We start from the raw sequence: 100,599 nt of genomic DNA on the forward strand, positions 1-100,599 counted from the left end.
TACTCCAGTGCGTCTTCGTGATCTATGCGGTGGAGGGAGCGGAAAGTCGGCGCTGGTAGTGGCTGCGACGGGCTGTGGCCTGGTGCTGCCGACGCCAGGCTGACCAGGCCAGCAACATGCTCGGGGTGGTTCTGGGCGGGTTGAGCAGGGCCCCGAGCAGGTGGCGGATCTCAGGGACGGTCAGGTCGATGGGGTCGCCGCTGCGTGCGGGACGGTTCGGCTGGGCGGGTCTTGATGGTGTCGCGTCGGCGGCCAGAACGGTGAGGAAGGCCAGCGCGAGCATGGCCAGGGTGATGTGCCTGTGCCAGGCGGTCCAGTGGCGGACCTGGTAGTGGTCCAGGCCGACCTGGCCCTTCGCCGCCTGGAAGCACTCTTCGATGCACCACCTCGTGCCTGCGACTCGAACCAGCTCCGATAGCGGCACCCGTTGCGGGGACCAGCAGAGGTAGAAGGCGAGTTCGCCGCTGGTGGGGTTCCGGCGGATCAGCAGGTGCCGGTGGCCGTCCGTGTCGGTCTCGATCCAGGCCCAGTCGTAGTAGCGGGGCCCCTTCGCCCCGGTTCCGGCGCTTTGCCGGTGCCAGGCGGCATCGGGCAGGTGGTCAGCGACGTTGTCCGCTCGGACGGGAGTGCGCCCGTGGTTGATCCGCACCCGGGTGCTGCAGGCGACGGCCAGGACGTAGCCGATCCCGCGGGACTCCAACAGGGCTCGTAGAACCGGGTCTTGGCCGTAGGCCTCGTCGCCGGTCGCCCACGAGGCGGTGACCCCCGCATCCAGTGCTGCCGCGATCATCTGCCCGGCCAGAGTGGGCTTGGTCGCGAACTCCGCCTGGTCGGGGACGCCCGCGCGGGTGCGACGCTCGGCGTCCTCGCACCAGGCCTGCTCGGGAAGGTAGAGCCGGCGATCGATCAGGGCCCGCCCGTGGTGGGAGGCGTAGGCGAGGAACACGCCGACCTGGCTGTTTTCGATCCGTCCGGCCGTGCCGGTGTACTGCCGCTGGACGCCCGCCGAACCGTGGCCCTTCTTCAAGAACCCGGTCTCATCGACGATCAGCACGCCGTCGTCGGCGCCCAGGTGCTCGACGACGTAGGCACGGACGTCGTCGCGGACGTCATCAGCGTTCCAGCGTGCGGTTCGCAGCAGCCGCTGCATCGGCCCGGGACGGGTGTGGCCGGCCTGTTCGGCCAGCTGCCAGCAGTTCTTCCGCTCGACGGCGGAGAGCAGCCCGAACAGGTAGGCACGGGCCGTCACCCGGGGCTCGACCCGGCGGAACCTGCCCGCGATTCTCGCCATCGCCTGGTCGAACATCGCCCGCCATCGGGCGGCGTCTATGCTGTGGCTCGCGGCCACCGCACGATCATCATGAGTCCACACAACCCTTGATGATCACGCGGTGGCCGTTCCGTTTCCGCCATCGGACCGCATCTCAGCCCCGCCATCTGTCACGGAGCAGCCAGAGCAATCGCCGACTGGCGTGATGGCGCCAAAGCCACCACGGCAGCAGCCGATGGTCCACGAAAGACCACAGGTCATCGTCGGCTTCGTTACCGCGAGGGAAGCCACGCAGCAGATTGAGACATCGCTGATCCACGCAACGGTGCAGCCGGGCTACGTGGGCCAGGGCGACAACGCCCTGGCGGCGGATCTCCGGATCATCAGCCGCCATCGCCCGAGCAACCTGCGGCAAGATCACATCTGCTTCGTCGTGGTTCAACGCCAGAGCGATCACAGCCACACCGACGGGGGGCTCACCCCGGTTGAAGGCCGCGTCGACGTCGTCAGGCCGCTCGACCCATCGCAACGTCGACGCATCCTGCCAGTTCAGAGCAGGTGCCACGTTGGCAGAGCCACTCTCGTCGGTGTCCATGACCTGACCCTACCGACCGCTGCACCGTGAGACTCCCAGCTCGCCGTCGCCCCCGTAGCCCCACCGCAGACCAACAAGATCGCAAAGTCACACTGGAGTACTAGGCGGTTTCGTTTGGATCAGCGAGAAGACATACCTGGCCATGGCTGGGGGCAAGGCCGCCCACATGGGCTGCTCGGTCATGTTCAACACCGCCAGCAACTGGATCTCCCGCCTCGCCGAGGCCCACCACTCCGGCCGGCTGGAGGCGGAGCTGAAAAGATCCGCCGCTATAAGTTGATCATCGTCGACGAGGTGGGCTACATCCCGTTCGACCAGAACGCTGCGAACCTGTTCTTCCAGCTCATAGCCTCGCGCTACGAGCAGGGCTCCGCGATGGTGGCCTCGAACCTGTCCTTCGGGCTCTGGGGAGAGACCTTCTCGGACGACGTCGTCGCGGCCGCGATGATCGACCGCCTGGTCCACCACGCAGAGGTCCTCACGCTCACCGGCGACTCCTATGCTTAGGCGGGCCTGGCTCGTCGCTCTCGCGCCCAATGCTCCTGTAGGCAGCAATAGAGTTGGCCGAGCATCCGGTTCAGGGGCAGGACGTTCGGCCCTCTCACCCGGTGTGGTTTCCGACCGTATTCGGCCCCCTCTCGCATCCCGCCCGGACACGCGGGCCCTGGTCAGTGCTGCGGGTCACGCAGACCGATCATCCGCAGCACCGCCTTGCGCGAGCGGTCGTTCTTCCACTGCGGAACGGCGTTGGCGCCGAGACGGGCCATGAGGCGGCTCTGGTAGAGCACCGACTGGGGGTTGCTAAAGGCCTCGAAGCCGATCTCGCCGCCCTTGTAACGGCCCATGCCGCTGGGGCCCACGCCACCGAAGCCCATGCTGTTGGACAGGGCGTGCAGGGCGAGTTCGTTCACAGAGACGCCCCCGCTGGACGTGCGCCGGACAATGGTGTCCACCGCGCGCCGGTCGTGTCCGAAGATGTAGAGGCCGAGCGGTTTGTCCTTGGTGTTGACGATGTTGATGGCCTCGTCGAGGGTCCGGTAGGTGTCGACGGACAGCACGTGGCCGAAGACTTCCGTCTGGTGCAGCCACAGGCTCTCGTCGGGGTTGACGACGATGGTCAGCGGCAGCTGGCGGGTGGTGCTGGTGGGGGCTCATCGGCGTAGATGTCGGGCTGGATGACACGGAAGCCCTGTGCACGCGCCCCGTCGATGAGGGCGCTGCCCCGGTCGTAGGCCCGCTGGTCGATCATGGCGCAGGCCTCGGGATTGCCGTGCAGGATGGGGAAATCCTCGTTGTTCTTGCGCAGTACGGCGTCGAGGCTCCAGCGCTTCCTCCGGCACCAGGGCGCAGTCGACGGCGAGACAGACCTGTCCGCCGTTGCCGAGCCGGCCTTGGGCGATCTTGGAGCCCATGGCGTCGATGTCGGAATCCAGCAGGATGAACGCGGGGCCTTCGCCGCCGAGTTCGAGGATGACCGGCGTGAGATGAGGCGCCGCGGCGGCGAGAACCTTGCGACCGATCTCGGTGCCACCAGTGAAGAGGAACTTGTCCCAGGGCAGCGCGGCGACGTGCGCAGAGACCTGGGCGTCGCCCTCGACAACCGCCGGGCCCCTCTCGTCGAAGCTCTCGGCGACGAGTTCCTTGAACAGGGCCGTGAGACGTGGCGTCGACTCGGACGGCTTGATGATCACACTGTTGCCGGCGGCGAGAGCCTCGATCGCTGGGTCGAAGGCGAGGCTGACCGGCGCGTTGAACGGTGACATGATGCCGACCACGCCGAGGGGCTCGTAGACGAGGCAGTTGCGCACCCCGATCAGGACGAGGGCGCCAGAGAAGCGGCGCCGGGGCCGCATCCAGCGCTTGAGAGGGCGTTTGACGTGCCGCGGATGGAGCAGCGGCGGCATGATGTCGGCGCTGAGGAGAGGATCTGATCGCGGCTGCGGTGGCCGAAGTCCTCCACCAGCATGTCGACAAGCGCGACCCAGTGGGTCTTGAGCAGTCGCTCTACGCGGTCAAGGCTGTCCACGCGGTCGGCGAAGGACGGTGCGTGTCCCGGCGGGTAGGCGTTCTTCTGCAGGTGGAAGATCCGGTCGATCTCGGCGAGAGGAGCGGTGGTCGTCGTGGGGCGGCGGAGGGAGACATTCCGTCAACTCCGATTGCAGGGTGGGTTCACCAATGTTCGAGACAGGCGAGGGAGTTTTCCAGGGCGCTTGTCCAGGACAGCCAGCGTATGTCGGGACCGGCCTGGTAGTCCCAGGCCATGCGTGTGCAGAGGTAGCCGACGGCGGTCTGGCGTTCGGAGTGGGCGAAAGCAAGGCGTCCACCAGCGCCCGAGTGGCCGAACGAGCCGGGGCCGAGCATGGCTCGGCGTTGCGGTGGAGTTCGTAGCCTAGTCCGAAGCGCAGCGGGTGGGGCGCGGGCAGTTGGTCGAGTGGTGCCGGGGCGGTGAGGTCGTCGGTCTGCGGGGCGCGAGCCTGCTCGACGGTCACCCCGCTGAGGAGGCGTACGCCGTCGACCTCTCCGATCAGGGCCGCGTACATGCGGGCCAGGGAGCGACGCGGCTCGGCGTCGACTCATCATTGAACCCACAGCCACCAACCCGGCGAACATCCCGGTCAGAGCCTAGCCAACCAAAGTCTCGAAGCCCGCGCTATCGCAGTAGGACACCGCTCTGCCCACAGCCTCGCCGTCACCACGGACCGCGTTGGCGGTGTCATCGAGGATGCGAGTGTCAGCATGTTCAAGGCCTGCCCGGTCAAGCCTTTCCGAAGCGTCAATGACCTCCTGCCCTGCTGATTCGGCGTTGTCGAACCCGGGCGACTGAACACCCTGTCCCTCATCGGCATCGGCGTCCACAACACTGGTTCTCGTGGCATTTTGCCAAACCCCCAGCTTGGCGCAGTAATCCCGTTGCAGCTCCTTGGCCTGCGCCGGATCGCCCGACGAACAACTGCTCAACAGGACAGCGACAACGACACCGGCCGCTGCCCGCCCAACCGCTCGGGCACTCCCAGCGCAGTACTGCATGACCATGCTCTCCCCGAAGCTGCAAACGCACAGTATGAATCACGTAGGTGCCGCCCTGCGCCGATCTATACGCACCATCAGCGCCTGCCGGGCAAGGAATAAGGTGTATCCCCCAACCCGGCAAACCCATAACATCCAGAGCACCAGTGATGCCTCTGGAACGTGCAGGCACCTTCCCCGACGCCCCCGAAGCGGCACAACAGCCGTCGCGTTTCAACCAGAGTGAGAATGCGACGGCCCGCCCCTCGGAGAAGACTGGCGCCCTGACGGCCGAAGCGACGACGGGCGGAGACCACCCAACCCTCCGGCACCACTCTGTCCCACGAGCCGGCGAGACCATCCCCACCGTCATGGAGACATGGAGATCCGTCGGCGCGCTTCGGGCCGGAAAGTACGCGCTGCCGCTCAGAGCTATGGCACGGAACTTGCCCGACATCAGGGCTACTCCGCAAGCGTCTCAGCATGGCTGACCTGCCGTGGCCGCCTGCCCAGCCACCGACGCACCGCCCGGGCCTGCCAGGCGCCGCCGTTCGGGCCGCGATCACCCTCATGACCCGCCGCCTCGCCCGCAGACGCTCGGCACAAGCAGCAACCCCGACGCTGGCGTCGGCGGCCCGACGGCTCAGGTCAGCCCGGAAAAGCGGTCCAGGAGGCGCAGTAGATGCCCCTTTCGATTCCCTTCCGGCAGTTCTCCGAGGTAGGTACGGAGTCGGTGGACTGTTCCCACGCTGATCTGCGCTGGACCGACAACGTCGACGACGTTCTCCAGCGCCCGGATCCCCCGGCTCACGTTGAAAGCGAGGTCATCCATGAGGACGGCGTCGAGCAGCGCGTCCAGATAGCGGGGATCCGGATTCAGGAAAAGGCGCGTGTAGGCCGCCAGCCGCAGCCCACCGTTCTCCGACTCCAGCCAGACGGTCAGCGGCGGGTCGGGGATGCGCGTCGTCTCCCGGACGAGTTCCCCGAATACCTGCTGCATCAGACGAGTGCGCTCCCGGCCTGAGGGCATAGACCGCCGCAGGTCCAAATAGTCGCCGGCGAGCCGGTTCACCGTCTTCCCCGGATCCTCACCTAGCTCACCCGAGGTGCGTTCCTGTGCGGCGGTCAAAGCAACCTGCGAGGTGTCGGCGACTGCCTCCACCGCCCGTTCCACGCGGGCCGTGGCCGTCTCGGCCTCCTCCACCCGCGCGGTGAGCTGCCGGAACTGTACGCCTGCGCCGCCAGGCAGGGTAATGCTGTCGAAGATCCCTCCCAACCACGGAACGACCGCGATCACCAGCAACGTCAACGTGACCGCGTCAAGACCGACGTCCGGCCACAGCAAATGTACAACCGCGGCCAAGACCGCGACCACGGTAATTGCCAAGGCTGTGTACCTACGACGGGCCTCGTGATTGCCCCCACGACCTGGCTCAGATCCCCCCTCAGGCATAGGCACAGCATTCCAGAACCGCGCGTCGCTGCCTACCTCGAGTACCCCGCAACCGGACAACGCCGCCCACGCGAACGCCCGCTCCGTTTGCCTCCTCTCCGCGCCAGGACGGCGAACCACCCGAAATAGAGAGTTCAGGCACAGCTTCTTGTCTTGTCCTTTAACCACCTTGGTGTCGGCCTTCCATCCGAAGCCCGCTCCCGTGCCAGGTAGAAAGGGCAGCGGGCTGAACCGTCCTCCCGTCCGGCCACCCGCAAGGGCCGGGCGGGAGCGGGGGTACCTGAAGCAGGGCACCCACAGGCATCGGGCGGGTTATGCCTGTCTCCCTTCCCCTCACGTCCCGCGCAGCATCGCCTCTTCCGGCCTGCTGTTCCCGATGCCCGAACGCGCGCGCTGTTGGGCCCCTGGCCCTCGGCGAGGGACAGGGTCTGCTCGAAGTGGATCAATGCTTCCGGATAGCGGTCGAGGATGGCGGTGAGTTCGCCGAGGCAACGGTGGATCTTCGCGGTGCTGTGCCGGTCGCCGCTGCGCACGGCTGTCTTGAGCACCCGGTTCTGGAGCCTCTCCCAGTCGTCGAAGTGACTGCCGACCCGGAAGAGGGTCTCGTGAAGGCGGTGACCAGCGCGCCGATCGCGGCACCGAGATCTATCAGCTCGCGCCCGTCCCGGCGAGATGCGTTGCGAGTCGCTGTACGGCGGCGAGGACTTCCGAGGGACCCTCGCCGCAAGCGGCCTTCCGCCCTCCGTAACCCTTTCACCCAACGGAGTTGGGGGCTCTCCGGCAGGAGCACAAGTAAATGTTGACGGTGTCGGCCGACGGCTCGTCTGCAACGTAGTTCGGATTCCGCTTGACCGTCTATTCCTCGCCATCCGTGTTCACGGAAGAGAACAGAAGTGAATGTCAAGCTTCGTATGCGCATGGCCGCCGCTGCCGGCGTCGCCACTCTCGGTCTGAGCCTGTGCACGGCCCCGGCGTCGGCCGAAACGCCTGAGTTCCGCCAGATCGTCGGCGTGGGCTCCGACACCGCCCAGGACGTGCTTATCGGCCTGGGCGAGGTCATCCCAGCCCCGAACAACACCCCGGACAATCAGCTCATCGCGTCGTGCGACGCGACGGGCGCCTCGGTCGTCAAGTCGCGCGCGGTCGGCTGCGTGATCCCGCGGCCCAACGGCTCCTCGGCCGGTGTCGACGCGCTTTGGAACGCCATCCCAACAGCACAGGCTGCATCGACTCCGCCCGCTCCTCCCGGGGCCCGGCCGACACCTCCGCGACCCGGCTGACCTGGAACCGTTCGCCAAGGACGCGGTGACCACCGTCGTCCGGTCGAGCAGCGCCCTCAACGACGGCGTGGGCCTCACCACCGCCCAGCTCACCCACATCTACCACTGCGTTCCCTCGGCGCTCACGCGCACCTACCAGACGTCGAGCGGTCCCGTGCTCATCACGCTGAAGCCGCTGCTGCCGCAGGCCACCTCCGGCACCCGGACCTTCTTCCTGGAGAAGATCGGTGTCACCGAGGCCCAAGTCGGTGCCTGCGTCAACGGGCACGGCGCAGCCGAACGACGGCACCGCCTTGACCGACCCCGGCCACATTGCCCCGTACCCCATCGCCCAGACAGCTGGCGTCACCACAGACCGGCATGGTGTCACGGCCCTCACCCGTGTGAACGGCGTCGCGCCGCGCATCGCCGGCAGGCTAAACGCTGCCTTCCCCTTCAACCGTGACGTCTACAACGTCGTCCCAACCGCCAGGCTGACCGGTGGCGCCACCCCCGACGCCGACCTGATCGACGCCTTCGTCGGCAACTCCACGGCATGCGCCCAGCCAGCCATCATCGAGCGCTACGGCTTCGCCACGATCGCCAATCGCGGCAGCACAGTCTCAAAGGCGAGCGTTGACGACCCGGGGCGGGCACGGACCGCTGGCTTTGCCCCGGCACTCCTCGCAGCGTTACCGGAACGCCCAAATACGCCCAGTACGAGGACGTCCCTCCACTTCACAATGCACAGTGTCTGACTGCGGACGCTAATCCGCCACTGATTACGGACAGCCCTCACACTGGCCGGATCTCCAATCCTGCCTTCCACCTTGAGCGGGAAAACTACTCGCCAGTCACGGAGATCATGCACGCAAACAGCCGCTGTCCGCCCCGCGCGCCACCGGGCATGGGCGGACTTTGCGGCTTGAACACCATTCAGCAGGTCGGACGCCCCGCCATTTCCGCATCGGCAGGGTAAGAGCCGGGGCCTTCGAGGTCAGCGGGCAACCGCTTTGACCAGCTTGGCCACCAGTTCGGGGTGGTTGCCTTGGAAGAAGTAGCGGGCGTCTGTCTCGACGGTCCATCCGGCCTCCCGGAGAGCGTGAGCAAGGGGCGCGTCCGGTTCCACCAGGGACGCGTGGGCGAAGAGGGAGCGGGCCGCGGTGGACCAGGAGTCGTCAGCCTGCGCGTGCAGCGCGAGACCGCTGTCGAGATCGTCGTCCGACAGGTAACAGATCACCGTGGTGAGACCGGGGATGTCCAACCACCTGAATCCGAGGGCCGGGTCGCCGTCCGAGCTCCAGCCGTCGGTGACCATCAGCAGTACGGGACGGGTTCCCTCGGACGCATGGGAGAGTTCGCGGTGGAAGCGTTCTGCGGCGGTGTAGAGTGCCTGCCGCATCGGCGTGCCGCCGTAGATGAGGTCCTCCAGCAACGTGGCGTTGCCGCGCCCGGCGCCCTCCGCCAGGCGCAGGGCGTGATCCAACGGAAGTGTCGTGTCTCCGACTTCGACCACCGCCTCGAAGAGCAGCGGCATCACGGTCGTCCGCAACGTGGTGAGGATCTCCTCGGGGGCCACCTTGCCCGGCGCTGCCAACTGGAGCAGTGCTTCGCGGACCAGTCGAAGGTGTGCGACGTGCCTCATCATCTGGCCGGCCTGCCCGAGAGCGGAGACCATGCCGATGTCCCCGGCGGCCCCGTGCAGTGCCTTCACTGACTCCATGGGGTTGTCGGCTTGTAAGTGCGTGAGGACCAGTTGGAGTTGGTCCGGTGTCAGGGCGGGTGTCAGCCTGGCCAGTGTGGCGGCGAGGTCGGGGTGCCGGCGCAGGCGGTGGACGATGGTGGCTACTTGGCCGGGTTGGGTGAGGTAGACGGAGGCAACCTGCTCCCAGCCCTCACGACCGTACTCGGCGGCCAGTTGGCGTAGTTCCGCCAGGTCCGGGTCGCTCCCGGAGGGAACCCGCGTAGCGGCCGGGGTAGCGGGGCGGTCCGGGCCCGCTGGCCGCTCTTCGGACGTTGCGTTCAGCAGGGTGAGTAGTGAGAGTACGTCGCAGGCCGCAGGCGCGACCGAGTTTCCGGACCGGCTGTGCCAGCCCCTGGTGGCGCCGTCCACGACGCCGTGCTGCAGCAATCGGGTGAGAGCGCCGGAGGCCGCCCCGTCGATCACGTTGTGGAAGAGGGAGCTCAGTGCTCCGCCTCCGCCGCCGTGGCGGAGTCCGAAGGCGTACACGAACACGTCGACTCTGGTGGCACTCTCGCGCTGATATCCGGCGGCCTGCGAGGACCAGTCCTCCAACAGCAGTTCCTGGAGGCTCTTGTGGAGTTGATGGAGACGTGACGTCCCGTCCGTCCCCGGCGCGTTCGCACTCAGCTGCATAGAGCCGGAGACGTCGAGTACCACCCCGAGCAGCACAGGGGAAGGGGATGCTGGCTCGGGCAACGCCGGAGGCGATACCGACGGCTCAGGCTGCGCAGCCAGCGTTGCTGGTACGGTTTCGCCTGGCTTTCGCCTGTGCCACAGTCTCATCCGATGAACGACCTTTCCGGCAGTGCGGCTGCACCCGGCCACGCCGGATGAACCGATCGCTTCAGGACGGAGCCGATGGCAGGGAACAGTTCCGATCTCGCCGAAGGCGAGGGCCTGGGGGCCTCGTTCTTGGGGTTGCTGGTTGATGTCTCCTTTTCCATGATGCACCCGGTGCTCGACACCGGCGGCGGAAAGCGGAGATCCCGGCTGGAAACGGTACGGACCGCATTGGACGAGGCCGTCGGCAGGGCCAGCGCGCTGCAGGCAAATCCCCACGCTCCTCGGCAGGACCAACTGAAGGTGCTGACACTCGGGTTCGGCTTCCGACCGTTTCGTGGGGCGGCCACCCCGGCGGCCGGCGACGGACGGATCCGCAGCATGCTCACCGCCTCCGAGGACCCATCGGACGCGGTCATAGGAATGGACGCGCTGGTGCGGGAATGGCCGCAGGTCAAGACCCGGCTGTCGGCGAGGCGGTGGCAGATGCTCGGCCCCACCACCCCGATGGCAGAGGCCCTGGACATCGCCGTGCCGACGCTGGCCTCGGCCGCCGGCCGAGGCGGGCAGTCCATGCTCTGCATCATCACCGATGGGGAGCCGTCCGAACCGGACGGCGCGGCCAGACTCAGGAAGAGGTGCCGGGAGCTGAGGCAGTCCGGTGTGGCCGTCATGACCTGCCTCCTGGGTGCCGAACCCCTCGGCGAGCCAGGCCGATTGGTGGCCACCGCCCCCGCCAACTGGCCCGCCGCGGCGCAGTTGATGTTCGACTGTGCCTCCGAACTCGGGGCGGACGATCCCATGCGGGGCTATCTGCGCGAGTGGCACTGGACCGCCGATCCGGACGCCCGGCTGTTCGCAGCCGTACAGGTACACGACGAATTGCCGCACCTGCTGAGCGCCATGCTCGACTACCTTGCCCCCGCTGACGATGCGGAAGACACCGATATCACGTCAGCTTCACCCTCGGCGCTGACGACGCCATCGAAGCCGCTGGTCCACGCCACACCGCACAGCACCTCGCCCACTACGGCCTACGGAAGTTCGGTCAACGCAGAAAACGCTGAGCCGTTGGGAGTGGTGTTCGTCCACGGGATCACTTCGTCGGCCGCCACATGGAAGGACGTGCGTGCCTCTCTGGCCCGGACCGAGGACTTGGCCGATCTGGAGCCGCAACCCCCTTTCGAGTACGCGACCGGTCTGTTCGGCAACAAGCCGTTGAGCCTGAAGAAGCCCCTGAGCCTGAGCGGCGCCCTGCGCGTGCTGCCGTCCCTGGACACCATCGCCGACAGCCTCATGTCCTACCTGGAGACCGAGGCTGCGGACTTCCAGCGCTTGGTCCTGGTGGGCCACAGCATGGGGGGCCTCGTCATCCAGCGCTTCCTCGCCCGCATGCTAGCCCGCAGGCGCGGGACCGACTTGGCCCGCATCCGCAGGGTCGTCCTGCTTGCCTGCCCCAACCAGGGTTCCGACCTTGCTCTCGTCCTGCGCAAAAAACTCTCCCTCGGCAATCGGCAGGAGATTGCGCTCCGCCCCTTCGACGAGCCGGTGAACGACACTCGCTCAGTCGTACTCCAGCACATCATCAATGCCCATGCCGTCACCGAGAGCAGCTGCCCCATCCCCTTCTCTGTCTATGCAGGCGAGGAGGACGGGGTGGTCTCGGCCGCTTCCGCCCGAAGCAGCTTCCCCGATGCAGCCGCCCTACCAGGCAACCACTTCACTATCCTGAGCAATGAGCGAACCTTCAGCACCCTCCAGCGGCTCCTGCGCGAGGCTTCCACCAGCGAGCCCCTCAGACCACCACCGCCGCCCTAGACACACGGAGGACGCTTTCCGGCGCTTCTGCCAGCAGTGTCCACATGGCCTCGCTGGCCGCTGCGCCAAGTGCCGCGTTCCAGCGGGCCGTGGCCAACCGGGCGGTTCGATGCCCAGCACGTCGGCGTGGACCCCCTTGGTGGCGTCTCGCTGAACAGCGGCAGTCCAAGGCGACGCGACAGGGCGCGGGCCGGGGTTGCTTTGCCCGCGCCCGGTAGCCCGTTGACCAGGACGTCGAATGGCTTGGTCATGCCCTGCGGCGCCTGGGCCTGCACCGCCCGCCCGCGCGATGGTGTTCAAGCCCGTCGAATCCGCCCAGGTTTCCTGGCGAGCCGTGAACGCAACCCACCTCGTTGCCCTCGTCCGCACCGGAGCCCGCTTCGAACGCGGTCACCTCCTCGATCGCCCCGGGGAGGCCGCGCCCCCAAGGCACGACCAACGCGACCCTCACGCTCAGAGCAGAGACTCCAATGGTCGAACTGGCGACGACACCATCAAGCCATCGCCCGCACCTGCCACTACCCACGCCGCACGTGCCCCGACCGGTTGAGTCACGAACCACCGCCGTCCTGACGAGCCATCAGGCCACTACACTCCGAACAGGCTCTCCGACCAGCACAAATGGACAAACGCTGCTGGAGTATTGGGTGGCTTCGTAGATGGCAACGGAGAACTTTCGAGGCCGGTGGAGAGGGCTGCGGTGGAAGACGAGCTGGGCGAGCTGATTTATCTGGCCGATCCGCCAGGGACGAGCGGTCACGTTGTCTCGCTGCGGGTGCTGGAGGTGCCGTCCCCCGGCAGGGACTTCTTGGACTGCGAGTTCGTTGCGGAGACCGAGACAGTCAAAGGCAGCTTCCCCGTCCATGTGACGTCCGATGACCTCGATGACTGGGAACAGGCTCTGGGGGGCGCTCGCGGGGAATCGGTTCGTGTCGTGGCTGAACTTGGGACGGACGGTGCAGTTCAAGATCAAACCGGTGAGCCCTGGTGTGATCGCGGAGTCAGCCCATGACGGTCCGTCGTCACAGGTGACGGTCAGCGTGCCTCTCTTTCCGGCGACTGGCTGGATCGATGATCAGCGTGCGCGTCTTGGGGAGGTGCGGCAGTTGTTCTCTGGCTGACCATCCTGTGCAGTGCTACTCGGCCTGTTCGTCAGCCGACTGCCTGCTGTTCGGCTCGGGCGACGGCTGGACACTGCACCAGCTACGTCACACCCTCGCGCTGGAGATGGCCTACCGCCCCGGCGGCGTCCTCGCGACCAAGATCCATTTCAAGCACATCGCTGTCGCGACCACCGAGGGCTACAACGACCTCGCCGCCTACGCCGCCGACGTCAGCAGTCGCGGCCGGGAGCACCGCCGATAAGGCGTCACTCGACTGCGCGGCTGGCCGACGCACCACTTCAGCCCCGGTCGATGGCCGTCGAATCTCACGCCAGGCAGGTTGTTGGCCGCGCCACGGTGAGAGGCGGAACGGGCTTCGTTCCGCTTGGCCGGTGTCTCCGTTGGCTGTGTGCCGGTAGGTCAGGTGCGGTGTACAGCCGCCGGATCTGGTCGGCCGTGGCGACCCTGAGCACTCCGAGCACCCACAGCACGTCGCCGCGCAGGCCGTTGGCCTCCCCCGCCCTGTTCCCCTCTTGCCTGCCATCAGGCTCGCCCTCCCGTCGTCCGCGACCCGCCAGGCGCCGGGGCTGCGCCGGAAGCGGTCGCACTGTGACGTGTTCGGCATGTGTGGTGCCCTGCACTGTGCCCAGGCCTCGACGTGGTTCCTGCACGGTGAGGTGCACGGACACGGCGGTGCAGAAACGAGGACCCAATGAAGGAGCAACGTGCCTGAGGCGGGTGAGGGCTCCACTCCGGCTGACCGCCCGGGTTGCCAGCGGCTCGGTGATGCAGCGGCGGAGATGTTCGTGGAGGTGCAGCGGTCGGATACGAAGGCAACGACGTTGTGCGGTGTGACGGGCGGTCTGCTGGCGGTGGACGCTGCGGCGTTGTCGACCGTGCCGAGGTCCTGTTGGCTGCCGGTGGCTGCTCTGGCGTCTGCTGCGGTCCTTCTTGGCGTGGCGCTCGTCGTTGCCCTGTCTGCGATCCGCCCTGTGCTACCGCGCCGCGGTGGGTTCAGAACATTCGCAGGGTCTGTCCCGGAGCAGGACGGGGCTGAGGAGGTCGTAGCGATCTTCTCGGCGATGGGTTCTGGCCAGTGTGTGCTGGTGGAGGCAGAGCGGCTGGTGTTGTTCGCCGGCTTGGCTCAGCGGAAATTCCGTGCGGTGAAGTGGGCAGTCGATCTCACGGCAACTGCCCTGGGGATGGCCGGAATTGGCTTATTGAGCGTATACATCACTTCTTGAGAATATCGTGGTGGATGGGCATCACATTCGGGGGGTGTATGTATCAGCCGCATGTCTCGGTCATCGGTGACGATCTTTGGTCGCAGTTGTGTCAGCTGGCTCCGGTTCGTGTGCGTCCGGCCAGGAGCGTGCTGTTACGGCAGGGGGATCCGGGTACCCACGTCATCTTGCTGGTCTCCGGATCCACCTTGATCACGCTCACCGGATCGCATGGCGAACGGACGCTGCTGGCGGTACGCGGGGCAGGTGAACTGCTGGGCGAGCTGGCGGTGTTGGACAATCAGCCACGGACCGCGTCGGTCATCGCCGCGGAGGACTGCCGGGTGCACATCGTTCCCACTCCTGACTTCCTGGCCTTTGTCGACCGCCACGATCTGCAGGCCGCGCTGCTGCGTCACGCCATCGCGCGCGTACGTGAAGCGGAGACCGTACGCCTGGAGATGGCCACTTCGGCCGTGCCCGTGCGCCTGGCCTCGGCGCTCGCACGGCTGCTCCAGGCCGCGTCGGCGGGCGGTGCGGAATACCTCGTGCGGCTGACGCAGCTGGACCTGTCACAGCTGATCGGCGCGTCCCGCAACGCCGTGGGAGCGGCCCTGAAACCGTGGCGCGAGCAGGGATGGCTCGCCACGGAGGCCGCCGGCGGACTCATCATCCGCGACATCACATCGATCCAGTCACACGCCCACGCCCAGACGTGACCGACCGCACCGGCCCGGTGCCCAGCACTGGGCACCGCCGACGCCCGGGCGCGTCCAGCATGAGGCAGGACACCCACTCGGGTAGTTCCCCAACTCGATGGAAAGGCTGCTGCCCCATGCCCTCTCTCATCCCGTCCGATGTCGCCGATGTGCCGCCGGAACATGCTCTGTTGACCGTCGACATGAAGGAGTACAGCCAGCTCCCCGAAGCGAAGATGGCGCCCGCGCGGGCCGATCTGGACAGCATGCTGACGACGGTGTTCGCTCAGTGCGGGATCGGCGACGCGACGCCGCTCGGCGCCGTCAAGGACCGCGGAGACGGCGCCATCTTCGTGCTGCCGGCCCGGCACGCGGCACGCCTGATCGACCCGCTCCTCGTCCTCCTCGGTCAGGCACTCGAGCGGCGCGAGCAGACCCGGCTGGCCAGCGCGCCAACGATCCGGCTGCGGGCCAGCGTGCACGTCGGTCCACTGGCGCCGCCGGACCACCGGGGGGATGCGGCCAACGACGCCTGTCGGCTGGTCGACAGCGACGCGGCCCGCCGGGCCATGACCGCAGCGGTGGACCACGGAGTGCTGCTGGCTGCCGTGATCTCGGACACCGCCTATGGCCGCGCGGTCGCCGCAGGCCGCACCTCGGCTCTCAAGGAGCAGCACTTCCACCGGGCCACCGCCCACGTCGAGGGCAAGCCGGGCTTCGAGCAGACCTGCTGGCTCTTCGTCCCCGGGCTGGTGCCTTCGGTGCTCACCCCCTACCTCACCCACGACAGCGACGCCGTGCCCGACGGCCGACCCAGCCACGCCGCTCAGCGCAGCACGAAGAACACCATCGCCGACAAGCGCGGCGATACCGTACGCCAGAAGGGCAAGGCCAGCGGCAGGGCCCGGCTGATCCAGGTCGGCCGCGACTACATTCCCGGTCAGGAGCAGTCATGACCGACGCCGAGGGCACCGGGACGGTGCAGCAGCAGATCGAAGCGTCCGGCCAGGCACAGGTAACTCAGGTCGCTGGCGACTACGAAGAGCACCACCACCAGTACGTCCGGGGCTGGCAGTACCTGCGCAGCGCCAGTGTGGACGACAGTGAACTGGACCTCGCGGGGCACGCGTTCGTCGATCCCCCCGGCCCGCAGGGATCCGGCCAGGTGGCACAGGCCGTCAGTATGCTCAGCCGCCCCTACCGCAAGAGCCACGTCCTGGTGCTGTGCGGGGAGGCAGGCACGGGACGGCGCACTGCCGCGCTGCACGCACTACGCAAGGCGGGGGTGCCCAGGAAGCAAATCAGCTGGCTGATCCTGGACTGGGACCAGCCTCGCACCGAGCAGATCCCCCACACCGGGGGACGCGCATTCATCCTGGACCTGACTGGCTATCAGGTGTTGCCGGAGGACTTCTACACCGGACTTGCCGACTACCAGAAGCAGGCACAGGCCGCCGATGCCGTTCTGGTCATCCTGGCTGATTCGAACGGCTGGAACCCAAGGACCCTGTCGACCGTGCCCACCGTGCACCTCGCACGCCCCTCGGCCGCAGAGGTCGCCGAGGCCCATCTGCGCCACCTCGCTGCCGGTCGGATGGACTGGCTGACGCACGATCCGCTCAACGACCTGCTCGCCCCGGCGGCGCCGGCATCCGACGGCGCCCGGCTGGCCCGGCTCATCGCCGAGGCCAAGGACGACGACCAGTCCGCAGTCGGCAAGCAGTTCACCGACTGGCAGAAGCATCTGGAAACCTGGTTCGAGCGACACTCCGCGCCGGGAGACCTGCAGGAGCGCGCACTGCTGATCGCGGCCGCCCTACTGGACGGAGCTCCGGCCGCCGTCGTACTGGGGGCCGCGGACCAGCTGTTCACGGAAGTCGGTGGTGAGCTGCCGCGTGGTGGTGCGCTGTCCGGCCGTGACCTGGACAAGCGGCTGGACGAGATCGACGCCTCGTACACGGATGACGAGGGAATCTCCCTGGAGCAGAAGCAACGTGGGCTGTCCGGGGCCGCGCTGAAGTACGTGTGGCGGCAGCGGCCACAGCTGCGGCCCGTGCTGCTGGAGTGGGCCTCCCAGATCAGCGCACCCAACAAGATCGCCGTTCGTCATCTGCAGCGCATCGCCGACTGCCTGGTGCCGCTGTCCCTGCTGCCCGGCGGATCCACCGTGCTGTCGGTGGCCAGGCGGTGGATCGAGACCGATCGGGTAGCGCACCGTCAGCTTGCCATCCACATTCTGGAGACCATGGCACTCCACCCGGTGGCCGGGGTCGCCGTCCGCAAGCAGCTGTACGACTGGGCCCAGCAGAAGACAACCGGCGAACAGCTGATCGCCGCAGTGGCCGCGATCTGTGCGGGCGAGTTGGGCCAGCGGTATCCCCGGGTCGCCCTGACCCGGCTGCGGCTGCTGGCCTCCCGCGATGACGACCAAGCCCGCGACGCCGTCGCCGACGCGGTACGCACCCTGGCAAGCACTCCCGAGCAACGCGTCCTGGTGCTGTCGGAGATCGTGGAGTGGGCCGAATCCACTGACAGCACCATTCGAAAGGCCGGAGCAAGCACCTTTTTGGCCCTGACCGACATCACCAGCGACGTTCTCCTGCCGCTGCCAGCAGACCAGGAGAGCACCGGCGAGGCCGTCGACGCTCCCGATGTGCTGGCCGGTCAGCTGTTCGTCCGCGGCTGGCGCGCGGCCTTGCAGGAGCCCACGGCAGCGCAGGCGGCGTACCGGCATCTGGCGGCCTGGCTGGACTCGCCCAAACTCGAGGACCCCCAGGTCCTACCTCTGGCGGCACAGGTGATGCGCGGATACGTGGGCCAGGAAGGCCCGTCCGGCCTGCTAGTGGGCTCGCCCGACAGCTCCGAGCTGGGACGGGCCCGGCGCGCACAGCTCCTCACCCAGCTCATCTCGGAGGCGGCCTCCCCTGCCGACCCCAGCGCCGTGGCACCGTCCGGCGGTAACGGCGCCGCCGTGACGGCGTGAGCATGCTGCGCCGGCGCGGCAGACCCGCCCAGCCCGCACCGGATGCGGCAGGCGCGGGTACGGCTTATCCGCTCGTGCTGAGCGACGAGCGGATGGCCAGCCGCATCAGCAGTGTGTGCTTCACCGTCCGCATCACCGGGAGCTGGCGGTGGACGCATCCCAGTGACACGGGCCGGGGCGACATGGCGGTACCAGCGCGCGAGCACCTGCGCCGGCAGGCCACAGGAATCCTGTGCCAGCACTCCGTCCTGGATCTCGGAGTGGCTCAGGACGCCGCCAACTCATCCCTGACACAGCGTGGTTGCCCTATGCCCGGCCTGGAGACCAGCGGCACGGCCGAGCTGAGCGTCGCGGCCGCGGACCGTGCCCTGGCCGAGGAACATGCCCGCCAGCAGCAGGCCGCAGACCTCGAACACGGTAAGGAGCTGCACCGCCTGGCCCAGCTGCAGCGGGTGCTTGCCGACCCGGACCTACGCCGCGTGTGGTGGATGGCCCAGTTCCCCGACCGCTTCAACGACCTCGCAGGCCTTGCCCAGGCGCTGGAGGGACTGCCCGCGCCGCAGGCGACCCAGGACGACGACCTGCGCGGTGACATCCGGCGCTTCACCGACGACCTCGTCAACACCCTGCACACCCCGCAGCAGCGCGAGGTCTTCATCCAGGCCCTCGTCCAGACTCTCACGGCCCTCGGTCACCAGCGCCTGGCCACCGCCGCCGCCCTCCGGCACCGCCCTCATGATCCCGGGAGCACACCGGCATGAACCTCCACACCGCACGCTGGCTCCTAGCCCCCGTGCGTCAGCTGCGCACCCGCCGACTCATGGCCCAGCACGGCCCGACGCTCGCCTACCACACCGCCTGGGCCCTGATCACCCTGCACAACGCACCGGACGAAACCGCCCTCGTGCGCGCCTGGACCCGCGAGAACCCCAACACCGCCCCCGGCATCCACTACGACCACTGGCCCACACTGAGCCAAGCCGAACAGCAACGCCGCCTCAGATGGCTACGCAGACACGGACGCTCCCCCATCCAGCTCCTCCAACTCGACGCCAGCCTCATCCACAGCACAGGCCTCCACGTCCCCGACTGGGGCTGCCCACAGATCCCTCACGAACAGAACGGCGCGACGCCGCCTCTCTGGTCGCAGACCCGCGAGCATCCCTAGCAATCCTCTGCACATGCATTGCGCCGACCAACACGGCAGGCGACAGGGCGCCCTTCAAAGCGACGGCCACCGACGAGCAGAGCCCGGCGCAGCTCGGCGGCGCCCTCCATGCATGGGGGTAGTACGCCCATGCCCGGGATGCGGCAGACGGTCGAGGACAGGGTTCCGCTGATCCGGCAGCATCACCCGGCCGAGCAGAGACTCCCCCGCTTCCGTCCCCGTGCCAGGGTCGGGGCCGGGGCAGCGTGTCGCAGTTCACACGCCCGCGGGCGCCAACAGGGGAACAGACACATGCAGTTCGCCGTTCTACTGTACGTGGCTGCGGAGGGGACAGTGTCCCCGGGCCTCACCTACAGCCCATGGGGACGATCGTCCGGCTGAAGCCCCATGGAGCCCTCCGCCGAGAGGCGACCGCCCTCCGCACGCCACCACCAAACGGCCCCGGCTGGCCTCCCCCGTCCAGCCGGGGCTCTCCTGTGCCTGCCGCGGGGGTTACCGAACGCGCACGACACCGGCCCCTTCTTGCGGCCATGGTGTGAGTGCTCCTCGTGACGGAATGCCTACGGAGGCCGTCGGCCACCGCTGGCGTGAGCGGACTGCGAACCGTGCGGGGCCAGCCGCGCCATTCTCCTGTGCCGGGGGGATCTCCCGTACAGGTGCCGCATATCAGAAGGCCGGAACCGTCTGCCGAGACCCACAAAGCCCTGGCCGTCGGCTCCGGCGGCGCGGCCGGCCCGGTCTGCCTGTGACGGCCCCGGCCGCGGCAGCCGAACACGCCGCTCATGGTCCACCGCCAGTAGTCCTCGGCTTCCTCCAGCAGCAAGGTCCGCTGCCCACTGTGCGCGCAGGCAGCCACGATCCCGCCGACCAGGTGGCAGAGGTTCCCCGAGCGCTCAGCCAGGAACCGCAGGACACGCGGAGCACCCTGCGTGTCGCGGCTCACAGCACGGCGTAGGGCCCCCGTGCACTTGGCCCGCTCCGGATCGCCAGACGGGCGGTCCGCTCGGCGGTGGACTGGCTCTTCGGCATATGGAGGCAGCCTTCGCCGGGCCGAGTCCGCGAGCCGTTCGGCGAATACTTCGACGAGGCTGCCGAGTTCATCCGGGCGTTCGATGGCGAAGGGGCAGTCCAGGGAGGCAAGTGCGGCAGGCAGCCAGTCGAGCCGGTCCACACGCAGTTCCACACGCCACCAGCGCTCCGTCACCGGGTCTGCGCCGCCCGCGGCAGGCAGTTCCGTCACAATCGCGACGCTCGCGGGCAGCCGGGCTCGGATCTGCTCGACCGTCCCCTGGATCCGCAGGATCACCTCATACCGGTAGGGAACCGTGGCAAGCCCTGTCAGGACTCGCTCCGCCGGATCAATTCCCAGAGGTGGTTCGAACGACCCGGACAGAGTCCTCACACCGGTGATGCGATCCAGTCTGAAGATCCGGTCCTCACCCGCCGGCAGATCCACAGCCGTCACGTACCACCTGCCCGAGTGCGCGACGACCCCGTACGGGTGCACAGTGCGCTCACTGCACCGGCCGTCGCGGCGGTGTACCGGATCGAGACGGGCCGGTGATGGCGCACCGCATCGGCAATCGGGAGGAGGACCACGGGTTCAGGGGCAACGCTTGCCCCGTCCGGCGGATCCGTGAAGGCGAGCGAGCCGAGCACAGCATCGAGCCTGCGGCGCAGCCGCTCGGGCAGCACTCGCCGGATCTTGGCCGACGCCGTCTCACTCGCCGTATCCGCGGCCGCCGTCAGGCCCGATTGCCGACCGGCGACCAGACCGAGGAGCACGGCCAGCGCTTCGTCGTCGCTCAGCATGAGTGGAGGCATGCGGTAACCGGGAGCGACCCGGTAGCCACCGTAGCGGCCGCGCACCGACTCGACGGGCACGTCGAGGTCGACGAGCTGTTGTGCGTAGCGCCGTACGGTGCGTTCGTCGACGTTCACTCGGCCGGCGAGTTCGGACACGGTCCGGACGCCACCCGACTGAAGAAGCTCCAGCAGGGTCAGGACACGCGCAAGAGGGCGGGGCATACCCGGAAGTCTCCTGTATGTACCGGGCGGGTTCCGCCCGGTAATGGTCGTAGCGTGCGGTCACAAGCGCCGATCCCCCAGGGAGAAGATCCATGCACTTCGTGTCCAGCCGCATCATCACGCGCGACGTCGCCCGCCTTGTCGGCTTCTACGAGCGCGCCACCAGGGTGTCCGCCACCTGGGCCGGCGAGGAGCAATTCGCCCGCTGAGAACAGCACAGCCGTCAGGTACGGCTCCTCCACCGGTCCAACTCCACCGGAAACGGTCCAGGTCCGCTGTCACCTGACAACGGCGCCGAGCTCGCAGACGATGGCAGTGCCCGGCCCTCTCCGGCCGGGCAGGCCCGCGCTCCCGGTCAGGGCCGGGCAAAGACTGCCTGGAGGAGGCCGGTGAGGAGAGCCGCGCAGGACCCGTCGGGGTCGAGATCGGGGTCATAGATGGTGAGGTTGAAGCCCACGCAGCGCTCCGATCGCACCAAGGTCCGTAGCAGCGGGGCGAGTTCGTCGGGCATGAGCCCTCCGGGGTCGGGGCTGTCGACGGCGGGCATGACGGACGGGTCCAGCACATCCGCGTCCAGATGCACCCAGAACCCTTGGGTCACGGGCACTTCAAGCGTCTGCACAACCGCGCCCGCCAGCTCCTCAGCACCCCACTTCCTGATCTCCCCGACCGTCGCGTTCGTGATCTTCAACTCAGTGAGCTCGGCCCGTTGCGCGTCGTAGTCCCGGATACCGAAGACCCGTACGTCCTCGTCCCTGACATACGGCCGCAGCCCTTCGAGGTCCGTCAGATCCGCCTGGCCGCGACCGGTCGCGATGGCGAGCTCTTCGCCGGCCGCGGCACCGATACGGCCGGAGTTCCCGGGGTGCCGGAAGTCCGCGGATCCGTCGACGACAGCGAGTCCGTACCGCCCGATACGGCGCAGGGCGAGCGAGGCGCCGAGCTGGATGGAGCAGTCCCCGCCCAGGACGACCGGGAAGTCCCCTGCCCGGACATGGTGCTCGATGCGGTCGGCGAGCCTGCGGGTGTACGCGGCGATCGCCTCGGCGTTGAACACGCCGTCGCCTTCCCGCCAGCCGCCGCGGTCGTAGCGGGGCGGCACGACGACCCCGCCCTCGTACGCCCCGATCCGCTGCACCAGCCGCTGTTCACGCAGCGCGCCCGCCAGCTTGTAGCACCCGGGCACAGTGCCTTCGGCAGGCGGCCGGAGACCGAGGTTGGACGGGGCGTCAATGACGACGATGCGGCGCATCCGGCCATTCTGACCTCGCGGGCGCGGCGCGCGCCACAGCGTTTCACCGCCCGCAGAAGCAGAGCAGTCCGCACCAGGCCACGTGCCCCGTGGCGATTCCCTGAAGGCGAGAGCCGTCAGGCAGTGGCAGTCGGGCCGATACGCCGACCACAGGACTGGTCTCAAAGTCCTGAGTGTCTGAACCATCCACGGGCGACGAGCGGCTGGATCGCGCCTCGGCACCTGCCGGGGGCGGGCTGGCAGAGCATGGGCGGAGGTGCCGCCCTCCGCGTCGTGTGTGAGCGCGGAGGGCCTCGGCCGGTGACGGGTCCAGCCGTCCGGATCCTCGATGTCCTCGGGAGAGGCGAGGCGGGTTGGCCAGCCGGGTGTTCTCCAACAGGGCCGGAAAACCGGGGCACGGCGGGATCCCCTGCCATGTGATGACCCTTCCGGTGCGCCGGGGCTGCCGGCGCATCAGTCGCGTTACGACACCCTTGGGGGGGTAGCAATGAGTCTGTTATCTGCGGGACACCCGGTACGTCTCAGATCCGGCGCCGCCGTGGCAGTGGCGGCCGGTCTGCTGACTGCCGGCCTCGCCGCGCCCGCGTTCGCTGACGACGACCCGCCGCAGACCGACCAGTTGTGGATCAACGCGCCGTACGACGAGACGCTGCCGCTCAGCGCCGACGGCGGCCAGCCGCAGTCCCGCACTCTCGGCGTCGGCATCTACCACGACAACGAGAACGTCACGGTGACCGACGGCAGGCTCACCGTCGACGTCTCCGGCCTCGCCGGGGTCGCCGAGGTGACCTGGCCCGGCAACTGCACGCCGAGTGGCACGCGCGCGGTGTGCAGCATCCCCGTGGTGCCCGTGATCGGGGGCGACTACGAGGACCAGGTGTTCCTGACGGTGCGCGCGGCCGACGGCGCCGAAGCCGGCGCACAGGGCAGGATCACCTACGAGGCGACGGCCACCGCCGCGCCGCGCGAGAGCTTCGACACCACCCTCACCGTCGGCGCTGGGCCCGACCTCGCCATCGACCGCGTCGCAGACATCGAGGACGGCCGGCCCGGCGACGGGCGGACGATCCCGTTCAAGGTCACCAACAACGGCAACGAGAACGCGAACGGGTTCACCGTGAAGCTGTGCGCCTCGTACGGCCTGACGGATCTGACCCGGTACGACGCCTGCACCTACACCACGACGGACGGCAACGACTACGTGCCGTCGAACACGGCATCTGTACGTTCGACCAGGTGCTGGCACCGGGTGACTCCTTCGAGCTGCCCGAACCCCTGACGGTGCGACTCGCCCCGCACGCGCTGAACGAGCGGCTCGACATCGACGTCGAGCCGGGCGACGACGCCCAGGACCTCGACTCCCGGAACGACTACGCGGTCCTCCAGATCGACGCGGAAAACACCGCGGACTTCTCCGTGACCGGTGACGCCATCTCCGGCGCGGCGGGCCAGACGGCCACGGCCGAGCTCACGTTCAAGAACAACGGCCCGGCCTGGTTGGGTAACCTCGGCTCCGGTGACCCGGCCGCCGAGGTCCGGCTGATCGTGCCCGAGGGCACCACGATCACCGGCGTACCGTCCGGCTGCTCCCCGCACACCCTCGACGGCGGCTACTACCCGAAGAAGACGGGCGCCCCGCGCTACGACTGCAACCTGCGGTACTGGGTACTGGAGGACACCCAGCGCACGTTCGCGTTCTCCGTGCGCGTCGACACCGTTGTGCCCGGCGCGACCGGTGCCGTGAGCATCCACCCCTCGTTCGGCGAGTTCGGCGAGTACCCCTTCGACTTCGACCCGGACCTCACGAACAACAAGGCAGTCCTGGCCGTCAACTGACCAGCCGGGGGTTCGGAACAAGCCGCCCGAACGGCTGCTCCGAACCCCCGTCCGGCAGGGAGGACGCTGCCGACGGTCCCAGACGCCACCAGGCACAGAGCTGACCAGGAGGGGCAGAAGCTGCAGCGGATCGTGCGTCGGGGCAGTACCGGCTCGGTGGGCTACCGGCGGGCGATGACGCATCTGACATCCGCCGGCGGGAACCGCGTTCCGGTGATCGTCCGGCTGGTCCAGGCCGACGAGGACACGGTCCGCGATGTGATCGACCGGTTCAATACGATCAGCCTGGCCTGCCTGGACCCTCAATGAGCGCGCCGTAGGGGGCGTTGATGCCTTCGCCCGCGGCGTTCATGTACGCGACGGCGATGCCCGCGGCGAAGAATGCGTTGCGGGCGGAGAGGGGCGGAGCCGGATGGTGGCGTGCATGAGTGATGAAAGTCTGATGGCGGCTGGCACGATCAGCTCATGGATCGGGATTCGGTGTCGTTGCGCAGGATCGAGCTCACCGACTGGCGGGATGTGCATGCCTGGGCCTGCTTACCGGAAGCCTGCCGCTTCCAGCTCTGGGGGCCGAACACCGAGGAGCAGACGCACGCGTTCGTGGTCTCCGCGGTTGAAGCGTGGACCCGTGGGCCTCAGAGCAGGTTCGCCTTCACAGCCCGTCTCGCGGAGGCTGTGGTGGGCATGGGAGAGCTGCGCATTCGGAACACTGAACAGTGCCAGGGCGAAATCGCCTACATCGTCCATCCGAAGATGTGGGGAGCAGGCGTGGGGACAGCGATCGGGACGGGGTTGCTTCGGCACGGGTTCGAGACGTTGGGACTTCACCGCATCTATGCGACCTGCGATCCACGGAACGTTGCGTCGGCCCGCGTACTGCGCAAGCTCGGTATGACACTGGAGGGCCGGCTCCGACACGTCGCCCTGATCCGGGACGGATGGCGAGACTCCGAGTTGTTCAGCATCCTCGAATACGAATGGCACTCGCCCTTGTCTGTGCCCCACCTTGATGCGACCGACGGGGACCGACCGGCCATCCCCTGACGCCTGAGGCGTCCTTGACGTCTGTGCGGAAGGCCCGGCGCGTCTCATGACTGCCGACGTCGACCTTGCGAAAACGACCTCGCGCACGCCCTGGAATCAGGAGCCCCCGGAGGACGGATCACGAATTCAGAGGCAGACGGCGCGGACGACGGTGCCCTGACCGTCGAGGTGGCGCAGGAGGTAGGCGTAGTCCTCCGGATGTGAGGAGAGGCGTACCGTGGCCCTGGCGGTACGGGCGTCCATGCCGGGCCCGTACGCGGCCGCGCGGCGGCGTGCCTGCCACGTCGTACGCGCAGTGAGCACCCAGCGCGTCAGGGAGAAACGCACCCGCCCCCGCGCGGCCTCCTCGCTGCGGTCGGGCAGTTGCCGCAGCATCGGACGCGGCCTCGCCAGGCCCCTGTGCCTGGTCGCCGGGTGCTGGCCGGTTTGTGAAATGCCCCGGAGACCGCGCATCCACACCCACACCCGGACGAACCAGGGCGATCTCCAGCCGCTCCTGGATAGCCGGCCGCACAACCCCGCCTACGCCCAGGGGCCCGGCGGACGCGTCTTCCCGGCGAACCGTCTGGCCGTGCTGCTGCGCCCCTTCTTCGCGGTGGGCCACAACCCGCTACGGGCCGCCTTCCTCGAACCCGAGATGCGCAGCCTCTACCTGCAGTGGGACGGCATGACCGCCAAGGCCGTCTCCGGCCTGCGCACCATGCTCTACACCGCCGACGCCGAACCTGAACCGCTCGAAACCATCGGTGAACTCACCGTCGCCAGCCAGCGGTTCGCCACTCTGCGGACCCGCCGCGAAGTCCGCCGCCGCGACACCGGCCTCACGCGGCTAAACCACCCGATCGTCGCTGAACTCGACCTGCGCTACGGCTACGAGAGTGGCTACCGCCGGCAACAGAATCCGGCACGCGGTGAATCAGCGCCCGTCATCGATGAAGGCGGTAACGCGGATCTCGATCCGCATGGTGGGCAGCCCGAGGACGGTCACGCCCGTCTGCGTCCATACGGGGGCGCGGCCGTCCAGGCGCGCGCGGAACTGTTCGGCCATCACGTCGTTGTGGTCCTGCCCGATGGCGTCCTGGCCCTGAGGCACCTTGTGGTACGAGTTGACGTGGATGACGTCCTTCCAGGTGGCTCCGCAGGTCGCGAGCGTCCGCTCGACGTTGTCGAAGGCCCGGACGATCTCCTCCTCAATGCTGTCGGGGATGTTGAGGTCGTCGTCCCAGCCGCCCTGCCCGGACGTCTCGACACGCTGGTCGACACGGACGGCCTGGCTGTAGCCGAGCGCCTTGCGCAGGGTCTCGCCGTACCCCGGAGTGGCACGGAAGGTAGCGTTACTCATAGTGGCACGCTCCTTGCGAATAGTGATTTCATGCTTGATTTCAACCTTGGAGCCAGGCTACATGAGTTCAACGGTGAAGTACTGTGGTGTGCGTCATATGAACGCGAGGTGGGAATGACGGTCGGTAGAGGCGCGGACAGCGGGGACGCTCACGACGAGGGCGAGGACCTCCGGTGGCTCGACCCGGATGAGAAGGAGGCGTGGACCGGCGTGGTCTCGCTGGCCATGCTGCTGCCGGGCAAGCTGGAGTCACCACTGCGCCGGGAGCACGGCATCACGCTGTTCGAGTACCTCGTGCTCAGCCACATGTCCGAGGCTCCGCAGCAGCGGCTGCGGATGGGCGACCTCGCGTATCTCGCCGGTGGCTCTCCTTCCCGGCTGTCCAACGTGATGAAACGCTTCGAGCAGCGGGCCTGGGTGGAGCGTTCCCCCGACCCCGACAACGGCCGCTACATTCTCGCAGCGCTCACCGAGGAGGGGTTTTCCGTCGTGCGGCGTGCGGCGCCCACCCATCTCCGTGCCGTACGCAGCATGGTTCTCGACCAGCTCAGCGTGGCCGACCAGAAGGCGCTGACCCGTATAGCCGAGAAACTCCGGATCCGCCCCGTGGACTTCCGCTAGAGCGTGCCTTCGCAGTGGCATCGTTCGGCCGGAGGCCGGGCCGGGCGGGGCGGCGTCTGGCGCGTGCGGTCGCAAGGCGAATGGTGCGTGCGGTCGCAAGGCGGAGGCTCGCCGGCGTGGATGGCCCGGCCGTACTCGGGCGACACCGACACCCGACACCGCGGCGAGGTGCCGTGCCGGACGTCGCGGCCCCGCGAAGACCCGCCGGACAAGGCCTGGACGTGGCCTAGACGAAGACCTTGCCCGGGTTGAAGATGCCTGCCGTGTCCAACGCGCCCTTGACGGCACGGTGCATTGCGATCACCTCGGGGCTGAACTCCGCTGCCAGCCCGCGCATCTTGAGCAGCCCCACCCCGTGTTCGCCGGTCACCGTGCCGCCCAGGGCTATGGCCTCGGCCACGACACGTTCGAGCGCCTCGTTCCCTCGCGCGCCGGCCCGCTCGTCGCCACGCGGGACGAGCACCATCGGGTGTAGATTGCCGTCCCCGGCGTGCGCCAGACTCGCGATACGGATGTCGTGCTCGGCGGCGATGCGCTCGACGCGTCCCAGCATCTCGGGCACCAGTGTGCGCGGCACACAGACGTCCTCGGTGAGGACGGACCCCAGGCGTTCCAGCGCCGGATACACCAGTCGGCGCGCGGTGAACAGGGCGTCCGCCTCGGCCTCGTCGCTGGAGCGGGCGCTCCAGGTGGCACCGGTTTCCTGGAAGGCAGCCAGCACCGTCTCCGCCTCCTCGACGCCCGCCGCGCCCGGGGCGTCGCACCGGGCGAGCAGCAGGACGTCACCCGCGTCGGTGAGGCCCATCCGTTTCCAGTCGTCGACCGCGCGGAGACAGAACCGGTCCACCAGTTCCAGCGCGCTGGGTACGACACCGGAGGCCATGACCGCCGCGACCGCCCGGCCCGCGCCGGGCAGACCGTCGAAGTAGCCGACGACCGTGTGTTCCCTGGGCCGGGCGCCGCGCAGCCGCAGAGTGACCTCGGTGACCAGGCCCAGGGTGCCCTCCGAGCCCACCATCAGCCCGGTCAGGTCGTATCCGGCGACGCCCTTGGCGGTGCGGCGGCCGAGCCGTACCACCTCGCCGGTTCCGACGACCGCCTCCACGCCGAGGACGTAGTCCCGCGTGACCCCGTACTTCACGCAGCACACGCCGCCCGCGTTGGTGGCGACGTTCCCGCCGATGGTGGACCACGGGGCGCTCGCCGGGTCCGGCGGATACCACAGATCCCGCTTCGCACACGCCTGCCGCAGATCCTCGTTGACGACGCCGGGCTGCACCACGGCCAGCCGCTCATCGGGATCGATGCGCACGATCTCGTCCATCGCTTCGAAGGACACCACGACACAGCCCTCGACGGCGTTGGCGCCGCCGGACAGCCCGGTGCCCGCTCCGCGCGCGACGACGGGGACGCGGTGGGCGGCACAGTGGGCGACGACCGCCGCCACCTCGGCGGTGGTGCGCGGCCGTACGACCGCCGCGGGCAGGGCGAACGGCGCCCGCTCCGCCTCGTCGTGCGCGTACGAGGCCAGCAGGCCGGGGTCGGAAATCACCCGGCCGCTCGGCAGGACACCTGCGAGTTCCGCGAGAGACAGACTCATTCCTGCACTGTATTCACGGCCTGCCGAGCCGCTCAAGACTGGCCTTTGGTACACGTACCAAAGGCCAATTGAGATGCCCGGAACAAGGGTGCGAGAGTAGCGGCTGCGCAGTGAAGGAACGTCGTTCTGTCTTGCTCGCAGAAGTCATGAGGAAATGATCAAAGGGGATTACTGATGGCCGCAGTAATCGCGGGTATCGGGGGGTGGATCCCTCCGAATGCGGTGTCGAACGACGACCTGTGCACGGTTCTGGATTCGACCGACGAGTGGATCAGGACGCGCACGGGAATCAGTGAACGGCGCATGGTCACCGGAGGTCTGTCGACCCGGGATCTGGCCGTGGAGGCGGGCGCGCGGGCGCTGAAGTCAGCGGGCGGGTCGGCGGTGGACGCCGTTGTGGTGGCCACCACCTCCCCCGACCGGCTCTGTCCCGCCGTGGCACCCGAGGTGGCCGCCCTGCTCGGTCTGGGCACGGTGCCCGCCTTCGATCTGACCTCGGCGTGCAGCGGCTTCGTCTACGGTCTCGCGACGGCCGCCGGGCTGATCGCCTCCGATGTGGCGGGCAGCGTGCTGTTCATCGGCGCCGAGGCCTTCACCACCATGGTCAATCCGGTGGACCGCACCACCGCACCGATCTTCGGCGACGGGTCGGGCGCCGTGGTGCTGCGCAGGGGCGCGGCGGACGAACCCGGCGCGGTGGGACCGTTCGATCTCGGCAGCGACGGCGCCCTGGCCGATCTGCTGGCCATTCCGGCCGGCGGATCCCGGCAACGCTCCGCCTCGGCCGGTCCGGGCCACGGTGCTGTGCCGGAGGAGGACTGGTTCCTCCGGATGGAGGGCAGGCCGCTCTACACCCAGGCCGTCGAGCGGATGTCCGTCTCGGCCCGTGCCGCGCTCGACCGCGTCGGCTGGTCCGTCGGAGACGTCGACAGCTTCATCAGCCACCAGGCCAATGTCCGTATCGTGCAGGCGGTCGCGGAGGAGCTGGAGCTTCCCGAGGGACGCGCGCCGGTCAACATCGACCGGGTCGGCAATACCTTGGCCGCGTCGATTCCGCTGTTGATGAACCACGCCGCCGTACGCGGTGACCTCAAGCCGGGCGACCGTGTCCTGCTGTCGGCCTTCGGCGCGGGTCTGTCCTGGGGCTCGACCACACTCACCTGGCCGGAAATCGCGGTCGAGGAAGTGCAGTGAACGATTCACCCGCCCTTTCACTGTCAGGAGAACACGCAATGAATTCTCTCTTCGAATCCGTCGCCGATGTCATCGCGAGCCGTTTCGGTGTCGACCGTGAGGCCATCGCCCCGGAATCCACGTTCGACGATCTGGGGCTCGACTCCCTTTCACAGATCGAACTCGTGACCGCGCTGCGCAAGCGGCTCGGCGCCGATATCGACGACGAGCAGATGGCGGAGTTCTCACAGGTCTCCGAGGTTGTCGCCAAGCTCGAGGAAATCGGAGTGAAGGTCTGATGGGTGGATTCGCGGCGGCAATCACCGGCATCGGACTGGTGACTCCCGCAGGCATCGGCGTACCGGCCAACTGGGCCCGCTTCGTCGAGGGCACCTCCACCGCGGCGCACCACCCGGATCTCGACGCCCTGCCGGTGAACATGGCCTGCCGGGTGCCGGACTTCTCCGCCACGCGCCTCGGGCTGCGCGGTGCCTGGCAGTGGGACCGCTACACCCAGTTCGCCGTGGTCGCCACCCTGGAGGCACTGAGCGGCGCCGGACTCACGGCCGGCAACTGGCCGGACAGCTCCCGGGTCGCCGTGGTCATGGGCTCGGGCGCGGGCGGTACCGCGACTCTGGAGGCCCAGCACGCCGCACTGCTCACGGACGGTCCCTCGGACGTCTCCCCGATGACCCTGCCGATGGGGCTGCTCAACATGGCCGCGGGGCAGGTGGCCATCGAGGTCGGGGCCAACGGCCCGTGTCTGGCGCCCTGCACGGCCTGCGCCTCTGGCGCCTCGGCGATCGGGATCGGCCGGGACATGATCCGTTCGGGCGCGGCGGACATCGTGATCGCCGGCGGAGCCGAGGCTCCCATCACCCCGCTGTACGTGTCCGCCTTCGCCAGGATGCGGGCCCTGTCGAGGCGGACGGACGACCCCGGCACGGCCTCCCGGCCCTTCGACTCCACCCGGGACGGGTTCGTACTCGGCGAGGGGGCGGGGGTCTTCGTGCTTGAGTCCGAGGAGCACGCCAGGGCCCGCGGGGCCCGGCCGGTCGCCCGTGTCATCGGTTACGGCGCCTCCGCCGACGCCCACCATGTCACCTCTCCCCACCCCGAGGGCCGCGGCGCCAAACTGGCCGTACGCGCGGCACTGGCCGACGCGGGGCTGAGTGGCGGCGATGTGCGGTACGTCAACGCGCACGGCACCTCGACCCCGCTCAACGACTCCGTCGAGTCGGGAGTCATCCGTGAACTGATCGGCAGCGGAACACCGGTGAGTTCGACCAAGGGCGTGACCGGACATCCGCTCGGGGCCGCGGGCGCCATCGAGGCGGCCGCCGCCGCGCTCACCGTCCACCACGGGGTGATTCCCCCCACGGCGAATCTCACCGCCCCCGACCCGGCGATGGACATCGATCTCGTCCACAAGGCCGCGCGGCACGGCCCCGTGGAGGTGGCCCTCAGCAACTCCTTCGGATTCGGGGGCCAGAACACGGCCCTGCTGATAGCCGCCTGACACTCCGTACGCCCCGAACCCATGGAGGGCTAGCCCCGATGACCAGCAACGACGTCCACCGCGCCGATCTGGCCGACTTGGTCTTCGACGGTACGTACGAGCAGGTGCACGAGGACATCCGGGCGGCGCTGCTCGACCCGGTCTTCGACGCCCGCGAGGGACTGACCCTGGCCGAGTCGGGCCGGCTCGCCTATGAGCGGTCCCGGTACCTGCACAGCCGGCTGGAGCGGCCGGTGGAGATCGTACGCAACCCGCGTCGGCTGTTCGCCCTGGCGGAATGGCCCTCGCTGCTCGACGTGTCGACGTTCTCCCTTCTGATGGTCCATTACAACCTTTGTTTCGGCACGGTCGTCGATCACGGCGCCGACCGGCCGGATCTGAAGGACTACTTCGACGAGCTGGACAACCTGGAGTCGTTCGGGCCTTACATGGCGACCGAGCTGGGGTACGGCAACAATGTCGCGGCGATGCGCACCGAGGCGGTCTACGACCGCGCGAGCGAGACCTTCGTACTGAACACGCCGGACCCGCTCGCCCAGAAGTTCATGTCGTACAGCGGCTTCCAGGACATCCCGAAGATCGCCGTGGTGATGGCACGGCTGAAGGCGGACGGCAAGGACCACGGGGTGTTTCCCTTCATCGTGCGGATCAGTGACCGCGACGGTCTGTGCGCCGGGGTGCACGCCGCCGCCTGCCCGGAGAAGCCGGTGCAGGGGCTGGACAACGGCGTCACCTGGTTCGATCACGTCCGTGTCCCGCGCCGCAACCTGCTGCTGGGGGACATGGGAGCGTTCGCCGAGGACGGCACCTTCCGGCCCTCCGGGGGCAATCAGCGCAAGCGGTTCCTGAGGGCGATGAGCCGGATACAGCCCGGCCGGCTCTGTGTCTCCAGCTCCGCGGTCGGCGCCGGACGGGCGAGCGTCTACATCGCGCTCCGCTACGCCTCCCGGCGGCTGACCAACGCCCCCGGCCGCAACGACCTGCCGGTCATCGAGTACCGCAGCCACCAGCTCGCGCTGTTCACCGCGCTGGCGAAGGTCTACGCGATGACGTTCCTGCTCAACCACGTCAAGCGGACGTTCCTGGTGTCCCCGGAGAGCATCCCGGCCGAGCTGAACAACCTGATCTCGATCACCAAGGCGCTCTCCACCTGGGAGATGACCGACGTGATAGCCACCTGCCGGGAGCGCTGCGGGGCCCAGGGCATCTTCAGTGTGAACCGGATCGCGGACTACGGCTCGCTGCTCCAGGGGCTCGTGACGGCCGAGGGCGACAACCAGGTCCTGCTCGCGACCACGGCCGGCCAGATGCTCGCCCAGCGCGACGACCGGCCGGCCCCCGAGCCGCCGGCCCGGGACGGGCGCGGACTGCGGCACTCGGCGCTGCACACCGACCTCCTGCGGTACCGGGAGGAGAGTCTGCTGCACACCGCGCGCGAGGCGATGACCGACGAGTCCGGCGAGCGCACCTATCTCGAAGCGTGGAACGGCAGCATGAACAGCGCCCTGGCGATGGCCCGTACGCGCGGGGTCCGGGTGGCGGTGGAGAGCTTCCGGGCCGCTGCGGCGCGCGCCAGGACCTCCGAGGTGCGGGAGGCTCTGGAACTTCTCATCGCCCTCTACGGCCTCACCGAGATCCAGCGGGACTCCGGCTGGTATCTGGCCCGCGGCGCCCTGACGGCCCCGCAGGTGGAGGCGATCCCCGCGGAGATCGACGCGCTGTGCGCCGGGGTGCTCCCCCACGCGGAGACCCTGATCGACGGTTTCCAGCTCTCCCCGGAGCTGCTGCGGGCGCCGATCGCGGCCGACGACTACGTGGCCTCCTTCCAGGCGGTCGCCGACGCGGTGCCCGCCGGCCGGCGCGGGCCCGCCGAACCCCTGACACCGGCGAGGAGCTGAGCCGCCATGGCACGCCATCTCTACCGCTGCCCGCTCCGCTGGGCGGACATGGATGTCTACGGGATCGTCAACAACGTGGTCTTCCTGCGCTATCTCGAAGAGGCACGGGTCGACTTCGTGTTCCGTATGGGTCCCACCGAGGGTGACGCCTTCTTCAAGGACGGTTCGGTCGTCGTCCGGCACGAGATCAGCTACCGCAGGCAGCTTGTCCACCGCCACGAACCGGTGGACATCGAGATGTGGGTCAGCGGACTGGAGTCGGCCACGGTGACCATCGACTACGAGGTCAAGGACGGCGACAGGATCTACGCCGTGGCCTCCACGGTGATGGCTCCGTTCGACTACCGGCGGGGCCGGCCCCGGCGGCTCACCCCCGAGGAGACGGCCTTCTTCGGGAAGTACGCGGCATGAGGCTGCTTCGGATCGGGCCGGCCGGTGAGGAACGCCCGTGCGCCGTCGGCCCCGACGAGGTCGTACGCGACCTGTCGGCGTGGGTACCGGACTGGGCCGGGGAACAGCTCGATCCGGAAGCGCTGTCCGGGACCGCCCGCCGGCTCGCCCGGAAGGCCGCGACCCTGCCCGCCGTGGATCTGACGGCGGAGCGGGTCGGTCCTCCCGTCCGTCCGGGCGGACATCTGATGACCATCGGGCTCAACTACCGCCGGCACGCGGCCGAGGCCGGTATGGAACTGCCGGCCGAGCCGATCGTGGCCACCAAGGCGCCCTCGGCGACGGCCGGTCCGTACGACGACCTGATCCTGCCGCCGGGCGGTGACCGGACGGACTGGGAGGTCGAACTGGCGGTGGTGATCGGCCGCCGGGCCCAGTATCTGTCCGGTCCGGCCGACTCCCTCTCGTACGTGGCGGGTTACTGCACGGCCAACGACATCTCCGAGCGGAGCGCGCTGCTGGAGCGGGGCGGCCAGTGGGTCAAGGGAAAGTCATTCGAGTCGTTCGGCCCGCTCGGTCCCCTTCTGGTGACCCCCGACGAAGCCGGGGACACGCGCGACATGCGGCTGACGTGCCGGGTCAACGGCCGTCTCATGCAGGACGCCGGCACCGCCGACATGGTCTTCGACGTCCCGTATCTCGTCTGGTATCTCAGCCAGTTCTTCGTCCTGCTGCCCGGCGATGTCGTGCTCACCGGCTCTCCTGCCGGTATCGCCCTCGGCCGTCCCGGCACGCCCTATCTGCGCGAGGGTGATGTGGTCGAGGCCGAGGTGGCGGGCCTGGGCGCGCAGCGCCAGAGGTGTGTGGCCGCCCGCCGTGGCCTCACGGCGCGCCGCTCCGCCGGCACGGGACACGCCGAGCCGTCCGTACCGGGCGAGTCGTCCGTACCCGGCGGGCCGTCCGTACTCAGCAGCGCAATTGCAGTGCCGACCAAGGACGGGGGGCAGTAGGACATGACCGTTTCGGAGCGGACAGCCGACGGAAACGCACTCGGCACGGACAGCCGGGGCCGGGTGGCGGAGCTGCTCGCGATCAAGAGCCAGGCCAGCGAGGGTCCGAGTGCGCGCGCCACCGAGGCCCAGCACGCCAAGGGCAAACTGACCGCTCGTGAACGGATCGACCTGCTGCTGGACGAGGGTTCCTTCAACGAGGTCGAACAGCTCCGTAGACACCGCGCGAGCGGCTTCGGCCTGGAGCACCGGAGACCTCACACCGACGGTGTCGTCACCGGCTGGGGAACCGTCGAGGGACGTACGGTCTTCGTCTACGCGCATGACTTCCGTATCTTCGGCGGCGCGCTGGGCGAGGCCCATGCCACCAAGATCCACAAGATCATGGACATGGCCCTGGCCGCGGGCGCGCCGGTGGTCTCGCTCAACGACGGGGCGGGCGCGCGCATCCAGGAAGGCGTCCTGGCGCTGGCCGGCTACGGCGGCATCTTCCAGCGCAACACCAAGGCGTCCGGGGTGATCCCGCAGATCAGCGTGATGCTGGGCCCGTGCGCGGGCGGCGCGGCGTACTCTCCGGCGCTGACGGACTTCGTGTTCATGGTCCGCGACACCTCCCAGATGTTCATCACGGGTCCGGACGTCGTCAGGGCCGTCACCGGCGAGAAGATCACCCAGGACGGACTCGGCGGGGCGGATGTGCACGCCGAGAAGTCGGGGGTGGCCCACTTCGCCTACGACGACGAGCGGGCCTGTCTGGCGGATGTGCGGTATCTGCTGTCACTGCTGCCCGCCAACCATCTCGAACACCCGCCGTCGCGGGCGACCACGGATCCCGCGGACCGCCGCAGCGAAGCGCTGCTGGACCTCGTCCCCGCCAACGGCCGGCTGCCGTACGACATGCGCTCGGTCATCGCGGAACTCGTCGACGACGGCGAGTATCTGGAGGTCCACGAACTCTGGGCGACCAATGTGCTGTGCGCTCTGGCCCGGGTGGGCGGCGGCACGGTGGGTATCGTCGCCAACCAGCCGCTCGCGTACGCGGGGGTGCTCGACGCCCGCGCCAGCGAGAAGGCGGCTGCCTTTGTGCAGATGTGCGACTCGTTCAACATCCCGTTGCTCACCCTGGTGGACGTGCCGGGCTTCCTGCCGGGGGTCGACCAGGAGCACGGCGGGATCATCCGGCACGGTGCCAAGCTGCTGTACGCGTACTGCAACGCCACCGTGCCGCGTATCCAGTTGATCCTGCGCAAGGCCTACGGCGGCGCGTACATCGTGATGGACTCCCGTTCCATCGGCTCCGACCTGTCGTACGCCTGGCCCACCAACGAGATCGCCGTGATGGGCGCCGAGGGTGCCGCCAATGTCATCTTCCGCAAGCAGATCGCCGACGCCGAGGACCCCGAGGGTGTGCGGGCCCGAGTGGTGAAGGAGTACAAGGCGGAGCTGATGCATCCCTATTACGCTGCCGAACGTGGTCTGGTCGACGATGTCATCGATCCGGCGGGCACCCGCGGTGTGCTCGTCCGGGCGCTGGCGATGCTGCGGACCAAACACGCCGAGCCGCCGTCACGCAAGCACGGCAACCCACCCATGTGACCGGAACGAACCGCCCGGAGGCACCCGCATGACCATGGAATTCACCACGCAGACCGCCGAACGCTTACCCGACGCCGAGCGGGAACGGCTGCTGTCCGCGCCTTCCTTCGGGGACACCTTCACCGATCACATGGTGACGATCAGCTGGACGGAGGAGCGCGGCTGGCACGACGCCCTGCTGCGTCCGTACGGGCCGCTCGTCCTCGATCCCTCGACCCAGGTCTTCCACTACGGACAGGAGATCTTCGAGGGGCTGAAGGCCTACCGGCGCCCCGACGGGTCGATCGCGATCTTCCGGCCCGACGCCAACGCGGCGCGGCTGAACCGCTCGTCCGCCCGGATGGCGATGCCCCAACTCCCCGAGCAGGCCTTCCTCGACGCGCTGCGGCTACTGGTGGACGCCGACCGCGACTGGGTGCCGTCGCGGCAGGGACACAGCCTCTATCTCCGACCGTTCATGATCGCGACACAGCCGTCGCTGGGTTTCTACCGCCCTTCCAACGCCTATCTGTTCGTCGTGATCGCCTCGCCCTCCGGCGCGTACTTCAAGGACGGCGTCAAGCCGGTGTCCGTATGGCTGTCGACGGAGTACACACGTGCCGCGGACGGGGGTACGGGAGCCGCCAAGTGCGGCGGCAACTACGCGGGCACCCTGGTGGCCATGCGGCAGGCCGCGGAACAGGGCTGTGACCAGGTCGTCTGGCTCGACGCCAAGGAGCGCCGCTGGATCGACGAGATGGGCACCAGCAATATGTTCTTCGTCTACGGGGACCGGCTGGTGACCCCCGAGCTGACCGGGACACTGCTGGACGGGATCACGCGGGACTCCCTGCTGACGCTGGCCCGCGACCTCGGCTATCCGGCGTCGGAGGAGCGGATCAGCGCGGACCAGTGGTGCGCGGACACGGAGTCGGGCGAGCTGACGGAGGTCTTCTCGTGCGGCACCTCCTCGATGATCACCCCGGTCGGACGGTTCAAGCGGGGTGACGAGACCTGGGTCATCGGCGACGGCGAACCGGGGCCGGTGACCCTGCGGCTGCGCGAGGAACTGATGGGAATTCAGTACGGCGAGCGCCTCGATCAGCACGGCTGGGTACACAAGATCGCCTGACCGGTCTCCCCGGGCCCTGACCAGCCCGGCCCGCAACCGCATCGAAGGGGGCTCACATTGAACCGCTCGGTTCTTGTCACCGGAGGAAACCGCGGCATCGGCATCGCCGTGGCGCACGCGTTCGCCGACGCCGGCGACAGGGTCGCCTTCACCCACCGTGCCGGTGAACCGCCCGAGGACCTCACCGCCCGGGGCTGTCTCCCCGTCCGGTGCGACATCACCGACGGCGACCAGGTCGAGTGGGCGTTCAAGAAGGTGGAGGAGGAACACGGTCCGGTGGAGGTGCTGGTGGCGAACGCCGGTATCACCAAGGACTGTTCGCTGATGCGGATGTCCGAGGAGGACTTCACCTCCGTGATCGACACGAACCTCACCGGGGCCTTCCGGGTCGTCAGGCGCTCCTGCGGCGGCATGATGGCGGCCAGAAGGGGGAGGGTCGTGCTGATCTCCTCGGTCGTCGGCCTGTCCGGCACGGCCGGGCAGGCCAACTACGCCGCTTCCAAGGCGGGGATGGTCGGCTTCGCTCGGTCGCTGGCCCGGGAACTCGGTTCGCGCGACATCACGTTCAATGTCGTCGCCCCCGGTTTCGTGGACACCGATATGACCAGGGCGCTCGGCGAGACACGGCGCGCGAAGATCGTGGGGCAGGTGCCGCTCGGCCGTTACGCGCGGCCCGACGAGGTCGCCGCCGTGGTGCGCTTCCTTGCCTCGGAGGAGGCCTCGTACATCACGGGCGCGGTCATTCCCGTGGACGGCGGGCTGGGCATGGGGCACTGAGCGAGCCCTGTCCGGCGTTTCTTCGTGGGCGACACCGCGACTTCGCGACACCGGACAGGGTCTGAAACCCACGGGTCATGCTGGGCCTCACGGGTCTTGCAGCCGGGGGCGGCTCCGCCGACGGGTGTCCGGGACGGGGCCGTCCGCCGTACGGCCGGTCAGGGACGTCAGATGTGCTCCGAGATGAGCACGGCCCTGGTCGACGGGGCCAGGGCCTCGAAGACATGGGCGAGATCCGCCGGGTAGGCGACGTAGTCGCCCGCGTTGATTTCCACCGGGGCGTCGGCCACTCCGACCAGGGCCCGGCCGCTCGCCAGCAGGACGTGCTCCACCACGCCCGGCATATGCGGGTCCGAGGCGCGGACGGTGCCCGGTTCCGCGTCGATGCGGTAGACGTCGCGGCGCGCGCCGGGCGGGCAGGCCGAGAGCAGGGTCGCCCGGTAGTCCGCCCCGGCGGCGGCCACCGCCGCCCCCTCGTCGGCTCTGATGACCTGGACCTGCGGCTGGGGCGGGTCGAGGAGACGGGAAAAGGGTACGTTCAGGGCCACGCACAACGCCCACAGGGTCTCCAGGCTGGGATTGCCGCTGCCCGACTCCAGTTGGGACAGGGTGGACTTGGAGATCCCGGCCTGGCGGGCGACCTCGCTGAGTGACAGCGAGGCCCTGACGCGCTCCCGGCGGAGACCGGAGGCGATGGACGCCAGTGGGGGCTTGGCCGGCAGAGGCACTTCCTGCACCATTCGTTCGCTCCAGCGGTCGCATGTTCGTCTTGACGAACCATCAGGGAATGTTCATTCTACTCTCTATGCATTCGATATGGAGAACGCTCGACCGAGGGCTGCTGCGGGACATCGCGCTGGTGTGCCTGGCCGTCGGCGTCATCGGCCTCTCGTACGGCGCCATCGCCGTCACGTCCGGATTCCCGCTCTGGTTACCGGTGTTACTGGGCCTGCTGGTGGTCGCGGCGTCCTCGGAGTTCCTGTTCATCGGGATCATCGCGGCCGGTGGCAGCCCGATCGCCGCGGTGCTGGCGGGCCTGCTGGTCAACGCGCGCCATGTCCCGTTCGGGCTGGCCGTGCCCGACGTCCTCGGGCACGGCTGGCGACGTCTGCTCGGCACCCATCTGATGAATGACGAGACCGTCGTCTTCGCTCTGGCCCAGGAGGGCCTGTCCCGCAAGCGCGCCGCCTACTGGGCGTGCGGCCTCGGCATCCTGATCTGCTGGCCGCTCGGCGCGGTGGCGGGGGGCCTGATCGGTACCGTCATCGAGGACACCGACGCCTTCGGGCTCGACGCGATGTTCCCGGCCATCCTGCTGGCTCTGATCCTTCCGGCCTTCCGTGAACGGGAGAAGCGCCGGGCGGCTCTGGCCGGCGCCGTGATCGCCCTGGCCACCACCCCCTTCCTGCCCGCGGGCCTGCCCGTTCTGCTGGCGCTGGTCGCACTGACCACGACCACCACCGTGCGAAAGAAGGCGAGCCGATGAGCAGTCAGATCTCCCTGATCGTGGCGATGCTGGTGCTCGCCGCGGGGACCTTCGCCTTCCGGCTCGCCGGCCCGGCCCTGCGCAGCCGGATCAACTTCCCGCCACAGGCCGAGAGGCTGATGGAGACGTCGGCCATCGTCCTGCTCGCCTCACTCGTCGCCACAACGGCTCTGATGGAAGGGCACGGTCCGGCCGGAATCGCCCGCCCGGCAGGGGTCGTGGTCGCGGGTGTCCTCGCCTGGCGCAAAATGCCCTTCCTGGTCGTGGTGCTGACCGCTGCCGCCTTCACCGCCGTTCTGCGGCTGCTGGGCGTTCCGTAGCGGGTGGCCCTCGCCACCTGAGCCGGGGGGCGGCGCGGAGCGTATCGGCAGCCGCGCGCCCGGACCTCCGTCGTCGAGGGAGAGCGCCCAGGCGAAGGCGACGATCCCCGCCTGGAGCCGGGACTCGACGCGCAGCTTCGCCAGTATCCGGGCCACATGGGCCTTGACCGTGCGTTCCGTGACGGCGAGCCGGGTCGCGATCATCCTGTTCGACTCGCCCTCACCCAGCGCCCGGAAGACCTCCAGCTCGCGCACGGACAGATCCGAGATCTTCGCACGGATCTCCTTCAGCCCACTGGATACGGAACTCGTCCGGCCGAATGCGGCAATCACCGCGAGTCTTACACCCTCGTCGACATCCATCGGCAGGTCTTGTCTCCACTCGCCGTTCCTTTCCATATCCGCGTCTCCCCATATCCCCTGGCGTGTCGTTTGTCGATCCCTGTAACAAGACGCAGTCAACCAACGTGGATCATTCAGAGGAATCCCCACTGGTGACGATGGCTGAGTGTGCTTGATGTCCGACTGACAAGTGCACCTTGACAGTGGAAAATGCCAAAATCCATGGGTGATTCGCGGGTCTTCCCTTGCTGGAGAAGCCCTTGGCCTGCGAGGATACGATTATCCGGGCCATGCGCGACCGAGCACCACGTATTTGAAACCGGATGAACGGTTTATTCACCGGGCCCGGATGCCCCGGTTCCGATTCCCTGTCGCACTCGCCGAAAGAATTCGGTCTCCGGTGGCGTTCGACGGTCTTCGGAGGCCTTCGACGAAGGAAGGCCTCCTGCCGCGAATCGCCACGGGGCCATCGTCATACCGTATACGGGATCCGGACCGACGGGGCCGGAATAAGATCCGCTTCACGTCCTGGAACCCGCCCTCCGGGAAAAGCCAGTCGCGCCGACCGGGCGGCTTCACCGATGCCCTTCTCCATCATGTCGTAGATGATGTTTTCACCATGTACCGCGAGCACTCGAAGTACTGCGAGCACTCGAACCTCTTACGCACCATTGGATGACGGGGGGGGCGGGACGCCGGTGTGACTTGGTGCCGTGAGAAGGGCCTTGACCTGGGCTGCCCACAGTGCGGCGAACGACGCGGCCGTCCGGACCTTTCGCGGTCCCGCAGCCCGCCAGCCCCACCTCGCCGCCCCCGGCATCTGGTCCGACACCGACCGCAACCGTCCTGTCTCATTCGACCCTGCTGCCAGGGCTTGCCCTGACCTACGGAGACACCAGGCCGGGTGCGACACCGGAACCTTGCCGTCTCACGTGAAGTCGTCGGCGGAGCGGGAGCGGCGGTCTCCCCTTCGCGCGAGGATTGTGTTGGACTGTCCCGGCATAATCCGTACACGACAGTGGGTGAATGCGATGCCTCTTGAGGGCGAGTACGAGCCGAGTCCGGCGCAGTGGGTACGCGAACAGGTCGAGCTGTACGAGAGTTCGGGCGGCACACAGGGCGCAACGCTCCGGGACACGGGCCTGCCGGTCGTCATCGTCACCATGCGCGGCGCGAAGAGCGGCAGGATCCGCAAGATTCCGCTGATGCGCGTGGAGCACGAGGGGCGGTACGCGGCGGTGGCCTCGAAGGGCGGCTTCCCGCAGCACCCAGTCTGGTACTTCAACCTCAAGGCCGACCCACACGTGGATCTCCAGGACGGCCCCGAACGCCAGGGCATGACGGCCCGTGAGCTCACCGGGGACGAGAGGACCCAGTGGTGGCAGCGCGCGGTCGCCGCGTATCCGCCGTACGCCGAATACCAGGAGAAGACCGACCGCCTGATCCCGGTCTTCGTACTCGAACCCGAACACCTGTCCGGACCGGCGAACGCCCCGGCACCGACGGGGAACTGAGCTCCAGACCCCACCCGCCCGGCACGGCAAGGCACCGCGCGGCCGGGGACACAGGCCGCGGCGTCTGGCGGAGGGCGTACCGCTCTCCGGCGTACGGACGTCGTCAAGGAGTAGTCGGGCCTGGGTACAACCGTCCTCGATAGCGTGCTGAGGAAGTTCGTGAATATTGGGGAGGGCTTCATGCCGGAAGGCCAGGGCGGTACCTACAACCACGTGGGAGAAGGAGCAAGGATCACCGGCCGGCTGATCCAGGCGCGCGACATCACCGGATCCATCACCTCCGGCCCGGACGGTCTCACCATCACCGGCGCGGCCGACGGCGAGAACCGGGAGCCGGACGACGCGGACGTCCACAACCATGTCGCCGCGGGCGTGGAGATCGGCGGTCAACTGATCCAGACCCGCACCATCACCGCAGCGCCCGGCCAGTCCGTCCGGCAACGCCCGAGGAAGACTGCGAAGAGATTCGTCTGGCCGACCGTACTCGGTGCACTCGCCGTCGTCATAGCGGTGTTTACGCTGTACGTGGGCCTGTGACTCAGCGAGCCGATCACGGCCTCGAAACTGTCTGGCCGCCCACCACGGAGCAGGTCCCGAGCCGGCCGTCAGAGGCACGAGATCGGCGAGGTTCGGCAAGCGGGGCCTGAACACGGGCAGCGGGACGAGCGGGTGCGCCATGGATCTCGCCCCGAGCAGAACGAACCGGGCCGTACGAACAGAGCCGGCGGCATGAGGCCCGAAGGAGGCCCCCCGCCGTGACGTTGCCCGGATCGGTCAGCGCCCGGGCTCGATCAGCGGCTGCCGGGCGGTGGCCCCTCAGCCGCTGCCGGTCGCGGGCGGCACCGGCGCCCAAGGGCGTCGGAGATTCCCAAGGGCGTCGGAGATTCGGAGTTGCGCTGCGCTCGTCGGGCGGCCGGTTCTACGGTGGGCGCATCGACCGGGCGCGAGGAACTGGTCGGCCGGCTGTTCAGGTGGTGTGCACGGGGCGGGTTCGGCGCCTGGCTGCTGCACGGGCCGGGCGGGCAGGGGAAAGCCGGCTGGCGTACCAGTTGTCGGACCGGCTGGCGGCGAGCGGCTGGGTGGTGCTCTGGCTGCGGGCCGACGGCGTGGCGGGACGGATCCGGGAACTGCGGGACGCCGCCAAGCGGCTGCTGGTCGTGGTCGACTACGCGGAGAACCGTGTCGATCAGCTCGCCGAGCTGGTCGACGCAGCGGCGGCCTACGACGGCGCGACGGCATTCAAGGTGCTCCTGCTGGCGCGGACGGCCGGTGCCTGGTGGGCTTGGGCCCAGGGCACGACGCGGCGCACCGAGGACTGGCTCGACGGCACACCGACCGTCGAACTGCCGCCGCTCCAGCCCGATCCGGCAGACCGCGCGGACGCGTACCGACGAGCGGTCGACGCCCTCACGGACGCGCTGCCGCAGGTGAGAGGCCTGGCGTCCACCGACTGCCCGACCCTCGGCGCGGCACTCGGCGCCGGTGAACGCCCGGGACAACTGGGCGTGCCCGGACTGGAGAACGCTCTCACCTTGCAGATGACCGCGCTCGCCGATCTCCTCGACGCGGTCGGCGAAGACTCCGGTGACGGTCCCGGCGGGCCCCCCGACCGGCCCCCGGACGGAGTGGAGGACCGGGTACTGGGACCGCCGTGCCGCGGTACTCGGACTGACTCCCGCGCTGAGCCCGGAAACCCTCGAAGCCGCCCTCGTCGCAGCCCAGTTGACCGGTGCGGCCTCCCCCGGCCAGGCGGACGAGGTCTGGCGGCGGCTGCCAGTGTTGGCCGACCAGGGCCGCGACCGCCGGGACGTGATCACGGCCTGGATCGGCTCTCTCTACCCGTCGGTCGTCCCGGGCCGTCTCTGGTCCGGGCTCCATCCCGACCGGCTCGCCGAACGCATGGCAGGCCGCCTACTCGATGCCGATCCCGGCCTGGCCGAACACCTGGCCGCGGGCGCCGACGAGCAGCAGGGCGGCCGGCTCCTCACCGTCTACAGCCGGGCCGCCGCCCACCCCGTCTTCCGGGGCCGGCTGGTTCAGCCTCTGGTCGAGCTGTGCCTGCGGTACCACCACCGGCTGGCCGGGCCTCTTGTCGCCACCGCCACACAGACCCGCCACCCCGACCCGCTGGTCACGGCGCTCGGCCGAATCAGCGACGACCCGGACACCGCCCTCGCCGACCTTCAGGCGCTTGCCGACCAACTACCCGAGTTCAGCCGCCGCCTGGCCCTGTGGGCCGTCGGCCTCTCCCGCGTCCTGGCCGACCGGTACCGGTCCGCCGTGCGGGACGACCCCCCGCGCCCGGCCCGGCCTCGCCAAAGCCCTGAGCAACCTCGCGGGCCGGCTCGGCGCGATGGGCCGTCGGAAAGAGGCGCTGGCCGCCGCCACTGAGGCGGTGGACCTCTACCGTTCACTCGACGGCGACGAGCATGGCGTCCACGACCAGGCCCTCGCCTCCGCGCTGAACATCCTCGCCAACCGGCAGGGAGACCTGGGGCGGTGGGCGGAGTTCGTGGTCACGGCGCAGGACGCGGTACGCCGCTACCGCGCCCTCACGAAGCAGCACGGCGAGCATCGCTGCGATCTCGCCATGGCACTCAGCAACCTCTCCGTCGGTCTGGGCCGGGTGGGCCGGCCGGAGGAAGGGCTGGCCGCCGCCGAGGAGGCTGTCCGCATCCGGCGGGACCTCGTACGCGACGATCTCGCCGGCCACCTGTCCGACCTCGCGATATCCCTGAACAATCTCGCCAACCGGCTCAGCGTCCTGGGACGGTGGGACGAAAGCCTGGCCATCTCGCAGGAGGCCGTCGACCATTACCGTGCTCTCGCCCGCGACAAGCCCGACGCCTATCTGCCGTTCCTGGCCAGGTCGCTCAGCAATTACTCCGTCGACCTCGGCGAAGTACGGCGGGCGGATGAGGGGTTGTCCGCGGTCGAGGACGCCATCCGCATCCGCAGGGACCTCGTCCGGGAGAACCCCACCGCTCATCTGCCGGGGCTCGTCGCCTCACTGCTCCACCTCGCCGAGGACCTGGGAGCGGCGGGGCGGCAGACGGAGGCCCTGGCCGCCGCCGAGGAGGCGGCACGCTACTACGGCGACCTCGCACGGGAGAACCCCGGAGCTTTCGACGACCTGCTTAGGGAGGTACGGGAGATCCTCCACAGCCTCCGCCCGACGCCTGCCGGGGCAACGGACGGTACGTCAGCCGACGCCTCGGCCTGACACATGAGGGGCCATGTGTTCCCCGGTGGCCAGGACCTCCGCGTAGAAGGCCAAACGTTTCCCGCCGGTCAGGGCGTCACCGACGGCGCCAACGGTCTGCGGGATCAGCGCGACCGTGCGGGCGGCGCAATACGGATCGGGCTGTCACGGCGTCGTCCCCTTCGGTCGTGAGTCGGGTGTCCTGCCCGAAACCGACACACCGACAGTGGGGCGGGTGGTGCGCGATCGTAGACGTTCTCCTTGTGGGCCGAACATGATGAGGTATTCGACGGGTTCGCCGGGTCCGGCGTTCGCGACTCCGTGGGCGGTGCGGGTGTCGAACTCGGCGGTGTCTCCGGCGGTCAGGATGAGGTCCTGGTCGCCGAGCGCGAGCCATAGCCGCCCGTACAGGACGCACAGCCATTCGTATCCGTCGTGGGAGACCTGCCGGGGCCGCGTCGGCGGTGTGTCGATGGCGGGCAGGACGTGTTTGTGGGCGTGCAGGCCTCCGACGTACCGGGTCAGCGGCAGCACGGCCTTGTCGTCGCCGGAACGCTGCGGTGCGGAAGCGCGCGGCTTGGCCGCCGTGACGGGTGTGGTGCCGGCCAGCTCGTCCAGGGAGATTTCGTACTCCTTCGCGAGTTGCAGCAGGACCTCCAGGGTGGGCTTGCGGCGGCCGGTCTCGATCCGCGACAGCGTGCTCGGCGAGATGCCCGTGGCACGGCTGACGCCGGTGAGTGTGGCGCCGCGCCGCTCGCGCGCGGCCCGCAGCCGGGGGCCCATCGCTGCCAGCGTGTCGGCTGTGTCGTTGTACGTCACCGTGGCTCCGCTCTCTCCGGCCGTGCTGCTTCTACCACCCTGTCCTGCAAGTTTGCCAGAGTGGCAAGGGTTGTCGCGTCGGGCGGCTGCCGCGCCGCATGATCGGTGGGTAACCGAGACCGCCCGTGAACCGAGGAGAAGTCATGCACCAGCCCGCGCCGTCCGCCGACCTGCGCCACCGCATCATCGAGGCCCCCGCCGGGCGCCTGCACCTGGTCGAGCAGGGCAGCGGGCCGCTGGTCCTGCTCGTTCACGGCTTCCCCGAGTCCTGGTACTCCTGGCGTCGCCAGCTCCCGGCCCTCGCGGCGGCGGGTTACCGGGCCGTGGCGCTCGACGTACGCGGCTACGGCCGCTCCTCCAAGCCGGTCGCGACGGATGCCTACCGGATGCTCGACCTGGTCGAGGACAACGTCGCCCTCGTGCGCGCCCTCGGCGAGGAGATGGCAGTGGTCGCCGGCCACGACTGGGGCTCCAACATCGCGGCCGCCTCCGCTCTGCTCCACCCCGAGGTCTTCCGCGCCGTCGCCCTGCTGAGCGTCCCGTACGCGCCGCCCGGCGGCCCCCGCCCCACCGACATCTTCAGCCAGATCGGGGGCCCTGAGCAGGAGTTCTACGTCTCGTACTTCCAGGAGCCCGGCCGTGCCGAGGCGGAGATGGAGCCCGACGTACGGGGGTGGCTCGCGGGCTTCTACGCGGCCCTGTCCGCCGACACCATGCCTGCCCCGGGCGAGCTCGACCCGCACTTCGTGACCCGGGCCGGCGGCCGGCTGCGCGACCGCTTCCCCGTCGGCCCGCTTCCCGCCTGGCTGGGTGAGGACGACCTCGATGTGTACGCGGGGGAGTTCGAGCGCACCGGCCTGACCGGCTCCCTCAACCGGTACCGCAACATGGACCGCGACTGGGAGGACCTCGCCCCCTACCGCGGCGCCCCGATCAAGCAGCCGTCCCTGTTCATCGGCGGCGCCCTGGACGCGTCCACGACCTGGATGGCCGACGCCATCGACGCGTACCCCGCCACCCTCCCCGGCCTGGCCGCCTCCCACATCCTGGACGGCTGCGGGCACTGGATCCAGCAGGAACGCCCCGAGGAAGTCAACCGCCTGCTGACCGGCTGGCTCGGCTCCCTACAGGGCTGAACACGGGGCTGGCCGGGGCCGCCGAGACTCCACTATGTGATGGGAAAATCGAAATAGGTGTCCGGATAAGGTTCGTCTTTGAGTGTGTAATGCCACCACTCGCAATCGTACGCACTGAAACCGCACGTCTCCATGATGGACCGAAGGCACTGGCGGCTCCTCGCTTCGGCATGCGTGATCCCCTTTGCTCCATGATGTGAGATGGAATCCATCCGATCATGGTCACCGCCCATGGGAGCGAGCTCACCGGTGGCCAGTACGTAGAGCGTCAGGTCAACGGTGCCGCCCCGGCTGTGACCTGATCTGGCGGCCACGTATCCCATTTCGAAGATCTCGGCCCTGGCGATATTCGGGTAGTGCCGTGGTTTTGTCCGGCCGTCCTCCGGTTGTTCAGACCAGCGCAGAAAGCAGTCAACGGCGCGCTGTGGGCGATAACCGTCCCAGAGCAGCAAGCCGAAACCGATGGATTCGGCCTTCTCTCGCGCTCGTTCCAGGGCCGTGCACAAAGCCCTTGTGCCGACGATCCGATTGGCCTGATATCCGTCCACCGGCTTGCCGGTGAAGTTGTCCCACGTGGCGTACTTGGCATCCCAGCGTATTCCGGGTGCCAGCTCGTCCACAAAGACGAAGTCCTCCTTCATCGGCTTTTCCCTGTCAATGCCAGCGAGACCGTCCGGTCGATCACTTCACCGAGCGGCACCCCGGCGGCGGCCTCGGGTAACGGCTGTACGACGACAGTCAGATCGCGCAGCTCTCCCCCACGCGTATCACTCAGTCTGTAATCGCACATTTCTGCACGGCGGATGATGGATTTTGCATCCCGCACCATCATCAACAGTGTGTAGTCGACCACGCCGTCCGGCGAGTAGGTGACGTTTTCAACTGAAATTCCGACGCTGTCGGCGTATTCCACATCGATATGGTCGTACCCGATGCTGCGCGTGGAGATATACGTCACGCCGGCTTGACGAAGCGCAAGAAGAGTGGCCTTTGTGACGGGACTCTTGTGGCCGACGCTGATACATCGGCCTCCGGATGCCAGTTCAATATCGGCTTCGGATACCGGTGCCTCTGTGATAGTCAGCGTTACGCCGAAGCGAGGCGCCAACTCTCGGAACAGTACGGCCTCATCCGGGCCGCACCCATAGACGGTGATGCGGCGCGTTTCGCTGTCGGTCATGCCTCCAGTCAAAGAGGCGTGGTGTTGCCGGAACGTATCTGGTTCTCGATACGCCGCCGATATACCGCGGCGCCTTGAATGGGGCGCATGACCAACAGGGAAACAGCATGATCCCCCTCCGCCTCGGCGAGATCGCCGAGATCGTCGGCGGAAAGGCCGAGGGCGACAGCTCCGTGACCGTCACCGCGCCGACCGTGCTCGACGGCCGACAGGCCGAGCCGGGCGGCCTCTTCGTCGCCTTCACCGGCGAGCACAACGACGGCCACGACTACGCCGGCCAGGCCGCCCGGGCCGGCGCGGTGGCTGCGCTCGGCTCCCGGCCCACACCGCTTCCCACCGTCGTCGTCAAGGACGCCCGGGCCGCGCTGCGGGCACTGGCCACCCACGTCGCGGCCCAACTGAGCGACGGGCTGACCGTGGTCGGGCTGACCGGTTCCCAGGGCAAGACCGGGACCAAGGACCTGCTGGCGGCTGTCCTGTCGAACGCCGCGCCGACGATCGCCACGATCGGCTCGCTCAACAACGAGCTCGGCGTGCCGCTCACCATGCTGCGCGCCGACGCGGCCACCCGGTTCCTCGTACTGGAGATGGGAGCACGCCGTATCGGCGACATCGCCGCGCTCACCCGCCTGGTCACCCCCGATATCGCCGTCGTCCTCAACGTCGGCCGGGCCCACCTCGGCGAGTTCGGGTCACGCGCGGCCATCGCCCGGACCAAGGGCGAGCTGGTGCGGGGGATGGCGCCCGGCGGCACCGCCGTCCTGAACGGCGACGATCCCCGGGTGGTCGGGATGCGCTCGCTCACCGACAATCCGGTGCAGACCTTCGGCCGGGCGGAACACACCGACGTACGGGCGCTCGGCCTGGCCCTCGACCGGCTCGGCCGCCCGTCCTTCACGCTGCGGACCGCCAATGCCTCGGCTTCCTGCGCACTGCCGTTGGTGGGCGGCCACCAAGCGCTCAACGCGTCGGCTGCCGCGGCTGCGGGTCTGGCGGCCGACGTACCCCTCGACGTGGCCACGGCGTCGCTGGCCACGGCCTCGCTGTCGAAGTGGCGCATGGAACTGCGCGACCTCGCCGGTGGCGCGACGCTGCTCAACGACTCCTACAACGCCAACCCCGACTCGACCCGCGCCGCCCTGGACGCGCTCGCGGCGATCGAGGGCAGGCGCCGTATCGCCGTCCTCGGCGAGATGCTCGAACTCGGCGACGACAGTGAAGCCGAGCACCACGCCGTCGGGGAGTACGCCGCCTCCCGGGCCGACGTGGTGGCCCCGGTCGGCGAAGCCGCCCGGCCGATCGCCGACGCCACGGGCGAACGGTCGCTGACACTGACCGACAACGACGCGGCCGTCGACTGGCTGCGCCGCCACCTCACCGCAGTCGATGTGGTGCTCGTTCAAGGCCTCCCGCGGGGCGCGCCTCGACGAGGTCGCCGCAGCGCTTGCGTAGCCGACGACGCGCGGGCGAGAGCGTGCTCCGGGGCGTCGGCGTACACCCGGGGCCAGCGACCTTCTGGTGGAAGGGCTTGCCGATGTCACCTACGAAGGCCCATACGTCGGTGCTACGACGGTATAACCGGGACACCGTTCAGACCGTCAATCCGATGGCGTGACCGTACGGCGTGGCCAGAGCAACACCCCGCGCGTCAGCACCCCGCCCACGGTCCACTGCCAACTCCTCGCTCGTCCTATCGTTGGCTGATGCGCGCACAACCTGTTGACCGACCGGCCGATCTCGACGTGGTTCGCGAGTCCTATGACCGCGTGGCCGACAACTACGCCCACATGGTGGCGACGACGGGGGTCGGCGACATCTGTCGCCATCCATGGCTCAAGGCATCGATCGACGCTTTCGCCGACACCGTGAGGGAGCTCGGGCCCGTCCTCGACGTCGGCTGCGGACCCGGAACGGTTACGGCCTACCTCGCCGAACGCGGACTCGACGTGTCCGGAGTCGATCTCTCACCCCGCATGATCGAGAACGCGCGCCGACTTCATCCGCACTGCCGCTTCAGCGTCGCCTCTGCCACCGACCTCGACCTTGACGAAGCGTCCCTCGGCGGCGTGCTCGGGTGGTGGTCGCTGTTCAACCTCCCCCGTGAGGTCCTCCCCCAGGTACTCGCCCTGTTCGCACGCGCGTTGAAGCCGGGCGGGCACTTCATCACCGCGACACACGTCGGCGACGGAGACGCTGTCCGCACCGAGGCTTACGGGGGCGTGCCCGTTAGCTGGACGACACACAAATGGCGGCCGGAGCAATTTGTGGACCTGATCGAGCAGGCCGGCCTGCACCCGGTCGCCGAACTCCGGCTCGCCCCGGAGGAGTACAGCGGGCCGGGCCTGGTCGTCATGGCCAGGCGCCCCGGCTGGCAATCAGGCGCGGGAAGCGGCGCGGGGGTTCAGCGCCCGCGCCGCCTCATGTAGAGGTCGAAGGCCCAGTAGACCATCGGGCGCAGCGGCAGGTCCCACTCGCCGACGTAACGCACCGCCTGACCACCGGTGCCGACCTTGAACTGGATCAGTCCGACGTGCGAGTCGTGGGCGTCGAGGGTCGGGGGGATACCGCGCAGGTCATAGACGTCGCAGCTGGCCGCAAGGGAGTCGCGGATCATCGCCCACTGGGAGGCGTTGGAGCCGCGCACCTCGCGCTTCTCGGTGGCGGAGGCACCGTAGGCGTACACCGCGTGGGCGCCGACGCGGACCAGGATGGTGGCGGCGACCAAATCGCCCTGGTGGTGGGCCAGGTAGAGCTTGATCCGCTCTGGGTCCTCGGCACGCAGCGCCGCGAACATGGTCTCGAAGTAGCGCAGCGGCCGGGGCGTGAAACGGTCGCGCTCGGCGGTGTGGACGTAGAGGTCGTGGAACGCCTTCAGGTCCTCGCCGACCGTGACATTGACTCCCTCCTTGGCCGCCTTCTTGATGTTGCGGCGCCAGAGCTGGTTCATGCCCCTGAGCAAGTCGTCCTCGGTCCTGCCGGCCAGCGGAATCTCGTACTTGAACTGCGGATGCCCAACCCCGAAGCCGTCCTCCGGGTTCTGCGGCAGCCAGCCGGCGTCACTGAGCTGACCGGTCACACGGGCGCCGACCGAGTCGTCCCACTGGCTGGGCATGTCGGTGAGCCGCTTGATGCCCGGATCGGCGATGCCCTCCTTGACCTGGGCGGCGCTCCAGACATTGGTGTACACCGGCGGGCCGAGCCGGATCGCGAACGCGCCGTGTGCCTTGAGATACGCCGCCAGCGGATCGAGCCACATGTCGATCGCACCGGTCCAGTCGATGACCGGGCCCTCGGGCAGATAGGCCAGTGTGAAGCGGTCGAGCCGCGGCACCGGCCGGTGCAGGACGAGCCCGGCACCGACCAGCCGCCGACCGTCGAACCAGCCGAGGGACTCGAGGCGCCACTCGGTCTTGACACGAGCCCATGCCGGTGTCTGCAGGAAGCTGACCGACCGCTGTGTCCGTACGAATGCCAAGTGCTCTGCGGCGCTGATCGGTTCGACGGTCAGGCGCACGCCCGCTGTTCGTGCTGGTTCGCTGTAGTACATGCCCTCAGTCAAGGCGGCGTGGCGTTGTCGGCATGTATCCGGTTCTCGATACGCCGACGATATGTGCTGACTCGTGGCCTCGAGAACATGCGTGTCTTGATCGTCGAGGACGAACCCAATCCCGCGGAAGCCATCAGCGATGGCCTAGGGCGTTTCTTTGCGATCATCGGATCGTTGGTCTGCCTGTGCCGTTGACTGACGCGCAGTGGGCGCGAATAGAGCCGTTGTTGCCTGATCGGACGCCGAGGCGGGGCGGGCGGTGGCGTGATCATCGACAGGTGATCGATGCGATCGCCTGGAAGTTCCGGACGGGGTCCCATTGGGTGAACCTGCCCGCCGAGTACGGCTCGTGGAAGGGCGTCTATACACGGCTAAGAAACTGGGCCATCGATGGCACTTGGGAGCGTGTGTTTACCGCGCTTCTCGTCCAGGCCGATGCCGACGGCGACCTGGACTGGGTCGTTGCGGTTGACTCCACCATCGTGCGCGTTCACCAGCACGCTGCCGGCGCTCGCAAAAAGGGGCCCCGGCCGAGGAGCCAGGCGACCATGCCGTCGGCCGCTCCCGCGGTGGGCTGACCACGAAGATTCACCTCGCCGCCGACAGCAACTGTCGGCCGCTGGCCTTCGTGCTCACCGCCGACCAGGCCGGTGACGCACCCGCTTTCGTAGAGGTGATGGGCCGCCTGCGTGTCCCGCGCCGGCGCAGACGACCTCGCACCAGGCCGGATGTGGTCCTAGCCGACAAGGCGTACTCCTCACGCGCCATTCGTGAGCACCTGAGCAAGCGCGGCATCCGGGCGGTGATTCCGGTTGCGGCGGACCAGCGGGGCCACCGCCTTCGTCGAGGCAGCCTCGGCGGTCGCCCACCCGCCTTCGACCGTGAGGCATACAAGCAGCGTAATACGGTCGAGCGGTGCATCAATCGGCTGAAGCAGTGGCGCGGCATCGCCACCCGTTACGAGAAGACCGCCACGGTCTACGGCGCCGGCCTCCTCATCGCGGGCATCTTCCTCTGGCCTGCCCGCTGAACGAACAAGCAGATCAGGGCCGGAGGCATTCTCCCTGCGGATCGAAGCAAACGAGTCCGTGCTCGCGAGCCAGCGTAGCGGCGTACTCGGACACCTCCTCCGCCTCGCCATAGGACATGAGCAAGTACACGATCGGGCCCGATGCCTCCTCGATAACCGGCAGGGACGCCCATACGACACTGCGATCCACGTCGTCCGGATATCGCGTGACGAGTGCTTCCACATACGCCACGATGCGTGGCGCCGGAGGCACGACGACATCGTCTAACTGCAGGTAGCGCTCGTAGAGCTGGTCATAGGTCAAGCCCGCTTGGCGGTCGTCGAGTGGACGGTCGCCGTCCCACACCGCAAGGTCATAACTCACAAGCGCATCGTCGCAGGGAACGGCCCCGCCAGTGCCAGCAGGCCCAGAGATCGAACCCCCGCCAAGTGATCCGTAAGAGAGCCCCTAGGTCCGGAAGCGATCGCGGCCGACCGTCACGACGACAAGGCCTCCGGATTCGAGTTCGGCGCCTACGACTACTTCCCGAAGCCCGTCGAACTCCAGGAACTCGCGCGCGGGCTCAGTACACTCGGGCTCATAGCACTCGACCGCAGAAGCGCCCACAACAGGCCCCTCGTACGAGAGATCGACACGGCATCCGGCACCGGATCTGAGGGAGGAGAGCGTGAATAGGGAGCCCGGGCTGAGCGTTCGCCTCAAACTCACCCTCAGCTACACGGGATTCCTCATGCTGGCCGGCTCCATGATGCTCATCGCCGGGTGGTTGTTCCTGACTCGGTGAAGCACGTCGGGCTCGTCTTCAAACCCGACTACCGCCTCTCCGTCGCGCGCGACTTCGCTCCGATGGCAGCCATCACGATGTTGTTCCTGCTGGCGTTCGGTCTCGGGGGAGGGTGGTTCCTCGCCGGCCGCATGCTCGCCCCGTTGAACCGCGTCACGAACGCCACCCGCATGGCCGCGAACGGATCACTCTCCCACCGCATCCAGATGCCGGGCCGTGAGGACGAGTTCCGCGAACCAATGGGCCGCCCCGGGCAACCAGGCGCCCATCTCGGGGCCCGCGGGCTCGGGAGACCGCGTCTACCGCATCCTCAGGCTCCACGACCTCCAGCAGAACCTCTTCACGCTGCTGTACCGGAACGTGGTGGTCCCGAACTCACTGAGCATGGCGAATCAGACCATGATCGTGGTCCCGAAGATGACGACCGCCGGATTCGCCGGCACCTTCTACATCCTCAACAGCGACACGTCCCTCCACGACGGCACGAGCACGTGCGACTACTTGCTGGTGTACACCTGACGACTACTTGACAGCAGCCGGCCTGGGGCGGGGGCGGGGCGACGACGACGTCCGTGCAAGACCCGCCGTTGTCTGCCGCGACGCTTTTCATCGCTGCGAGGTCAAATGCCGAGCCAGGGTACGAGGCCGCCCGCAGCACCAGCCCGATCGCTGGCCGTATCACCGGCTCGGAGGACGGCTTCCGCCGCTGAGCCGACCGGCATCGACCAGTGCCGTGAACAGCGCCGTGGCGTCCGCTCCGGCCGGCACTCCGCTCACCTGGCCGTCTCCTACCTCCACGACCCGCCATTCGCCGTCGCTCCGCAGCGCCAGGTCCGTGGTGACGAACCGGCAGCCGAGCGCCCGTACCGCCTCACCCACCGCGCCCAGCTCCGGATCCGGCAGCCGGTCCGGGGTGTCCGGATGGGCCGTGACCAGCACAGGGGCACCGTCCACCCACCACACACGCGCCTCGCCGCCCTCCGCGAACCGCTCGTACGCACGCAGCACCACGCCGCCCGCCAGCGTGTCCTCCTGAAGCGCGAAGAACCGCTCCACCACGGCCGCGAGCCGCCCGTGATCGGTCAGTTCCGGTACGAAGCACGCCTCGTCCCACTCGTGCTTGCGGGACTTGACATAATCCTTCACCACACCGGGACCGGGCCCCAGCGGAGCGGCGAGCGCCGCCAGCTCACCGGGAGCCGGGGCGGCGCCCGGCGGCCTGGCCTGCCAGACGCTGCGCGGTGTGAGAGCCGCGAACTCCTCGTACCAGCCCGGGAGTTCATGCGCACGACGGTAGCCGCGGGCATCGGTGAGCAGGACACAGCCCCGCTCATACAGGTCCCGCTCCAGAGCGCCGTACACCGCCGGGTCCATCATCCAGCCCCGGTACCAGTACGGTCCCGAGCCCCGCGGCACCCGCGCCAGCGCTTCCGTGGTGTCCCCGCCGAGCAGCGCGTCATGATCGAGAAGGGCCGTCCGCGCGCCCAGCGCCCGCGCGAGTGCCGCCTCCTCGGCGAACACCGGATCCGGCCTCACCGGCCGCAGTGGATCCGAACAGAACAGAAACCCGGCTTCCATGAAAACCCCCTGGCGGCCACCGTAGCGGGCACGACGCAAACCGCCGAGGCCGGTCCCCCGCCGGCCCACAGCACGCCGCAGAACCCCGTCGTCGCTGACAACGCGCCCTCATATCGCCCGCCACGCACCCGGGCGACTGGCGGGCAACGTAGATCACGTTGCGGTACGGGTGGCGGTGGTCCCGTGCGAGCGGGCAGCCCGGCGAGCGGCAAGTGGCGCCCCCACGCTTTCCGTCCGTACGCGACGAGGAGCCGCGGACTCAGCGAAACACCCCGGCGGGGCAGGCGATGAGTGCCTGCCCCGCCGGGGCGCCGAGCCTGGAGACAGCGAACGGACCGGCCGTAACGACCCGCCCGCTCGCCGCCGCTCAGAACAGCAGGTTGTACTTGTTGTAGCCGGTGGCCAGCCGCTTGCGCGCACCGAAGATGTCCGCACTCGCCTTGCCGGTACCCGGGTACAGCCACAGGTTGCCGCTCGTGTCCCGCGCCATGAGGTCCGCGAGGCCGTCGCCGGTGACATCGCCGGAGGCGATCAGCGACGTGAAGTTCCAGCCGGTGCGGACGGTGATGCGAGCCAGGAACGGCGCGGTGGCGCTGCCCGACCCCCGGTAGAGGAACACCCGGTTGAGGGTGTCGCGCACCAGGAGGTCGGGCTTGCCGTCACCGCTGTAGTCGCCACGGCCGAAGATCTTGTAGCCCTTCAGCGAACCCGTGGCGAACTTGACCCGCGCGTTGTACTCGCCGTTGCCCTTGCCCGGGAACACCCAGCCGTTGCCGGCCGTGTCGGTGGTCACGAGGTCAGGACGGCCGTCCCCGGTGACATCACCAGGGATGGCGTACGACGCGTAGGCACCCGACACCGTCGTCACAACGATGTCCTTGACCGCCCCGGTGAGCGGGTCTCCCTTCATCAGGTGCAGCCGGCCGTCGGTCTTGACGCGGACCAGGATGTCCCAGCCGCCGTCCCGGTCGATGTCCGTCTGCAGGGCCCAGGACGCGGACTGCCAACCCGGCCCGATGTACACGGCGGGGTTGAGAGACGTGCCCTTGCTGGTCTGGACGAACAGGTTCCCGGACGGCGCCCGCGCCACCAGGTCCGCACGGCCGTCGTAGTTGTAATCGGTGTCGTCGATCCGCGGTGCGGCCACCCCGGTGTACGGCAGCACCTTGGTGAACACCGAGTAGGCGCCCTTGGCCGTGCAGCCCTCGACACCCCACGAGACGATGCCGATGACCTTGCCGCCGACGATCAGCGGACCACCCGAGTCACCACTGCAGGTGGCCTTGGTGCCCGCGTCGGCGCCGGTGGCCGGGGTGCCGGCGCAGATCATGCTGCCCTCGACGAAGTAGTCCTTGCCAAGGATCTTCTTCATCGAGGTGTTGCAGGCGGTGTCGCTGACCAGCGGCAGGCTGATCTTGCGCAGCTTCGTCGCCAACGTGTCCGACGAACCCGAGGTGAGCCCCCAGCCGTACACGGTGGCGGCAGTGCCCGCCTTGTACAACGCGCCGTCGTGCGTCTGGGCGAGCCGCAGCCACTGCTGCTTCAGCGGCCTGTCCAGGGTGAGCACGGCGATGTCGTTGCGCACCGTCGCGTCGTCGTACGAGCGGTGCTGCCACTGGCGCGCGACGCCGGCGAGGACGCCGTTCGACTCGGTGCTGGTCACTCCGGCGTTGACGACGCCATAGGTGCGCCAGTCGAGTCCGTTCACGCAGTGCGCGGCGGTGAGCACCTTGTTGGGGGCGACCAGGGTGCCCCCGCAGAAGTAGTACTCGTCGGTGGCCTCATTGGCGTACCAGAGCTGGACCATCCATGGCGCTGTGGCGATGGTGGTCTCGGTGCCGCCGATGATGAACGGCGACGGTGTGCTCTTGCCACCCGCCGTGCTCGGCGTCGTAGGCGTGGCAGCCACCGGCTCCCCGGCCTGCTGAGCGGCGACCGCGCGGCTGGCAGAGACCACGCGCCCGCGCAGGGTCTTCTCATCGGTGACGGTCTTGCCGACGGCGGAGTGGCCGACGGTGGCACGGGTCGTGCCGGCGCCCGCGATGGCGGGGCCGTCCACCGCCTGGGCAGCGCCCGCCGCGGGCAGCGCAAGAGCCAGCGCCGCACCCGACAGGCAGAAAAGGACCGCGCGGCGCATGAAGCCGCGCTTGACAGGTATCACTCGGTGTCTCCGGATCCCCCAGGAAAAAAGCATCGGACTGCCCGAGGGATAGACAGGCTGACGACGCTCAAAAAACGTCGGTTCAGACAACATGACCGACCCACACCGCGGAGCCCCCCTCCGGCAAAGTGATGCTAAGCCCCGGCGACGGGGTCGGCGACCGCCTGCCGGGGCTCGGCGAAGTGTTTTACCGAAACGTTTCCTCATGTTGTGAAAAAGCCACTCCGCAGCCGATCGGAGATCGGGACCGGACGGCCGCTACGTGAGGAACTCGCCCGGATCGTCCACGCCTTCGACGCGGTCGCCAACGTCGGCCGCATACGTGCGGATTAACTCTGGGTGGCAAATGGACCGCTTTTAGATGGCCACCAATGTCCTGGAATACATCGGTCGGTGACGTCGATCATCGGTTGCCCGCGTACGAGGAGTCGGCGTTCCGGCGCGGCGCGGGTCGCCGGGCGCAGCGGGTGAACGTTGATGGAGACCCGGTCGCTGGGGCAGACCGAACGCCCTGCGGCCAAGGGCGGCCACCACCGGCATCGCGCCGACCGTGGAAGCGCCCCGCCCGGTCCGCTCCGGAATGCCCCCAGAAGCCGTGTCAGAACCGCTGGTTCGTGATGTTCCGTAACGGTGGGCGGTTTATCAGCGGCGGGCCGTCGCAATGAGGCGTTGTAGGGCCGTATGGGCGGGCGGGCCCCAGGTGAGCTTGCCGCCTGGGCGACCGCGGACGCCCGCCTCACCGATGAGGATGCCGCTGAGGGCGCGCATCACCGCCCAGCCACGCGCCCGGCGCAGGGTCGCGGCGTCCGGGGCCGGCTGGTAGGCGTCATGGAAGCGGTCGGCAGCGCCGTCCGGCAGCAGCACCCAGGAGGCGGCGAGGTCGCAGGCCGGATCGCCCGCGCAGAGGTCACCGAGGTCGATCACGCCGCAGAAGGTGCCGTCCGCGGTGAGGATGTTGGCCGGGTGCAGATCGCCGTGGAGCCACAGGGCCGGGCCCGCCCAGACAGGCGCGGCGGCGGCGTCCTCCCACACCGCGCGGACGGCGTCCGGGTCGGGAATCAGCCCCAGCCCGGTGGCCGAGGCGAGTTGCCCGGCGAACTGCTCGGCGCGGTCGGCCAGCGGTCCTCCGCGGTCACGGCCGACGGGCGCGCCGTTGGGGGCAGGTCGGTGAAGAGCCGTCAGGAAGGCGGCCAGAGTGTCGGCGGCGTCCGCAGCACGTGTGGCGGGGGTACGGTCGGCAGGCGCGCCCGACACCCACGTGGTGACGATCCAGGGCCGCGGGAACCGCTCGGAGGGCTCCCCGAGGCGCTGCGGGACGGGGATCCGCAGAGGGAGGTGCGGGGCGAGGGCGGGCAGCCAGGCGTGCTCCTTGAGCAGCAGCGCATCGGCAGACTGCGTCGCCCAGGGCAGCCGGACGGCGAGGTCGTCGCCGAGTCGCCACAGTTGGTTGTCCCAGCCACGCGCCCCAAGGCTCAGTGGGCGATCGGCCAGGTCGGGGTGCTGATCGTGCAGCAGTTCCCGGACCAACTCCGCGGTGACCTCGATCTCGGTGTGGGTCATGCGGAGCAACCATAGTTCGGGCGGCGGCTCTCGCCGCTGATGCACTCCCGTGGAAGGCGACTTGGTCTCCGAGACCTCAGTCATCGCCCGCGCGAGTTGCCCGGCCTCAAGACGACACGCTTCAACTATCCGATATCCGCTTCTGGTTCATGCCGAATGCAGTTCCTTGGGCCCGTAGTGGGCGGCATCCGCTCTTGTCATCAAGGCCCAGTAGCGGTCTCCGTACGACCAGTGCCACCACTCTGTCGGGTAGTTGACCAGGCCGGCAGCGGTGAGCGCCGTGCCCAGGATGTCCCGACGGGAGCGGGCCTCGTCGCTGATGTTGTCGGCCTGCGTGTAACAGGCGCCCGCGCTCTCCTCAGGAGTCGCATTCATGCGGGTGCCCATATCGAGCTCACGGCCGTCGGCGTCCGCGAGCGTCAGGTCGACGGCCGCCCCGGCGCTGTGGGGTGCGATCTCAGGCGGGGACACGTAGCGGCTGGCTGCCGAGCGGATCTGCCCAGCGGACCAGTCCGGATGATCGGCCCGCAGTTGATCTCCGTATTGGTCGAAGTAGTGACGTTGCAGCGACGGCGGGCGATACCCCTCGACGAACAGCAACCGCATCCCTTCAGGCAACTGTGCCTGGGCCTTGAGGAGTCGATCGAGCACTCCTACCCGCAGATGGGCGAAGGCGCCCGCGGGGTCCTGCCACTTTCGCTCATCGACCAGCAGAGGGCTGTCCCGTCGCACATCCACGAGCCGTTCGCCGCACTCCTGAACGGGCACGGCTGCAACTCTCGGGTCGGACATCAAGACGATCTCAGTCATGTCGCGATCATCTCGTGACCTTGCGCCCCGTGGCTCTCTTCCCGTCACTCGCGGAGTAGGGAGCGTTGCAAGGACTCGATGCCTTCCGGGCGTCGGCCCTTTCCGTCCGGAAGGCCCGCGCCATCCCCTTGTGCTGAAGAACAACCGGAGAAAACCGCCACCACCACCCGGCCTTGTGCGGGTCGGGAACCCGGAGCTGCGGGTCGCCGGGACGGGGCGCCGTAGACTTGTCGTATGAGTCGTTGGGCGAAGTTGACCGATGGGAGATCCGGGGACGACTACGCCGCGCGCTTCAAGGCCCTGGCCGACAGCGGCATGGACATGCACGGTGAGGCCCGGTTCTGCGCCGCGCTCGTGCCTGTCGGAGCGCGAGTCCTGGACGCGGGGTGCGGTACCGGGCGGGTCATGATCCGGCTGGCGGAACTCGGGTACGAGTGCGTCGGCGTGGATCTCGATGAGTCCATGCTGGCGGTGGCGCGGCGGGAGGCGCCGGGACTGCCCTGGATCCGAGCCGACCTGACGGAGTTCGACCCGACCGCGGCCGGTGTGCCCGCGGACTTCGATCTTGTGGTCGCCGCCGGCAACATCTTCCCGCTTCTCGCCACCGGCACCGAAGCCGCCGCCGTCGGCCGCCTTGCCACGGCGCTGCGACCGGGCGGTCTGCTCGTCGCCGGCTTCGGCCTGGACGAGGCCCACCTGCCAGTACCACCGAGCATCGCCCTGTCGGAGTACGACGCCTACTGCGCTGCGGCCGGCCTCACCCTGGTCGACCACTTCGCCACTTGGGACGCCGACCCTTACGACGGCGGCGGCTACGCCATCAGCGTCCACCGCCGCTAAGGCCCCCTGCGCGCGGCGTCATGTCCGACCGTACGGTCGTACTGTCCGCCGACTTGTTGACGATCCCGCGGAGGACGGTTGGGATCGCCCCGCCCGTAGGGCTCGACCAACGCCGACAGCTTGGGCAGCAGCCCCGGGGCCAGCTCACTCGCCTTCTTCCGGCCTCCTCCGGGACGACGGACCCGCCCCAACGGCGCCTGACCGGAATCCAGTTCCGCTACCCCGCGCGCGACCGCGCCCTCACGGGCCCCGGCTGCGGCGGCGACGAGCGTGATTCCGCCCTATGACCAACCGACGTCGGCGCTCGTCCAGATGGGGCAACAACGCCTGGAACTTCGCGGTCAGGACAGCCTCGATCCCTCCGGACTCCCCGTACCAGAACAACAAACCCCGCAGTCGAAAGCTACGACTTATTTCCCGGCAAGTCCTTACTGCGCTTCTTTCACAGCGGTAAAGGCTTGGACAGTTCGACATTGCCCATCAAATCTGTGGTGAACCGCTGCACCTGCCCCCAGTGCCAGTTCAACTCCGCGCCGTTCTCGCCCGTGCACGCACAAAGGATCCCAACCCGCTCCTTGACAACCGAACGGGCTTGCTCGCAATCAGAAGCTTCATCCACCACGTAGAAATGACGGACCAGCCTTCCTGCGCCGGAACTGAAGCAGATCTCTACCAGCCACTTCTTCATGCCGCTCATGGGACTCGCTTCCGGGAGCGCATGCTTCAAGCTCAGGTAGTCGACACTACTCCTTTTTGAACTTCGATGCCCTTGCCGGTCAGCCGACGCTCGCGCAGGGAAGGGGCACGCTCCCGCCACACCTCCGATAGTTCGCTCAGCGAACCAATGCGACCGTGCCGGTTTACTCACTGAACTGGACAGTGTTACCGTGCCTGAGTTCACTCACTGAACCACAGAGGTGGTTGCTCCGGCATACCAAATCCTTGACCCTCCGCTGTCCGGTCGGAGCGTCGCGCTGATCGTCCGGGCGGCGGGAGAAAAGACATGGCTGTGTGGTCTACGGCGCCAGGCAGTGGAGCGATATCGCGCTGAACCGTGACAACAAGCGCATGGCCGACCACTGGCCCCGGCGCCCGCAGAGCGAAGAAAACCGCCGTCAATGGCGCGTTCCGGATTGTTCCCGGGCGTCCGTCCAAGACCCCGACGCACCGAATTCATCAACACTCGTCACCGAGGAGGACCACCATGTCGTCCGTGCTCATCACTGGCGCGTCCAAAGGAATCGGCCGAGCCATCGCCGTCGAACTGGCAAAGCGCGGCCATCGGGTGATCGCCACCGCCCGCCGGCCGGAAACCCTGGCCGACCTCCCCGTGGACCGGCGTCTGCGCCTCGATGTCACCGACCAGGACAGCGTCGACCAGGCCATCAAGGACGCCGGTGAGATCGACGTACTGGTCAGCAACGCCGGCGCGACGGTGCGCGCGCCGCTGGAGACCGTCCCGCTCGCGGAGGTCGAACGGCTCTACCAGCTCAACACCTTGGGCGCGCTGCGAGTCGCGCAGGGGGTGCTGCCGGCGATGCGGAAAAGGGGATCCGGGCGCCTCGTCTTCATCTCCAGCGTCCAGGGACGACTGGTGCTGCCGATCATCGGCCCGTACGGCGCGAGCAAGTGGGCGCTGGAGGCGATCGCCGAGACACTGGCCATTGAGACGGGCCACTTCGGCGTCAAGGTGAGCATCGTGCAGCCGGGCGCCGTGTCCACGAACGGTGCCGCGCAGGCCAAGACGTTCTTCGAGGAAGACGACCCTTACGCCCCGCTGTATCAGCAGCTCAGCGCTCTGCGCGGCGAGGTCGTCACCTCCGAGGAGGTGGCCGTCGTCGTGGCCGACACCATCGAGCGGCCTGAGCCTCCCCTGCGCGTGCCGGCCGGAGCTCCCGCCGAGCGAGCCCTGAGGGCTCGCAAGGAGGCCCCTGAGAACGAGCCGTTCGTACCGGCCGAGCTCGATTGGTAGCAGTCGGTCTGGTAGCAGTCGGTCGAGATCAGGTGTCTCCGAACAGGGCCGGTGACACTACGACGGGCCCGTGAGGGAGGTCAGCGCTCTGCTGCACGGGGGTACGAGAGAGACTCCCAGCGGTCCAGCTCGGCCAGGCGGTCACGCATGTGGACAACCGCTCTTATTGCGGAGTTGGAGTCCTTGGGGCGTCCGCGACGGGCGTGTGGTCATCGAGCCAGTCGAAGATCTTTTCGAAGGCGTACCGCTGTCCACCGACGCGGCAGTGCGCACCAGCTCCCTCAACGTCAGTAAGCCTCAGCAGCGTCTTGTCGTTTGTTGTTAGATGGTCGAACACTTCCTCGGGCTGCCCCTTGAAGAAGAGGTCGTCTTCTGCCTCGCAGATCAACGCCGCACAGTCGATCCGCTCTGCGACGCCGTCGCGCGCATTGAAGTCCATCGCCCGGGCGGCGTACTCCCGTGGTGTGCGACCGCCCATGACACACATCCCGTGCGTGATCGCCCAGCGTGCGGTGGGGCTCGATTCGAAGGCTCTAGCAAGTTCCTCGTCTATCTCCGGTGCTTCCGGCGCCTTCACTGCCGCGCGCGATTTTGTGCGGTCGCCTTCGAGGAAGCGTGTGATGAGCACACTGAAGTCGTACACGCCGTCGACGGCCATCACGGCTTTGATGCGTAGGTCGCGAGGATGCGCGGGTCCCTCGGGTTTCCGTGCAGGAAGAACTCAGCCGTGCGGTAGTAGTTCGAGGCCCGCAGGTAGCTGTCCCGGGCCGTGATCACATGTCCCTGGGAACGGGCCTCGTCCGCGACGGCACTGATACGCGCGGCGGTGGCGTTCCACTCGTCGAACCAACTGTCGTAGTCTCCGGGCTTGATTCGCTCGACGGTGGCCTCCACCTCCGCGAAGTCAGCGCCGCCGTAGGTGATATGCCCCAGCGAACGCAGTGTCTCGTACCAGAAAGTTCTCATCTTGCGGGAAGATCAAACGACGCACGGTCGCTCCTGATGTGGATGGCGCGCCGGGCCACAGCCTGCGCGGTCCGCGTCCGCCAGATGTGCGCCGGCACCTTCGAAGCCGCTTACGTGCCATGGAGCCGGCGCCCGCTGGTACCTGGGCGATCTAGCGTCTGTCCGATGACCTGGCGTCCCTCCGTCCGGCGACCTGTTGCCGCGAGGATCTGCCGGCGTTTCGCTCAAGACGAGGCGGAGTCCGCTGCCGAGGCCGCGGGACCGGAGGCCCATCTGAGGGTCACAGGTTCCGTCCTGCGGGGCCGAGCAGCGTGCGGAGGCACTACGTCCACGCAGGTCTGGTGGCCGTCTGGCCTGCAGCGGCTGCGGCCGTACTGTTCACCCGGCTCGAGTGTGTTTTCCAGCACGATAGAACCGTCAACAGCCGTCCGCAGGTGCGGAGGGCTACGGGTCGCCCTCCAGGCCGAAGTGATCAACGTGTTCGTCGCTCCACTTCACTGGCTGGATGGCAAGCGGAGGGATGCCGGGACCGCTGATGAGGTCACGCGCACGTTTCCTTCCTGAACGCCGCGCTTCCGCACATGCACGTAGCGTCGCCATCCTGGGTTGGTTGTCCTGCCAAGGAGACGGTCCGGTTCGATGGCAAGCTGTGCGACGACGGATCGACGACGAGACCTATGTGACCGCCGCGCTCACCACCACGCGCGGAAGCAACCGGGTCGCCGTCTCCAGCCGTGGCACGTCCGAAGGCCGGTACGAGCCGGTGTCCCGGCCCAGACGGATGAGGAAGAACGCCGGCAGGCCGTTGATTCCCTCACGTCGCGAAAGCAGTTGGGTGATCAATCGGTCAACCTCAGGGCACCGAGTCAGGACAGAGCGAGGACGCAGAACTCATGGCCCTCCGGGTCGGTCAGGCACGTCCACGGGACGTCGCCCTGGCCGAGGTCCAGGTCGGTGGCGCCGAGGGCCCGCAGCCGGGCCACCTCCGCCGTTTTGTCGTCACCGGGGTACGGCAGCAGATCAAGATGGATGCGGTCCGGCACGGTCTTCACGTCGGGCGTGCGGAGGAATTCGAGATACGGGCCGACCCCCTTGGCGGAGCGCAGCACCGCTTGGTCGTCGGTCACCTCGTGCAGGGTCCAGTCCATCGCCTCGCCCCAGAACCGGGCCATGGCCCGGGGATCCGCACAGTCGACCACCACCGCGGCGATCGGCCCGGTGTCCCGGTAGACCTCCCGGGGCTCCAGCACGCAGAACTCGCTGCCCTCCGGGTCGGCGAGGACCGTCCACGGCACTTCGCCCTGGCCCACATCGGCGGGCGTCGCGCCGAGGGCCCGGAGGCGTGCGACCAACTCCGTCTGATGGGCCGCGGAGGTGGTGGCGAGGTCGAGGTGCACACGATTCTTGACCGCTGTCTTGGGTTCCGGGACGGGAACGACATCGACACCGACGGCGACCGGGTCCGGCCAGACGAGGCCGCCGGCAGGTCCGACGTAGGTGGTCACGCCGGGACTGTAAGCACTCCAGCCGAGCGCCTCCGCCCAGAACCGGCCTACCGCCAAGGCGTCAAGAGCCTTTATGTTCACCTGAACAGGTCGCATTGCCATGCGGACGATCCTATGCACCCGCTCCGCAACGGTATCCGGACCGTCCCCAATCCGAGATCAGCTCTCTGGCCGACGGGCCAAGGCAGCGGCCGGCCCGCCGACGAGTGCCGCATCGAGAGTGTCGAGAGTTACGAGGCCAACCGCCCAGGTGCGTTGTGACCAGAGCTGGTCGATCCGCAGGAGTGAGCGGCAGCCCGACCAGGAGCCCAATTCCCGTACCGGTATAGTTTGACCGGTATAGTTATTGGTTGCATGAGAAGGGCACCCCGTGATCGAGATCCTGAACCCCACCCTACTGGCCCGGGCCAAAGACACGGGTGCCCTGGTCGCCGACATCCTGCAGACGCTGAAGAGCCGCAGCACGATCGGCACGAACCTTCTGGACATCGACCGGTGGGCCAAGGCAATGATCGTCGAGGCCGGAGCGCAGTCCTGCTATGTCGACTACGAACCGTCCTTCGGACGCGGCCCGTTCGGCCACTACATCTGCACGGCCGTCAATGACGCCGTACTCCACGGACGGCCACACGATCACACGCTTGCCGACGGCGACCTGCTGACACTCGACCTCGCCGTCTCCAGAGGCGGAGTCGCCGCAGACGCCGCCATCAGCTTCATCGTGGGCGACACGAAGCCCCCGGAGAGCGTCGCGCTGATCAGTGCGACCGAACGTGCGCTGGCCGCGGGGATCGCCGCTGCCGGGCCCGGGGCTCGTATCGGCGACATCTCCCATGCCATCGGCACGGTCCTCCGCGAGGCGGGGTACCCGATCAACACCGAGTTCGGAGGTCATGGCATCGGATCGACGATGCACCAGGACCCGCACGTTTCGAACACCGGACGGCCCGGCCGTGGATACAAACTGCGCCCCGGGCTGCTGCTGGCGCTGGAACCGTGGGTCATGGCGGACACCGCTCAACTCGTCACCGATGCCGACGGGTGGACGCTCCGAAGTGCGACAGGCTGCCGGACAGCACACAGTGAGCACACCATCGCCATCACCGACGACGGAGCCGAAATCCTCACCTTGCCGACGCAGGCGCGGCCCTGAGTTCGGAGCCCCATGCAGGGCGGCTGTGGGGCCAGGTCCGCGAGCAGCCACGTAGTCGCTGTGCCGGCTCATGGCCCCGGTGTGGCGTCGGCCGTGGGCTGGATCCGCTGGAGCATCTGTTCCATGACGGAGACGGGCAATGCCGGGTGCTGGGCCGCGGCTTGCGCCGTATCGGTGTCCTTCAGCAGCCCGATCAGCACCCGCGCGGGCAGTCCGGGGTGCCGGGCGGCCGTGTCGCGCACCCACTCGTACGGGTCGTCCAGCAGCCGCACCGCCGACTCGGGCGTCAGACGGGGGTCGGTGGCGGCCCAGTGCCGGACTTCCTCATCACTGTCCCGGCTGAACCGCTCGACCAGCTCGGCGGTCGACTCCGGGTCGTCCAGGGCCAGTTGACGCATCCGTGGGTTCGGGTCGTCGGCGTAACGGAGCACGCCGTGACGGGGGAAGTTCGGGTGGCCGTGGGGGCGATCGGGGGTGCTGAGGCTGCCCGTCCACCACTGCCACACTCTCAGCAGCATGTCCGCGGGTGCGTCGTCGCAGGATTCCGCGAGGAAGAGCTGGACGACCCGGTCCTCATCGCGGGCGAGGCGTTCGACGACGTCCGGTGGGAGGCGTCGGGCCCGGGCGACGCTTCGTCGTACGAGAGGGTGGGCGGAGGCGGCCAAGCGGCGCATGGCGCCGGGGTCCTGGTGCAGCGCCACGACCCAGTCGAGCGGGTAGTGGCGGCCGCGCGGGTCGAAGTCGATGGGGATGTCCGCCCGTTGTTCCTCGGTGAGGTCGGGGCGTATGGCCACCACGGAACGGACGCTCTCGTCGGGGTCCCGGGCAAGGAGCAGCACCAGGTCCGGGTCCAGGTGCGGGTTGCCCGCGAGGGAGCAGCGCTGGGCCGGGTCGCCGTGGTGGGCCAGGTACTCGGCGAGGCCGCGCTCCAGACGGCACGTACCCACCGCGCGGTCTGCGAGTTCCGCCGTGTCAAAGACCGACGGGGGCATCGGGTGCTGCTGGTGGTACTGGAGCAGTGCTTCGACGCGGACCTTGCCGTCGGCGTCGGCCAGCAGCGCGCGCCGGGTCGCGGTGTCCAGATGGGGCCAGGCCCTCCGGCAGGCCAGGGCTCGTACGGACGGGTCGACGTCGACGGCCAGGGCGATGAGTACCGATACGGGCAGGCCGTAAAGGCGAGCGGTCTCTTCGCGGACGCGTGCGGACGGGTCCGCTGCGAGCTGCTCGTACACGGCGTCGGTGAGTTCGACACGCCGGTCTGCCGCGAGCATGGTGAGGATCCACCGGTGCCGGGATTCCTCTTCGTCCAGGATCAGGCGGGCCCACTGTTCAGTGGTGATGTTCGGCTGCGCCTCGGCCAGCAACTGCCGCAGCTTCCGCTCCGGGTGGACCATGGCCGCCTCGACGACCGCCGTCGGCAGTGGGCGCCACAGGAGGTAGTGCGACAGGCCCAGGAGGCGGGCGCGGAGGTGATCGGGGGTGGCGGGGTTGAGGCACAGCCCGTCCGCCCACATCTGCCGCAGCCTTGTCGAAGGCCCCGGTCCCTGGAGCAGTGCCGCCCAAGCGGCTTCCCGCTCCCGAGGGGTTTCCTGGGCTGCCGCCCGCGCGGCTGCCTCCTGCCGCTCCCCGATGTGGTCCAGCAGGGTGAACCAGACCTCGTCCTCTTCGGTGGTCACCCCGAGCAGGGTGCTGCCGTCCGTCGCGAGGGTGATGAACTCCGGCTGCCCGGGGCGCTCACCGAGGACTCCGGCGAGGTCCCACTGACCGGTGAGCCGCACCCGCGTCCAGCGCCTGGGCGCACAGCCCGTCCAGTGGCCGGCGACATCGATGAGGAATACGCCGTCCTCGCCGATGATCCCCTTGCCGGCCGCGAGCCGGTGCCACTGCGCGTTGAGCTCGGCGATCAGGCCGGGCAGGTCCTCCCGCACAGCCATCGTCGGCTTGGCGTCGCCCGAGACGACCGACCGCCAGGCTGCCCGGGGCGGCAGTACCTGCTCGGTCCGACGGTCCCCCACGACTTCCAGCCCCGCACGCCGCAACAGCTCCAAGAGCTCGCCATCCCCACCCGTCATGGGAGCCCATCGTGCCCGAAGCGGCTCTCCGTCTGCTCAACGGGTCTTCTCAACAACCAGTGCCGCGACCTGCGCGGCTTCGGGAACCGGGGCCGATGCGCCTTCGCGCCCCACGTACCCTCTTCACCGTGGCAGCCTCACCCCTGCGTCGTGTCGCCGTCCTCGTGCTCGAAGGCGCAAAGCCTCTCGATGTCGGTATTCCCGCGCAGGTCTTCACGACCCGCGCGAGCATGCCGTACGAGGTGCGGGTGTGCGGCGCGGCGCCAGGTCTCGTGGCCGGCGGTGACGGCCTGTCGTACTACGTCGCCCATGGCATCGACGCACTCGCGTGGGCCGACATCGTCTTCATTCCCGGCTACCGGCACCCGGACCGTGACGATCCGCCGCCGGTCATCGTCGACGCGCTGATCGCCGCCCACGATCGGGGCGCGCGGCTCGCCGCCATCTCGACGGGCGCCTTCGCGCTCGCCGCCACGGGCCTGCTCGACGGCAAGCGCGCCACGACGCACTGGCACTACACACGGGCACTCGCGGCGAAGCGTCCGCTCGTCCGGGTCGACGCGAACGTTCTGTTCGTCGACGAGGGCAGTGTGCTGACATCGGCCGGCGCCGCCTCGGGCCTCGACCTGTGCCTGCACATCCTGCGCGGCGATCTGGGGGTGGCCGCGTCAAACCACGCCGCCCGGCGCCTGGTGGCGGCCCCCTACCGCAGCGGCGGTCAGGCACAGTACGTACCGCGCAGTGTGCCCGAGTCGCTCGGCGAGCGGTTCGCCGCCACCCGGGAGTGGGCGCTGCACCGGCTCGGCGAGCCCCTCACCCTTGAAGCGCTCGCCCGGCACGCGGCGGTGTCGCCCCGCACGTTCTCGCGGCGCTTCGTGGAGGACACGGGGTACACACCGATGCAGTGGGTCATGCGTGCCCGTATCGACGTGGCCCGTGAGCTGCTCGAACGTTCGGAGCGGGGCATCGAGCAGATCGCCGCCGACGCCGGGCTCGGCACCGGCGCGAATCTGCGGCTGCACTTCCAGCGGATCCTCGGCACGACGCCGAGCGAGTACCGGCGTACCTTCGCCCAGGGCGAGTAGCCCGTCGCCACCACGTGGCGTGATCCTTTTGGACCGTGGCGACCACGCCGCTGTCACCAGCGGATGCCGCGCGAGAACCTGATGGCGAACCCGGAAAGGACACCCCTCATGACTCGCATCGCCATCAACGGATTCGGCCGCATCGGACGCAATGTGCTGCGCGCGCTGCTCGAACGCGACAGCGGCTTGGAGGTCGTCGCCGTCAATGACCTCACGGAGCCCGCCACCCTCGCTCGGCTGCTCGCCTACGACACGACGGCGGGCCGGCTCGGCCGCCCGGTGACTGCCGACGGCGACGCGCTCGTCGTCGACGGCCGCCGCATCACCGTGCTCGCCGAGCGCGAGCCGGCGCAGCTTCCGTGGGCCGAGCTCGGCGTCGACATCGTGCTTGAGGCGACCGGCCGCTTCACGTCGGCCACGGCAGCCCGCGCTCATATCGGCGCGGGCGCGAAAAGGGTACTTGTCAGCGCGCCGGCGGACGGCGCCGATGTCACACTCGCGTTCGGGATCAACACCGACACGTACGACCCGGCGGCGCACACGGTCGTCTCGAACGCCTCGTGCACGACCAACGCGCTCGCGCCGCTGGCCGCGGTGCTGGACGGTCTCGCCGGCATCGAGCACGGCTTCATGACGACGGTGCACGCCTACACGCAGGAGCAGAACCTGCAGGACGGTCCGCACCGCGACGCCCGCCGCGCTCGGGCCGCCGCTGTCAACATCGTGCCGACGACGACGGGCGCCGCCAAGGCGATCGGACTCGTGCTGCCGAACCTCGACGGCAAGCTGTCTGGCGACTCGATCCGGGTGCCGGTTCCGGTCGGTTCGATCGTGGAACTCAACACGACCGTCGCTCGCGACGTGACGCGCGACGAGGTGCTGGCGGCGTACCGCACCGCGGCGGAGGGGCCGCTCGCCGGTGTCCTCGAGTACTCGGATGACCCGCTCGTGTCGTCCGACATCACGGGCAACCCGGCCTCGTCGATCTTCGACTCGGCTCTCACCCGCGTCGACGGCCGCCACGTAAAGGTGGTGGCCTGGTACGACAACGAGTGGGGCTTCTCGAACCGCGTGGTCGACACGCTCGAACTCCTCGCCGCGAGTTGACCGGGAAACCGGGGCAGCGAACACCAGTGGTCGGTCGCGTCGTGTACTCGTCCACTGGTGCGCGGGGTCTTGATCAGCGATTCCGTGCGCATGCGGCGCCTGAACGGCGACGAAGTCGAGGGGCAACCGCGCAGCTCCGGCGGCCGGACATGCACGTGTGCCCTTCGACCGAGCAGCCGAAGTCGGCGTTGTCGCCGAGTTGAGGCAATGCCGCGTGCCGGTCCGGCCCTGACCCGAAGGCGCGGGTGTCGTACCCCGGCGCTAGCATCCGCCCGTGAATCCAGAATTTCTGCGGTCTCTCGGTATTCCGCTGCCGTCCGGTGCCATGATCACGTCCGATGAGGGTGACGGCGATGTCCAGCCCCTGTGGCTGAGCGACACGCCGGCCTCCGCCGGTCTCTGGGCGCAGATACGGGAAGCTCACGGCGACTCCGGTCTGTGGCCTCTCCTGCTCGTCCCTCTGGAGCATGACCAGGAGTTCCGGCCCTGGGCGTCGGGTGAACTGTTCCCGGAGCGCGTGTCCTCGCCGGAGAGCCACGATCCGTCCACGGTTCTTGCGCAATGGTGGAAGGAACACACCGATTTCGACGACGACGACAATTTGTCACGAGCCGATCGTCTGGCCGTCACAGCGCCCTTCGAACAGGCCTGGCCGGGCCTCGCCCCGGCCCGCGAAAGCGCATTGGACCCGGACGAGACGGCAGCCGAGTACGCCGGGGTTTTTGTCTCCGAGCACCCCGGTGCCCGGCTCGGTCTGGTGCAAGCCCCTCGGGGAGCTGACGCACTTGCCGCTGTCGGCTGGGGCGGCCCGGTCAACTACGACGACACCGGCAAATACGCCGCAGTCGTACGGAGCTGGGAAGAGCGCTTCGGCGCACGCGTCGTAGCGGTCGGCTTCGGAACCCTTCATCTGAGCATCGCCGCGCCGCCGGCCGACCACGAGGACGCGTTGGCGGTCGCGGCCGAGCACTTCGCGTTCTGTCCGGACAACGTCTGGCAGCGACGACACCCGCCGACTTTGGCCGCCTACGCGGATCAGCTCATCGGCATGAATTGCTGGGAATTCTGGTGGGACTGACCGGCCAAGGGGTGCGGCCTTCGCCGTACCCGGTCGAGGCCACCCAGGTCGCGGACGCCGCCGGATCCCCGCGGTGACGGCGGAGGGGCGCAGGTCAGGTGAAGGCCTGCATGATCTTGTCGTGGATCAGGCGGAGCTGCGTGTTCACATCGGCCGCACCCGCCAGATCGCGGCCGGTGAAGGCCTTGACGAGGCTGCGGTCGGTGATGGCGCAGATCATGTGGTTGACGCCGCTGGGTGCGATCTCCCGCTGGATCTTCTCCAGACACTCCTCGGGGGTGCCCGCTATGGAGAGGCGTTCGGCGATCGCGGGCGTGGTCAGCTCGATGCCTCGGGCCAGGTCACCCGCTGCGATGGCGTCGATGACCGGTTTCACCTCGCCCGGATCGACCCCGTTGCGGAGCAGCTGTTCCTCGGGCATCGAGGAGGCGTAGATGCCCACCATGCTGCGGGCCGCGTCCTTGGCGGCCGCGGAGTCGGGCCCGGTGGCGAAGACGACCCAGGCGCCTATGTCCAGTGACCGCCAGTCCTTCCCCGCCCGCTCGGCCCCGGCCCGGATGTGCCGTACCGCGTATTCGTACGCCTCCCGCGTATAGCTCAGCGCGTGATGGCAGCCGTCGGACAACTCCCCCGCCGCTTCGAAGGACTTGGGCCCGCGCATCGCGCCGAGCTTGAGCGGCACACGCTCCTGGACGGGGCGGGCGAAGGTGAACAGCCCGTTGTAGGTGAAGAACTCGCCGTCGTACGAGATGGCGCCCTCGTCCAGCACCGTACGCACCACATGCAGCGCCTCCTTGACCCGTGACAACGGCCGGGCCCGGGCCCACTCGATGCCGTACTGGGCCAGCAGCCCGAAGTTCCCGCTGGACAGCACGCCCTCGGCCCGCCCGCCGGACAGCTCGTCAAGTGTCGCCAGGGCCTGGGCGATCAGGGTGGGCTCCCGGAGCGTTACGGGGGAGACGCTCGGGCCGAGGCGGATCTGGCTGGTCTGGCCCGCGGCCGCGGCGAAGAGCAGCCACAGGTCTTTGTGCCAGGTCTCGTCAGCGGCATAACACGCGTGGAAGCCCAGCTCATCGGCGAGCCTGATCGAGGCCAGTGACTCCTGGAGCGGATAGTCGGGGAGCATCGCGTAGCTGAATTTCACGGGCGCCGCCTTCCGTAGCGGGAACGGGCGGTATGAACCGCCGGGCCGGTTACCTCACCCGAGAGTGTGGACGCGATCCGCCAACTGTCCAGTGCCACAACACAGTTGATCAGTACGGGACCAGGCACTCACCGCTCCGGACCGCCCACACACGTCGCACAGGCACTCGGCCGGGCAGGCCCGGAACAGCCTGCCCGGCCACACGGAAAAGCCGGTCAGGCGCGGACGCGCTCCACGGAGACGACGTCGTAGTCCGTCTCGGGTGTCGGTGCCTCGACGTCGAAGCGGGCGTTGGGGAGATAGATACGGTCGCCGTGGACGGCGGCCGTCGTCGGGACGCGGAAGTGCTCCGGGTCGGTGATACGGGTGACCGCGGTGCCCCTCGTACCGGCGGCGTCGAGCCGCAGAACGTCAATCGCGTTCTGGCGCTGCTGCACGACATAGAGGAGACGGCCGAGGAGGAGCAGGCCGTCGCCGTTGGGCAGGAGGAGCGGGCCGATGTCCACTCTGCGCGCCACCCCGGTACGGGGATTCACCCGCATCAGGCTGCCCCCGTCGGCGAAGTCGTTGACCACCAGCAGTGCACGGCCGTCCGGTGTCGCGGTAATGCCGTTCCCGGTGATGACCGCCCCCTGGACCCAGTCGCCGGACAGCGGCACGGTGACGACCCGGTCCGCGGGCTCGCCCCGCCGGCCGAGCGGCAGCTTGTAGAGCTGCGGTTCGAACGAGTCCGTGAACCAGGCGGCATCGGGCGTCAGGAACACATCATTGACCAGCGTCAGGTCCGTGCCCACGGAGAAGGTCTTCGTGATCCTGCCCGTACGGAGGTCGGCGATCCGGATCTCGCCGCTCGCCCCGCCGCACAGGAACAGCCTGCCCCAGGCATCGATCTTGAGTCCGGCGACGGGGTGTTCGGGACCGGGCCCCTGGATGACGATCCGGCCTCTGCCGGTCGCGAGGTTCGCACGGTACACAGCGCCGTGCGCCATCGATCCGAAATAGGCGTACGGCTCCGAACCGATGGTGATGCCCTCGGGCCGGAAACCGTCCGGCAGGGGAAACCGGGCCGGCCACCGCCTCCGCACAGATGCCGCGGCGGCCGCCGTACCGCCCGGCGGACCCACAAGCGCCGCACCACCCACAGCGGCAGCGGCTCCGAACAAACTCCGCCGCGCGAAAGAACGTTGCATGACGAGCGTCCTCCCAAGAATCCGGTACACGTCCCCCACACCCCACCACACACCCCGGCCGCATACACGGATTGACCGGAACACACCCGCATCCGTCTCCTCACCGATGACGGCCCATCAGACCGCTGCCGGGTGCGCCCCGGAGATCGGGATTTCGGACGGGTTGTGCGCCTGGCACTGTCCGGACGGTGCCAGGCGCACCGTCCGGACACGGAAGCGCCAGGACCGTTGACGGGTCCCCGGGGCGGTGGCACCATCCCACCGCCCAGCACGCCGAAGAAAAGTTCACATGGCGAACGAGCGTCAAGGGAAGGGGTCCTCGCGATGCAGCCGCGGACAACCGACGCGGGATCGAGCGGGCCGGTCACCGGCGGAGAACGCCGGGTCTGGCAGCCTTACCACACACTCTGGGCCGTGCTTCTCGGCGGCTGGCTCTTCAGCTATGCCGACCGCGCCATCACCGGTCCGGTCGTGACCTGGCTGATCAACAACGACATCGGCCTGATCGGCGGGTCCAGCCATCCCCACGCGCTCGGCGGGCTCATCGGCAGTCTCTTCTTCGCGGGCTACATGCTCACCCAGTACCCCGGCGGCTACCTCGGCGACCGGTACGGCCACCGTGCGATGCTCGCGATATCCCTGGTCTGGGCCGGCGTGACGACCGTACTGACCGGCCTGGTCACCGGTCTGATCGTGTTCGTCGCGCTGCGCGTGCTGACCGGGCTCGGCGAGGGCGTCTTCTACTCCAACGACCGCACCCTGATCGCCAAGCACTCGCCACCGGGCAAGGTCAGTCTCGGCATGGGCGTCGTCATCACCGGGCTCTCGCTCGGCCTGACCATCGCCACGATCGGCGCCCCGTACCTCCTCGACTGGGGCGTCGACTCCTTCGGGAAGGAGGACGGCTGGCGCATGCCGTTCCTGGTCCTCGGCGGTGCCACCCTGCTCTTCGGCTTCGTGATGGTGCCGTACCTGCGCCGTCTCGGCGGGCCGCTCAAGGCGGGCGGCTCCACCGTGCGGCTGCTGGGCATATCGGCGCTCTTCTGCGCCGCGGTCATGGCGGTCTATCTCGTGGCCGACAGCGCAGGCATGCCCGCCTGGGGCGTGGCCGTCGCCGAGACCCTGCTCGCGCTGCTGCTCGTCGGTGTCATCTTCGCACGGCGCGGCGGGCAGGCCGGCGCGATCGTCCGCAACCGGGACGCGATGCTGCTGAGCATCGCCGCCGTCGCCATTCTGTGGAATCTGTGGTTCTTCAGTTTCTGGTCGGTCTCGATCGTCGCCGACGCCGCCCACAGCTCGTTCGCTCAGGCCGCGCTGGTCGCCACCTTCAACGCCGGAGCCGGCATCCTCGGCTTTCCCGCCGGCGGACTGCTCTCCGACTGGGCGAAGACGCGGGGCTGGGGCCGCAGGCCCATGCTGGTCTGGTTCACCCTGATCCAGGGGGTGCTCGTGCTGGCGTTCGGGGCCTATCTGCAGATGGCGGGGAAGCCTTCGCTGGTGGTCATGTCGGTGATGCTCTTCACCGCCAGCCTGTTCTTCAACGCCCTGCAGCCCATGGCTCACGCACTTGTCGCCGAGGTCGTCGAGGAGCATCAGCGGGGAGCCGCGTTCGGCATGTGGAATCTGATCGGCGAGATCGGCGCGGTCATCAGCCCGGCGCTCGGCGGCGCGCTCTTCGACACGTACGGTACGTGGGTCGGGGCCATCTACATCGACGGTGGCCTGATGATCGCCAGCGCGGTGATCTACCTGTACGTACGGGAACAGCGAACGGCATCGCTCGCCCCGGTCTGACCCGACCGCCCGGGCGGCTCCGGGACGCGGGTGAGCAGAAGAAGCGGAACCAGCGCGGCAACAAGTGGCGGAGCGGCAACAGATGAAAGAGGACCGCTGATGCGCACCACCGTCGGCATCGTCGGCGCCGGACCCGCGGGGCTGCTCCTGGCGAGGCTGCTCCACAACGCGGGCATCGACAGCGTCGTCCTGGAGCGCCGCGACCGCGCGTACGTCGAGCACAGGCAGCGTGCCGGCGTCCTCGAACAGGCCACCGTCGACGCCCTCCGCGCCGCCGGGGCGGGGGAACGGATGGACCGCGAGGGCATGCCTCATCACGGCATCGAGCTGCGCTTCAACCGCCGCAGGCACCGCGTCGACTTCTCGTCCCTCACCGGCGGGCGCGGGGTGATGGTGTACGCCCAGACCGAGGTGGTGAAGGACCTCATAGCCCTCCAACTCGCCGACGGCGGCCCGCTGCTGTTCGGCACCGAGGTGACCGCCGTCGAGGGCGCCGGCAGCGACAGCCCCACGATCCGGTATCTGCACGAAGACCGGGAGCAGACACTGACCTGCGACTTCGTCATCGGCTGCGACGGCTTCCACGGTGTGAGCCGCCATGCGGTCCCCGCGTCCGTGCGCACCACGTACGAGCGGACGTACCCCTACTCCTGGCTCGGCATTCTGGCCGAAGCGCCGCCCGTGTACGCGGAGTTGATCTACGCCCACTCGGCGCGCGGCTTCGCACTCGCCAGCATGCGGTCGGCTTCGGTCAGCCGGCTCTACCTCCAGGTGCCCAACGGCACCGATCCCGAGGGCTGGTCCGACGAGCGGATCTGGGACGAACTCGACGCGCGGTTCGCGACGGACACCGACCCCGGATGGAAACTGGAGCGGGGGCCGGTGACGTCCAAGGCGGTGCTGCCGATGCGCAGCCAGGTGACCGAACCCATGTGCCACGGCCGGGTGTTCCTGGCGGGCGACGCGGCCCATATCGTCCCGCCGGCCGGGGCGAAGGGGCTGAACCTGGCCGCCGCCGATGTGATCGTGCTGGCGCGTGCGCTGATCGCATGGCGGCGTACGGGCTCGGCCGAGCTGCTGGACACGTACTCCGACACCTGTCTGCGGCGGGTGTGGCGGGCAGAACACTTCTCGTACTTCATGACGACGACGCTGCATGCCGATCCGGCCCAGTCGGCTTTCGAGACGCGTTTGCAGTTGTCGCAGTTGGAGCGGGTGGCGACGTCACGGCACGCGGCAGCCGAACTGGCCGAGAACTACACGGGTTTGCCGTTGCCCCACTGAGAGGGGCGGGTTGAGAGAGGCGGTTCAGGTACGGTCCCACCGCGGTGGCCTGAGGGCATCAGGAACGTTTCAGTTCGGTGGGGTTGCCCCGCAGTGTGACCCGTATGCCGGTGTCGGTCACCTGAACCGACTTCATGGACATACCGAGCGGATACGCTTTCTGCCGGGGGCTGTTGGACAGCCAGTCCTCGATGGCCTGTCTGTACTGGTCGGGCGCCGGCCGGCCGAAGATGTTCACCCCGTCGAGCACGAAGGCCAGACGGCCCGCGTCGATCTCGGGTCTGAGGCCGACCTCCGCGACTCCGCCCGGTCCCATCTGGAGTGTGAGTGTGCCTGAGCCGGGGTCGGGCCAAACCCCCGCGACCTGGACCTTGCCCTGGCCGACCTGTTGCGCTATCGCACGCGCCGGCACGTCGATCTCGGCCCGTACGCCTCCGATCGTGGTCGTGCCACCACCGAACCGGACATCGTTGAGCCGGATGTGCATGGCCACGTTCTCAAGGCTGCCGATCCTGGCGTTGTCGCTGTTCACGTCCACGGTGTCGATGTGCTTCCGCGCTACCGCGATCAGCGGGAGCGAACCGCCCGGTCGCACGTCGACGTCGTGCCCCAGACTCTTCGACAAGGCGGAGGAGATCCTGTTCTCGATGACCGTACGGGCGACAAGGTCGGCCGCCACGACCAGGATCACGGCAGTGGCGCATGCGAGCAGCGCCGCCGTGAGGAGTCTGTTCTTCGGGAGCCTGCTGAAACGGCTGAGGGGGTGTCGCCGAAAGGGTTTCCGGCGCATCAGGCCCCCTCGCACCGGTCGTCGGACCCCGGCGCGGCGGCGTGGGTCATGTCCGAGGGTCCTTCGGGGTCGAAACGCGGCAGGATCCGGTCGAGCCAGCCGGGGATCCACCAGTTGGTGCCCTTGAACAGATACATCGATGCCGGGCCCAGGAGAAGGCGTACGACGGTGGCGTCGATGATGACACTGACGGCCAGGCCGAGGGAGATCATCTTGATCACGACGCTGTCGGACAGCAGGAAGGCCAGGAACACACTCGTCATGATGAGCGCCGCCGAGGTGATGACACGTGCGGTGGAACTCAGCCCGGCGGCGATACTGGCGTCGTTGTCCCGCGTGTGGATCCAGGCTTCCCTGGCGCGTGAGAGCAGGAACACCTCGTAGTCCATGGAGAGACCGAAGACAATGGCGAACATCATCATCGGGACGTAGGACTCGATGGGAACGGTCTCATGGACCCCGATCCACTCCCCGCCCCAGCCCCACTGGAACACGGCGACCACAACACCGTAGGCGGCGATCGACAGCATGTTGAGGATCGCGGCACTGATCGCGATCACAACGCTCCGGAAGACCAGGAGCAGCAGGAGGAACGCGGCGGCGACGACAACGGCGATGATGAGCGGCAGTCGTTCGACGACGATGTCGGTGAAGGCGATCTGCCCGGCCGTCGTGCCGGTGACATACGCCCGCGCGCCGGCGTTCTCCACCGTCCTGGGCAGCACGGTGTCCTGGAGGGTGTGGGCCAGCTCAGCGGTGGCATCGTCCTGAGGGCCCGTCCTCGGTGTGACGCTGACGGTGAAGAGCGCGTTGTCGGGACTGGTGACGGCGGGGCCCACCGAGGCGACATCGCCGGTGTCCGCGATGGCGTCCCGTACGGAGTCGGCGAGCACCTGGCGGTCGCCGGACGTGGGCGTCTGCTTCGCGTCGAGTTCGACGACAACGGTGAGCGGCCCGTTGGTGCCGGGGCCGAATCCCTCCGTCATCAGGTCGTACGCACGGCGGCTGGTGGTCTGCGCGGGATCGTTGCCCGGGTCCAGGTGTCCGAGATCGATCGACGCGGCGGGGACGGCGAGGATTCCCAGCAGCAGAACGCCGGCCACCAGGCATGCCCGGGGACGCCGCTTGACGTTCGCGGCCCAGCGGGCCCAGATGTCGTCCTGCGCGTCGGGTTCGTCGACCGGGGTACGGACGTGCCACTTGTCGATCTTCGTGCCGACGACTCCGAGGAGAGCGGGTGCCAGTGTGAGAGAGGCGCCGGCCGCAACCACGACGGTGACGGCCGCGGCCGCACCGAGAGTGCCGATGAACACAATGCCTGACGCGTAGAGACCGGCCAGAGCGATGGCCACGGTGACGGCGGCCACGATGACGGCCCGGCCGCTCGTCGACACGGTTCTGCCGAGCACAGTGCCGCCTCCGGTGCCCTGCGGTCGCTATGCGGGATACGGATGCGGTATGTGGATGCGGGACGGAGCGGTCAAGCACTCGCGTCCGGGGCCGACGGGAGCGTGATGGTGAAAGACGCTCCTCCCTCGGGCGAGGTGCCGGCCACACTGATGTCTCCGGCCAGACGGCGGACGAGGCGGTGCACGATGGCCAGACCGAGGCCGCTGCCGACGGGCCGGCTGTCGCGGTAACGGGCATGCAGCGCACGCGGTCGAAAACGATGGGAATGTCGTCGGCGGTCAGGCCGGGCCCACCGTCACGGACCTGGAACCGGGCCCCGCCCGCGGCGTCACACAGAGCGAAGACGAGCTGTTCACCGGGTGGTGTGACGCGCAAGGCGTTCTCGGCAAGTCCGTCGATCACCTGGCGTACCCGGAAACCGTCCGTCGAGAGCTCCAGCGGCCGGCCGGGACCGTCGTAGCGGAACCGCACATCCTGGCCCGCACAGCGTACGGACCATGTCCTGGCCGCCTCCGCGAACAGCGCGTCGAGATCGATCCGCCGCACATCCAGACGGAAGTCGTCCGCGTCCAGCCGGGCGAGATCGAGAAGATCCTTGATGAAGTGTTCGAGACGGCGCGCCTCGGCCAGCACGATGGTGCCGACAGGCGCCACCTCGTCCTCGTCGATCACTCCTTCCGCGAAGGCCTCCGCATAGCCGAGGATGGCCGTCAGCGGTGTGCGCAACTCGTGGGAGACCGACATCAGGAAGTCGTGCTGACGTTTCTCGCTCCCGCGAAGGCCCTGGTCCAGGGCTGTGAGTGCCTCTGCCAGGTCGACGATCTCCCAGTGCCGGCCCGGTTCCACCGTGACTCCCCGCTCCCCGCCGGCGAGCCGCCGGGCCGAGGACGCGGCGCGTTTGACGGGCCGGGTGATGTGCCGGGCCAGCAGACCGCCCCCAGTGTCGCGCCGACCAGGCCGATCGCAGCGGGGAGCAACAGCACACGACGGGTACGAGCCGTCGCGTCGTCGACGGTGGTGAGCGGCTGGGTCAGCACGACGCCACCACCCGCGGAGCTCGGCGCTCCCTCCAGCAGTACCTCCGCTCCGTCCAGCTCGGCAGTGAGAGACACACTCCGTCCCGCGCGCAGCGCCGCGGCCGTCTCACCGTCCACCGCGGTGGCGGAGCTGCCCGTCACCGGCCCCGAACGGTGGCACCAGGGCGAGACGCAGCCCGCTGAAGCCGGCGATGCGCTGTTGCCGGCGCAGCAGCGGCCGCGAGAGCAGTGGTGTGTCGGCCCACACCTTCGCCTGCCGCGACAGGGTCTCACGCTGCTCGGACTCGGTGCTGGAACGCACCAGATGCCAGGCGAAAACGCAGGTGAGAAGCGCGGCCAGGGCCGCGACCAGTGTGGTCGAGGTGATGATGGAACGACTGAGCGTCCGGTGCTTCCGGCCGGACTCCATGACCGACGATCCTCCGCGGAAGTGACTTCGCACACGCCACGCGTTCATGCGCCGAAGGCCGTTGTGAAGAGCAACGGCTGCCGACCGTAGTCGACGGACCGCCCGAGCCGCCACCGCTGGCATACTCGGCCCTGCGGACACACGGGTGCCCGCCAGCAGCGGGAGGTACGCGATGGTGTCGTCGTCGGGGACGGAACCCCGGAGGGTCACGATCCATGACGTCGCCCGGTCCGCCGGGGTGTCCCGTCAGACCGTGTCGCGGGCGCTCAACGACAAGGACGAGATCGACGGCTCCACCAAGCAGCGCGTGCTCGACGCCGCCCGCGAGCTCGGCTACCGGCCGAGCCGGTTCGCCCGCGGGCTGGTCCGGCAGGACACCACCACCATCGGCCTGGTGATCCCGGACCTGCTCAACCCGTTCTTCACCGAGGTCGCCGCAGCCGCGCTGGAGGCGGCCCGGACCCGCGGCTGGCACGTCGTCGTATACGACACCGCGGACAGCGCCGAGGAGGAACTCGGCACACTCCAGGTGATCACCTCGCAAGTGGACGCGGTCGTCGGCTACTTCCGCTGCTCCGAGGACGATCTCGAACGGTTCACCCGTGGCGCCCCGGTGGTGCTGATCGGCCGCGAACACCACACGGCGCGGTTCAGCTCGATCCGGATCGACGGCGAGGAGGGCGTCCGCGCCGCGGTCGCGCACCTGGTGGCGCGCGGGCACCGCCGGATCGGCATGCTCGACCACGACGGCCGCGCCGAGCCGAGCATCCGGCGCGAGTGGTTCACGACGGCCGCGGCGGCGTACGGGATCGACGCCGGCCTGGTGGTCGGCGCGGACCAGTCGGCCGACGGCGGCGGCGCGGCTCTCAGGACTCTGCTCGCCGCCCACCCCGATGTCACCGCGGTCTTCACCTTCAACGACATCATCGCGATCGGCGCCCTGCGCGAGGCGCGCCGGCTCGGCAGGAGCGTCCCGCAGGATCTCGCCGTGATCGGTTTCGACGGCCTGCAGCTCGGCACGCTCGTCGAGCCCCCGCTCTCCAGCGTCGCCCTCGACACACGGAAGCTCGGCGCGCTCGCCATCGACCAGGTCGGGCGCCTGCTGACCGGGATCGATCCGCTCGGGGCCGACGGTCTGGTCGTCCGGGCCGAGCTGCGGCCCGGCGGCTCCGCTTAACCTGCCGGACTCGTGCGCGACCGAAAGCCTTGACACTCGGCCGCACCGAAGCGCAGACTTCCGACCAATTCACAAAGGCCCCGTGAGCGCTCCCGTGAGCGTTCACGTGAACGCTCACGGGAGTCACGCACACCGATCAAGTACACATGGAATACATGGTCTCCTGCCCGCCACGGCGCTCGGCGCTGAACCGACACCGTTGCGTCCTTGTCCATTCCAACCAGAAGGCATCCCGCCTGAGGTGTCAACGTCGACCCGTCTAGCGCCGTCGCTAGTCGTCCTCTGGAACGGAAGATATGAGCAGCACAGTCACGCGTATCCGCCTAGCCGCCGTCGCCGCGGCAGCCAGTATCGCCGTACTCGCCGGGTGCTCGTCGCCCGCTCCGTCGGGTGACGACGCGTCCGAGGCCCCCTGTGCGCCCGCGAAGGGCAAGGTCACACTCCAGTACTGGAACACCGTTCCGGGCATGGACCAGGTCGTCGCCCTGTGGAACAAGAAGAACCCGGACATCCAGGTCGAGACGAAGAACATCTCCAACGACCAGTACGGCACGATCGGCAACGCCCTCAAGGCGGGCAAGGCTCCGGAGCTGGCTCAGGTCGGTTACGACGAACTCCCCAATCTGCGCTCCCAGAACGCCTTCGTGGACGCCTCGGCGTGCAAAGCGGCCACCGCGGCCGAGTCGAAGTTCGTGCCGTGGACCTGGTCGCAGGCCAGCTTCGGCGGTACCGGTGTGTTCGCCTTCCCGCAGGACACCGGCCCGATGGCCCTCTTTGTGCGCGGCGACATCTTCAAGCAGCACGGCCTCACGATTCCGAAGACCTGGGACGAGTACGCGGCGGACGCGCAGAAGCTGCACAGCGCGGACCCCAGCCTCACCATCACGTCCTTCGACCCGAACAACGCCGAGTGGTTCAACGGACTCCTCTGGCAGAACAGCGCCGAGATGTACGCGTACTCCGGTGACAAGTGGCATGTCTCCGTCGCGTCCGACCAGAGCAAGCAGGTCGCCGAGTACTGGCAGAAGCTGATCGACGCCAAGCTCGTCCGTACCGACCTCGCCCATGGTTCGACCCAGATGTACGCCGCGTACCAGAAGAACCAGCTCGCCACCTATGTCGGCGCCGCCTGGGGCTACAGCATGTTCCGCGACAACCTGCCCGACCAGGCCGGCAAGTGGACCATCGTCCCGATGCCGACCTGGGGTTCGAGCGCCGCGTCCGGCGACTGGGGCGGTTCCACTGTCGCGTTCATGAAGGGCAACAAGCATCTGTACGAGTCGGTCAAGTTCAACTCCTGGCTGAACACCGACCCGGAGGCCCTCGCGCTGGAGAACAAGCTGGGCGGCCTCTACCCGGCGGCCACCGCCGGTGCGAAGCTTCCCGCGCTCTCACAGGGCGTCCCGTACTACAACAACCAGAAGATCTTCGACGTGTTCGCCGACTCGTCCAAGAACATCGACACCGGCTTCACCTGGGGTCCCACCCAGAAGACGGTGAATCTGGCGCTCCAGGACGCGATGGCCAAGGCCACGGCCGGCAGCGGCACCCTCACCGACGCGCTCTCGGCCGCCCAGGCGGCCGCGCTGAAGTCGATGAAGGATCAGGCGATCCCGGCTGTGGCGGGCAAGTGACCGCAGCATGACCGACATCGCAACCCGCGCGACCCATGTGGTGGCGACCTCCGGGGGCCGCCGTCGTCACAACGGCGGCGGCCCCCGGGCCGGCACCATCGCCGCGTTCCTGATCCCGTTCTTCCTCCCGTTCGTGCTGTTCTACCTGGTGCCGATCGCCTACGCGATCTGGGAGAGCTTCCGGGTGGTGCGCCGCACCGGCGGGCAGTACGGCACCTCGTACACGACCTTCGGTGGTTTCGAACAGTATGCGCAGGTCTTCCAGAACACCGAGTTCTGGGCCAGCATCGGCCGGATCGGACTGTTCGGCATCGTGCAGGTGCCGGTCATGCTGTTCATCGCACTGATCATGGCGCTGCTGCTCGACACTCCCCTGTTGAAGATCAAGCCGTTCTTCCGCATCGCCGCGTTCATGCCGTACGCCGTGCCCGGTGTCATCGCCGCGATCACGTGGTCGTACCTCTACTCCCCGCAGCTCAGCCCCGTTGTCGACCTGCTGAAGGGCATCGGCCTCCAGCCCGACTTCCTCGGCCCGGGCGCCGTGCTGTGGTCGGCGGCGAATGTCTCCACCTGGCTCTGGACCGGCTACAACATGCTGATCATGTTCTCGGCACTCCAGTCGATCCCGGAGGAACTCTACGAGGCCGCCAAGCTCGACGGTGCGAGCAACTGGACGATCGCGTGGCAGATCAAAGTCCCGATCATCACTCCGTCGATCATCCTCACCACGGTGTTCTCGATCATCGGCACACTGCAGCTCTATGCCGAGCCGGCCGTGCTGCGCCAGATCTCCTCGAACATCTCCAGCACGTTCACACCGAACATGCTCGCCTACGCGGTGGCCTCCGGAAACAACTACCAGCAGGCAGCGGCGATCTCCGTGGTCATCGCGGTCATCACCTTCGTGTTGAGCTTCGGGTTCATGCGACTGACCTCGAAGAGGGCCGGACTGTGAGCAATCAGCCCCTGATCCGTGAAAGCCGTGTCAGCCGCACGGCTGCCATGTCCTTGATGTTCCTCCTGGCGATCTACTTCCTGCTGCCCGTCTACTTTCTGATCGTCGCGGCGACCAAACCGCAGGGCGACCTCGCCTCCACCAACGGGCTGACGTTCTCGCACTTCGACCTGTTCGACAATCTGGGCACCCTGTTCAGCCGCAGCGACGGCATCTTCGGGCGATGGGCTCTGAACAGTGTGATCTACGCGGTGCTCGGCGCGGCCGTCGGAACCCTGATATCCGCGCTGTGCGGCTACGCGCTCGCCAAGTTCACTTTCCGGGGACGCGAGTTCCTGTTCTCCGTCATCCTCGGCGGTGTCCTCGTACCGACCACCGCGCTCGCGCTCCCGTTGTTCCTTCTGTTCTCGGCGACCGGGATCGTCAACACGTATCTCGCGGTGTTCCTGCCCAGCATCGTCAGCCCGTTCGGTGTCTACCTCGCCCGGATCTTCGCCGCCGCCGCTGTTCCCCAGGAGATCATCGAGTCGGCACGTCTGGACGGTGCGGGCGAGTTCCGTACCTTCTTCTCGGTGGCGTTCAGGCTGATGACACCATCGCTGGTGACCATCTTCCTGTTCCAGTTCGTCGCCATCTGGAACAACTTCTTCCTGCCCATGGTGATGCTGCAGAAGGAGTCGCTCTTCCCGATCACACTCGGCCTCTACCAGTGGAACGGCCAGACCGCCCGTGCTCCGCTCCTTCAGGAGTCCGTGATCACCGGCTCGCTGGTCTCGATCGCGCCCGTGATCATCCTGTTCATCCTGCTCCAGCGGTTCTGGCGCACCGGGCTCGCCGCCGGCTCCCTCAAGTGACTCCAAACCCCCAGTCGCCAGTCTCTCTTGTCTCTCCCCCGCCGACACAGAAGGTCCCACTCCCCATGCAGAACTCCGCCGTCTTCGTGCCCCATTTCCACTGGGACCGGGAATGGTACGAGCCTTTCCAGGTCTTCCGGCACCGGCTGGTCGCCGCTCTCGACACCGTGCTGGAGACGGCCGAGGCGAACCCGGACTTCCGGTTCACCGTCGACGGGCAGATGGCCGCGATCGAGGACTATCTGGAGATGCGGCCGGAGAACCGCGACCGGGTCGTGGCGCTGGTCGCCGGCGGCCAACTCGCCATCGGACCATGGCTCATCCTGCTCGACGAGTTCCTCTGCTCCGGTGAGACCATCGTGCGCAATCTGCAGATGGGATGGGCGGCCGCGGCGGCTCTCGGCGGCTCGATGCCCATCGGCTATCTCCCGGACATGTTCGGCCATGTCGCGCAGATGCCGCAGATCCTGGCGCGCGCCGGAATCGAGCATGCGGCGCTGTGGCGCGGTGTTCCCGGCTCCGTCGACGGTCACGCCTTCCGCTGGCGCGCTCCCGACGGCTCCGAAGTACGCACCGAGTTCCTCTTCGACGGCTACGACAACGGCCTCGACGTCCTGCTGGTGCCCGATCAGATCGGGCGCGCGCTCGGCGAGTACGCGGAGATGACGGCCGAGCGGTGGGGTCGCGACCCGGTGCTCGCGATGGCCGGCACCGATCACAACGCGCCCGATCCGCGACTCGCGGCCTGGCTGCGGCGTGCGTCCAGCGACGAGCGCCCCATCACCATCGCGACGCTCGACGAGTACATCCGTCAGCACGTACGCGACGAGGTCTCCGCGGTCGTCACCGGTGAACTGCGCAGCCATGTACGCGGCAACATCCTCCCCGGCGTGCTCTCCGTACGGCTCGCGCTCAAGCAGCGGATGGCCGTCGCCGAGCGTACCGTCGACCACGCCGAGCGGATGAACGCACTGTGGTCCCGGCGCGACGACTCACCGTTCCTCTCGCTCGCCTGGCACAAGATCATCGAGTCGAGCGCACACGATTCGGTCGTCGGCTCCGGCACCGACGAGACCGCCGAACAGGTCGAGGCGCGTCTCGCCGAAGCCACGCACACCGCGCGCGCGGTCCGGGACGCGGCACTCGCCGAGCCCGCCGCGCTGGTACCGAGCGACGGCCATCTGGTCGCCAGCACACTGCCGTTCCCGCGTACGGCGCTGGTCGAGGTGGATGTCGTGGCCCCGCCCGAGGGCACCGTTCTGGTCGCGACCGCCACCGACGGCTCCACACGTCCCGTACAGCCGGTCTCGGTGGCTCCGACCGTACTGAGCGACGAGCGCATGGACGCCTCGCAGCTCGAACGGGTGCTGCGCCGCATCCACCGCCGCGAACTCTTCGGCCGTCTGATCGACCACTACGAACTCACCCCGGGCTCGCTCGTCTTCCATCTCGCCGAGGTGCCGAGCAGCGGACCGTTCGACCTGCTGATCCTGCGCCGGGAGGTCGCCGCCGCGGCCGCCGCGCATCCTGGCGAGTGGACGGTGCTGACACTGGAGGAGGCTCGCGCGACCGCGCTGGTGCCCGTGCGTGTCCCCGCCTCCGGGCTCGCGAGTTTCCGGGTCGGACCGAGCGACCGTACCGGCACGCCGTCGATGGCGTTCGCACCCGCGACGGCCTCGGGCCGTGCCCTGTCGAACGGGCTGGTCGGGGTCGAGATCGCCGCCGACGGCACCCTGGACGTGACCGGAGCCGACGGCACCGTACTGCGCGGAGTCGGCCGTCTCGTCGACGGCGGTGACCGCGGCGACAGTTACAACTACGCCCCACCGGCGCGGGATGTGCTCGTGTCGGAGCCGACGGAGACCACCGTCGAACTCCTCGAGAGCGGCCCGCTGCGTTCGAGGTCGCGTGTCACCCGCGTCTACGAATGGCCCGCCGCGCTCTCCTCCGACCGCGACCTGCGGGGCAGTACGACGGTGCCGACCCCGGTGGAGACACTCGTCGAGGTACGCGCGGGCGAGCCGTTCGTACGCGTCTCCACGTCGTTCCTGAACCGGTCCGCCGACCACCGGCTGCGTTTCCACGTACCGCTCCCCGAGCCCGTGGCCGTGTCGGCGTCCGGCGGGCAGTTCGCCGTCACCGAACGCGGGCTCACCGCCGAGGGGGGCTGGGGCGAATACCCGATCCCGACCTTCCCCGCGAGTACGTTCGTGTCGGCCGGCCCCGCCCACGTACTGCTCGACCACACCACCGAGTACGAACTCGTCGGCGACGGCACCGAACTCGCCATCACACTGCTGCGCGCGATCGGCTCGATCAGCGTCAACATCCATCCGCTCCGTGACGAGCCCGCGGCGAGCGAGATCCCCGCACCCGGCGCGCAGGATCTCGGCGTACGCGTCGAGAACCGATTCGCCGTCGTGCCCTCGGCGACCGGCTGGCAGGGGGCGAACGCGGTGGCCCTCGCCGAGGACTTCCGCAACGACGTGCTGGTCACCCGCGGGACCGCGCCCGCCGGAACGCAACTGCCCCCCGACACGGCCGGTGTACGGGTCGAGGGCGCGGACATTCTCGTGTCGAGCATCCGCCGCGTCGCCGACGACGAGCGCGGGGCCGGCACCGAGGTGCGGCTGACCGCGATGAGCGACACGGGATCGACCGCCCGGCTGACCGGCGCGTTCACCGAAGCCACCACGGTCGACCTGCTCGGCCGTCCGCTCGCCACGGCTCCGGTCGCGGACGGGCTCGAACTCGCCCTCGGCCCATGGGAGATTCGAACGGTCGTGGTCCGCTAGACGTCCACAGCCACGCACAGACCGGCGCACGCCGCCGGCGTTCGGATCCCTTTGTCATCAAGAAAGAGTTGTGACCTCGTGCCCTCCGAGCTTTCCGCGTACGTTTCGGACATCACACCAGGGCGTGGCGCGCTGCGCACGGCGCGCTCATGGCTGCACTCCGACGCCCCCTCGCATTCGCTGAACGGGCAGTGGCGTTTCCGGCTGTCGCCGACGGCGGCGGTGGCTGAGGATTTCGCGGCCGAAGGCTTCGACGACAGCGGCTGGGACGGCATCGCGGTGCCCTCCCACTGGGTGCTCCAGGGCGACGGAGCGCACGGCCGGCCGATCTACACGAATGTGCAGTTCCCGTTCCCGATCGACCCGCCCCATGTTCCGGACGAGAACCCCACCGGCGACTACCGCCGCCACTTCGACATGCCCGACGACTGGTCGGATGCCGAGCGCGTCGTGCTGCGGTTCGACGGTGTCGAGTCGCTCTTCAAGCTGTGGGTGAACGGCGACGAGATCGGCAGCGCCGCCGGCAGCCGGCTCGCCCACGAATTCGATGTGACATCGTCCGTACGCCCCGGCGACAACGTCGTCGCCGTACGGGTGCACCAGTGGTCGGCGGCCAGCTATGTCGAGGACCAGGACCAGTGGTGGCTGCCGGGCATCTTCCGCGATGTCACCGTGATCGCGCGGCCCGCCGGGGGCATCGAGGACGTCTGGCTGCGCACCGGGTTCGACAACGGGCGCGGACGGATCGACACGGAGGTCACCGCCGACGCGGCGGCGTTCCCGGTCACGCTGCGCCTCCCCGAACTCGGTATCGAGCAGGTCTGGGCGACTGCGGCCGACGTGGCCCCGCTGGACATCGACGGTGTGGAGCCCTGGTCGGCGGAGCTGCCCCGCCTGTACGACGTCACCGTGTCGACGGCCGCGGAGAGCATCGCCCTGCGCACGGGCTTCCGTACGGTCGAGATCCGCGGCGACCGGTTCCTCGTCAACGGCCGCCGTGTCGTGTTCCACGGGATGAACCGCCACGAGACCCATCCCGAGCGCGGCCGGGTCTTCGACGAGGAGCACGCCCGCGCGGACCTGGCCCGGATGAAGCGGTTCAATGTGAACGCGATCCGTACCAGCCACTACCCGCCGCACCCGCGGCTGCTGGACCTCGCCGACGAGCTCGGATTCTGGGTCGTCCTCGAATGCGACCTGGAGACGCACGGCTTCACCACACTGGACTGGGCCGGCAATCCGAGCGACGATCCGGCGTGGCGTCCGGCTTATCTCGACCGCGTCCAGCGCACCGTCGAACGGGACAAGAACCATCCCAGTGTCGTGATCTGGTCGCTCGGCAACGAAGCGGGAACCGGCAGCAACCTCGCCGCGATGTCCGCGTGGGTCCATGCCCGCGACGCCGGCCGGCCCGTGCACTACGAAGGCGACCACACCGGCGAATACACCGACATCTACTCACGCATGTACGCGTCGGTGCTCGAAACCGAGCAGATAGGGGCCGACGGTTCACGCTCCCCCCTGCTGAACTGCACTCCCGCGCAGGGCGCCCGCCAGCGCACCAAGCCGTTCCTGCTCTGCGAGTACGCCCACGCGATGGGCAACGGGCCGGGCGCGCTCGACGAGTACGAGGCGCTGGTGCACGAACATCCGCGGCTGCACGGCGGCTTCGTCTGGGAATGGCGCGATCACGGCATTCTGGCCACGTCCCCGGACGGCACGCCGTACTACGCGTACGGCGGCGACTTCGGGGAGGTCGTGCACGACGGCAACTTCGTGATGGACGGCATGTTGTTGAGCAACGACGTCCCGACTCCAAGTCTCCACGAGTTCAAGGCTGTCGTGCAGCCGGTCCGTTTCACCTTCGACGGCGACCACGTCGCGATCACGAACCTGCGGCACTCGGCCGACACGTCCGACCTGCGCTTCCGCCTGCGCGTCGAGCATGACGGCACGCCCGTGGATTCCGGGGACCTGGAGGTCCCCGTCGTCGCGGCGGGCGAGTCGGTGCGTGTGCCGCTGCCGCGGATCCCCGTGTCGCGGGACTCGGAGACATGGATCACCGTTGAGGCGGTACTGGCGGCCGGCACCGCCTGGGCGGACGAGGGACATGTGGTCGCGACCGCCCAACTGGACCGTTCGACGCGCCGTCCCGCGCCCGCTGTCCGACCCCGGAGCGGTTGGCGGCGGACCGACGGAACACTGGACCTCGGAATGGCCGAGTTCGTCGACGGGTCCCTCGTGCGCCTCGCCGGCCGCGCGGTGGCGGGCCCACGGCTGGAACTGTTCCGGGCCCCGACCGACAACGACGAAGGCACGTCCGGAGAGGTCGAGGACAGCGACGCCGCCGTCGCCGGGGTCTCCCACGCCGAGCTGTGGCGGCGCGACGGTCTCGACCGGCTGACCACGCGGCGGATCTCCGTGGAGCGCACCGCGGACGCCCTGCGAACGGTCGCCAGAGTCGCCGCGGCGAACTCCGCCCTGTCGGTGATGGTGGAGTCCGTCTGGTCGCTCGAAGGCGACGAACTCGAACTGCGGGTGGAGATGGAGCCTTCGAGCGGCTGGCGGACGGTCTGGCCGCGGATCGGGATCCGTTTCGATCTGCCCGACGGCACTGCTCCCATCGATGGCGCCGAGTGGTTCGGCCTCGGCCCGCACGAGTCCTACCCCGACAGTCTCCGCGCGGCGCGTACGGGCCGTTTCTCCTCCACCGTCCGCGAGCTCTCCGTCGACTACGCGCGGCCCCAGGAGACCGGGCACCGCTCCCGACTGCGCCAACTGACGCTGACAAGCGGCAGCACAAGGGCGCTGCGTATCGTGGCGGTCCCGGACACACGCGGACGCCGCCCCGGCTTCACGCTCAGCCGCCACACCCCACAGCAGATAGCCCGAGCCGGACACCCGTTCGAGCTTCCGGATTCCACGACGAGCCATCTGCTCGTCGACGCGGCCCAGCACGGGCTCGGCTCGCGGGCCTGTGGACCGGATGTACGGCCCGAGTTCGCGCTTCGGCCGGAGTCCCGCACGATCAGGCTTCGCTTCACGGCCGGCTGACCGGACGGTCCGCGCCGTCTCCCTGTCCCGCACGGGGTCTCCGTTGCGTGCGGGACACATGCACTGTGATGATGTGTCACATCTGGGTGGTGCCGGAGGGGGATGGCCATGGCAGTGGAACTCGCCGAGATGGTACGGCAGTTGCGTGCGGAGCTCACCGAGGCGATGCGCGAGGGGGAGAACGCGGACCTGCGGTTCGAACTGGGCCCGGTGGAGATGGAGTTGACCATCTCGGTGGAGAAGGAAGCCGGGCCGGGGGCAAAGGTCAGGTTCTGGGTGGTGGAACTGGGAGCGGAGGCCAGGGCCGCGCACCACACGACGCAGCGGATCACCTTGACACTGGATCCCCGGCGGGCCGGAGAACCGGACCGCCGGCCGCTGATCTCCGGTGCCGAGGTGGACGGCGAACGGTGACCCCGCACGCGCTCGACCGGGCCAGGGTGGCTGAACTCATCGTGGACCGCGGCGCCGGGCGGGGGCGTCGCGGATCGGGTTATCTGGTCGCCCCGGGAAGGATACTGACCGCGGCTCATGTGGTTGAGGGCGCGGAGTCGGTGCACGTCCGCTTCGAGCCTGATCTCCCCGGGGAGTGGAGTGCGACCGCGACGACGTGGTGGGCGGACTCCGGCTCGGACCTGGCGGTGGTCTCGATAGCGCCACGGCCGGACAGACCGGTGCCCGACGCCCAGTTCGCGCAGATCGCGAACCACCCCCACGTACTGGAGGTACAGGCGATCGGCTTCCCGCGGTGGAAGCTGCGGGACGACGACCGCACGGCGTCGGATCCGGTGCGGGAGCGTACGCGGTACCGCGACGCCCATCACGCCGTGGGCTCGGCGGCGGTGCTGTCGAACTGGCGGGAGGGTTCACTGGAGGTGACGATCCCCGTGGCGCCCGCGGCCGGGGGGCCGCACGGCGGTCCGTCGCCCTGGGAGGGCATGTCGGGCGCGGCCCTGTGGGCCGGCGACAGAATCGTGGGCGTCATCAGCAAGCACCACCCCAGGGAGGGACTGGGCCGGCTGGCAGCCGTACGGATCGATCACGCTCTCGATGAAGGCCTTGACCCCGGCCAGAAGTCCCGGCTGCGGGCACTGCTCGCGCTGCCCCAGGACGCCGACCAGCTTCCCCGGACATCGGACGACGGCGCGTCCGATCCCGGTGAGGCGTTCACGGCCAGGTACCGCCGGTTCATGGTCGGTACGCTCGACCGCTTCGACTTCTTCGCGGTGGACCCCCGTGGCATCCCGCGCAGACAGCCGTTCACCATGGGTTACGTTCCTCTGACACTGAAGCGCCGTGACCGGTCGGACGACGCGACGGTCAGCGTCGGAGCGCGGGCCGACCGGGAGCTGCGCTCGCATCGGCGTGCGTTGATCCGCGGTGTGGCCGGGGCCGGCAAGAGCACGCTCATGCGCTGGCTCGGCGCCGTCGCGGCGGGCGGTGTCCGTACCGACCAGGCGTACGGGCCCGACGACCCGGCACGGAGCGCCGGAGCGGACGAGTTCTCGGCCGCGCCGTTCCTTCTGGAACTCGTACGGTTCGCCGGTGGCCGTCCGCCTCGCCTGGCCGAGCTTGTCGCGGAGACGCTCCGCCCGGAGATGCCCGACGGCTGGGTCCAGAAGATGCTGGCGGAGGGCAAGGTGCTGCTCCTGCTCGACGGGCTCGACGAGGTACGCCCACGCGAACGCGTACACCTTGAGGAGTGGGTGGACGAGCAGCTCGTCTCGCATCCCGACACCCGGTGCATCGTCACCACCCGTCCGTCCACCGTGGCCGAACAGTGGTGGGTGGACCGCGGTTTCGAGAGGTTCGACCTGCTCCCGATGAGCCGGCACAGTGTCGACCGGTATGTGCGCGGGTGGCACAAGAAGGCACGGGACGACCAGCCCGACACGCCGGGAGGCATCGAGGTCCGGAAGGAGCTGGAGCGGTGTGAGCAGGGTCTGCTGTCCACACTGTCCAACCGGCCGGCGCTCCGGGGGATGAGTGCGAATCCGCTCCTGTGCGGACTGTTGTGCGCGCTGAACCTGGAGCGCGGCGAGCATCTGCCGGAGAGCCGCAAGCAGATCTACGACGCGGCCGTGGACCTGCTGCTGGTGCGCTGGCCCCATCTGCGCCGCCGGCATCGCGCCGAGGTGCAGCCGGGTGGGACCGCCGGCACGGCCGGTATGGGACCGGACAGCGGAGATCCGCCGCTGCGTGACGAGGAGCTGCTGAAGCTGCTCCAGCGGCTGGCGTTCTGGCTGGTCACCAATCGCCGGCTGATACTGGACCACGACGTCGCCGAACGCCGTGTGGCGGCGAGCCTCTTCGGCCTGCGCAGTGGCAGCGAGAGCCCGCGGCGGACGCTGGAGTACCTCGCGCACGAGAGCGGCCTGCTGCGTGAACTGCCCGACCGCTCCATCGAGTTCGTCCATCGCACCTTCCGAGACCATCTCGCGGCCAAGGAGGTGGTCGAGGAGGAAAATCTCAACCTGATGCTCGACAACGCGGACAAGCCGCACTGGCACGATGTGGTGGTGATGGTCGGCGCACACGCACGCCCCACCGAGCGGACGAGGGTTCTGCTGAACCTGCTCGAACGCGGCAGATCGGAACCCGAGCACCGTGACACCCTGTACCTCCTCGCCGCCGCTGTCCTGGAGCAGAGCGCCGTACTGCCGCGCCAGGCCCCGAACTCACCCGATGTGCGTGCCCTCGTGGCCGGGGCGATGGCCGAACTGATCCCGCCGCGGACCACGGCCGCCGCCGACCAGTTGGCCGCGGCCGGCCCGTTCGTCCTCGACCTGCTGCCCGACCCGAGGGACCTCCCCGCCGAACAGGCCGCGCTGGTGGTACGGGCCGTGGCACGGATCGCCGCGCAGTGGAACCCGCCGGGAGCCATAGACAAGATCCTTCAGTTCACCGCGAAGCCGGACAACCGGTCGATCAGCGAGCTGCTGGAGACCTGGGGCCGGCTCGGTGACTACGAGGTGTACGCGCGGGACGTGCTCAGCGAGATCGACTTCAGCCGTTTCAGCGTCCACTTGCAGAACTCCCGCAGGATCCAACGTATCGGACACCTCAAGACCATCACGGACCTGCAGATACGCAACGACGTATTCGATCTGACCCCGCTCGCCGACCTGCCTCGCCTGCGCCGCCTCACCCTGCGGGACAACGGGGTGACCCCGTTGGAACAACTGGAGAACGTCCGGTCGCTCAAGGTGCTGGTGCTGGACCGGTGTTCGAGGCGAGGGGGGACCCGGCCCCTGGACCTGTCCCCACTGGGCAGCCTCCGGTTGCGCCGGCTCGTCATCTCCGGGCTCACCACACCCGTCGATCTGACAACCTTCGCCGGAGTCCGGCTGGACAGCCTGCGGCTGAGCGCGCGGCCGAACGACACACGGGCTCTGCCGGCCGATCTGCGTGTGCGACACCTCAGTCTGGTGGCCGGCGCGCGCCGGACGGACTTCTCCGCGGTGAGCGGCGTCCGCTCCGTCGTCCTCGACTGGGTGCCGGACGAAGCCGAACTGGCCGCTCTCGCCGGGATGGAGGAGCTGCGGCGGCTCATCCTCTGGCGGGTACCGCGGACAGCCCCTGTACCGGCGCTGCCCGGAGTCACGGTGACGGTCTGCCCGGCGCCCGACGCGGAGCGGCGCCGGGGAGCCGGACAGAAGGCCCTGAACGGCGGGGGGCTGCCGACCAGGCGGACGCGGTGAACGCGGTCAGCCGCAGACCGCGGGGAGCCAGGTGCCGCCTTCCTCCTTCACCTGGGCGCTGACCTCGTCCAGTTGGCCGAGCAGGCCGTCCAGCTTTCCGGGGTCGGCGGCGAACTCCTGGGCGGAGTCCAGGAAGCGCAGAGCGGCGTGCCGGAAGGCGTCGCCCATCGTCGGCGGCATCGCGTCCGAGGCGTCCAGGCACTGGGGCAGCGGGTCCCGCAGATTCCGGGCGAGGCGGCGGGTCACCGAATCGGGCTCGTACGCGCCCTGCGGGACACGGGAGTTGGCCGACAGCGGGCGGGGCATGGTGGCGGGGGCGCGGACGGCCCAGTGCTCCTGCGCCTCGGCCGAGGCCAGGAACCGTATCAGCTCCTTCGCCTCCGGCGAGTCACGGAACATCGCCGCGAAGTCGCCCGCCACCTCCCAGGCCCGGCCCCGCCCCGCCGTACCGGGAAGGACCTCCGCGGACGGCAGGAAGTCGCCCGGCCGGGTGCCCACGGACTTCTCGGGGCTCCCGTGGACACCGCGGATGAACGACGCCTGGTGGTCCAGTGCGCAGGCGGGGGGCTCGGTGAACAGGCCCTTGGAAGCCGTTTCGAGATCGGTGGTGAGGGCTTCCTCGGCCCGGCCCGATCCCTTGCCGCCGAGGGTCTCCGCCCAGGTCCGCCAGGCCTTCCGCATCGCCGGCGTGTTCCAGCGCCCGCCGGTGGCCCACTCCTCGTACACGGCGGTGCCCGACTGCTGGAGCAGCAGATCCTCCACCCAGTCCGTTCCCGGCCAGCCGGAGGTGGCGTCGGCGCCCATGCCCAGACACCAGGCGTCACCGTCGGCGGGCGGCCCGGCCGGTCGCCCGCCGGGCTCGGCGGCGTATCGCTCCGGGTCGTACCAGACGATGCTCTTCAGATCGGCCTTGACCGGTACCCAGTAGATGTCGGACCGGCCCCGTACCCCCAGCTCGGGGAGCCATGGCTGGTCGTACGCGTCCAGTCCGGTCCCGCCCAGTGTGCCGCCCAGCGCGATCACCTCGCCTTCGCGGGCGTACGCGGCGAGTTCGCCGGGGCTGGAGAGGATGGCGACATCCGGGGGCGCGCCCGCCTGCACCTCGGAGCGCAGCACTTCGCGCTGCGCCGAGGTGCCCTGGTAGTCGACCTCGACACCGTAACGCCTGGTGAACTCGGCCAGGACGGTGCGGAACGCCTTCTCCTCGTCGCCGGACCAGGAGGCGAGCACGGTGACGGTCCTGGGCGATGTGGTGGCGCGGACGACTCCGGCGACCGCCGCCCCGAGCAGCAGGAGCAGGACGACGACCAGGGCGGTGACCAGCCGCGGGCCCCTGATCACGTCCGGTACCTGTACTCGGCGATACGAGGCTGCATTCCCCGTACGACCAGCGCCCCGAGCAGCGGCCCCAGCAGGGGCACCCAGCCGATCAGCCCCGCCCGCCATCCGGTGTCGCCCAGTTCGGCTGCCACCTCTTCGGCCACCTCCGTCGTGGTCTCCGACACCGCACCGGTGCTGTACTGCCGTGCGGCCCGTGTGAGCTGGCCGTGGGAGAGGTCCTTGGCCGTCTGGGTCTGTACGGTGAAGACCGCCAGGGCCGCGAGCGCCAGCCCGAGCAGGACGGTGGCACTCAGCAGCGAGACATTGTGACGACGACGGAAGCGGCGCCGCAGGAAGAGCTGGGTCTCGGCCAGCACCGCGACGAGCGCCGCGCACAACAGCAGGGCGACGCCCCACACCGTACGTGTGAACCAGTCGAGGGACGTCTGTGCCGAGAGCACCTCGCTCTGTTCGGTCTGGAGGCTCTGGAGCCGCGCGAGGATGCCGACGTCCGGCCGGTTCAGCATGCTGTCCGCGTAGTGCAGATAGCCCGCGCGCAGTTCCGATCCGGCGGGAGAGCGGTCGGCCTGCTCGATCAGGCCCGTGTACGCGACGACGAGCCCGGTGACCGTCTGGAGTGTGCGCAGTCCGGCCTCGCCCGCCACACCGCCTTCGGCGGCTCGGGCGAGGCTCTGGCTCGCCGCCGCGATCTGGATGCGGTAGCCGCTGCCCGTACCCACGGTCTCGGCCGGTCCGGAATACGGCGCGGCGCGCGCGGACTCGTCGGCCTTGCGCAGCGCGGTCTGCGCGGCGGCCACGTCCAGGATGGCGGGGGCCGTACGCGAACGGAGCCCGGCCGCGTCGCCGTGCACCCCGTCGTACGCCAGGAACAGGGTGAGCACGGCCAGGGTGATCAGGGCCAGGAGCACGGTGGCGCGGCGCTGGAGAGAGCGCCGGGTGACGCTCATGTCCCGCTCTCCCGGCCGCCGTCGGTGTCCGCGTCGGCGGCCATGGGGTGTGCGCAGCGGACACAGAACCGGGCGTGTGCGGGCGACCGCGCGTCGCAGTCCGGGCCGGGGCAGGTACGTACCGCTCCCGGCGGTCCCGCCTGCCGGCCGGGAAGCCGGAGGCCGGCCGACGCGCTGTCCTCCCTGTCTTCGCTGTCTTCGCGGTAGAGGGTGCTGTCGTCGCCCAGCATGATGAGACGGCTCATGTGCCGTGGGTCGAAGACCTTCTTGAGCCGCGCCAGGCCGGCCGCCGGATCGGTGATGTCCAGGATTTCCGCCAGAACACGCAGCTTCGCCCGGTCGTCCAGGCGGTGGGCCATGGGGACGGCCTCGACGAGCCGGGCCTCGGCGGTGGTCAGGTCCCGTTCCTGGTAGGCCTCGTACGCCCCGGCGAGGACCACGCCGAGTTCGTGATGGAGACCGAAGTGCTCTCCGATCCGGCTGACGACGGTCGATGCCCGGTCGCCGGGGATCCAGCGGACGAGTACGGGCGCCGGATCCGGGGCGGGCACCCCTTCCAGCGGGACGAGCACGTCGACGTAGCCGAGTTGCAGATCCTCGTCCCGGGAGCGGCCCGCCGGGTCCGCTTCGAGGCACAGATGGTACTGACGCGTCTCGTCACTTCCCCAGGCGTCGGTGGGGAACTCCACGGTCCGGGCGTCCAACCGCCGTGCGCTGCCGGTCAGTTCGCGTTCGGCCGGGTGGACCTGTTTGAGGAAGCGCAGTGTGCTGCCGGGCATGAGGTGGAGCCGGATCGCCAGTCCCGGCACCGTCCGTGCCATGGACGCGCGGATCACCGCCTCGAACTCGGCGGTCAGATCGGTGTCGCGCAGCACCACATCGCTGGTGCCGTGCAGCCGGTCCGCGATCTGCTTCAGCTCGCGGGCGTTCCAGCCGTCGCCGATCCCCCTGGTGTCACACAGGAAGAGGCCCTCGCAGGCGTCGAGTTCGTGTGCGAGCAGCTCCGGGCGGTGCGCGTTCCAGCCGTCGGTGAGGAGCAGGACGTGCCGGATGTCGCCCGGGAAGTCCGTGAAGAGGCGCCGCGCCAGACCGAGCCAGGCTCCGATGGAGGTGCCGCCGTTCGGATAGAGACGGCGTATCGCGGCGGCGGCTTCGGCGCGTGTGTCGTGGTCGGCCCGCTCCAGGCGCTCGTCCTGCGGGTAGATCATCCGGGCCTCCTCCCGGCCTTCGACGACCGCGAACCGGGTGCCCTCCCGCAGGCCGCGCACCGCGGAGATCGCGGCGTCCCGGGCAGCGGCGATCTTCGACCTGGGCGATCCCATCGAACCGGAGCAGTCGACGACGATCACCTCCGCCACGTCCGGTGCCGCGCCCGGTACGGCGGGGCCGATACCGCGCGTGCGGATGTCGAAGAAGGCGTGCACCCCCTCCCCCGCCGCGCCGACGGCCAGCTCCGGTTCCTGACTGACGATCAGGGCGACGGCGGGGCCGCTGTCAGGCCCGCCTTCTCCCCCGGTCGTGGTGTGCTCCCCCATGGTGTGTTCCCCCTTCTTCCGCCGGCGGTCGGGCCGGCGGGGTCATCTCAGGGTCATCGGCCGCACCTGGTTGGCGCGGTCGATCAGCGCTCCGTGCTCCTCCGGGCTGCCCGCCCGGTGTGCCAGTTCCCGGAACGACCGTTCCAGCAGCTCCCGCAGGCTCCGCTCGCCGGGCGGATCGCCGAACAGCTCGCCGCCGGGCAGCCCCTCCGGGGGCCACCCCCCGGTCCGCGCCCAGTGCAGTGCCGACTCACGGATCTCGGCGGTCAGGCGCGTACGTTCCTCGCTGCCCGGCGCCGGGCTGTCCGGGGCCGGGGCCCGCATCCGTTCCTGTACGCGCCGGAAGTCGGCGGCCGTCGGAGGATGACCGGACGGCCAGCCGGCCTGGATACGGAGGGCCGCGAGGCGGGCGGCCCGGCGGTGCGGTGAGTGCGGGGGCACCTGGTCGAGGACCGCCAGGGCGGCGGACCGGTCACCGGCGGCCAGCCGGATCCTGGCCAGGCCGAAGGCGGCGCTGCCGTCGGAGTGGTCCCGCTGCTGGACGGCCCGGTAGAGGGGCTCGGCCCGCTCCGGCTCGGCGGCGCGTTCCGCGCAGTAGGCGAGCACGAGTTTGGGCGCGGGCTCGCCGGGCAGCGCGCCGTGGACGGCGTCGAACCAGCCGCGGGCGTCGGAGCGCGAATCGTCCGGGAGACCGAGAAGACGGCGGGCGGCGCCGGTGCCCGGCCGGTCACCGGAGGCCAGCAGCAGCCGTCCGTATGTCCATGCCACACGCCAGTCGTGCCGGGCCACGGAAGGACTCAGCAGCTCGCACGCCCGGATCAGCGCGGTCTCGGCGGCGGCGAGATCGCCGAGTGCCATGGCGGCGGCGCAACTCCCCAGCTCCAGGGCGGCGTCGGGGCTCCCCGGATACGGAACGGGGTCGGGCAGTCCCGCCGCGACCTGTTCCGGAGCGGGCAGACCGAGGTCCAGGTGGGGAGCGCCAGCCCCGGACGGCCGCTCCAGGACCCGGGGCACCGGGATCTCGCCGAGGCCTCCGTCCAGCAGGACCGCTCCGGGCGAGAAGACGGCGGACTGCCCGACGTGCTGTCTTCCGTGGGCCAGGGAGTGGATCTCCCGCCATACGCCGTGGAGTTGCTGGGACATCTCGGCGGCGGTGGCGAAACGGGCGCGCCGGTGCCGGGAGGTGGCGCGCGCGATCAGCCGGCGGAAGGAGTCGTGCGCGACCTGGGGGCCGGGGACGGCCTTGTCCGCCAGTTCGCTGAGCGTACGGGCCACGGTGAACAGGTCGGTCAGCCTGGAGAAGCGGGGCGACCCCCGCGTACCGGCCCGTGAGACTCCGGTGCCGTCCGCCGCGTAGCGCTCCTCGGGCGGCAGATACTCGGGGCTGTAGACCGGCGGCGACTCGTAGTCGTCGATCCGGCGCACCGCGCCCAGATCAACGAGCTTGATCCGGTTGCCGTAATGCATGACATTGGCCGGCTTCATGTCGCAGTAGAGCAGCCCCCGGCCGTGCAGATACTCCAGGGCGTCGAGGATCCGGCAGCCGTAGACGGCGACGTGTTCCAGGGAGAGGCGGCCGCCGAGCACACGCTGCTGCCCTTCGTGGGTGAGCAGCTCCGCGAGGGAGTGGCCGGCCACGAATTCCATCACGATGTAGCCGGAGTCCTGCCAGATCACGAAGTTGATGATGCGGACGATGTCGGGGTGGTCCAGCTCGACCAGGAAGCGGCGCTCCGCCTCGGCGACCCGCAGTGCCATCGCGTCGTTGACGTCCTTGAGCCCCTTGAGCGCGACATGACGGTTGTCGAGGCGGGTGTCACGGGCCAGATAGATCCAGCCGAGGCCGCCGCCGTCGATACGGCCGACGACTTCGTACTGACCGCCCAGCAGATCGCCCGGATGAAGCTGCGGTTCGAAGGAGAACGGGGCGCCGCAGCGGGGGCAGAAGCCGCGGGAGGGGGCGGGCCGGCCGCCGTATCCGACCCCGACGGTCTCGCCGCAGC

At 68.9% G+C, this 100,599-nt stretch carries 85 protein-coding genes and 13 pseudogenes; 58 read left to right on the top strand and 40 right to left on the bottom strand.

The genetic code is table 11. The features are described from left to right. Positions 1–22 precede the first annotated feature (22 nt). The gene (locus tag WH07_RS08530) at positions 23–1,306 is read right to left on the bottom strand and encodes an IS701 family transposase (RefSeq protein WP_079023069.1); all 1,284 of its coding nucleotides are present in this window, start codon (positions 1,304–1,306) and stop codon (positions 23–25) included. Positions 1,307–1,424: 118 nt separating this feature from the next. Beyond that, positions 1,425–1,865 carry a hypothetical protein gene (locus tag WH07_RS39615; protein WP_157877284.1) on the bottom strand — a complete coding sequence of 147 codons (441 nt, stop codon included), beginning with the start codon at positions 1,863–1,865 and terminating at the stop codon, positions 1,425–1,427. 294 nt (positions 1,866–2,159) lie between these two features. Between WH07_RS39615 and WH07_RS41725 the strand changes: the two genes are divergently transcribed. Continuing rightward, on the top strand, positions 2,160–2,372 hold the full coding sequence (locus tag WH07_RS41725) for an ATP-binding protein (RefSeq protein ID WP_269801358.1): 213 nt from the start codon (positions 2,160–2,162) through the stop codon (positions 2,370–2,372). A gap of 161 nt (positions 2,373–2,533) precedes the next feature. On the opposite strand, the gene WH07_RS36140 is transcribed toward WH07_RS41725, so the two are convergent. The 4 genes from WH07_RS36140 to WH07_RS08550 all read right to left on the bottom strand — a co-directional run bounded on the left by WH07_RS36140 (position 2,534) and on the right by WH07_RS08550 (position 6,258). Beyond that, complete coding sequence (locus WH07_RS36140; protein WP_079023070.1) at positions 2,534–2,992, bottom strand: aldehyde dehydrogenase family protein; 459 nt, start codon at positions 2,990–2,992, stop codon at positions 2,534–2,536. A 24-nt stretch (positions 2,993–3,016) separates the two neighbouring features. After that, positions 3,017–3,769, bottom strand: a complete 753-nt coding sequence (locus WH07_RS37260; protein ID WP_079023071.1) for an aldehyde dehydrogenase family protein — start codon at positions 3,767–3,769, stop codon at positions 3,017–3,019. Positions 3,770–4,487: 718 nt separating this feature from the next. Further along, positions 4,488–4,823, bottom strand: coding sequence for a hypothetical protein (locus WH07_RS39620; RefSeq protein ID WP_157877286.1), 336 nt, complete (start codon positions 4,821–4,823; stop codon positions 4,488–4,490). Between the two features lie 691 nt (positions 4,824–5,514). Next, the gene (locus WH07_RS08550) at positions 5,515–6,258 is read right to left on the bottom strand and encodes a hypothetical protein (RefSeq protein ID WP_157877288.1); all 744 of its coding nucleotides are present in this window, start codon (positions 6,256–6,258) and stop codon (positions 5,515–5,517) included. Positions 6,259–7,235: 977 nt separating this feature from the next. On the opposite strand from WH07_RS08550, the gene WH07_RS39625 reads away from it, so the two are divergent. Together WH07_RS39625 and WH07_RS08555 are read left to right on the top strand one after the other, a co-directional pair. Then, entirely contained in the window at positions 7,236–7,604 is a 369-nt protein-coding gene (locus WH07_RS39625) for a hypothetical protein (RefSeq protein WP_157877290.1), read from the top strand. Positions 7,605–7,897: 293 nt separating this feature from the next. After that, on the top strand, positions 7,898–8,341 hold the full coding sequence (locus WH07_RS08555; protein ID WP_157877292.1) for a hypothetical protein: 444 nt from the start codon (positions 7,898–7,900) through the stop codon (positions 8,339–8,341). A 239-nt stretch (positions 8,342–8,580) separates the two neighbouring features. Here the strand turns inward: WH07_RS08555 and WH07_RS08560 are convergent, their stop codons facing one another. After that, a complete protein-coding gene (locus WH07_RS08560; protein ID WP_046497383.1) occupies positions 8,581–9,996 on the bottom strand; it encodes a vWA domain-containing protein in 1,416 nt (471 codons plus the stop codon). 189 nt (positions 9,997–10,185) lie between these two features. Here WH07_RS08560 and WH07_RS36150 point away from each other — a divergent pair, with 189 nt between their 5' ends. The 11 genes and pseudogenes from WH07_RS36150 (at position 10,186) to WH07_RS08605 (ending at position 19,100) form a co-directional block, all read left to right on the top strand. Beyond that, complete coding sequence (locus WH07_RS36150; RefSeq protein ID WP_052744297.1) at positions 10,186–11,925, top strand: alpha/beta fold hydrolase; 1,740 nt, start codon at positions 10,186–10,188, stop codon at positions 11,923–11,925. A gap of 265 nt (positions 11,926–12,190) precedes the next feature. Then, positions 12,191–12,334 (top strand): annotated as a pseudogene (locus tag WH07_RS42310) (IS256 family transposase); the annotation flags it as partial. 291 nt (positions 12,335–12,625) lie between these two features. After that, positions 12,626–12,937: a DUF5959 family protein gene (locus tag WH07_RS08570; RefSeq protein ID WP_157877294.1), complete on the top strand. Its 312-nt coding sequence runs from the start codon at positions 12,626–12,628 to the stop codon at positions 12,935–12,937. After that, the gene (locus WH07_RS42110) at positions 12,882–13,046 is read left to right on the top strand and encodes a DUF5959 family protein (RefSeq protein ID WP_408645819.1); all 165 of its coding nucleotides are present in this window, start codon (positions 12,882–12,884) and stop codon (positions 13,044–13,046) included. The genes WH07_RS08570 and WH07_RS42110 overlap by 56 nt, the downstream gene beginning before the upstream one ends. A 7-nt stretch (positions 13,047–13,053) precedes the next feature. After that, complete coding sequence (locus WH07_RS08575) at positions 13,054–13,290, top strand: hypothetical protein (RefSeq protein WP_046497388.1); 237 nt, start codon at positions 13,054–13,056, stop codon at positions 13,288–13,290. Between the two features lie 544 nt (positions 13,291–13,834). After that, on the top strand, positions 13,835–14,272 hold the full coding sequence (locus WH07_RS08580; protein WP_157877296.1) for a Pycsar system effector family protein: 438 nt from the start codon (positions 13,835–13,837) through the stop codon (positions 14,270–14,272). Between the two features lie 38 nt (positions 14,273–14,310). Then, on the top strand, positions 14,311–14,970 hold the full coding sequence (locus tag WH07_RS08585; RefSeq protein ID WP_046497394.1) for a Crp/Fnr family transcriptional regulator: 660 nt from the start codon (positions 14,311–14,313) through the stop codon (positions 14,968–14,970). 116 nt (positions 14,971–15,086) lie between these two features. Then, positions 15,087–15,905, top strand: a complete 819-nt coding sequence (locus WH07_RS08590) for a hypothetical protein (protein WP_046497396.1) — start codon at positions 15,087–15,089, stop codon at positions 15,903–15,905. Continuing rightward, positions 15,902–17,932: a hypothetical protein gene (locus WH07_RS08595; RefSeq protein WP_046497398.1), complete on the top strand. Its 2,031-nt coding sequence runs from the start codon at positions 15,902–15,904 to the stop codon at positions 17,930–17,932. The genes WH07_RS08590 and WH07_RS08595 overlap by 4 nt, the downstream gene beginning before the upstream one ends. Further along, entirely contained in the window at positions 17,929–18,693 is a 765-nt protein-coding gene (locus WH07_RS08600) for a hypothetical protein (RefSeq protein WP_157877298.1), read from the top strand. Before WH07_RS08595 ends, WH07_RS08600 begins: the two co-directional genes overlap by 4 nt. 32 nt (positions 18,694–18,725) lie before the next feature. Further along, positions 18,726–19,100: a hypothetical protein gene (locus WH07_RS08605; RefSeq protein ID WP_046497403.1), complete on the top strand. Its 375-nt coding sequence runs from the start codon at positions 18,726–18,728 to the stop codon at positions 19,098–19,100. Between the two features lie 1,042 nt (positions 19,101–20,142). Here WH07_RS08605 and WH07_RS38750 read toward each other — a convergent pair. Both WH07_RS38750 and WH07_RS08615 read right to left on the bottom strand, forming a co-directional pair. After that, positions 20,143–21,128: pseudogene (locus WH07_RS38750) on the bottom strand (helix-turn-helix transcriptional regulator); the annotation flags it as partial. Between the two features lie 355 nt (positions 21,129–21,483). After that, positions 21,484–22,380 carry an arginase family protein gene (locus tag WH07_RS08615; protein WP_046497405.1) on the bottom strand — a complete coding sequence of 299 codons (897 nt, stop codon included), beginning with the start codon at positions 22,378–22,380 and terminating at the stop codon, positions 21,484–21,486. Positions 22,381–22,867: 487 nt separating this feature from the next. On the opposite strand from WH07_RS08615, the gene WH07_RS40985 reads away from it, so the two are divergent. From WH07_RS40985 to WH07_RS08625, 4 genes and pseudogenes are all read left to right on the top strand, one after another. Beyond that, positions 22,868–23,659: a COG1361 family protein gene (locus WH07_RS40985; protein WP_232788780.1), complete on the top strand. Its 792-nt coding sequence runs from the start codon at positions 22,868–22,870 to the stop codon at positions 23,657–23,659. After that, positions 23,617–24,216 carry a hypothetical protein gene (locus tag WH07_RS40990; RefSeq protein ID WP_232788781.1) on the top strand — a complete coding sequence of 200 codons (600 nt, stop codon included), beginning with the start codon at positions 23,617–23,619 and terminating at the stop codon, positions 24,214–24,216. Before WH07_RS40985 ends, WH07_RS40990 begins: the two co-directional genes overlap by 43 nt. A gap of 66 nt (positions 24,217–24,282) precedes the next feature. Further along, positions 24,283–24,522: pseudogene (locus WH07_RS37285) on the top strand (IS630 family transposase); the annotation flags it as partial. A 159-nt stretch (positions 24,523–24,681) separates the two neighbouring features. Beyond that, entirely contained in the window at positions 24,682–25,260 is a 579-nt protein-coding gene (locus WH07_RS08625; RefSeq protein WP_046497407.1) for a GNAT family N-acetyltransferase, read from the top strand. A gap of 126 nt (positions 25,261–25,386) precedes the next feature. Here WH07_RS08625 and WH07_RS40995 read toward each other — a convergent pair whose 3' ends face one another. Next, entirely contained in the window at positions 25,387–25,635 is a 249-nt protein-coding gene (locus tag WH07_RS40995) for a hypothetical protein (RefSeq protein ID WP_046497409.1), read from the bottom strand. Between the two features lie 58 nt (positions 25,636–25,693). Here WH07_RS40995 and WH07_RS41000 point away from each other — a divergent pair. Further along, positions 25,694–26,116: pseudogene (locus WH07_RS41000) on the top strand (MmyB family transcriptional regulator); the annotation flags it as partial. 60 nt (positions 26,117–26,176) lie between these two features. Here the strand turns inward: WH07_RS41000 and WH07_RS08635 are convergent. Further along, the gene (locus WH07_RS08635; protein ID WP_046497411.1) at positions 26,177–26,602 is read right to left on the bottom strand and encodes a Rid family hydrolase; all 426 of its coding nucleotides are present in this window, start codon (positions 26,600–26,602) and stop codon (positions 26,177–26,179) included. Between the two features lie 114 nt (positions 26,603–26,716). Between WH07_RS08635 and WH07_RS08640 the strand changes: the two genes are divergently transcribed. Next, positions 26,717–27,223, top strand: coding sequence for a MarR family winged helix-turn-helix transcriptional regulator (locus tag WH07_RS08640; RefSeq protein WP_046497413.1), 507 nt, complete (start codon positions 26,717–26,719; stop codon positions 27,221–27,223). 226 nt (positions 27,224–27,449) lie between these two features. Here WH07_RS08640 and WH07_RS08645 read toward each other — a convergent pair whose 3' ends face one another. Further along, the gene (locus WH07_RS08645; protein ID WP_046497414.1) at positions 27,450–28,823 is read right to left on the bottom strand and encodes an FAD-binding oxidoreductase; all 1,374 of its coding nucleotides are present in this window, start codon (positions 28,821–28,823) and stop codon (positions 27,450–27,452) included. A 174-nt stretch (positions 28,824–28,997) separates the two neighbouring features. Here WH07_RS08645 and WH07_RS08650 point away from each other — a divergent pair, with 174 nt between their 5' ends. The 9 genes and pseudogenes from WH07_RS08650 to fabG all read left to right on the top strand — a co-directional run bounded on the left by WH07_RS08650 (position 28,998) and on the right by fabG (position 38,297). Further along, positions 28,998–30,017 carry a beta-ketoacyl-ACP synthase III gene (locus tag WH07_RS08650; RefSeq protein ID WP_046497416.1) on the top strand — a complete coding sequence of 340 codons (1,020 nt, stop codon included), beginning with the start codon at positions 28,998–29,000 and terminating at the stop codon, positions 30,015–30,017. 38 nt (positions 30,018–30,055) lie between these two features. After that, positions 30,056–30,295 carry an acyl carrier protein gene (locus tag WH07_RS08655; RefSeq protein WP_046497418.1) on the top strand — a complete coding sequence of 80 codons (240 nt, stop codon included), beginning with the start codon at positions 30,056–30,058 and terminating at the stop codon, positions 30,293–30,295. Beyond that, entirely contained in the window at positions 30,295–31,515 is a 1,221-nt protein-coding gene (locus WH07_RS08660; RefSeq protein WP_046497420.1) for a beta-ketoacyl-[acyl-carrier-protein] synthase family protein, read from the top strand. Before WH07_RS08655 ends, WH07_RS08660 begins: the two co-directional genes overlap by 1 nt. Before the next feature lie 38 nt (positions 31,516–31,553). Next, complete coding sequence (locus tag WH07_RS08665; protein ID WP_046497422.1) at positions 31,554–33,413, top strand: acyl-CoA dehydrogenase family protein; 1,860 nt, start codon at positions 31,554–31,556, stop codon at positions 33,411–33,413. 6 nt (positions 33,414–33,419) lie between these two features. Beyond that, positions 33,420–33,824, top strand: a complete 405-nt coding sequence (locus WH07_RS08670) for an acyl-CoA thioesterase (protein ID WP_046497425.1) — start codon at positions 33,420–33,422, stop codon at positions 33,822–33,824. Continuing rightward, positions 33,821–34,660, top strand: a pseudogene (locus WH07_RS08675) (fumarylacetoacetate hydrolase family protein); the annotation flags it as partial. The gene WH07_RS08670 and the pseudogene WH07_RS08675, both read left to right, overlap by 4 nt. Positions 34,661–34,816: 156 nt before the next feature. Then, complete coding sequence (locus tag WH07_RS08680; protein WP_046497426.1) at positions 34,817–36,409, top strand: acyl-CoA carboxylase subunit beta; 1,593 nt, start codon at positions 34,817–34,819, stop codon at positions 36,407–36,409. 28 nt (positions 36,410–36,437) lie between these two features. Then, a complete protein-coding gene (locus WH07_RS08685; protein WP_046497428.1) occupies positions 36,438–37,520 on the top strand; it encodes a branched-chain amino acid aminotransferase in 1,083 nt (360 codons plus the stop codon). A 57-nt stretch (positions 37,521–37,577) separates the two neighbouring features. Next, positions 37,578–38,297 carry a 3-oxoacyl-[acyl-carrier-protein] reductase gene (gene fabG / locus WH07_RS08690; RefSeq protein WP_046497430.1) on the top strand — a complete coding sequence of 240 codons (720 nt, stop codon included), beginning with the start codon at positions 37,578–37,580 and terminating at the stop codon, positions 38,295–38,297. 167 nt (positions 38,298–38,464) lie between these two features. On the opposite strand, the gene WH07_RS08695 is transcribed toward fabG, so the two are convergent. Continuing rightward, a complete protein-coding gene (locus tag WH07_RS08695) occupies positions 38,465–39,037 on the bottom strand; it encodes a helix-turn-helix domain-containing protein (protein WP_046497433.1) in 573 nt (190 codons plus the stop codon). A 65-nt stretch (positions 39,038–39,102) separates the two neighbouring features. Here WH07_RS08695 and WH07_RS08700 point away from each other — a divergent pair, with 65 nt between their 5' ends. Then, positions 39,103–39,783 (top strand): AzlC family ABC transporter permease, encoded by a 681-nt coding sequence (locus tag WH07_RS08700; protein ID WP_046497436.1) that lies wholly within the window; start codon positions 39,103–39,105, stop codon positions 39,781–39,783. After that, complete coding sequence (locus WH07_RS37295; protein WP_079023073.1) at positions 39,780–40,103, top strand: AzlD domain-containing protein; 324 nt, start codon at positions 39,780–39,782, stop codon at positions 40,101–40,103. Before WH07_RS08700 ends, WH07_RS37295 begins: the two co-directional genes overlap by 4 nt. Before the next feature lie 111 nt (positions 40,104–40,214). On the opposite strand, the pseudogene WH07_RS41730 reads toward WH07_RS37295, so the two are convergent. Beyond that, positions 40,215–40,502 (bottom strand): annotated as a pseudogene (locus WH07_RS41730) (helix-turn-helix domain-containing protein); the annotation flags it as partial. Positions 40,503–41,476: 974 nt separating this feature from the next. Between WH07_RS41730 and WH07_RS08710 the strand changes: the two are divergent. From WH07_RS08710 to WH07_RS08725, 4 genes are all read left to right on the top strand, one after another. Beyond that, positions 41,477–41,959 carry a nitroreductase family deazaflavin-dependent oxidoreductase gene (locus WH07_RS08710; protein ID WP_046497438.1) on the top strand — a complete coding sequence of 161 codons (483 nt, stop codon included), beginning with the start codon at positions 41,477–41,479 and terminating at the stop codon, positions 41,957–41,959. Positions 41,960–42,118: 159 nt separating this feature from the next. Continuing rightward, positions 42,119–42,496 (top strand): hypothetical protein, encoded by a 378-nt coding sequence (locus tag WH07_RS08715; protein ID WP_157877300.1) that lies wholly within the window; start codon positions 42,119–42,121, stop codon positions 42,494–42,496. 1,047 nt (positions 42,497–43,543) lie between these two features. Further along, entirely contained in the window at positions 43,544–44,350 is an 807-nt protein-coding gene (locus tag WH07_RS40290; RefSeq protein ID WP_046497442.1) for a hypothetical protein, read from the top strand. Beyond that, positions 44,313–45,182 (top strand): tetratricopeptide repeat protein, encoded by an 870-nt coding sequence (locus tag WH07_RS08725; RefSeq protein ID WP_046497446.1) that lies wholly within the window; start codon positions 44,313–44,315, stop codon positions 45,180–45,182. Before WH07_RS40290 ends, WH07_RS08725 begins: the two co-directional genes overlap by 38 nt. A 144-nt stretch (positions 45,183–45,326) precedes the next feature. Here WH07_RS08725 and WH07_RS08730 read toward each other — a convergent pair whose 3' ends face one another. Then, a complete protein-coding gene (locus WH07_RS08730; RefSeq protein ID WP_046497535.1) occupies positions 45,327–45,944 on the bottom strand; it encodes a helix-turn-helix domain-containing protein in 618 nt (205 codons plus the stop codon). A gap of 179 nt (positions 45,945–46,123) precedes the next feature. Between WH07_RS08730 and WH07_RS08735 the strand changes: the two genes are divergently transcribed. Further along, positions 46,124–47,116: an alpha/beta fold hydrolase gene (locus tag WH07_RS08735; protein WP_046497448.1), complete on the top strand. Its 993-nt coding sequence runs from the start codon at positions 46,124–46,126 to the stop codon at positions 47,114–47,116. Between the two features lie 32 nt (positions 47,117–47,148). Here WH07_RS08735 and vanX read toward each other — a convergent pair whose 3' ends face one another. After that, positions 47,149–47,757 (bottom strand): D-Ala-D-Ala dipeptidase VanX, encoded by a 609-nt coding sequence (vanX, locus tag WH07_RS08740; protein ID WP_046497450.1) that lies wholly within the window; start codon positions 47,755–47,757, stop codon positions 47,149–47,151. Positions 47,758–47,843: 86 nt separating this feature from the next. Continuing rightward, positions 47,844–48,296: pseudogene (locus tag WH07_RS08745) on the bottom strand (D-lactate dehydrogenase VanH-Sc); the annotation flags it as partial. 107 nt (positions 48,297–48,403) lie between these two features. Here WH07_RS08745 and WH07_RS08750 point away from each other — a divergent pair. Then, positions 48,404–49,748: pseudogene (locus WH07_RS08750) on the top strand (UDP-N-acetylmuramoyl-tripeptide--D-alanyl-D-alanine ligase). Between the two features lie 305 nt (positions 49,749–50,053). Then, a pseudogene (locus tag WH07_RS36160) lies at positions 50,054–50,722 on the top strand (class I SAM-dependent methyltransferase); the annotation flags it as partial. Here the strand turns inward: WH07_RS36160 and WH07_RS08755 are convergent. Then, positions 50,698–51,843, bottom strand: coding sequence for a lipid II:glycine glycyltransferase FemX (locus WH07_RS08755; protein ID WP_046497452.1), 1,146 nt, complete (start codon positions 51,841–51,843; stop codon positions 50,698–50,700). The pseudogene WH07_RS36160 and the gene WH07_RS08755 sit on opposite strands and share 25 nt — an antisense overlap. A 179-nt stretch (positions 51,844–52,022) precedes the next feature. Here WH07_RS08755 and WH07_RS37305 point away from each other — a divergent pair. Beyond that, a protein-coding gene (locus tag WH07_RS37305) for an IS5 family transposase (protein ID WP_408645820.1) occupies positions 52,023–52,873 on the top strand; the annotation gives its coding sequence in 2 pieces (ribosomal slippage) (positions 52,023–52,362 and positions 52,362–52,873; 852 coding nt in all). 13 nt (positions 52,874–52,886) lie between these two features. Here WH07_RS37305 and WH07_RS08770 read toward each other — a convergent pair. Beyond that, the gene (locus WH07_RS08770; protein ID WP_046497457.1) at positions 52,887–53,237 is read right to left on the bottom strand and encodes a hypothetical protein; all 351 of its coding nucleotides are present in this window, start codon (positions 53,235–53,237) and stop codon (positions 52,887–52,889) included. A 102-nt stretch (positions 53,238–53,339) separates the two neighbouring features. Here WH07_RS08770 and WH07_RS37310 point away from each other — a divergent pair. The 3 genes and pseudogenes from WH07_RS37310 to WH07_RS08775 all read left to right on the top strand — a co-directional run. Then, positions 53,340–53,504: pseudogene (locus WH07_RS37310) on the top strand (response regulator transcription factor); the annotation flags it as partial. Between the two features lie 37 nt (positions 53,505–53,541). After that, a pseudogene (locus WH07_RS37315) lies at positions 53,542–53,894 on the top strand (HAMP domain-containing protein); the annotation flags it as partial. After that, the gene (locus tag WH07_RS08775) at positions 53,875–54,177 is read left to right on the top strand and encodes a hypothetical protein (RefSeq protein WP_198533756.1); all 303 of its coding nucleotides are present in this window, start codon (positions 53,875–53,877) and stop codon (positions 54,175–54,177) included. The pseudogene WH07_RS37315 and the gene WH07_RS08775, both read left to right, overlap by 20 nt. Positions 54,178–54,336: 159 nt before the next feature. Here WH07_RS08775 and WH07_RS08780 read toward each other — a convergent pair whose 3' ends face one another. The 4 genes from WH07_RS08780 to WH07_RS08795 all read right to left on the bottom strand — a co-directional run bounded on the left by WH07_RS08780 (position 54,337) and on the right by WH07_RS08795 (position 59,767). Then, positions 54,337–55,236 carry an ATP-grasp domain-containing protein gene (locus WH07_RS08780; protein WP_046497459.1) on the bottom strand — a complete coding sequence of 300 codons (900 nt, stop codon included), beginning with the start codon at positions 55,234–55,236 and terminating at the stop codon, positions 54,337–54,339. 367 nt (positions 55,237–55,603) lie between these two features. Beyond that, on the bottom strand, positions 55,604–57,397 hold the full coding sequence (locus WH07_RS08785; protein WP_046497461.1) for a trypsin-like serine protease: 1,794 nt from the start codon (positions 57,395–57,397) through the stop codon (positions 55,604–55,606). Positions 57,398–58,039: 642 nt separating this feature from the next. Continuing rightward, positions 58,040–58,957, bottom strand: a complete 918-nt coding sequence (locus WH07_RS08790; RefSeq protein ID WP_046497463.1) for an aminoglycoside phosphotransferase family protein — start codon at positions 58,955–58,957, stop codon at positions 58,040–58,042. A 147-nt stretch (positions 58,958–59,104) separates the two neighbouring features. After that, the gene (locus WH07_RS08795) at positions 59,105–59,767 is read right to left on the bottom strand and encodes a M15 family metallopeptidase (protein ID WP_046497466.1); all 663 of its coding nucleotides are present in this window, start codon (positions 59,765–59,767) and stop codon (positions 59,105–59,107) included. Between the two features lie 234 nt (positions 59,768–60,001). Here WH07_RS08795 and WH07_RS08800 point away from each other — a divergent pair, with 234 nt between their 5' ends. After that, the gene (locus WH07_RS08800; protein WP_046497468.1) at positions 60,002–60,607 is read left to right on the top strand and encodes a class I SAM-dependent methyltransferase; all 606 of its coding nucleotides are present in this window, start codon (positions 60,002–60,004) and stop codon (positions 60,605–60,607) included. A 65-nt stretch (positions 60,608–60,672) separates the two neighbouring features. Here the strand turns inward: WH07_RS08800 and WH07_RS41010 are convergent. Next, a pseudogene (locus tag WH07_RS41010) lies at positions 60,673–60,964 on the bottom strand (ISAzo13 family transposase); the annotation flags it as partial. Positions 60,965–61,049: 85 nt separating this feature from the next. Then, entirely contained in the window at positions 61,050–61,304 is a 255-nt protein-coding gene (locus tag WH07_RS08810) for a hypothetical protein (protein ID WP_046497473.1), read from the bottom strand. 507 nt (positions 61,305–61,811) lie between these two features. On the opposite strand from WH07_RS08810, the gene WH07_RS08815 reads away from it, so the two are divergent. Beyond that, positions 61,812–62,579, top strand: coding sequence for an SDR family oxidoreductase (locus tag WH07_RS08815; protein ID WP_046497475.1), 768 nt, complete (start codon positions 61,812–61,814; stop codon positions 62,577–62,579). 163 nt (positions 62,580–62,742) lie between these two features. Here the strand turns inward: WH07_RS08815 and WH07_RS41015 are convergent, their stop codons facing one another. The 3 genes from WH07_RS41015 to WH07_RS08830 all read right to left on the bottom strand — a co-directional run bounded on the left by WH07_RS41015 (position 62,743) and on the right by WH07_RS08830 (position 65,152). Further along, a complete protein-coding gene (locus WH07_RS41015; RefSeq protein ID WP_232788782.1) occupies positions 62,743–63,237 on the bottom strand; it encodes a hypothetical protein in 495 nt (164 codons plus the stop codon). Then, a complete protein-coding gene (locus WH07_RS41020; RefSeq protein WP_046497480.1) occupies positions 63,237–63,545 on the bottom strand; it encodes a hypothetical protein in 309 nt (102 codons plus the stop codon). The genes WH07_RS41015 and WH07_RS41020 overlap by 1 nt, the downstream gene beginning before the upstream one ends. A gap of 866 nt (positions 63,546–64,411) precedes the next feature. Then, a complete protein-coding gene (locus WH07_RS08830; RefSeq protein WP_046497483.1) occupies positions 64,412–65,152 on the bottom strand; it encodes a VOC family protein in 741 nt (246 codons plus the stop codon). 268 nt (positions 65,153–65,420) lie between these two features. On the opposite strand from WH07_RS08830, the gene map reads away from it, so the two are divergent. Beyond that, on the top strand, positions 65,421–66,203 hold the full coding sequence (map, locus tag WH07_RS08835; RefSeq protein WP_046497485.1) for a type I methionyl aminopeptidase: 783 nt from the start codon (positions 65,421–65,423) through the stop codon (positions 66,201–66,203). 68 nt (positions 66,204–66,271) lie between these two features. Here the strand turns inward: map and WH07_RS08840 are convergent, their stop codons facing one another. Further along, positions 66,272–68,275 (bottom strand): hypothetical protein, encoded by a 2,004-nt coding sequence (locus WH07_RS08840; RefSeq protein WP_046497487.1) that lies wholly within the window; start codon positions 68,273–68,275, stop codon positions 66,272–66,274. A gap of 128 nt (positions 68,276–68,403) precedes the next feature. Between WH07_RS08840 and WH07_RS08845 the strand changes: the two genes are divergently transcribed. The 3 genes from WH07_RS08845 (at position 68,404) to WH07_RS08855 (ending at position 71,545) form a co-directional block, all read left to right on the top strand. Then, positions 68,404–69,360, top strand: a complete 957-nt coding sequence (locus tag WH07_RS08845; RefSeq protein ID WP_046497543.1) for a GlxA family transcriptional regulator — start codon at positions 68,404–68,406, stop codon at positions 69,358–69,360. Positions 69,361–69,468: 108 nt separating this feature from the next. After that, a complete protein-coding gene (gene gap, locus WH07_RS08850) occupies positions 69,469–70,467 on the top strand; it encodes a type I glyceraldehyde-3-phosphate dehydrogenase (RefSeq protein ID WP_046497489.1) in 999 nt (332 codons plus the stop codon). A gap of 274 nt (positions 70,468–70,741) precedes the next feature. Further along, positions 70,742–71,545 (top strand): DUF4253 domain-containing protein, encoded by an 804-nt coding sequence (locus WH07_RS08855; protein WP_046497491.1) that lies wholly within the window; start codon positions 70,742–70,744, stop codon positions 71,543–71,545. 94 nt (positions 71,546–71,639) lie between these two features. Here WH07_RS08855 and WH07_RS08860 read toward each other — a convergent pair whose 3' ends face one another. Next, on the bottom strand, positions 71,640–72,689 hold the full coding sequence (locus WH07_RS08860; RefSeq protein WP_046497493.1) for an LLM class flavin-dependent oxidoreductase: 1,050 nt from the start codon (positions 72,687–72,689) through the stop codon (positions 71,640–71,642). Positions 72,690–72,904: 215 nt separating this feature from the next. Then, a complete protein-coding gene (locus WH07_RS08865; protein WP_332836348.1) occupies positions 72,905–73,663 on the bottom strand; it encodes an NHL repeat-containing protein in 759 nt (252 codons plus the stop codon). A gap of 540 nt (positions 73,664–74,203) precedes the next feature. Here WH07_RS08865 and WH07_RS08870 point away from each other — a divergent pair. Together WH07_RS08870 and WH07_RS08875 are read left to right on the top strand one after the other, a co-directional pair. Beyond that, positions 74,204–75,673 (top strand): MFS transporter, encoded by a 1,470-nt coding sequence (locus WH07_RS08870; RefSeq protein WP_046497497.1) that lies wholly within the window; start codon positions 74,204–74,206, stop codon positions 75,671–75,673. A 99-nt stretch (positions 75,674–75,772) separates the two neighbouring features. Then, entirely contained in the window at positions 75,773–76,957 is a 1,185-nt protein-coding gene (locus WH07_RS08875) for a 4-hydroxybenzoate 3-monooxygenase (protein WP_046497499.1), read from the top strand. Between the two features lie 58 nt (positions 76,958–77,015). Here WH07_RS08875 and WH07_RS08880 read toward each other — a convergent pair whose 3' ends face one another. From WH07_RS08880 to WH07_RS08890, 5 genes and pseudogenes are all read right to left on the bottom strand, one after another. Beyond that, on the bottom strand, positions 77,016–77,747 hold the full coding sequence (locus tag WH07_RS08880; protein WP_079023077.1) for an LmeA family phospholipid-binding protein: 732 nt from the start codon (positions 77,745–77,747) through the stop codon (positions 77,016–77,018). Further along, positions 77,747–79,156, bottom strand: a complete 1,410-nt coding sequence (locus WH07_RS08885) for an MMPL family transporter (RefSeq protein WP_052744300.1) — start codon at positions 79,154–79,156, stop codon at positions 77,747–77,749. Before WH07_RS08885 ends, WH07_RS08880 begins: the two co-directional genes overlap by 1 nt. Positions 79,157–79,227: 71 nt before the next feature. Then, the gene (locus WH07_RS42115) at positions 79,228–79,398 is read right to left on the bottom strand and encodes an ATP-binding protein (protein WP_079023078.1); all 171 of its coding nucleotides are present in this window, start codon (positions 79,396–79,398) and stop codon (positions 79,228–79,230) included. Between the two features lie 383 nt (positions 79,399–79,781). Beyond that, positions 79,782–80,087, bottom strand: a pseudogene (locus WH07_RS42120) (histidine kinase dimerization/phospho-acceptor domain-containing protein); the annotation flags it as partial. Positions 80,088–80,300: 213 nt separating this feature from the next. Continuing rightward, the gene (locus tag WH07_RS08890; RefSeq protein WP_046497503.1) at positions 80,301–80,603 is read right to left on the bottom strand and encodes a hypothetical protein; all 303 of its coding nucleotides are present in this window, start codon (positions 80,601–80,603) and stop codon (positions 80,301–80,303) included. 172 nt (positions 80,604–80,775) lie between these two features. On the opposite strand from WH07_RS08890, the gene WH07_RS08895 reads away from it, so the two are divergent. The 8 genes from WH07_RS08895 to WH07_RS08930 all read left to right on the top strand — a co-directional run bounded on the left by WH07_RS08895 (position 80,776) and on the right by WH07_RS08930 (position 94,773). Continuing rightward, the gene (locus WH07_RS08895) at positions 80,776–81,780 is read left to right on the top strand and encodes a LacI family DNA-binding transcriptional regulator (RefSeq protein ID WP_046497504.1); all 1,005 of its coding nucleotides are present in this window, start codon (positions 80,776–80,778) and stop codon (positions 81,778–81,780) included. Positions 81,781–82,076: 296 nt separating this feature from the next. Beyond that, entirely contained in the window at positions 82,077–83,414 is a 1,338-nt protein-coding gene (locus WH07_RS08900) for an ABC transporter substrate-binding protein (protein WP_046497506.1), read from the top strand. Positions 83,415–83,421: 7 nt separating this feature from the next. Beyond that, entirely contained in the window at positions 83,422–84,369 is a 948-nt protein-coding gene (locus tag WH07_RS08905) for a carbohydrate ABC transporter permease (RefSeq protein WP_046497508.1), read from the top strand. A 47-nt stretch (positions 84,370–84,416) separates the two neighbouring features. Beyond that, positions 84,417–85,223, top strand: a complete 807-nt coding sequence (locus WH07_RS08910) for a carbohydrate ABC transporter permease (protein WP_408645821.1) — start codon at positions 84,417–84,419, stop codon at positions 85,221–85,223. 65 nt (positions 85,224–85,288) lie between these two features. Further along, on the top strand, positions 85,289–88,018 hold the full coding sequence (locus WH07_RS08915) for a glycoside hydrolase family 38 N-terminal domain-containing protein (protein WP_046497513.1): 2,730 nt from the start codon (positions 85,289–85,291) through the stop codon (positions 88,016–88,018). A 78-nt stretch (positions 88,019–88,096) separates the two neighbouring features. After that, the gene (locus WH07_RS08920; RefSeq protein ID WP_046497515.1) at positions 88,097–91,072 is read left to right on the top strand and encodes a glycoside hydrolase family 2 TIM barrel-domain containing protein; all 2,976 of its coding nucleotides are present in this window, start codon (positions 88,097–88,099) and stop codon (positions 91,070–91,072) included. Between the two features lie 108 nt (positions 91,073–91,180). Further along, positions 91,181–91,486 carry a trypco2 family protein gene (locus WH07_RS08925; protein ID WP_046497550.1) on the top strand — a complete coding sequence of 102 codons (306 nt, stop codon included), beginning with the start codon at positions 91,181–91,183 and terminating at the stop codon, positions 91,484–91,486. Then, positions 91,483–94,773 carry a serine protease gene (locus tag WH07_RS08930; RefSeq protein WP_046497518.1) on the top strand — a complete coding sequence of 1,097 codons (3,291 nt, stop codon included), beginning with the start codon at positions 91,483–91,485 and terminating at the stop codon, positions 94,771–94,773. The genes WH07_RS08925 and WH07_RS08930 overlap by 4 nt, the downstream gene beginning before the upstream one ends. A gap of 6 nt (positions 94,774–94,779) precedes the next feature. Here the strand turns inward: WH07_RS08930 and WH07_RS08935 are convergent, their stop codons facing one another. From WH07_RS08935 to WH07_RS08950, 4 genes are all read right to left on the bottom strand, one after another. Next, positions 94,780–96,114 (bottom strand): extracellular solute-binding protein, encoded by a 1,335-nt coding sequence (locus WH07_RS08935; RefSeq protein WP_046497522.1) that lies wholly within the window; start codon positions 96,112–96,114, stop codon positions 94,780–94,782. Beyond that, entirely contained in the window at positions 96,111–97,061 is a 951-nt protein-coding gene (locus WH07_RS08940; protein ID WP_046497524.1) for a hypothetical protein, read from the bottom strand. The genes WH07_RS08935 and WH07_RS08940 overlap by 4 nt, the downstream gene beginning before the upstream one ends. Then, positions 97,058–98,596 (bottom strand): VWA domain-containing protein, encoded by a 1,539-nt coding sequence (locus tag WH07_RS08945; RefSeq protein WP_052744302.1) that lies wholly within the window; start codon positions 98,594–98,596, stop codon positions 97,058–97,060. Before WH07_RS08945 ends, WH07_RS08940 begins: the two co-directional genes overlap by 4 nt. A 42-nt stretch (positions 98,597–98,638) precedes the next feature. Beyond that, positions 98,639–100,599 (bottom strand): serine/threonine-protein kinase (locus WH07_RS08950; RefSeq protein WP_046497526.1); only part of this gene is annotated, 1,961 nt, incomplete at its 5' end.

It is taken from the genome of Streptomyces odonnellii, from assembly GCF_000981895.1.
Lineage (GTDB): Bacteria > Actinomycetota > Actinomycetes > Streptomycetales > Streptomycetaceae > Streptomyces > Streptomyces odonnellii.

What these genes read in the sequence shown, in the direction of transcription:
- WH07_RS08655 (WP_046497418.1), top strand. Translation starts at nt 30,056, where the DNA reads ATGAATTCTCTCTTCGAATCCGTCGCCGATGTCATCGCGAGCCGTTTC.
- WH07_RS08680 (WP_046497426.1), top strand. Translation starts at nt 34,817, where the DNA reads ATGACCGTTTCGGAGCGGACAGCCGACGGAAACGCACTCGGCACGGAC.
- WH07_RS41015 (WP_232788782.1), bottom strand. Translation starts at nt 63,237, where the DNA reads ATGGCCGTCGACGGCGTGTACGACTTCAGTGTGCTCATCACACGCTTC.
- WH07_RS08695 (WP_046497433.1), bottom strand. Translation starts at nt 39,037, where the DNA reads ATGGTGCAGGAAGTGCCTCTGCCGGCCAAGCCCCCACTGGCGTCCATC.
- WH07_RS08730 (WP_046497535.1), bottom strand. Translation starts at nt 45,944, where the DNA reads ATGGGCCCCCGGCTGCGGGCCGCGCGCGAGCGGCGCGGCGCCACACTC.
- WH07_RS08840 (WP_046497487.1), bottom strand. Translation starts at nt 68,275, where the DNA reads ATGACGGGTGGGGATGGCGAGCTCTTGGAGCTGTTGCGGCGTGCGGGG.
- WH07_RS08790 (WP_046497463.1), bottom strand. Translation starts at nt 58,957, where the DNA reads ATGACCCACACCGAGATCGAGGTCACCGCGGAGTTGGTCCGGGAACTG.
- WH07_RS08815 (WP_046497475.1), top strand. Translation starts at nt 61,812, where the DNA reads ATGTCGTCCGTGCTCATCACTGGCGCGTCCAAAGGAATCGGCCGAGCC.
- WH07_RS08650 (WP_046497416.1), top strand. Translation starts at nt 28,998, where the DNA reads ATGGCCGCAGTAATCGCGGGTATCGGGGGGTGGATCCCTCCGAATGCG.
- WH07_RS08830 (WP_046497483.1), bottom strand. Translation starts at nt 65,152, where the DNA reads ATGGCAATGCGACCTGTTCAGGTGAACATAAAGGCTCTTGACGCCTTG.
- WH07_RS08945 (WP_052744302.1), bottom strand. Translation starts at nt 98,596, where the DNA reads ATGGGGGAGCACACCACGACCGGGGGAGAAGGCGGGCCTGACAGCGGC.
- WH07_RS08940 (WP_046497524.1), bottom strand. Translation starts at nt 97,061, where the DNA reads ATGAGCGTCACCCGGCGCTCTCTCCAGCGCCGCGCCACCGTGCTCCTG.
- WH07_RS08755 (WP_046497452.1), bottom strand. Translation starts at nt 51,843, where the DNA reads ATGTACTACAGCGAACCAGCACGAACAGCGGGCGTGCGCCTGACCGTC.
- WH07_RS37295 (WP_079023073.1), top strand. Translation starts at nt 39,780, where the DNA reads ATGAGCAGTCAGATCTCCCTGATCGTGGCGATGCTGGTGCTCGCCGCG.
- WH07_RS08530 (WP_079023069.1), bottom strand. Translation starts at nt 1,306, where the DNA reads ATGTTCGACCAGGCGATGGCGAGAATCGCGGGCAGGTTCCGCCGGGTC.
- WH07_RS36150 (WP_052744297.1), top strand. Translation starts at nt 10,186, where the DNA reads ATGGCAGGGAACAGTTCCGATCTCGCCGAAGGCGAGGGCCTGGGGGCC.
- gap (WP_046497489.1), top strand. Translation starts at nt 69,469, where the DNA reads ATGACTCGCATCGCCATCAACGGATTCGGCCGCATCGGACGCAATGTG.
- WH07_RS08910 (WP_408645821.1), top strand. Translation starts at nt 84,417, where the DNA reads ATGTCCTTGATGTTCCTCCTGGCGATCTACTTCCTGCTGCCCGTCTAC.
- WH07_RS08640 (WP_046497413.1), top strand. Translation starts at nt 26,717, where the DNA reads ATGACGGTCGGTAGAGGCGCGGACAGCGGGGACGCTCACGACGAGGGC.
- WH07_RS39615 (WP_157877284.1), bottom strand. Translation starts at nt 1,865, where the DNA reads ATGGACACCGACGAGAGTGGCTCTGCCAACGTGGCACCTGCTCTGAAC.
- WH07_RS08905 (WP_046497508.1), top strand. Translation starts at nt 83,422, where the DNA reads ATGACCGACATCGCAACCCGCGCGACCCATGTGGTGGCGACCTCCGGG.
- WH07_RS40995 (WP_046497409.1), bottom strand. Translation starts at nt 25,635, where the DNA reads ATGCTGCGGCAACTGCCCGACCGCAGCGAGGAGGCCGCGCGGGGGCGG.
- WH07_RS08915 (WP_046497513.1), top strand. Translation starts at nt 85,289, where the DNA reads ATGCAGAACTCCGCCGTCTTCGTGCCCCATTTCCACTGGGACCGGGAA.
- WH07_RS08795 (WP_046497466.1), bottom strand. Translation starts at nt 59,767, where the DNA reads ATGACTGAGATCGTCTTGATGTCCGACCCGAGAGTTGCAGCCGTGCCC.
- WH07_RS08645 (WP_046497414.1), bottom strand. Translation starts at nt 28,823, where the DNA reads ATGAGTCTGTCTCTCGCGGAACTCGCAGGTGTCCTGCCGAGCGGCCGG.
- WH07_RS08625 (WP_046497407.1), top strand. Translation starts at nt 24,682, where the DNA reads ATGGATCGGGATTCGGTGTCGTTGCGCAGGATCGAGCTCACCGACTGG.
- WH07_RS08925 (WP_046497550.1), top strand. Translation starts at nt 91,181, where the DNA reads ATGGCAGTGGAACTCGCCGAGATGGTACGGCAGTTGCGTGCGGAGCTC.
- WH07_RS08710 (WP_046497438.1), top strand. Translation starts at nt 41,477, where the DNA reads ATGCCTCTTGAGGGCGAGTACGAGCCGAGTCCGGCGCAGTGGGTACGC.
- WH07_RS08800 (WP_046497468.1), top strand. Translation starts at nt 60,002, where the DNA reads ATGAGTCGTTGGGCGAAGTTGACCGATGGGAGATCCGGGGACGACTAC.
- WH07_RS08635 (WP_046497411.1), bottom strand. Translation starts at nt 26,602, where the DNA reads ATGAGTAACGCTACCTTCCGTGCCACTCCGGGGTACGGCGAGACCCTG.
- WH07_RS08880 (WP_079023077.1), bottom strand. Translation starts at nt 77,747, where the DNA reads ATGCGCCGGAAACCCTTTCGGCGACACCCCCTCAGCCGTTTCAGCAGG.
- WH07_RS08595 (WP_046497398.1), top strand. Translation starts at nt 15,902, where the DNA reads ATGACCGACGCCGAGGGCACCGGGACGGTGCAGCAGCAGATCGAAGCG.
- WH07_RS08735 (WP_046497448.1), top strand. Translation starts at nt 46,124, where the DNA reads ATGCACCAGCCCGCGCCGTCCGCCGACCTGCGCCACCGCATCATCGAG.
- WH07_RS08685 (WP_046497428.1), top strand. Translation starts at nt 36,438, where the DNA reads ATGACCATGGAATTCACCACGCAGACCGCCGAACGCTTACCCGACGCC.
- WH07_RS08585 (WP_046497394.1), top strand. Translation starts at nt 14,311, where the DNA reads ATGTATCAGCCGCATGTCTCGGTCATCGGTGACGATCTTTGGTCGCAG.
- WH07_RS40985 (WP_232788780.1), top strand. Translation starts at nt 22,868, where the DNA reads ATGAGTCTGTTATCTGCGGGACACCCGGTACGTCTCAGATCCGGCGCC.
- WH07_RS08780 (WP_046497459.1), bottom strand. Translation starts at nt 55,236, where the DNA reads ATGGAAGCCGGGTTTCTGTTCTGTTCGGATCCACTGCGGCCGGTGAGG.
- WH07_RS08725 (WP_046497446.1), top strand. Translation starts at nt 44,313, where the DNA reads ATGGGCCGTCGGAAAGAGGCGCTGGCCGCCGCCACTGAGGCGGTGGAC.
- WH07_RS08890 (WP_046497503.1), bottom strand. Translation starts at nt 80,603, where the DNA reads ATGGAGTCCGGCCGGAAGCACCGGACGCTCAGTCGTTCCATCATCACC.
- WH07_RS08895 (WP_046497504.1), top strand. Translation starts at nt 80,776, where the DNA reads ATGGTGTCGTCGTCGGGGACGGAACCCCGGAGGGTCACGATCCATGAC.
- WH07_RS08615 (WP_046497405.1), bottom strand. Translation starts at nt 22,380, where the DNA reads ATGCGCCGCATCGTCGTCATTGACGCCCCGTCCAACCTCGGTCTCCGG.
- WH07_RS08875 (WP_046497499.1), top strand. Translation starts at nt 75,773, where the DNA reads ATGCGCACCACCGTCGGCATCGTCGGCGCCGGACCCGCGGGGCTGCTC.
- WH07_RS37260 (WP_079023071.1), bottom strand. Translation starts at nt 3,769, where the DNA reads ATGCCGCCGCTGCTCCATCCGCGGCACGTCAAACGCCCTCTCAAGCGC.
- WH07_RS41020 (WP_046497480.1), bottom strand. Translation starts at nt 63,545, where the DNA reads ATGAGAACTTTCTGGTACGAGACACTGCGTTCGCTGGGGCATATCACC.
- WH07_RS08810 (WP_046497473.1), bottom strand. Translation starts at nt 61,304, where the DNA reads ATGAGCGGCATGAAGAAGTGGCTGGTAGAGATCTGCTTCAGTTCCGGC.
- WH07_RS08660 (WP_046497420.1), top strand. Translation starts at nt 30,295, where the DNA reads ATGGGTGGATTCGCGGCGGCAATCACCGGCATCGGACTGGTGACTCCC.
- WH07_RS08670 (WP_046497425.1), top strand. Translation starts at nt 33,420, where the DNA reads ATGGCACGCCATCTCTACCGCTGCCCGCTCCGCTGGGCGGACATGGAT.
- WH07_RS39625 (WP_157877290.1), top strand. Translation starts at nt 7,236, where the DNA reads ATGCGCATGGCCGCCGCTGCCGGCGTCGCCACTCTCGGTCTGAGCCTG.
- WH07_RS08700 (WP_046497436.1), top strand. Translation starts at nt 39,103, where the DNA reads ATGCATTCGATATGGAGAACGCTCGACCGAGGGCTGCTGCGGGACATC.
- WH07_RS08590 (WP_046497396.1), top strand. Translation starts at nt 15,087, where the DNA reads ATGCCCTCTCTCATCCCGTCCGATGTCGCCGATGTGCCGCCGGAACAT.
- WH07_RS08870 (WP_046497497.1), top strand. Translation starts at nt 74,204, where the DNA reads ATGCAGCCGCGGACAACCGACGCGGGATCGAGCGGGCCGGTCACCGGC.
- vanX (WP_046497450.1), bottom strand. Translation starts at nt 47,757, where the DNA reads ATGAAGGAGGACTTCGTCTTTGTGGACGAGCTGGCACCCGGAATACGC.
- WH07_RS08665 (WP_046497422.1), top strand. Translation starts at nt 31,554, where the DNA reads ATGACCAGCAACGACGTCCACCGCGCCGATCTGGCCGACTTGGTCTTC.
- WH07_RS08900 (WP_046497506.1), top strand. Translation starts at nt 82,077, where the DNA reads ATGAGCAGCACAGTCACGCGTATCCGCCTAGCCGCCGTCGCCGCGGCA.